Annotated in this window: 90 protein-coding genes, 1 tRNA gene and 1 pseudogene (1 of these 92 only partly in view); 30 read left to right on the forward strand and 62 right to left on the reverse strand. The window is 63.4% G+C overall.

Annotation, left to right across the window (positions count from 1 at the left end; all coding sequences use genetic code 11):
* The 3 genes in view from pdhA to ACGYLX_RS06285 are tightly spaced (at most 10 nt apart) and all read left to right on the forward strand, a layout consistent with a single transcriptional unit that may run on beyond the window.
* Window positions 1–156: the end of a pyruvate dehydrogenase (acetyl-transferring) E1 component subunit alpha gene (pdhA, locus tag ACGYLX_RS06275; protein WP_394447990.1), read on the forward strand. 852 nt of this gene lie to the left of the window's left edge; the window shows 156 of its 1,008 coding nt (coding positions 853–1,008); its start codon lies off the left edge, out of view; its stop codon occupies window positions 154–156.
* Between the two features lie 4 nt (window positions 157–160).
* On the forward strand, window positions 161–1,552 hold the full coding sequence (locus ACGYLX_RS06280) for a pyruvate dehydrogenase complex E1 component subunit beta (RefSeq protein WP_394447991.1): 1,392 nt from the start codon (window positions 161–163) through the stop codon (window positions 1,550–1,552).
* A gap of 10 nt (window positions 1,553–1,562) precedes the next feature.
* A complete protein-coding gene (locus ACGYLX_RS06285) occupies window positions 1,563–2,918 on the forward strand; it encodes a pyruvate dehydrogenase complex dihydrolipoamide acetyltransferase (protein WP_168612772.1) in 1,356 nt (451 codons plus the stop codon).
* A 71-nt stretch (window positions 2,919–2,989) separates the two neighbouring features.
* On the opposite strand, the gene cysE is transcribed toward ACGYLX_RS06285, so the two are convergent.
* From cysE to fabD, 24 genes and pseudogenes are all read right to left on the reverse strand, one after another.
* Window positions 2,990–3,802 carry a serine O-acetyltransferase gene (gene cysE / locus ACGYLX_RS06290; RefSeq protein ID WP_168612773.1) on the reverse strand — a complete coding sequence of 271 codons (813 nt, stop codon included), beginning with the start codon at window positions 3,800–3,802 and terminating at the stop codon, window positions 2,990–2,992.
* 98 nt (window positions 3,803–3,900) lie between these two features.
* On the reverse strand, window positions 3,901–7,830 hold the full coding sequence (locus tag ACGYLX_RS06295; protein WP_394447993.1) for a glycoside hydrolase/phage tail family protein: 3,930 nt from the start codon (window positions 7,828–7,830) through the stop codon (window positions 3,901–3,903).
* Window positions 7,830–8,276, reverse strand: a complete 447-nt coding sequence (locus tag ACGYLX_RS06300; protein WP_168612775.1) for an NlpC/P60 family protein — start codon at window positions 8,274–8,276, stop codon at window positions 7,830–7,832. The genes ACGYLX_RS06295 and ACGYLX_RS06300 overlap by 1 nt, the downstream gene beginning before the upstream one ends.
* Window positions 8,273–9,160 carry a DUF2163 domain-containing protein gene (locus ACGYLX_RS06305; protein WP_168612776.1) on the reverse strand — a complete coding sequence of 296 codons (888 nt, stop codon included), beginning with the start codon at window positions 9,158–9,160 and terminating at the stop codon, window positions 8,273–8,275. Before ACGYLX_RS06305 ends, ACGYLX_RS06300 begins: the two co-directional genes overlap by 4 nt.
* Window positions 9,160–9,792: a TIGR02217 family protein gene (locus ACGYLX_RS06310; RefSeq protein ID WP_394447995.1), complete on the reverse strand. Its 633-nt coding sequence runs from the start codon at window positions 9,790–9,792 to the stop codon at window positions 9,160–9,162. The genes ACGYLX_RS06305 and ACGYLX_RS06310 overlap by 1 nt, the downstream gene beginning before the upstream one ends.
* 27 nt (window positions 9,793–9,819) lie before the next feature.
* Window positions 9,820–10,479: a phage tail tape measure protein gene (locus ACGYLX_RS06315; protein ID WP_168612777.1), complete on the reverse strand. Its 660-nt coding sequence runs from the start codon at window positions 10,477–10,479 to the stop codon at window positions 9,820–9,822.
* Window positions 10,472–10,669: a phage tail assembly chaperone gene (locus ACGYLX_RS06320; RefSeq protein WP_394447997.1), complete on the reverse strand. Its 198-nt coding sequence runs from the start codon at window positions 10,667–10,669 to the stop codon at window positions 10,472–10,474. The genes ACGYLX_RS06315 and ACGYLX_RS06320 overlap by 8 nt, the downstream gene beginning before the upstream one ends.
* Window positions 10,666–10,980 (reverse strand): gene transfer agent family protein, encoded by a 315-nt coding sequence (locus ACGYLX_RS06325; RefSeq protein ID WP_168612779.1) that lies wholly within the window; start codon window positions 10,978–10,980, stop codon window positions 10,666–10,668. The genes ACGYLX_RS06320 and ACGYLX_RS06325 overlap by 4 nt, the downstream gene beginning before the upstream one ends.
* A gap of 2 nt (window positions 10,981–10,982) precedes the next feature.
* Window positions 10,983–11,405 carry a phage major tail protein, TP901-1 family gene (locus ACGYLX_RS06330; protein ID WP_168612780.1) on the reverse strand — a complete coding sequence of 141 codons (423 nt, stop codon included), beginning with the start codon at window positions 11,403–11,405 and terminating at the stop codon, window positions 10,983–10,985.
* 35 nt (window positions 11,406–11,440) lie between these two features.
* Window positions 11,441–11,851 (reverse strand): DUF3168 domain-containing protein, encoded by a 411-nt coding sequence (locus ACGYLX_RS06335; protein WP_168612781.1) that lies wholly within the window; start codon window positions 11,849–11,851, stop codon window positions 11,441–11,443.
* Window positions 11,848–12,186, reverse strand: a complete 339-nt coding sequence (locus ACGYLX_RS06340; RefSeq protein WP_168612782.1) for a head-tail adaptor protein — start codon at window positions 12,184–12,186, stop codon at window positions 11,848–11,850. The genes ACGYLX_RS06335 and ACGYLX_RS06340 overlap by 4 nt, the downstream gene beginning before the upstream one ends.
* Entirely contained in the window at window positions 12,183–12,782 is a 600-nt protein-coding gene (locus ACGYLX_RS06345; RefSeq protein WP_168612783.1) for a head-tail connector protein, read from the reverse strand. The genes ACGYLX_RS06340 and ACGYLX_RS06345 overlap by 4 nt, the downstream gene beginning before the upstream one ends.
* Window positions 12,783–12,948: 166 nt before the next feature.
* A pseudogene (locus tag ACGYLX_RS06350) lies at window positions 12,949–14,126 on the reverse strand (phage major capsid protein).
* Window positions 14,127–14,161: 35 nt separating this feature from the next.
* Entirely contained in the window at window positions 14,162–14,770 is a 609-nt protein-coding gene (locus tag ACGYLX_RS06355) for an HK97 family phage prohead protease (RefSeq protein ID WP_168612784.1), read from the reverse strand.
* A 23-nt stretch (window positions 14,771–14,793) separates the two neighbouring features.
* Window positions 14,794–15,021, reverse strand: coding sequence for a hypothetical protein (locus tag ACGYLX_RS06360; protein WP_394374191.1), 228 nt, complete (start codon window positions 15,019–15,021; stop codon window positions 14,794–14,796).
* Window positions 15,011–16,189 carry a phage portal protein gene (locus tag ACGYLX_RS06365; protein WP_168612785.1) on the reverse strand — a complete coding sequence of 393 codons (1,179 nt, stop codon included), beginning with the start codon at window positions 16,187–16,189 and terminating at the stop codon, window positions 15,011–15,013. Before ACGYLX_RS06365 ends, ACGYLX_RS06360 begins: the two co-directional genes overlap by 11 nt.
* A 131-nt stretch (window positions 16,190–16,320) precedes the next feature.
* Entirely contained in the window at window positions 16,321–17,691 is a 1,371-nt protein-coding gene (locus tag ACGYLX_RS06370) for a DNA-packaging protein (RefSeq protein WP_394448104.1), read from the reverse strand.
* Window positions 17,600–17,944, reverse strand: coding sequence for a hypothetical protein (locus ACGYLX_RS06375; protein ID WP_067261859.1), 345 nt, complete (start codon window positions 17,942–17,944; stop codon window positions 17,600–17,602). Before ACGYLX_RS06375 ends, ACGYLX_RS06370 begins: the two co-directional genes overlap by 92 nt.
* A gap of 222 nt (window positions 17,945–18,166) precedes the next feature.
* Window positions 18,167–19,351 (reverse strand): endolytic transglycosylase MltG, encoded by a 1,185-nt coding sequence (gene mltG, locus ACGYLX_RS06380; protein WP_168612585.1) that lies wholly within the window; start codon window positions 19,349–19,351, stop codon window positions 18,167–18,169.
* A complete protein-coding gene (gene fabF, locus ACGYLX_RS06385; protein WP_271689878.1) occupies window positions 19,352–20,611 on the reverse strand; it encodes a beta-ketoacyl-ACP synthase II in 1,260 nt (419 codons plus the stop codon). It lies immediately after the preceding gene.
* A 143-nt stretch (window positions 20,612–20,754) separates the two neighbouring features.
* On the reverse strand, window positions 20,755–21,288 hold the full coding sequence (locus ACGYLX_RS06390; RefSeq protein WP_168612586.1) for a GNAT family N-acetyltransferase: 534 nt from the start codon (window positions 21,286–21,288) through the stop codon (window positions 20,755–20,757).
* Window positions 21,289–21,447: 159 nt separating this feature from the next.
* The gene (locus tag ACGYLX_RS06395; protein ID WP_067261852.1) at window positions 21,448–21,681 is read right to left on the reverse strand and encodes an acyl carrier protein; all 234 of its coding nucleotides are present in this window, start codon (window positions 21,679–21,681) and stop codon (window positions 21,448–21,450) included.
* 202 nt (window positions 21,682–21,883) lie between these two features.
* Entirely contained in the window at window positions 21,884–22,621 is a 738-nt protein-coding gene (fabG, locus tag ACGYLX_RS06400; RefSeq protein ID WP_168612587.1) for a 3-oxoacyl-ACP reductase FabG, read from the reverse strand.
* A 66-nt stretch (window positions 22,622–22,687) separates the two neighbouring features.
* Entirely contained in the window at window positions 22,688–23,620 is a 933-nt protein-coding gene (gene fabD / locus ACGYLX_RS06405; protein ID WP_168612588.1) for an ACP S-malonyltransferase, read from the reverse strand.
* Between the two features lie 225 nt (window positions 23,621–23,845).
* Here fabD and rpsF point away from each other — a divergent pair, with 225 nt between their 5' ends.
* The 6 genes from rpsF to ACGYLX_RS06435 all read left to right on the forward strand — a co-directional run bounded on the left by rpsF (window position 23,846) and on the right by ACGYLX_RS06435 (window position 28,190).
* Window positions 23,846–24,199: a 30S ribosomal protein S6 gene (rpsF, locus tag ACGYLX_RS06410; protein WP_067261847.1), complete on the forward strand. Its 354-nt coding sequence runs from the start codon at window positions 23,846–23,848 to the stop codon at window positions 24,197–24,199.
* Window positions 24,200–24,228: 29 nt separating this feature from the next.
* Window positions 24,229–24,456: a 30S ribosomal protein S18 gene (rpsR, locus tag ACGYLX_RS06415; RefSeq protein ID WP_005852865.1), complete on the forward strand. Its 228-nt coding sequence runs from the start codon at window positions 24,229–24,231 to the stop codon at window positions 24,454–24,456.
* 11 nt (window positions 24,457–24,467) lie between these two features.
* Window positions 24,468–25,094 carry a 50S ribosomal protein L9 gene (gene rplI / locus ACGYLX_RS06420; protein ID WP_067261846.1) on the forward strand — a complete coding sequence of 209 codons (627 nt, stop codon included), beginning with the start codon at window positions 24,468–24,470 and terminating at the stop codon, window positions 25,092–25,094.
* Window positions 25,095–25,255: 161 nt separating this feature from the next.
* Window positions 25,256–25,546: a hypothetical protein gene (locus ACGYLX_RS06425; protein ID WP_168612589.1), complete on the forward strand. Its 291-nt coding sequence runs from the start codon at window positions 25,256–25,258 to the stop codon at window positions 25,544–25,546.
* A gap of 127 nt (window positions 25,547–25,673) precedes the next feature.
* On the forward strand, window positions 25,674–26,159 hold the full coding sequence (locus tag ACGYLX_RS06430) for a transglycosylase SLT domain-containing protein (protein WP_394448003.1): 486 nt from the start codon (window positions 25,674–25,676) through the stop codon (window positions 26,157–26,159).
* Between the two features lie 72 nt (window positions 26,160–26,231).
* Window positions 26,232–28,190: a bifunctional 2',3'-cyclic-nucleotide 2'-phosphodiesterase/3'-nucleotidase gene (locus ACGYLX_RS06435; protein WP_168612590.1), complete on the forward strand. Its 1,959-nt coding sequence runs from the start codon at window positions 26,232–26,234 to the stop codon at window positions 28,188–28,190.
* 291 nt (window positions 28,191–28,481) lie between these two features.
* On the opposite strand, the gene tig is transcribed toward ACGYLX_RS06435, so the two are convergent.
* The 3 genes from tig to ACGYLX_RS06450 all read right to left on the reverse strand — a co-directional run bounded on the left by tig (window position 28,482) and on the right by ACGYLX_RS06450 (window position 31,299).
* Window positions 28,482–29,813: a trigger factor gene (tig, locus tag ACGYLX_RS06440; RefSeq protein ID WP_394448005.1), complete on the reverse strand. Its 1,332-nt coding sequence runs from the start codon at window positions 29,811–29,813 to the stop codon at window positions 28,482–28,484.
* Between the two features lie 154 nt (window positions 29,814–29,967).
* Complete coding sequence (locus ACGYLX_RS06445; RefSeq protein WP_394448007.1) at window positions 29,968–30,885, reverse strand: calcium/sodium antiporter; 918 nt, start codon at window positions 30,883–30,885, stop codon at window positions 29,968–29,970.
* A 129-nt stretch (window positions 30,886–31,014) separates the two neighbouring features.
* On the reverse strand, window positions 31,015–31,299 hold the full coding sequence (locus tag ACGYLX_RS06450; protein ID WP_067261835.1) for a DUF2312 domain-containing protein: 285 nt from the start codon (window positions 31,297–31,299) through the stop codon (window positions 31,015–31,017).
* Between the two features lie 108 nt (window positions 31,300–31,407).
* Here ACGYLX_RS06450 and ACGYLX_RS06455 point away from each other — a divergent pair, with 108 nt between their 5' ends.
* Together ACGYLX_RS06455 and ACGYLX_RS06460 are read left to right on the forward strand one after the other, a co-directional pair.
* Window positions 31,408–31,647, forward strand: coding sequence for a hypothetical protein (locus ACGYLX_RS06455; RefSeq protein WP_168612596.1), 240 nt, complete (start codon window positions 31,408–31,410; stop codon window positions 31,645–31,647).
* Window positions 31,648–31,714: 67 nt separating this feature from the next.
* Window positions 31,715–32,137, forward strand: a complete 423-nt coding sequence (locus ACGYLX_RS06460; RefSeq protein WP_394448009.1) for a TIGR01244 family sulfur transferase — start codon at window positions 31,715–31,717, stop codon at window positions 32,135–32,137.
* Between the two features lie 32 nt (window positions 32,138–32,169).
* Here the strand turns inward: ACGYLX_RS06460 and ACGYLX_RS06465 are convergent, their stop codons facing one another.
* The 4 genes from ACGYLX_RS06465 to ACGYLX_RS06480 form a co-directional block, all read right to left on the reverse strand.
* Window positions 32,170–34,869, reverse strand: coding sequence for an ATP-binding protein (locus ACGYLX_RS06465; RefSeq protein ID WP_168612591.1), 2,700 nt, complete (start codon window positions 34,867–34,869; stop codon window positions 32,170–32,172).
* Window positions 34,869–35,159 (reverse strand): hypothetical protein, encoded by a 291-nt coding sequence (locus ACGYLX_RS06470; RefSeq protein WP_168612592.1) that lies wholly within the window; start codon window positions 35,157–35,159, stop codon window positions 34,869–34,871. Before ACGYLX_RS06470 ends, ACGYLX_RS06465 begins: the two co-directional genes overlap by 1 nt.
* Window positions 35,160–35,165: 6 nt before the next feature.
* Complete coding sequence (locus ACGYLX_RS06475) at window positions 35,166–35,534, reverse strand: response regulator transcription factor (protein ID WP_067261826.1); 369 nt, start codon at window positions 35,532–35,534, stop codon at window positions 35,166–35,168.
* 117 nt (window positions 35,535–35,651) lie between these two features.
* Complete coding sequence (locus ACGYLX_RS06480) at window positions 35,652–36,944, reverse strand: helix-turn-helix transcriptional regulator (protein WP_168612593.1); 1,293 nt, start codon at window positions 36,942–36,944, stop codon at window positions 35,652–35,654.
* A gap of 234 nt (window positions 36,945–37,178) precedes the next feature.
* Here ACGYLX_RS06480 and ACGYLX_RS06485 point away from each other — a divergent pair, with 234 nt between their 5' ends.
* From ACGYLX_RS06485 to aat, 8 genes are all read left to right on the forward strand, one after another.
* On the forward strand, window positions 37,179–38,525 hold the full coding sequence (locus tag ACGYLX_RS06485) for a substrate-binding protein (RefSeq protein WP_067261823.1): 1,347 nt from the start codon (window positions 37,179–37,181) through the stop codon (window positions 38,523–38,525).
* Between the two features lie 100 nt (window positions 38,526–38,625).
* On the forward strand, window positions 38,626–39,654 hold the full coding sequence (locus ACGYLX_RS06490) for a branched-chain amino acid ABC transporter permease (protein ID WP_271689857.1): 1,029 nt from the start codon (window positions 38,626–38,628) through the stop codon (window positions 39,652–39,654).
* 3 nt (window positions 39,655–39,657) lie between these two features.
* Window positions 39,658–40,863: a branched-chain amino acid ABC transporter permease gene (locus tag ACGYLX_RS06495; RefSeq protein ID WP_394448012.1), complete on the forward strand. Its 1,206-nt coding sequence runs from the start codon at window positions 39,658–39,660 to the stop codon at window positions 40,861–40,863.
* Between the two features lie 10 nt (window positions 40,864–40,873).
* A complete protein-coding gene (locus tag ACGYLX_RS06500; RefSeq protein ID WP_394448014.1) occupies window positions 40,874–41,638 on the forward strand; it encodes an ABC transporter ATP-binding protein in 765 nt (254 codons plus the stop codon).
* A gap of 33 nt (window positions 41,639–41,671) precedes the next feature.
* Window positions 41,672–42,424: an ABC transporter ATP-binding protein gene (locus ACGYLX_RS06505; protein ID WP_067261816.1), complete on the forward strand. Its 753-nt coding sequence runs from the start codon at window positions 41,672–41,674 to the stop codon at window positions 42,422–42,424.
* A gap of 196 nt (window positions 42,425–42,620) precedes the next feature.
* Window positions 42,621–43,130: an acetyl-CoA carboxylase biotin carboxyl carrier protein gene (gene accB, locus ACGYLX_RS06510; protein WP_394448015.1), complete on the forward strand. Its 510-nt coding sequence runs from the start codon at window positions 42,621–42,623 to the stop codon at window positions 43,128–43,130.
* A 9-nt stretch (window positions 43,131–43,139) separates the two neighbouring features.
* Window positions 43,140–44,492, forward strand: a complete 1,353-nt coding sequence (gene accC / locus ACGYLX_RS06515; protein ID WP_394448017.1) for an acetyl-CoA carboxylase biotin carboxylase subunit — start codon at window positions 43,140–43,142, stop codon at window positions 44,490–44,492.
* Between the two features lie 6 nt (window positions 44,493–44,498).
* Window positions 44,499–45,134 carry a leucyl/phenylalanyl-tRNA--protein transferase gene (aat, locus tag ACGYLX_RS06520; protein ID WP_394448018.1) on the forward strand — a complete coding sequence of 212 codons (636 nt, stop codon included), beginning with the start codon at window positions 44,499–44,501 and terminating at the stop codon, window positions 45,132–45,134.
* Here aat and ACGYLX_RS06525 read toward each other — a convergent pair.
* From ACGYLX_RS06525 to ACGYLX_RS06590, 14 genes are all read right to left on the reverse strand, one after another.
* Window positions 45,098–45,460 carry a DUF2155 domain-containing protein gene (locus tag ACGYLX_RS06525; RefSeq protein ID WP_394431683.1) on the reverse strand — a complete coding sequence of 121 codons (363 nt, stop codon included), beginning with the start codon at window positions 45,458–45,460 and terminating at the stop codon, window positions 45,098–45,100. The two genes, aat and ACGYLX_RS06525, sit on opposite strands and share 37 nt — an antisense overlap.
* 55 nt (window positions 45,461–45,515) lie before the next feature.
* Window positions 45,516–45,899, reverse strand: a complete 384-nt coding sequence (locus tag ACGYLX_RS06530; protein WP_394431681.1) for an NADH:ubiquinone oxidoreductase subunit NDUFA12 — start codon at window positions 45,897–45,899, stop codon at window positions 45,516–45,518.
* Between the two features lie 103 nt (window positions 45,900–46,002).
* Complete coding sequence (locus ACGYLX_RS06535; protein WP_394448020.1) at window positions 46,003–46,371, reverse strand: Rid family hydrolase; 369 nt, start codon at window positions 46,369–46,371, stop codon at window positions 46,003–46,005.
* 67 nt (window positions 46,372–46,438) lie between these two features.
* On the reverse strand, window positions 46,439–47,707 hold the full coding sequence (gene clpX / locus ACGYLX_RS06540; protein ID WP_067267540.1) for an ATP-dependent Clp protease ATP-binding subunit ClpX: 1,269 nt from the start codon (window positions 47,705–47,707) through the stop codon (window positions 46,439–46,441).
* A gap of 124 nt (window positions 47,708–47,831) precedes the next feature.
* Window positions 47,832–48,488 carry an ATP-dependent Clp protease proteolytic subunit gene (locus ACGYLX_RS06545; RefSeq protein ID WP_067267539.1) on the reverse strand — a complete coding sequence of 219 codons (657 nt, stop codon included), beginning with the start codon at window positions 48,486–48,488 and terminating at the stop codon, window positions 47,832–47,834.
* Window positions 48,489–48,609: 121 nt separating this feature from the next.
* On the reverse strand, window positions 48,610–49,668 hold the full coding sequence (locus ACGYLX_RS06550; protein WP_394448022.1) for a c-type cytochrome: 1,059 nt from the start codon (window positions 49,666–49,668) through the stop codon (window positions 48,610–48,612).
* A complete protein-coding gene (gene soxC / locus ACGYLX_RS06555; protein WP_394448023.1) occupies window positions 49,652–50,914 on the reverse strand; it encodes a sulfite dehydrogenase in 1,263 nt (420 codons plus the stop codon). The genes ACGYLX_RS06550 and soxC overlap by 17 nt, the downstream gene beginning before the upstream one ends.
* A gap of 73 nt (window positions 50,915–50,987) precedes the next feature.
* Window positions 50,988–52,688 carry a thiosulfohydrolase SoxB gene (gene soxB, locus ACGYLX_RS06560; RefSeq protein ID WP_394448024.1) on the reverse strand — a complete coding sequence of 567 codons (1,701 nt, stop codon included), beginning with the start codon at window positions 52,686–52,688 and terminating at the stop codon, window positions 50,988–50,990.
* A gap of 87 nt (window positions 52,689–52,775) precedes the next feature.
* A complete protein-coding gene (soxA, locus tag ACGYLX_RS06565) occupies window positions 52,776–53,627 on the reverse strand; it encodes a sulfur oxidation c-type cytochrome SoxA (protein ID WP_394448026.1) in 852 nt (283 codons plus the stop codon).
* A gap of 44 nt (window positions 53,628–53,671) precedes the next feature.
* Window positions 53,672–54,001 carry a thiosulfate oxidation carrier complex protein SoxZ gene (gene soxZ / locus ACGYLX_RS06570; RefSeq protein ID WP_168613464.1) on the reverse strand — a complete coding sequence of 110 codons (330 nt, stop codon included), beginning with the start codon at window positions 53,999–54,001 and terminating at the stop codon, window positions 53,672–53,674.
* 31 nt (window positions 54,002–54,032) lie between these two features.
* Window positions 54,033–54,452, reverse strand: coding sequence for a thiosulfate oxidation carrier protein SoxY (gene soxY / locus ACGYLX_RS06575; RefSeq protein WP_168613463.1), 420 nt, complete (start codon window positions 54,450–54,452; stop codon window positions 54,033–54,035).
* A 119-nt stretch (window positions 54,453–54,571) separates the two neighbouring features.
* Window positions 54,572–55,048, reverse strand: coding sequence for a sulfur oxidation c-type cytochrome SoxX (gene soxX, locus ACGYLX_RS06580; protein ID WP_197471006.1), 477 nt, complete (start codon window positions 55,046–55,048; stop codon window positions 54,572–54,574).
* Window positions 55,049–55,184: 136 nt separating this feature from the next.
* On the reverse strand, window positions 55,185–55,769 hold the full coding sequence (locus ACGYLX_RS06585; protein ID WP_394433935.1) for a thioredoxin family protein: 585 nt from the start codon (window positions 55,767–55,769) through the stop codon (window positions 55,185–55,187).
* A gap of 28 nt (window positions 55,770–55,797) precedes the next feature.
* Complete coding sequence (locus ACGYLX_RS06590) at window positions 55,798–56,535, reverse strand: cytochrome c biogenesis CcdA family protein (protein ID WP_394448027.1); 738 nt, start codon at window positions 56,533–56,535, stop codon at window positions 55,798–55,800.
* Window positions 56,536–56,632: 97 nt separating this feature from the next.
* Between ACGYLX_RS06590 and ACGYLX_RS06595 the strand changes: the two genes are divergently transcribed.
* From ACGYLX_RS06595 to ACGYLX_RS06610, 4 genes are all read left to right on the forward strand, one after another.
* Window positions 56,633–57,004, forward strand: a complete 372-nt coding sequence (locus ACGYLX_RS06595) for a hypothetical protein (protein ID WP_394448029.1) — start codon at window positions 56,633–56,635, stop codon at window positions 57,002–57,004.
* Window positions 57,001–57,339, forward strand: a complete 339-nt coding sequence (locus ACGYLX_RS06600; RefSeq protein WP_243260815.1) for a helix-turn-helix transcriptional regulator — start codon at window positions 57,001–57,003, stop codon at window positions 57,337–57,339. The genes ACGYLX_RS06595 and ACGYLX_RS06600 overlap by 4 nt, the downstream gene beginning before the upstream one ends.
* Window positions 57,332–58,390: a YeeE/YedE family protein gene (locus ACGYLX_RS06605; RefSeq protein WP_394448031.1), complete on the forward strand. Its 1,059-nt coding sequence runs from the start codon at window positions 57,332–57,334 to the stop codon at window positions 58,388–58,390. The genes ACGYLX_RS06600 and ACGYLX_RS06605 overlap by 8 nt, the downstream gene beginning before the upstream one ends.
* 65 nt (window positions 58,391–58,455) lie before the next feature.
* A complete protein-coding gene (locus ACGYLX_RS06610; RefSeq protein ID WP_394448033.1) occupies window positions 58,456–60,477 on the forward strand; it encodes a PhoX family protein in 2,022 nt (673 codons plus the stop codon).
* Between the two features lie 99 nt (window positions 60,478–60,576).
* On the opposite strand, the gene ACGYLX_RS06615 is transcribed toward ACGYLX_RS06610, so the two are convergent.
* Complete coding sequence (locus ACGYLX_RS06615; RefSeq protein WP_394448035.1) at window positions 60,577–61,743, reverse strand: zinc ABC transporter substrate-binding protein; 1,167 nt, start codon at window positions 61,741–61,743, stop codon at window positions 60,577–60,579.
* Window positions 61,744–61,826: 83 nt separating this feature from the next.
* Here ACGYLX_RS06615 and ACGYLX_RS06620 point away from each other — a divergent pair, with 83 nt between their 5' ends.
* From ACGYLX_RS06620 to ACGYLX_RS06630, 3 genes are read left to right on the forward strand one after another with little or no spacing between them, the layout of a single operon-like run.
* The gene (locus ACGYLX_RS06620) at window positions 61,827–62,306 is read left to right on the forward strand and encodes a Fur family transcriptional regulator (protein WP_067267520.1); all 480 of its coding nucleotides are present in this window, start codon (window positions 61,827–61,829) and stop codon (window positions 62,304–62,306) included.
* A complete protein-coding gene (locus tag ACGYLX_RS06625) occupies window positions 62,303–63,061 on the forward strand; it encodes a metal ABC transporter ATP-binding protein (protein ID WP_394448037.1) in 759 nt (252 codons plus the stop codon). Before ACGYLX_RS06620 ends, ACGYLX_RS06625 begins: the two co-directional genes overlap by 4 nt.
* Window positions 63,054–63,860, forward strand: coding sequence for a metal ABC transporter permease (locus tag ACGYLX_RS06630; RefSeq protein ID WP_394448039.1), 807 nt, complete (start codon window positions 63,054–63,056; stop codon window positions 63,858–63,860). Before ACGYLX_RS06625 ends, ACGYLX_RS06630 begins: the two co-directional genes overlap by 8 nt.
* Window positions 63,861–63,878: 18 nt before the next feature.
* Here the strand turns inward: ACGYLX_RS06630 and ACGYLX_RS06635 are convergent, their stop codons facing one another.
* The 14 genes from ACGYLX_RS06635 to ACGYLX_RS06700 form a co-directional block, all read right to left on the reverse strand.
* Window positions 63,879–64,277 (reverse strand): RidA family protein, encoded by a 399-nt coding sequence (locus ACGYLX_RS06635; protein ID WP_067267516.1) that lies wholly within the window; start codon window positions 64,275–64,277, stop codon window positions 63,879–63,881.
* A gap of 23 nt (window positions 64,278–64,300) precedes the next feature.
* On the reverse strand, window positions 64,301–64,990 hold the full coding sequence (locus tag ACGYLX_RS06640; protein ID WP_394448041.1) for an ABC transporter ATP-binding protein: 690 nt from the start codon (window positions 64,988–64,990) through the stop codon (window positions 64,301–64,303).
* A complete protein-coding gene (locus ACGYLX_RS06645) occupies window positions 64,987–65,742 on the reverse strand; it encodes an ABC transporter ATP-binding protein (protein WP_394448106.1) in 756 nt (251 codons plus the stop codon). The genes ACGYLX_RS06640 and ACGYLX_RS06645 overlap by 4 nt, the downstream gene beginning before the upstream one ends.
* A 4-nt stretch (window positions 65,743–65,746) precedes the next feature.
* Window positions 65,747–66,730 carry a branched-chain amino acid ABC transporter permease gene (locus tag ACGYLX_RS06650; RefSeq protein ID WP_394448043.1) on the reverse strand — a complete coding sequence of 328 codons (984 nt, stop codon included), beginning with the start codon at window positions 66,728–66,730 and terminating at the stop codon, window positions 65,747–65,749.
* A 3-nt stretch (window positions 66,731–66,733) separates the two neighbouring features.
* Window positions 66,734–67,651, reverse strand: coding sequence for a branched-chain amino acid ABC transporter permease (locus ACGYLX_RS06655; protein ID WP_136720382.1), 918 nt, complete (start codon window positions 67,649–67,651; stop codon window positions 66,734–66,736).
* A gap of 97 nt (window positions 67,652–67,748) precedes the next feature.
* Window positions 67,749–68,894, reverse strand: coding sequence for an ABC transporter substrate-binding protein (locus ACGYLX_RS06660; RefSeq protein WP_209218724.1), 1,146 nt, complete (start codon window positions 68,892–68,894; stop codon window positions 67,749–67,751).
* Between the two features lie 87 nt (window positions 68,895–68,981).
* A complete protein-coding gene (gene kynU / locus ACGYLX_RS06665; RefSeq protein ID WP_394448045.1) occupies window positions 68,982–70,169 on the reverse strand; it encodes a kynureninase in 1,188 nt (395 codons plus the stop codon).
* Window positions 70,170–70,997: a tryptophan 2,3-dioxygenase gene (locus ACGYLX_RS06670; protein WP_394448047.1), complete on the reverse strand. Its 828-nt coding sequence runs from the start codon at window positions 70,995–70,997 to the stop codon at window positions 70,170–70,172.
* A complete protein-coding gene (locus tag ACGYLX_RS06675; protein WP_394448049.1) occupies window positions 70,994–72,616 on the reverse strand; it encodes an AMP-binding protein in 1,623 nt (540 codons plus the stop codon). The genes ACGYLX_RS06670 and ACGYLX_RS06675 overlap by 4 nt, the downstream gene beginning before the upstream one ends.
* On the reverse strand, window positions 72,613–73,764 hold the full coding sequence (locus tag ACGYLX_RS06680) for an acyl-CoA dehydrogenase family protein (RefSeq protein ID WP_394448051.1): 1,152 nt from the start codon (window positions 73,762–73,764) through the stop codon (window positions 72,613–72,615). Before ACGYLX_RS06680 ends, ACGYLX_RS06675 begins: the two co-directional genes overlap by 4 nt.
* 44 nt (window positions 73,765–73,808) lie before the next feature.
* Entirely contained in the window at window positions 73,809–74,609 is an 801-nt protein-coding gene (locus tag ACGYLX_RS06685; protein ID WP_394448053.1) for an enoyl-CoA hydratase family protein, read from the reverse strand.
* Window positions 74,599–75,060, reverse strand: a complete 462-nt coding sequence (locus ACGYLX_RS06690) for a MarR family winged helix-turn-helix transcriptional regulator (RefSeq protein WP_271689827.1) — start codon at window positions 75,058–75,060, stop codon at window positions 74,599–74,601. The genes ACGYLX_RS06685 and ACGYLX_RS06690 overlap by 11 nt, the downstream gene beginning before the upstream one ends.
* The gene (locus ACGYLX_RS06695; RefSeq protein WP_271689825.1) at window positions 75,057–75,788 is read right to left on the reverse strand and encodes an SDR family NAD(P)-dependent oxidoreductase; all 732 of its coding nucleotides are present in this window, start codon (window positions 75,786–75,788) and stop codon (window positions 75,057–75,059) included. Before ACGYLX_RS06695 ends, ACGYLX_RS06690 begins: the two co-directional genes overlap by 4 nt.
* A complete protein-coding gene (locus tag ACGYLX_RS06700; RefSeq protein WP_394448054.1) occupies window positions 75,785–78,076 on the reverse strand; it encodes a bifunctional salicylyl-CoA 5-hydroxylase/oxidoreductase in 2,292 nt (763 codons plus the stop codon). Before ACGYLX_RS06700 ends, ACGYLX_RS06695 begins: the two co-directional genes overlap by 4 nt.
* A 90-nt stretch (window positions 78,077–78,166) precedes the next feature.
* Here ACGYLX_RS06700 and ACGYLX_RS06705 point away from each other — a divergent pair, with 90 nt between their 5' ends.
* Window positions 78,167–79,135, forward strand: a complete 969-nt coding sequence (locus ACGYLX_RS06705) for a 2-dehydro-3-deoxygalactonokinase (protein ID WP_394448055.1) — start codon at window positions 78,167–78,169, stop codon at window positions 79,133–79,135.
* Between the two features lie 26 nt (window positions 79,136–79,161).
* Here ACGYLX_RS06705 and hpaR read toward each other — a convergent pair whose 3' ends face one another.
* Window positions 79,162–79,632: a homoprotocatechuate degradation operon regulator HpaR gene (gene hpaR, locus ACGYLX_RS06710; protein ID WP_322329627.1), complete on the reverse strand. Its 471-nt coding sequence runs from the start codon at window positions 79,630–79,632 to the stop codon at window positions 79,162–79,164.
* Window positions 79,633–79,818: 186 nt separating this feature from the next.
* Here hpaR and ACGYLX_RS06715 point away from each other — a divergent pair, with 186 nt between their 5' ends.
* Window positions 79,819–81,219 carry a pyridoxal phosphate-dependent decarboxylase family protein gene (locus tag ACGYLX_RS06715; RefSeq protein ID WP_394448056.1) on the forward strand — a complete coding sequence of 467 codons (1,401 nt, stop codon included), beginning with the start codon at window positions 79,819–79,821 and terminating at the stop codon, window positions 81,217–81,219.
* Here the strand turns inward: ACGYLX_RS06715 and ACGYLX_RS06720 are convergent.
* On the reverse strand, window positions 81,216–82,091 hold the full coding sequence (locus ACGYLX_RS06720) for a hypothetical protein (RefSeq protein ID WP_394433890.1): 876 nt from the start codon (window positions 82,089–82,091) through the stop codon (window positions 81,216–81,218). The genes ACGYLX_RS06715 and ACGYLX_RS06720 overlap by 4 nt on opposite strands.
* A 127-nt stretch (window positions 82,092–82,218) precedes the next feature.
* Between ACGYLX_RS06720 and ACGYLX_RS06725 the strand changes: the two genes are divergently transcribed.
* Both ACGYLX_RS06725 and ACGYLX_RS06730 read left to right on the forward strand, forming a co-directional pair.
* Window positions 82,219–82,294, forward strand: a tRNA-Thr gene (locus ACGYLX_RS06725).
* 61 nt (window positions 82,295–82,355) lie between these two features.
* On the forward strand, window positions 82,356–83,534 hold the full coding sequence (locus tag ACGYLX_RS06730; RefSeq protein WP_394448057.1) for a DUF6538 domain-containing protein: 1,179 nt from the start codon (window positions 82,356–82,358) through the stop codon (window positions 83,532–83,534).
* Window positions 83,535–83,721: the final 187 nt, after the last annotated feature.

Consider the following 83,721-nt stretch of genomic DNA (forward strand, 5'->3'; position numbering starts at 1 on the left):
GGCAACCACGCGAGCGAGGAGGATCTCAAGGCGATCGACAAGGAGATCAAGAAGATCGTGAACGAAAGCGCCGATTTCGCCAAGGAAAGCCCGGAGCCGCATCTCGACGAGCTCTGGACCGATATCTACGCAACCGAAGTTCCGCAGGAGGCCTGAAGCAATGGCAACCGAAATTCTCATGCCCGCCCTCAGCCCCACCATGGAAGAAGGCACGCTCGCCAAATGGCTGGTCAAGGAAGGTGACGAAGTCTCCTCCGGTGACATTCTGGCCGAGATCGAGACCGACAAGGCCACGATGGAGTTCGAGGCCGTCGACGAAGGCACCATCGGCAAGATCCTGATCGAGGAAGGCACCGAAGGGGTCAAAGTGAACACCGCCATCGCCGTGCTGCTGGAAGAAGGCGAAGACGCCTCCGACATCGACAGCGCCAAATCCGCGCCCGCCGAAGGCAAGGGCGATGATGCCAAGCCCGCGCAGGCGAAATCCTCGGACGACGACCGCGAGACGCCCGCCGAAGGCAAGAAACAGCCTGAACCGGACACCAGCCCCGACTGGCCCGAAGGCACCGAGATGAAGCAGCAGACCGTCCGCGAGGCGCTGCGTGATGCCATGGCCGAGGAGATGCGGCGCGACGAGAACGTCTTCCTCATGGGCGAGGAAGTCGCCGAGTACCAAGGTGCCTATAAGATTTCCCAAGGTCTGCTGGATGAGTTCGGCGCCAAACGCGTCATCGACACGCCGATCACCGAACACGGCTTTGCCGGCATCGGCGTCGGCGCGGCCTTCGGCGGTTTGCGCCCCATCGTCGAGTTCATGACCTTCAACTTCGCCATGCAGGCGATGGACCAGATCATCAACTCCGCGGCCAAGACGCTCTACATGTCAGGTGGCCAGATGGGCGCGCCCATGGTCTTCCGCGGCCCCAACGGTGCTGCGGCCCGCGTCGGCGCCCAGCACTCCCAAGACTACGCCGCTTGGTTCATGCAGATCCCCGGGCTCAAGGTCGCGATGCCCTATTCGGCCAGCGATTACAAAGGCTTGATGAAGTCCGCGATCCGTGACCCGAACCCGGTGATCTTCCTTGAGAACGAGATCCTCTACGGTCGCAGCTTCGACGTGCCGGACATTGAGGACTATACCGTCCCCTTCGGCAAGGCCCGGATCTGGCGCGAGGGCGCCGATGTCACCATCGTCAGCTTCGGCATCGGCATGACCTATGCGCTGGAAGCGGCGGAGAAACTGGCCGAAGACGGTATCGAGGCCGAGGTCATCGACCTGCGCACCCTGCGCCCGATGGACACCGAGACGGTGCTTAAATCCGTGATGAAGACCAACCGCTGCGTGACGGTCGAAGAAGGCTGGCCGCAAGGCTCGGTCGGTGGCTACATCAGCGGCGTGATCATGCAGGAGGCGTTCGACTACCTCGACGCCCCGGTCATCACCTGCACCGGCAAGGACGTGCCCATGCCCTATGCCGCCAACCTCGAAAAACACGCGCTGGTCACCACCGACGAGGTGATTGAGGCCGTGCGCAAAGTCACCTACCGGTAAGGAGCGGATCATGCCCACAGAAATTCTCATGCCCGCCCTTTCGCCCACGATGGAGGAAGGCACGCTCGCCAAGTGGCTGGTCAAGGAAGGGGACGAGGTCGCCTCGGGCGACATCCTCGCCGAGATTGAGACCGACAAGGCCACGATGGAGTTCGAAGCCGTCGACGAAGGCACCATCGGCAAAATCCTGATCGAAGAAGGCAGCGACGGCGTGAAGGTAAACACGCCGATCGCGGTGCTGCTTGAAGAAGGCGAAAGCGCCGATGATATCGACAGCGCCGCCCCGGCCAAAGAAGAGAAACCTCAGGCTGAGGAAGCGCCCAAAGCAGCCGAGGCCGAGACGCCCGAAGCGGGCTATGGCCGCGGTGCGACGGATGCGAATGACGCGCCGACCAAAAGCGACGCCAAAGCCCCCGCCGCGCCCAAGGACGACAAGGGCGGGCGCATCTTCGCCTCCCCCCTCGCCCGCCGGATCGCTGCGGACAAGGGGCTGGACCTCACCCAGATCGAGGGCAGCGGCCCGCGTGGTCGGATTGTCAAAGCCGATGTGGAAAGCGCCCAGCCGACGGCTGCCAAGGCCGACAGCCCCGCCGCCGCCAAGGACGCCGCGCCGGTGACACAGCCTGCCCCCGCTGGCCCCTCCTCCGACGCCGTGCGCAAGATGTACGAGGATCGCGAAGTCGAAGAGGTCAAGCTCGACGGGATGCGCAAGACCATCGCCGCGCGCCTTACCGAGGCCAAGCAGACGGTCCCGCATTTCTACCTGCGCCGCGACATTCAAATCGACGCGCTGTTGTCCTTCCGCAGCGACCTGAACAAGCAGCTCGAAGCCCGCGGCGTGAAGCTTTCGGTTAACGATTTCATTATCAAAGCCTGCGCGCTGGCGCTGCAATCGGTGCCCGATGCCAACGCCGTTTGGGCCGGGGATCGTATTCTGAAGCTCAAGCCTTCGGATGTGGCCGTGGCCGTGGCCATCGAAGGCGGGCTGTTCACCCCCGTGCTACAGGACGCCGACACCAAGTCGCTCTCGACCCTCTCGGCGCAGATGAAAGACCTCGCCACCCGCGCCCGCGACCGCAAGCTCGCTCCGCATGAGTATCAGGGCGGCAGCTTTGCCATCTCCAACCTTGGGATGTTCGGGATCGACAATTTCGACGCGGTCATCAACCCGCCGCATGGCGCGATCCTCGCCGTGGGCGCGGGCGTGAAGAAACCGATCATCGGCAAAGACGGTGAAATCACGGCGGCGACAGTCATGTCCGTGACGCTCTCGGTCGATCACCGCGTGATCGACGGGGCGCTCGGGGCCCAGCTGTTGAATGCGATTGTCGAGAACCTTGAAAATCCGATGATCATGCTGGCCTAAGAGCTGCACCACCCAAACGAAGAAAGCCGGGGCATGCCCCGGCTTTTCTATTGCGATACTGGCATCTGCCGTTATTCGGGGTCTGGCCCGAAGAGATGGTTCATCGACATCGAGGGCTGATCGCAACCCGCCTCCCCAACGATCCGCGCAGGTATCCCGGCGACGGTTTTGCAGGCGGGCACAGGCTCGAGCACCACCGACCCCGCCGCGATGCGGCTGCAATGGCCGATAGAGATATTGCCCAGAACCTTCGCGCCCGCGCCGATCAACACGCCATTGCCGATCTTGGGGTGACGGTCCTCTTCCTCTTTGCCGGTGCCGCCAAGGGTCACCGAATGCAGCATTGAGACGTTGTCGCCCACCACCGCCGTCTCACCGATGACGATGGAATGCGCGTGGTCGATCATGATGCCCTTGCCCATCTTGGCCGCCGGATGGATATCCACGCCAAATATCTCGCTCACCCGCATCTGGATGAAATAGGCCAGATCACGCTTGCCCTTGGCATAGAGGTAATGGCCCACACGGTAGGCCTGCACCGCCTGATAGCCTTTGAAATACAGAATCGGCTGCAACAAACGATGGCAGGCCGGGTCGCGGTCATAGATGGCCACCAGATCCGCACGCGCCGCGGCGACGAGATCGGGGTCTTCGGCATAGGCTTCTTCGACCATCTCGCGCACGACCATCATCGACATCTCGTTCGACGAAAGCTTGGCCGCGATGCGATAGGAAAGCGCATTCTCGATCGATTTATGGTGCAGGATACAGGCATGTACAAAGCCGCCGATCAACGGCTCATCACGCACCGCATCCTCGGCTTCTTGCTGAATCTGGTCCCAGACCGGGTCCACTTTCGAGATATTTCTGCGTGTCTGCGCCATGGCACGGGCTCCTTCACTCTGCCGTAAGGGTAGCTCATGCAATAGCGTAGGACCATTTGTAAATCCGCACATGCTCAAAATCGTGATAACGCGCGGGCCTATCCGGGGACGGTCAAACCTGTGGCCGGCCCCGCGCCATATGTGGCCGAGATCTGCGCCACCGTCACGTCAAACGCTCCGCTGACGCCATCCGCTGCCCGTGCCGCGGTGCTGTAGGTCCAGCGCGGCGTATCGATCAGCACCTCCCGCCGCTGCTCGCCGCCTTCGTAAACGCGTAAGAGATAGCGTTCACTTTCCTCGCCAAGCGGCACCTCCGGCCCCTCCCAAGCGTCGCCGTCGATCCGCGTTCGGCGAATCCAGCTAAGAGTGATATCGCCACTGGCCCCAGCCTCGGCCCGCAGATGACAGGGGCTGTAGGGCCGCAGACCATTCCCGTCAAAGGCATGAACTTGATGCAGGTAAGAGGGATCATCCACCGGTCGCCGCGCAGGCCCGATGCGGTAATGCTGTGCCACACGGCGCAGATGCGGGCTCAACTCCACCTGCTGTGGCGTCCCGTTCATCAGCACAAAGCGGGACCCGGCGGGCCAAACCTCGGGCATCAACCCATCGCTGCCCGCCTGCCCGCGCAAACGACCCGTCAGCCAATAGGTCATCGGGGCGACAAGCTGCACTTCCTGAAACTGGAACAACTCCCAACGGTCCGCGCTCCCATCCCCGATGGCGGCGAGGTTCGCCCCATTCAAAAGCGCCTCTCTGCTAACGGACTGAAGGCTGCCGCTGGTCAATTTGACCTCCAGCACCGGCCCCGCGTCAATCAACCCCGGGCGTGCTGCGTGCAACGGCGTTTGGGTAACGCCCATGATCGACCGGTTCGCCACTATGGCGTTCAGCGCATAGTCCGAATCCACGGCAGAACGGTAGACCGCGACGGACCCCGGCCAAGGGGTCGCCGTCACCGCCAGATGCGGCGCATGGGGCACCTCATCCCCGCGCAAAAGCGGCAGGTCCATGAACTGCGGCAGAACCGGCAGCGGCGGAACGAAGGGGCGCAGCGCTGCAAGTTCTTCTTCCAGCGGTGCGGGATCATAGACTTCGGGCTCGATCCGAACCCCGTCGATCAGCAGGGAACCGGCCTGTTCCACCCGGTCGACGCGGTAGCGCCCCGGCCCCTCCGCCCCATCGCCCGGCAGTTCGATCACATCCCCCGCCCCGACAGCCATCCGCGACGGCGGCAATGCCAGCCGCAGCGTGTCACGCGCGACACGCGCTTCGGTCAGCCAGCGTTCGGCCACCTGCCGCCCCTCGCCTCGGGTCAGGGCCATGTTAAGTTCGGTCCCGGTGACCGCATGGGTCGCCTCATCCGCTAGAACCGCTTCTTCGGCAATCGCGCCAAAATCCCCATCGGCCTGAATGAATCGCAGCCGAACACGGCCCGACACCTCGGCCTCCGCCTCACGCAACTGCTCGGTCAGCCCGCTCAGGTCGGGGTGAACCGCGAGACGATCAGGGTCGAGGGGCAGCGCATCTGCCCCGTCACGCATCCGAAACTGTAAAACCCCGTCGCGTTCGATCGCGTCAAAACCATAACGCAGCATCAGCGGTTGCAGCGCGGCCCGCGCCTCGCCAACCTCGGCAACCGTATAGCCGCGCACATAGCCGAACAGCGCGGAGGTATCGAAATGCACCACACCCGCCCGGCGGCAAATCTCTCCCACGACCGAGGCCAGCGACCGCGCCGAGGCCCGCCCGTTCAGCCAATGGCCGCGGCTGTAATTCTCCCCATCGCTCCAGAGATCGACATTATTGGGGAAGAAGGGAAAAGGCCGCGTGTCCCATGCCCAGACAAAGGCGCGCGTCATATCCAGCATCGGCGCGCCATATTCCTCCGAAATCGGATTATGCGCCGAATCGCGCCAGTAGTCCGAGATCGCGCGCAGATATTGCATCTGCATCAGATCGTCCCGTGCGCCGGTGGAATAATGCGGCAAGGCGCTTTCCGAGCTCTTCAGATCGAGGAACTTGTTGGGCTGGTTCGCCCCTTTGTCGATGGCCGCGCAGCCGTATTCCGTGAACCAAATCGGTTTCGACATGGGCTGCCAATCCGTTGGAGCCGCCTGCCGCTGCCCGCCGATACGCGGGTGGTGCGGGCTCTCCCACCATTGGCGCAGGTCTTTGTAGCGGTACACCCACGGCTCATCATGCGCGCCATCGCTGATCGGCGTGCGGATCTGCGCGTCGCGGGCCTCGGGCGAATGGTAGTACCAGTCATAGCCCTCGCCGCCTTCGATGTTGGATTTCAAATAGCCGATATCGTAGATCGTGGGCCAGTTCTCGCCGTCCAGATGCCCCTCCTCATCGCGCCAATCGGACAGCGGCATGTAGTTGTCGATCCCGATGAAATCAATCTGCGGGTCGGCCCATAGCGGATCAAGGTGAAAGAAGACATCGCCGCTGCCATCCTGCGGGTGATAGCCGAAATACTCAGACCAATCAGCGGCATAGCTGATCTTAACTTCCGGCCCCAACAAGGCGCGCACCTCTCCGGCCAAGGCCCGCAGCGCGGCCACCGCGGGAAAGCTGTTGCCTGCCGCGCGTATCTGGGTCAGCCCCCGCATTTCGGAGGAGATGCAAAACGCCTCGACCCCGCCTGCCGCGGCGCAAAGCGCGGCATAGTGCAAGATGAAGCGCGACAGGGTCCATTCCTCGGGGCCGTTGTAGATGACCGAGCCTTCGCCCACCACGAAATCCGCAGCCGTGACGGTTCCGAAAAACGCCGCCACCTCAGCCTCTGCCGCCGCCGTACCGCCCGGGCTGCCCGGTCGCCCCGGGGCCACCGAAAGCGTGATCCGTCCGCGCCACGGCAAGCGGGGCTGGTCCTCGGCATCGCTATAGGGGTCCGGGAGCCCGTTTCCTTCGATCTGATCCATCAAGATAAACGGATAGAACATCACCGCCTTGCCCGCTGTCTTCAGCGCGTGAATGGCCTCGACCACCGCCGCATCGGCGGGCGTGCCGCCGTAGATCGGGCGCGCGTCTTGCTGGGTGATCACCTGTGCCGTGCCACGCGTCAGGCCAGAGACTCGCCAAGGCATGTTCTCCCCATCGATATCCGGGTCTTCGACCTTGGGCCGCAGGCGACAGTCGCCGCAGCGCAGATCGCTGCCAAACCACGACACAACGAGAGAGGCCGCTTCCAACCGCGGCAATTCCTCGGTCAGGCTTTCCAAGGACACCACGAAATCGGTCTTGGCGAAGGGCGAGTTCACATTGGCGCTCCACCGGCTGCCGGGGCCGTCGGTGTAATGCACCGGGGTCGTCGCCAGCGCGTATTCCCCCGTGCCGGGGATCAGGGCGACCCCCTGAACACCATAGGCTGGCGCATGCTCCCACCCCGGCGCTTGCGGCTGCTCTGGGCGCATCACCTCGAAAGAGAACTGCGGCACCCGGTTGCCAAATTGCGCAAGCGGGAGGTGTTCCATCACCACATAGGCCGTGCCGCGATAGGCGGGCACCCGGTCCGCGCCCTCGATCGCGGCGATGGTCGGGTCAGGCTGCTGGTCCGCGGCACCTCGGTAAACGCGCATGTTCAGATCGTCCGGGGCAATCTCCTCCCCATCCGCCCAGATGCGCCCGACGCTGGTGATCTCCCCTTCGCAGAGCGCGATGGCAAGGCTGACGGTATAGCTGTATTCGGTGTTCTTTGGCGTCGGCGGGCCGCCCTTTCCGCCGCCACTGACTTCGGTGGCCTCTTGAAACTGCGAGGCCCAGATGACATGCCCCGCCAGTCGCATCCGCCCGTAAAGCTGCGGGATCGCCGCCCCCTCGCCCGAGCCTGTCAGGCGAAAGCGATCCACCTTACCGGTCTCGACCGCCTCCCCGCCTTGGCCCAGCAAGCGTTGATCCACCAATCGCCCAAGGCTCGCCCCCACCGCGCGGCCCACCGCGACCGAAGACAGCCCCGCCAGCGTGCCTCCGATAGAGCCGCCAACTGCCGCCCCCGCTGCCGAAAGAACAATCGTCGCCATCAGGAGACCTCCTCAGGAAATACAAAACGCGCCACGATGCGCCGTTGCCATGGCGGGCTGAGCGGGCTTTCCACCACTCCATGCCGCGCATAGGCGTGAATGAAACTGGCGCTGGCCCCGACGCGCGCCTGCAGCCCAAGGTGCTTTGCCACCGCGCCCTGCCGCATCCGGAAAAGCAGCACGTCACCGGGGGCCGCATCATCGCTGCCTTTCACCGCCATATGCCGCAGCGCCGCCGCCCAGAGGCGCTCCTCCCCCTGCGGCTCGGACCAATCCATCGAATAGGCCGGCACCGCCTCAGGTTCCGCGCCCAGCAACTGCCGCCAAAGCCCCCGGATCAGGCCCAGACAATCGCAGCCCGCCCCCTTTGTCGCAGCCTGATGCACATAGGGCGTGCCAATCCATCCGCGGGCGGCCTGCACCAAACGCTCCCCCGCAGCACTCATCGGCGTGACCCGCCGCCGTTCGCACCGTCCGACCGGGGCACCGCCATCATCCAATCCTCCCCCGGCAAATCGGGAAAGCCGCGATAGTTCAGCAGGTTGTTGAACTTCAGCCGACAGGTCTCCATCCGCTTGTCGCAGCCTGCGGTAAGCCGGACACGGGTGCCCGCCGCCACCGCGCCGCGGATCGGCTGCCAAAGCTCGATCACGCGCTCCCCGTGCTCATGGTAGTCACGTTTGACCATGCCCCAGAGCCCCGCCGCGGGCCCCTCCAGCACATCAAGCCGCCCTCGCGCAAACCAACCTTCCTCGTAGCCCGGGAACGCGGTCCAACGGAAATACTGCGCCTCCGCCACCGTCTCGACCGCGCGCGTCTCGGCATAGCCGGGCGCTGTGAGATCGAACCGGCACTCGCTATCCCCCAAGACCGCCGAACAGGGCTTTTGATAGACCCGCCCCATGGGCCGATTGAGCGGTTCCGTCAGCCCGCGCAACTCGGCGCGAAAGCTGCCCCCCGCGCGGTGCAGCTCACCGATTGAGCCGCGAAATTGCAGCCGTCGCTGCGCGGGATCCGCCCAGTTCACCAGCCACGCCTGCACCTCGGCGCCGTCAAAGCGCCCCTGTTCGATCTCATCCTCGCGGATCGCATCATCGCTGAGCGCGCCAAGCGCCTCTGTGTTATCAACCGACAACCCGCTGGTCTGGGCCAACGCCCGCGCGCTCAGCCCGGTATCGGCACGAAAGGTGACCCCGTCGAACATCAGCGGCATGTCGTGGTCGGTAAAGGCAAATACCACCCCATCCGCGCGCGTCACCTGCCAGCAATGGCAGAGCGTCGTCACACCCTGCGCGATATGGGCTGCAAAGCCCCCGTTCAGCCCCGCCATCAGACCCGCACCTCGATCACCGGCACGTCGGGCACCTGTCCGGCCTGAAAACTCTCGACCGAGACCAGAATGCGGTCGGTGTCAAAGCGCACCGGCACGTCGAACTCAAAGCCCGCGAAAATCTCGATCTCAGGGTCGGGCGGATGGGCGAAGGTGATGATCCCGCTCTCTGCGTCGACCTCATATTCGACGCCCTCGCGCAGCTCATCCTGCTCAAGCCCCACGCGCACGGTCCCCGCGGCCGGTTTGGTGATCGGACGGCGATAGGACTGCGCCCCCGAGCGGTAGGTCTTGGTCAGTTGAAACGCCGCCTGAACCCCATCCCCATAGCCGATGCTCTGGTCGTCGAAAGCCACCGGAAGCGCCATTTTGCCCGACTTATAATCGGCCCAATCTTTCCAGCGAAACCCGTACATCTGTCCCATGCGTGCCTCGAAAAAGGCAATCAGCACCTGTAGATCATCGATCGAGCGCATCCCCAGCCCGGCATCATAGACCCGCCGCGAATGGGCCCAGGGCGTGTTACGCTCCTCATGACCGTTGGCCAAGCTGACCACATCTGTCTGCCGTTGCGGCCCCCCGACAGAGCCAAAGCTCAGCGACGGGGGAAATCTGACCTCGTGAAACTGCATGATCTGCTCCTTTATCCGCCGCGCGGCCTATCGGTTGCGATTGCCGGTGCTGAGGGCACGGCTCAACTGTGCGGCGATCTGGCTTTGGCTGCGCTGAAACCCCTGTACATCGGGGGTAGTGATGTTCATGACGATGGTCGTCGCTCCGCCGCCGTTGCCGCGCACGCCCAGCTTGCCATCCGCCCCCCGCGCCAAGGGCATGATCGCCTCCGGCCCGGCCTCTCCCATCAGCCCCGTGCCGCCGCGCATGGGAAAGGCCGTGGCCGAGGTCACCACACCGCCCTGCGCGAAAGGCATGACCTTACCTTGCGAGAAAGGCGCGCCATCGGCGAAGGGCAATATCCCCTCCACAATGCTGCCCACGCCCTCGCTGATCAGCCCGCCGAAATGGTCCGTCACCGGGCGCATCGCGGCATTGTAAGTCGTGCGGATCATCGACTGCGCCAAGTCGCTTAGCGCGTCCGAGAGTTTGGCCCCGTCAAAGACCACCCCATCAAAGGCCCGCCTCAATCCACGGCTGAGCCCTTTCTCAAGGGTCGCCACGTCTTTGCCCGTCGCGGCGAGCGCGCCGCGCATTCGCCGCAGCTCCCCGTCGAACCCGGCCACCAAACCGCTGGTCTGCGCCAGCGTCTCATTCAGCCCCTCGGCCCGGCTCTCAAGGTTCTCGAAATCGTCAAAGTCAGCCATCACCGGCCCCTTTCGTCTCATCTGGATAGGCCGCCATCAGCGCGGCGAGACCGTCGCTCAGCAGCGGCGTGGGGCCAGACTTCGGCCCCAGCATCAACTGCAACTCCGCCGGCGTCAGCGCCCAGAATTGATCCGGCGGCAGCCCCACCCGCAGCAACGCGGGCCAGTCAAGGCCGCTTGCCGCGCTCACGCCTGCACCGTAAAGGCCCGCGCCAACAATTCCGCCGCCGCCCGCGCCGCCGCCATCGGCCCGCCCTCGATCTGCGCGTGTTCAAGCGTGGCGGCATCCATCTCCGCCCCGCCTCCGCGCAGCCCGGCGAGCAACAGGGCCAAGACATCGCGGCTCGAAAAACGATTGCTTTCAAACCGCTCTACCAGGGCCACAAGGCTGTCGGCCTGCAACGCGGCCTCCAACTCGGCCAAGGCCCCAAGGGTCAGCCGCGCCTCATGACGTTCGCCATCAATCACGAGGCTCACCTCGCCGCGCCACGGGTTGGTCATGCTCACACCACCACATCGGGGGTAAAGATCAGCTCCCCCGCCGATTGCAGGCTAAGCTCAAAGGTGGCCTCCCCATTCAGCGACCCCGCGTATTCCAGAGCGGAGACCTGAAACGGCCCCTGCACCACGCCGAAATCCGGAATGATCACCTGAAAATCCGGCGTCAGCCCGTTGAAAAACAACTGCCGCGCCCGTTCATCCGTGCCCGCATCGCGAAACACCCCCGACCCGCTGATCGCAGCCGAGCGCATGCCCGCACCCGCCAATAGTTCCCGCCAACCGCCGCTTGAATCGAGCGAGGTCACATCCACCGTTTCGGCGTTGAAACTCACCCGTTTGGCCCTGAGCCCGGCAATCGTCTCGAACTGCCCATCGCTGGTCATATCCACTTTGACCAAAAGGTCCTTGCCCGCTTGAACTGCCATCACTGTCTCCTCGCACCAATCTGAAATCTAAAGTCTTATGCGTCCGCGACCCGGGCGCGGAATTGCAGGTCGATCCGCCGGGCAGAGGCCCCGTCGATCCGCCGCGCCGTCGCCTTGAGAAAGGCCATATCGACCACATGCCCGCGGCTAAGCGCCGGTTCCGCCCCATGCAGCAGGTCTGAGATCACCGCCGCGCAGCCCTTCGCGGTGCTGAACCCCGGCGCGCTGGTGACCACCGACAGGGTCAGACGATGCTCCGCCCCCGCACCTTCGGGATCCGACAGGTCCTTCGCCACCTCTTGGCCCAGCAGCACATAGGTCTCTGGCAGGCTCCCCCCCGGCACCGCGTCAAAGACCGCGTCACCGATCAGCGCAGTGAGCCCCGGATCGCTCTGCAACAGGTCATAAACCGCCGCCTGCAACGCCTCTGAAAGCGCATAGGTCATACCGCCACCTCCTCATCGGCAAAGCAGATCAGATACCGCCCGCCCGCATCGCTTTCGGCCACCGCCCGGATCACGAAGACCCGCGTGCCCTCGCGAAACCGCTGCTCGGGGGTTGGTCGCTGCGGAGCACCTTCCGGCGCCGCACGCACTGTGATCTTGACCCCCATCCGGCTGACGGCCACCCCGCCCTGCGCAGTCTCCCGCCCCGTCCGCGCGCGCACCTCGGCCCAAAGGGTGCCCACGGGCTGCCAGACCTCGCGATGCCCTCCCGCGCCATCGCTCACGCGCTGCGGCGCTTCCAATACAAGGGGCCGGTTCAACTGCGGGCGGCTCATGCCGTTCCCCCAAAGCCGAGGCGCACCCGGCGGTAGCGTTCGATCAGGCTGCTGACGCCAAAGGGCATGCACCCTTCGCCAAGCGCCGTGTCGTCGCGGTATTCATAGTAATGCGCGGCGAGCAGCATCACCGCTTGGGCCAAATCATCTGGCAACCCGCCCCAATCAGCGGCCATGCCCGCGTCGAAACTGATTAGCGCGGCCCCCGCGCTTGGGATGCGCGGCAGGGCGGCGGTGCTGGCCCGCAAACGCGGCGCTTGCGCATCGCGCTCCAGCCAATAGCGCTCGGGGTCCACCGCAGTCTCCACCCCGTCCCGCGCCACAAGCGCCAGCCGCGCGATCTCTTGCACCGGGGCCACGGGCAAGACCTGCGCCGCCGCATCGCGCCAAAAGGTCAGCGACAGGGCAAAACGCCGAATGATCAGCACCTTGCCCGTCCGCGCTTCCACCGCCGCCATCGCCGCGCGCAGGAAGCTGCGCAACACCGGGTCTTGAAGGCCGTCCTGCGCAAAGCCGGTGCCAAGGCGCAGATGCATTCTGAAGGCCTCAACCGGCAAAACCGCATCCGGCACATTTGTCTCTTCGATCAACATCATCGAACGTCTCCAAAAATCGCTCCCGCGCCCCTTGGGGCCATGCGGTTATTCCCGGACGCGCACCGGTTGCATTGCTCGGTCGGAGGGGAGCAGCTAGACAACGCAACCTCGCAGGCGCACGTCCGGACCGGGGCCAAGTTGCCCCGGCCCCGGCTCCGGCACCGGCTTACGCCAGGCCGAATTTCATCAGCTTGATCGCCGCGAAATCGCTCACGTCGCCGCCGACACGTTTGGTGGCATAGAACAGCACATGCGGCTTGGCGCTGAACGGGTCGCGCAGGATCCGCAGATCGGGGCGCTCGGCCACGGTGTAGCCTGCCGAAAAGTCGCCAAAGGCGATGGCCATCGCATCGGTCGCCGGATCGGGCATGTCCTCTGCCACCAGCACCGGATAGCCCATCAGCCGCGCAGGCTCCCCCGCCGCCAACCCGTCGGACCACAAGAACCGCCCATCGGTGTCTTTCAACTTGCGCACCTTGGCCGTGGTCTTGGAATTCATCACGAAGACCGCATTCTTGCGGTAAGCCGCGCCAAGGGCATAGACCAACTCGATGATCGCATCCGCCTCGGGGTTAGCGTTGGTGCCGCTGGGGACATAGCCCAGATTGCCCCAGGTCCAGATGTCGTTGTCCACCGCAGGGTGGCTCAGAAAACCGGTAGGCTTGTCGATGCCGTCACCGCTGACAAAGGCCGCCGCTTCGGCCCGTGCAAATTTGTCGGCGATACGCCCCGCCAGCCAACCTTCGATATCAAAGGCACTGTCATCCAGCAGACGTTGGCTCGCCTTGGGCAGCGCGCTCAGCTCATGCAGCGGCACAGTGATCCGGTCGATCTGGGGCGTGTCCGTCTGGGCTGCGCGCCGCTTTCGGTCGCCCAACCAGCGCCCACATCGGCGTGATCGACCAGCACGTCATAAGACGTGGCCTCCACCTGCACCACCGAGGCAATCGCGCGGATCGACGCCCCCGCATTTAGCACAGATTGCACCCGGTCGGCGGTTTGCGGATCCACCAGATAGCCGCCGTCCGAATTGACCGCCGTCGACATCGATTTGCCGTCCAGTTCCAGCCCCCGCAGCCCGTCGTCATCGCCGTTGCGCAGATAGGCGTCAAAAGCTTTCTTATGCGGCGCATCGTGATCGATCGCGCCCCCCAAAGGGCTGCGGGCAGGCAGGGTCATCTTGCGGTCCATCATGGCAATTCGCTCTTCTGATTGTTGAAGTTTCGTATTGATCTCGGCCCGAAAGCCGTTGAAGTCACTGACAAAACCGCTCACGGCCTGCCGCACTTCCTCCGCCGGAGACAGGTCTTTGCCCGCCTTTGTGCTCATCTCATTCTTGGTCATCGCTTTTCCTTCGATCTGCTCAGTCAAACTCCGGCTCAGCCCCGCGCCATCTCGGCCCGCGCGGCATCAAAGGCCGCCGCCATCTCGCGCAGGACATGGCCTACGGCCCTGAACTCTCCCTTGGCCGCGACCCGCGCTGACGGCAGCATCGGGAAGGTCACCAAAGACACCTCCCAAAGCTCCAGTTCCGACAGCAGCCGCTGCCCCTTGGTGGTCTTGCCCGCCTTCACGGTGCGGTAGCCGATGCTGAGCCCGTCGATGGCCCCCGCCTCGATCAGCGCCGCCGCCTCCCGGCCCTTGGCCACAGTGCTAAGGATGCGCCCCTTGACCCAAAGACCCCGGCCATCCTCGCGCACCTCGTCCCAGACGCCGATGGGCTGGGCCGGGTCATGCTGCCACAGCATCTTGACGTTGCGTCCCGCCTTCGCGACCGCCGCAAGGCTCACCGCATAGGCCCCCGCCTCGACCACATCGCCGCCCTGATCGACCGCGCCGAACAGGCTGGCATAGCCGCTGATCTCCAGCCCATCGTCTACCGGCGTCACGGCGCCGAAGCGGGCGAATTTATGCTCCAACCCGCCGCCCGCAGGCACAGCTTCCCCGTTCCCCGGCCAGCCGCCGGAGGCATCCAATTGATAAGTCATCGTATTTTCCCTCGTTCAGCCCGCTACGGCGCCACCGCTAGAAAGGATTGCACCGCCTGCGCCAAGATCACCGCCACCACGCCGTAGACCGTCAGCCACAGCCGCCGTTCCAACCGCTCCATCATCTGCTCGATCCGGTCTAGCCGCTTTTGCATGTTCTCGCGATGCACCGCGCTGAGCGTCTCATGCGCCTGAAGCCGCAACCCCGGCGCGCATTCGAAGCGCTCGATCTCACGCAGCTCAGGCATCATCGGCCACCGCCGGAAGCCCCAACAGGCTGCGTTTTTCCGCATCGCTCAGAAACGCCGCCGCAGACACCCGCGCCCATTGCGCATCACGCTCCGCCGCCAATGCAGGCACTTGGTCGAGGTCCGGCTTCAAACTCACCGCCGCCCCCAAATACCCGCTCAGCCACTCCGCCAGCGCCGCCGTCACCCGTGTCGCCAAAGGCAGCACTGTCAGACGATAGAACGCCCGATGCGCCTCTTGATAATTCGCGTAAGTGGCATCGCCCTGCACCCCGATCAGCATCGGCGGCACCCCAAAGGCGAGCGCGATCTCCCGCGCCGCACTCTCCTTGGTCTTTTGAAACTCCATATCCGAGGGCGAAAAGCCCATCGGCTTCCAGTCGAGCCCGCCCTCCAGCAGCATCGGCCGCCCGGCATTGCGCGCGCCTTGGTGGTGGCTCTCCATCTCGCTCACCAGCCGGTCATACTGATCCTCGCTCAGCTTGCCCTGCCCCTCGGCCCCGCGATAGACGATCGCACCAGAGGGCCGCGCGGCATTGTCCAACAGCGCCTTCGACCAACGGCTCGCCGCGTTATGCACATCCATCGCCATGGCCGCCGCCTGCATGGGGCTGAACCCATAGTGATCGTCCTGCGGGTGAAAGTTGCGGATATGACAAACCGGCGTCGCCGCACCGCTCGCATCAAAACGATGCTTGCGCCCGCCCACCGCATATTCATAGGCGACAGGCCAGCCATCCGCGCCTGGCACCACGCTCATCCGGTCCGAGCGCAGCACATGCAGTTCTACCGGCAAACCGCTCTCACCGCCCACGGCTTCGACATAGCCATCGCCACTCAAAAGCATCTGCCCATACAGCGCCTCAAGCATCTCCGCCCGGCCTTGGCCCGCATTCGGGCGGCGCATCAGCTCGATCAGCGGGTGTTCGTCGTAGCGCCGCGCGCTGTCTTGCACGACCAGCGGCAGCGCCGCTGCAGCCTCCGCGATCAGCTTGACCGAGCGAAACCCAACCGGATTGCCGCAGAACCCGGCACGCGTCAGGCTCACGCAATCGCGGGGACTCCAAGCGACACGGCCCGAGGTCTGATAGGCGACGACCGGCCCCGTGGCGGATGCTTTGCGCTCCGCTGTCTCACCTGCCGCGCCACGCCGTAGAAAATCGAATACCATGTCGTCGCTCCTCATTCTGCCCGGCCCCGGCGGCGAAGACCTGCCCCGCATTGCCCGGCGTTGTCAGACTTTCCCCGAAATCCCTTAACGCTGGAGAAACCCACCGTGCGCTGTCCCACGCAACAGCCCGCTCACAGGCTTCGCACCCCCGGGCTGCGCCACTGCGCGGCAGGTTCGATCATCAGCTCATGCAGCGCCCAGACCAGCGCATCGACGCGGTCCGGGCTGCCCTTGCCCTCGTACCCCCGCGCCGTCATCAGACACATCTGATCCTCCAGCGCATCAAGCCCCGGCAAATGGCTCACCCGCCCCTGCTCATAAAGCGCGGCCACAGGCTCCGCCCGCGCCACCTTGCCCCGCGCCGCATGCACGGTCTTGAGCGAGACCAGCGGATCGACCTGTCGCAAGACCTCGGCCACCAACTGCCCGCCCTGATTGACCTCAGCCACCAGCCGATCCGCCCCGTGGCGCGTCATCGCGGCAATCGCCGCCTGCGCCCAGCCCATCGGCGTGGCCCCCTGCACCGTGCAATCGGCCAGCACCACCGCCCGCCAATCCTGCGGCGGCCCCTTGGTCTGCGCCCCCACCACCACGATCCCGCACTCATCCGAGCCCGCTCCACTCGTCGTCGCCGGGTCCAAACCCACCACGATCCGGTCCAGATCCGGCACCTCTCGCACCCGCCCCGCCTCCAGCAAAGCCGAGGTCCACAGCGCCCCCTCTGCATCCGCCAGCAAAACCCCATCCAACTCCTGCCGCTCCAACCGCGTCCCGCGATAGCGCGCCCGCACCTCTTCAAGGAACGACCCCGCCAAATTCGCCGCATTCGCCTCCGTCGGCGCATGGGTCGTCACGGTCGAAGGCGCGGCCAAGAGCGCCTTCAACACATCCACGTTGCGCGGCGTCGTCGTCACGCAGACCTGCGGGCGCTCCCCCAAGCGCAGCGCAAACTGCAACTGGTCCCAAGCCTCCTGCCCGCGCTTCCACTTTGCCAATTCATCCACCCAAGCCGCGTCAAACTGCGGCCCGCGCAGCCCTTCGGGGTCATGCGCCGTATGCACCGTGGCAATCGCCCCATTCGGCCAGACCAAGCGCTTGCGTGTCGCCTCCCAATCGGGTCGCCGATCCGGCGGGCTACAGGCCAGAATGCCGCTGTCGCCAAAGATCATCACCTCGCGCACCTGCTCGATGGTCTCCCCCACCAGCGCCACGCGACTGCACGCACCGGGGTCAAGCGGTCGGCTCCCCTCAACCTTGCTGCGCACCCATTCCGACCCGGCCCGCGTCTTGCCCGCGCCGCGCCCGCCCATGATCACCCATGTCCGCCAATCGCCCTTGGGCGGCAATTGGTGGTCAAGCGCCCAGAACTCAAACAAAAAAGGGAGAGCCAGAAGCTCTCCCTCACCGAGTTCATTCAGAAACTGCGCCTGGGTCTGAGCATCGGCGCAGGCGATCCAGCTTGCACCCGATGTCAGCCCGCGCTTTGTCCATGTCGAGGGCATAGCCCCCGCGCGCGATTCCAGCTTGTCGGTTTCGACAGTCATTCAGCGTGTTCTCCGCTTTCAGGCAATGCGCCAGCAGTCCCGCCACTTTGGACGTTTTGCCAGACACCGCAGTTTCCTTGAGTTCCCCCCCGGACCGGGCCTGTTCCGTCAGACCTTCGATTTCCCGACGCAGCGCGCCGATTGCTTCTTGGAGACCGCGCAGGATTTCCGCGCTGTCTTCCGTCTCTTGCTCCGGGGTAATGATCGTCATCGCTTTACCTCTCGTTGGTTATCCCCAACCGAGCAGACACAAAAAAACGACCGCCGGGTCACCCCGGGGCCGTTCGCCCATGTCCTCTAGCGTGCCACAAGTCCTACGTCAGACCGTGCGCAAAGTCAAGAAAAACTGTGTTAACAAGACCTTACAGCGCCGCGCGGCAAGCTCTCCGCGCAAATAAAAACCCCGCTGTCTCCAGCGGGGTTTTCAGTGGTCTCAGTTTCCGCCGGTTGAGGCATTGCCCGCCGCTTCCGCGCCGCGCTCCGCCTCGATCTGACGCCAGCGCGCAACGTTGCGGTTATGCTCGTCCAAGGTTTCCGCAAAAGCGTGCCCCCCGGTGCCATCCGCCACGAAAAAGACGTAGTCCGTCTCCGCCGGTTGCGCTGCGGCCATCAGGCTCGCCCGGCCCGGGTTGGCGATGGGCGTGGGCGGCAGACCGTCGATCACATAGGTGTTCCACGGCGTCTCTGCCCGCAGTTCCGAGCGGCGCAGCCCGCGGCCCAGCACGCCCTTGCCCTCGGTCACCCCGTAGATCACCGTAGGGTCGGTCTGGAGCCGCATGCCTTGGTTCAAACGGTTCACGAAAACGCTCGCCACCTGCTCACGTTCGGCGGCGACACCGGTTTCCTTTTCGATGATCGACGCAAGGATCAGCAGGTCCTCGGGCGTCTCAATCGGCAGATCGGGGTCGCGCGCTTCAAAGGCTTCGGCCAAGAGCACCTCCTGCGCCGCGGCCATCCGTCCAATCACCTCGGCCCGGTCGTCGCCCGGACGCACCTCATAGCTATCGGGCGCGAGGCTGCCCTCTGCCGGAAGCTCCTCCACCTCGCCGGTCAATTGCTCGACCTGCTTGAGCGCTTCCACTACCTGCCAGCTGGTCACCCCTTCGGCCAATGCCACACGGAACCGCGTGTCATTGGCGCTTGAGATTTCGGTATAGGCTTCGGGAGCTTCTTCCTCACCCGGGGTGAATTCCGCGCGTTCAACAAAACGGCTGGTGACCGGGTCCAACTCACGGACCTGCACGCTCACCCGGTTCACCCCGATGCGATAGACTACCTCAGTACCGCAGGTGCTGCCCCCCCCTTGGGTCACGATATCCACGATCCCCTGCATCGATGTGCCGGGCTGAACAAGAAAGCTGCCCGCCTTCAGGCTGCTCGACTTCTCCTCGTAATCCGCGCCCATGCGAAAGATCGCAGGCGAGGAAACCGCGCCCTGCTCCTCAAGGTTCTGGCTGACCTGCCGCATGTTCGAGCCGCGCTCGACCTGCACACAGATCGCCTGTTCCAACGGCCCTTCAGAGACATAGGTCGACTTGCCCCAGAGAATGATCCCCCCAAGCAGAAACAGGCCGACCAACAGAAACGTCACGGCGTTAGAGGCGATATGACGCCACATTTAGCTGACTTTCCCGAAGAGAACCGATGCGTTGGTGCCACCGAAACCAAAGGAATTGCTGAGCGCCACATCGATCTTGCGCTCGACCTTCTTGTTCGGCGCCAGATCAATCGGGGTTTCGACCGCCGGGTTATCAAGGTTGATCGTCGGCGGCGCTACCTGATCGCGGATCGCAAGCATGCAAAAGATCGCCTCGATCGCGCCCGCGGCACCCAAAAGGTGCCCGGTGGCGGATTTTGTCGAGGACATGGTCACATTGCCCGCCGCATCACCCATCAGACGCTCGACCGCGCCCAACTCAATGGTGTCAGCCATGGTCGAGGTGCCATGCGCGTTGATGTAATCCACATCCGCAGGCTCCAGCCCCGCGTTCTTCAGCGCCGCACGCATGGAGCGTTCGCCGCCCTCGCCATCCTCGGAAGGGGCGGTGATGTGATGCGCGTCGCCCGACAGGCCATAACCCAGCACCTCGGCATAGATCTTGGCACCGCGCGCCTTGGCGTGTTCATACTCTTCCAGCACCACGATGCCCGCGCCCTCGCCCATGACGAAACCGTCGCGGTCCACGTCATAGGGGCGGCTGGCCTTTTGCGGATCGTCACCGCGTTTGGTCGAGAGCGCCTTGCAGGCGTTAAAGCCCGCCATGCCGATCTCACAGATCGCCGCCTCGGCACCGCCTGCGATCATCACATCCGCATCACCGTATTTGATCAGCCGCGCCGCATCGCCGATGGCATGGGCGCCGGTTGAACAGGCGGTCACGACCGAGTGGTTCGGCCCTTTGAAACCATAGCGGATCGAGACCTGACCCGAGATCAGGTTGATCAGCGCGCCCGGTACGAAGAAGGGGCTCACGCGGCGCGGGCCTTTTTCGTGCATCATGACGGCGGTATTGGCGATGGAGTTCAGCCCCCCGATGCCCGAGCCGATCAGAACGCCGGTGCGTTCCTGATCTTCCTGCTCGGTCGGCTTCCAACCCGAATCCTCAACCGCCTGCTGGGCGGCGGCCATGCCGAAGAGGATGAAGGTATCGACCTTGCGCTGCTCTTTCGGCTCCATGTATTTATTGGCGTCGAAGGTGCCATCGCTGCCATCGCCCAAAGGCACTTCGCAAGCGTATTGAGTCACCAGTTTGCTGGCATCAAAGCCGGTGATCGGCCCGGCCCCGGATTTCCCATCGAGGATCCGTTTCCAGCTTTCTTCCACGCCGTCCGCGAGCGGGGTAACCAAACCCAAACCCGTTACTACAACTCTGCGCATCTCAGTGCCCCTTGCCGATAATGTCTCGGCGAACCTCTTACCCTGCAAAAGCCTGTAGGCACAAGCATATCGGCGGGGGTCCGCAGGCAGAGCGCAAAAACGCCGATGGTCCGAAATCTCAGGGGCCTTCGCGGCTTGTGGGCTTAGCCCGGCGGGCCGCGCCGGGTCATCAGATGCACCGCACCGCCCGCCGTCTCGACGTCGCGCAGCCCCTGATACCCAAGCGCCCTCGCGATCCGCAAAGCGGCCTCATTCCCCGCACAGATCATGCAGACCGTGCGGCCCGTGATCACCCGATCAAACCACTCATGCGCCGCCCGGGCGGCCTCGGCCCCAAGCCGCTGGTCTTGGGCCTGAGGGGCCAAGACCAGCCGCGCCTCGGGGTAAGTGTCGAAATCCTCACCGAAATTGCGGGAGCCAAAGACGAAACCGGTCTGACCCAACATCTCGCGCTGGCGGTGGAGCTGCACCGCCCACTGCCCAAAGCCGGTGATCTGCCAATGGCCCGCGTTGCGCAGAAAAGCGTCCCATGACTGGCCCTTGGGCCGGGGCTGATCGAGGATCCGGTCCGCCACATCCGGCATCGCCCAAATCTCGGCATAGCGCTGAAAATCTTCGGCCCGCATGGCCCGCAGGGTCAGTCTAGCGGTGTTGATGGTCGGGATCGTGCGGGACATGGGGTGAATTGCCTTCACGCTTGAAACTTCTTGGCGCAGACATGCGACTTTAGCTCCAAAGGGACAAGCCCACCCCGCTACGGCAAATAAAAACGGCGTCATTCCGCTAGGAACAACGCCGTTTTCAAAACTCAAATTCGCCGGTTGCCCGGCAAAGCCTTAGGAGGCTTCTTTGATGAACTTGACCGCATCGCCAACGGTCTGGATGTTCTCAGCCGCGTCATCGGGGATCTCGATGCCGAACTCTTCTTCGAACGCCATCACCAGTTCCACGGTGTCGAGGCTGTCTGCGCCGAGATCGTCGATGAACGACGCATTCTCAGTCACTTTGTCCTCTTCCACGCTCAGGTGTTCTACAACGATCTTTTTCACGCGGTCTGCGACGTCGCTCATAATAAGTCCTCATGTCTTCGGGCAATTCAAGGCCCCTTTTGGTTTCCGCCCGCCGGTAATCGGCGTTTGGAGGATGCCCCAAAAGGGGCGGCTATTTCCTTGTTCGCACAAGGCGCAGGGGGTGATCAAGCACCCTCCGTTTCGATTCTGCGCCCCCTTTAGCACATGCGCCGGGCTTGGCAAACGCTATTGAGGCGCAGGGTCACAACATGGCCATACCGCCGTTCACATGCAAGGTGGTCCCTGTCACATAGGCGGCCTCGGGGCTGGAAAGATAGACTACGGCGGCGGCGATCTCATCCGGGTCGCCCATGCGGCCTGCGGGAATTTGCCCCATGATTCCAGACTTTTGCTCGTCCGTTAGCTTGTCTGTCATGGCGGTGGTGATAAAGCCCGGGGCCACGGCGTTCACGGTGATCCCGCGGCTTGCCACCTCATAGGCCAGCGACTTGGACATGCCCACGACACCCGCCTTGGAGGCCGCGTAATTCGCCTGACCGGGGTTGCCCGTGGCGCCCACCACGCTGGAGATATTGATGATCCGGCCCCAACGCGCCTTCATCATGCCGCGCATCACCCCTTTGCAGAGCTTGAAGGTCGCGGTGAGGTTCACGTTCAGGACCGAGTTCCACTCTTCGTCCGACATCCGCATGAAAAGGTTATCGCGGGTGATCCCGGCGTTGTTGACCAGAATGTCGACCGAGCCCATGGCCTCCGCCGCCTGTTTCGGCAGCGCGTCGACCGCCTCCATATCGCTCAGGTTGCACGGCAGCACATGTGCGCGCTCGCCCAACTCGGTTTTCAGCGCTTCCAATGGTTCGGTCCGCGTGCCGGACAGACCAACGGTGGCCCCTTGGGCGTGCAGCTTGCGCGCGATATCCGCGCCGATGCCGCCCGAAGCGCCGGTGATCAGGGCATTCTTTCCTGTAAGATCGAACATGTCTCTTCCTTTATTCTCTCACGAGGCGCTGTGCCCCGGCGCGGCGAGATGCCGCTTTTCTATGTCTTAGGATTCGGCCGCGGCCTTCACCTCGTCCGGCGTGCCGATGCTGCGGGTGGCGACACTTTTGTCGATGCGCCGGATCATGCCCGAAAGCGCCTTGCCCGCGCCGATCTCCCACGCCTCGGTCACGCCCTGCGCGGCCATCCACTCAACGGAGGAACGCCAGCGCACACGGCCCGTGACCTGTTCGACCAACAATTCACGAATGCGGGCGGCGTCAGAGACCGCCTCGGCTGTCACATTGGCGACCAGCGGCACGACTGGATCGTTGAAAGTAACCTCGCCCAATGCCTTCGCCATCTCTTCCGCAGCCGGACCCATCAAGGGACAATGGAAAGGGGCAGAGACGGGCAGCAACAGCGCCCGCTTGGCCCCGGCTTCTTTCGCCATGGCAACGGCCCGCTCTACGGCGGCTTTCTCACCCGAAAGCACGTTCTGGCTCGGGTCATTCTCATTGGCGACCTGACAGACGGCCCCATCGGCGGCGGCTTCGGCCAGTTTTTCGGTCTCTTCAATCCCGAGACCGAGAATCGCCGCCATGGCGCCCTCGCCCACCGGCACGGCGGCCTGCATCGCTTTGCCGCGAATCCGCAAAAGCCGTGCGGTGTCGGCCAGCGACAGCGCGCCAGCGGCACATAGTGCGGAATACTCTCCAAGGCTGTGACCGGCCACGAAAGCGGCCTTACCAACCTCGACACCCTCGGCCTTCAGCGCGGCCATAGCAGCCATCGAGGTTGCCATCAGCGCGGGCTGGGCGTTCTCGGTCAGGGTCAGCGTCTCGATGTCGCCCTCCCAGATCAGCTCCGACAGTTTCTCGCCCAAGGCCGCATCGACCTCGTCGAAAACGGCGCGGGCTTCGGGGTAGGCTTCGGCCAGATCGCGGCCCATGCCGATGGTCTGGGCGCCCTGCCCGGGGAAAACGAATGCGATGCTCATGGTTGCAGCCTCTTATTAGCGGTTTTACCCGATGTATCGCGTCCCATGCCGCAAGGGCAAGCCCGTCGCGGCCAGCGCACCCGTGCCGGGGGTTGCCGTGGCCGGGAAACCGTGTATACGGGCGCTTCCTTGCACAGCATATGAACCGCGCAGACTCTCGTGGTGGGGAGCAAGGATGAACGCCCCGCCTATGAAATGCGCCTTGATATAAATATAGGAGTGCACATGCCGCTATATGAGCATGTTATGATTGCGCGTCAGGACCTGTCCAACACGCAAGCAGAAGGCCTCATCGAACATTTCGGCACCGTTCTCGCGGACAACGACGGCAAGCTCGTCGACAGCGAGTACTGGGGCGTCAAGACGATGGCCTACAAGATCAACAAAAACCGCAAGGGCCACTATGCCTTCCTGCGTTCGGACGCACCCGCGACCGCCGTGCAGGAAATGGAACGCCTGATGCGCCTGCATGATGACGTGATGCGCGTCCTGACCATCAAGGTTGACGAGCACAAAGAACTGCCCTCCGTGCAGATGCAGAAACGTGATGAACGCGACAACCGTCGCGAGCGCCGTTGATCGCCAGCTTGAAGAAGAGGACATAAACCATGGCTGCAAAACCATTTTTCCGCCGTCGCAAAGTCTGCCCCTTCTCGGGCGACAACGCACCTGCGATCGACTACAAGGACACACGTCTGCTGCAACGCTACATCTCTGAGCGTGGCAAGATCGTTCCTTCCCGTATCACCGCCGTATCGGCCAAGAAACAACGCGAGCTGGCCCGTGCCATCAAACGCGCCCGTTTCCTCGCCCTGCTGCCCTACGCCGTCAAGTAAGGAGAGAGCACATGCAAGTTATCCTTCTGGAACGTGTGGCCAAACTGGGCCAGATGGGCGAAGTCGTGGACGTAAAGCCCGGCTATGCCCGCAACTACCTGCTGCCGCAGGGCAAGGCGCTGTCGGCCTCCAAGGCCAACGTCGAGGCCTTTGAGGGCCAGAAAGCCCAGCTCGAAGCACAGAACCTCGAGACCAAGAAAGAAGCCGAGAAACTCGCCGAGAAGCTGAACGGTCAGCAGTTCGTCGTGATTCGCTCCGCTTCCGACGCCGGCGCGCTCTACGGCTCCGTCACCACCCGTGACGCCGCCGAAGCCGCGACTGCCGAAGGTTTCTCGATCGACCGCAAGCAGGTCGTTCTGGGCAACCCGATCAAGGAACTGGGCGTGCATGATGTGCGCATCATCCTGCACCCCGAAGTCGACGCCACAATCGAGCTGAACGTTGCACGTTCGCCCGAAGAGGCTGAGCTTCAGGCATCGGGCAAATCGATTCAGGAACTGGCTGCCGAAGAGGAAGCCGCCGCTGAATTCGAGATCTCCGAACTCTTCGACGACATCGGCTCTGCCGCTGACGAAGACGGCGACTCGGACGTGGTGCGCACCCCCGAGGGCGACGCACAGGACGACAGCAACAGCTGATCCGGCCTGTCCGATCTGACATGAAACGCCGCGCGGTCCTCCGCGCGGCGTTTTCTTTTGCGCAAGCCCTCCAACCGCCCCGCGCGCGCCTCTGACGCAAACCCCTGCAAAAACAGCGCGATTTATGCTATGATACCTCCATTAAGCATGGAGGATGACACATGCGTTACATCACCATCACCACTTGGGAACTCGCCGACGGGGCGGATTACGACGTGGCCCTGCGCGCCATCGAAGAAAAGCGCCTACCCGCCCTCAAGGGCTTTGGCGCCAGCCGCATCACCGTGGTCCGCACCTCTGAGCGCACGAGTGCCGCAATCACCGAATGGCCCGACAGGGCCACGCGCGACGCCGCCGAACTCAAGATCGACGAGGTCCGCCGTTCGGTAAAACGCGAAGATCAGAGCCGCATGACCGGCGAAATGAAAGGCGAAATCGTCGCCGACGTTTAAGCATGGCGAAAAGCCGCGCCTGAGGTCCCGACCGCTGGGCAAGGGCCCGCGTACCCTACGCCTGTGCCCTTGCCCGTCGGCCCCCTTGGGGTGATCCTTGCGCCCATATAACAAACCTCGGTGCACCATGCCTCAGACAACACGCCGCATGTTCCTTTCGTTCATCGCCGCCAGCACGATCACCGCGTGCAGCGCTGCGCCCGAAGTCTCCCCGGCGCCGCCGAAGCGCCCCGCCCTGCCCCTGCATCCGAATGAGACGCCCGAACTGCGGCGCAAGATCAACCACTGGGCCGACTTCTACGACCTGCCGCGCCCACTGGTGCACCGCCTTGCCATCCGCGAAAGCACCCACAACCCTCGCGCCCGCAACGGCCCTTACTACGGGCTGCTGCAAATTCTCCCCGCCACCGCGCGGTCGATGGGGTTCCAAGGCAAACCTTCCGATCTTTTAGACGCCGACACCAATCTGAAATACGCGCTGAAATACCTGCGCGGCGCATGGCTTTTGTCGGACGGCGACCATGGCACCGCCATCAAATGGTACGCCCGCGGCTATTACTACGAGGCCAAGCGGCGCGGCATGCTTGTGGAAACCGGCCTACGGGACGGGTGATTAATTTTCGGGCTTGCGCGGCCTCTCGCTTCGCCTCAGGTAGGTGTTAATCACGTCAAGAAGGAACGCCGCATGACCCTCCGCCTTAACCGCCGTCACTTCCTCGCCGGCACTGCCGGATTGCTGGCCCTCCACCCCTTTTCTCTCCGTGCCGCGGCCAATCAGGCGCATCTGCGGTTGATGGAGACGACGGACCTGCATGTGCATGTCTTTCCTTACGACTATTACGCCGACAAAGAGGTCGACACCGTGGGCCTTGCCCGCACCGCCAGCATCGTCAAATCGATCCGCGCCGAAGCGACCAATACGCTGATGCTCGATAACGGCGACTTTTTGCAGGGCAATCCGATGGGCGATTACATCGCTTATGAGCGCGGCATGAAAGAAGGCGACATGCACCCGGTGATCCAAGCGATGAACGCGCTTGGCTATGACGCCTCGACCCTGGGCAATCACGAGTTCAACTACGGGCTCGACTTCCTGATGAAATCCCTGGCCGGGGCCGACTTCCCGGTGGTTAGCGCAAATGTCGTCAAAAAGGTCGGTGCAAAGCCGAGCGACGATGAGACACTGGTCAAACCCTATGTCCTGCTCGACCGGATGTTGACCGATGGCGCAGGTGAGACGCATCCGATCAAGATCGGCATCATCGGCTTCGTTCCGCCCCAGATCATGAGCTGGGACCGCCGCCACCTCGAAGGCAAGGTGCAGGCCCGCGATATCCTCGAGTCCGCCCGCGCATGGGTGCCCCAGATGAAAGAGGCAGGCGCCGACATCATCATCGCGCTGTCCCACTCGGGCATCGGTGCGGCCAAGGAAGAGGATATGATGGAAAACGCCTCAGTCCCCCTCGCCGCTGTGGAGGGGATCGACGCCATCATGACCGGGCACAGCCACCTCGTCTTCCCCTCGGGCAGCTATGCGGACTATCCGGGCGTGGACGTCAGCGAGGGCACAATCCACGGCAAACCCGCCACCATGGGCGGTTTCTGGGGCAGCCACCTCGGACTGATCGACCTGATGCTTGAGCGTGACGGCAGCGGCTGGCGCATCGCCAGCCACAGCGCCGAGGCGCGGGCGATTTCGCAGCGCAACGAAGACCGCTCTGTAATGCCGCTGGTGGAAAGCGATGCCGAGGTGCTTGCCTCCGTCCAGCAGGAACATGATGAGACGCTGGCCTATGTTCGCCGTGCCGTGGGCAAGACCGACGCCAAACTGCATAGCTATTTTGCGCTGGTGGCGGATGATCCTTCCGTGCAGGTCGTCTCCAACGCGCAGCGCTGGTATATCGAACAGATGCTGAAGGGGACCGAACATGAGGGGCTGCCGATCCTCTCTGCCGCCGCCCCCTTCAAGGCCGGTGGCCGTGGCGGGCCGGAGTATTACACTGACGTCCCGAAGGGCGATGTAGCGATCAAGAATGTCTCCGACCTCTACCTCTACCCCAACACAGCCCGCGCGGTGCGCGTGACCGGGGGGCAGGTGAAAGACTGGCTCGAACGTTCCGCTGGCATGTTCAACCAGATCACCCCCGGGAAGGCCAACCAACCGCTCTTGAACCCCGAGTTCCCCAGCTACAATTTCGATGTGATCGACGGGGTGACCTATCAGATCGACCTTAGCCAGCCTTCGAAATTCGGGCCCAAGGGCACCGTTGCAAACCCTGAGGCAAGCCGGATCGTAAATCTTGAGTTCGAAGGGCAACCCCTTGATCCTAAATCCGAATTCATCATCGCCACCAACAATTACCGCGCCAGCGGCGGCGGGGCTTTCCCCGGCGCGATGGGCGATACCATCGTGTTTGAAGGGCCCGACACCAACCGCGATGTGATTGTGCGCTATATCGTCGAAAAAGGCACCATTAGCCCCCGCGCCGATGGCAACTGGCGCTTCGCGCCGTTGGAGGAAACGAGCGTGATGTTCGAAACCGGGCCAAAGGCGGCGGACTACGTCGATGAGGTGACGGGCGTGGAGATGGAGCAGGTTGGCGACACGGAAGACGGCTTCGCGCAGTTCCGGATTACTTTGTGACGTCCCCGATGCGTATCAGCATCTGATATTGCCACAAAGGGCAGCGCCCTCCCTGGGGGCGCTGCAACGATGGTGCCCTGCGGTCGCCCCCATCGCACGCAACTGCTGCGAATTTCCGAGACCTTGCAAATCGCCCCCGGGATGCCCCCGGGCGGGATGTCGACAGTAGGTTCGGTAATCCTTTACGCCCATCCAGAGTGACAGGCAAAGGCCACGCTTCTCACCCAGCCCAAACGAAACAGGGGCGACGGTTTCCCGTCGCCCCTGCTCCAAAATCCGATCCGGTAAGACTTATTCGTCTTCCAGCTCTTCAACAGCTTTCTGAAGCTCTTCTTTCGAGATCTCTTTCTCGGTCACCTTGGCCTGTTCGACCACGTGATCGACGACCTTGTCCTCGAAGATCGGCGCGCGCATCTGCTGCTGCATCTGCTGGTTCTGCTGCACGAATTCAAAAAACTGACGCTCCTGACCCGGGTACTGACGCGCCTGGTTCATGATCGCTTGGGTCATCTCGGCGTCGGTCACCTGAACGTCGGCTTTCTGGCCCAGCTCGGCCAGCAGCAGGCCCAGACGGACGCGGCGCTCGGCCAATGTCTTGTGCTCGTCTGTCGGCTCGATCTCGGGGTGGTCGTGGCCTTCCACATCAGGGTTTTCCTCGTGCCACAGCTGATGCGCGATCTGCTTGGCTTCGGCGTCAACCAGCGACGGAGGCAGGTCAAAGCTGACCTCTTTGTCGAGCGCGTCCAACAGGTTACGCTTCATCACGGCGCGCGATGCACCGGCATATTCCGCTTCCAGACGCTCAGCGATCTGACCTTTCAGCGCGTCGAGATCCTCGGCGCCGAATTTCTTGGCCATCTCGTCGTTAACCTCGGCGGCGACGGGCTCTTTCACTTCTTTCACGGTGCAAGCAAAGGTCGCTTCCTTACCGGCCAGATGCGCGGCCTGATATTCTTCGGGGAAGTTGACGACGACGGATTTCTCTTCGCCCGCTTTCACACCAACCAGCTGCTCTTCGAAGCCGGGGATGAACGAGTTGGAGCCCAGCACCAGCGGGTAATCTTCCGCCGCGCCGCCTTCGAATTCTTCGCCGTCGACGGAGCCTTTGAAGTCGATCACAACCTGATCGCCATCTTCGGCCTTGGCACCCTCTTCGCGGGCTTTGAAGTCCTGCGCCGTTTCGGCAAGGCTTGCCAGTGCTTCTTCGACAGCTGCGTCGTCAGCTTTGACCACCATCTTTTCCAGTTCGATCTTGCTCAGATCAACTTCGGGAATCTCAGGCAGTTTTTCGTAGGACATGGAGACTTCGACATCGTCGCCTTCTTTCCAGTCCTCATTGGTCATCTTGACCTCGGGCTGCATCGCGGGGCGGTCGCCGGTCTTCTCGAAGTGCTCGTTCATGGCGCCGTCGATGCTTTCCTGCATCGCTTCGCCCATGATCCGCTGGCCGAACTGCTTTTTCAGCAGCGCCATCGGCACCTTGCCCTTGCGGAAGCCCTTCATCTCGACTTCGGGCTGCGCTTCGGCCAGCTTCTCGTTGACCTTGGCTTCAAGCTCATCGGCGGTGACGGTGATTTTGTAACCGCGTTTCAGACCTTCGTTCAGCGTCTCGTTGACCTGCATGTGTGCTCCATAGGGTAAGGCCGCGCGGCGGGGGCGCGGGCGAAAATTTGTGTCCTTCTATGGGTGTTGAACCGCCTGCGCAAGGGGGTCCGCGGCCCATCGCGCCACATCCGCAGAAATCGCCCCCACCCCCGCCGGGCAGCCCAGTGTCGGGCTAGACCAAAAGCACGGCGACATAGGCCACATAGGCCAGCGCAAAGAGCGCCCCCTGCCCGCGTGTCACGCGCCCGCCAAAGGCGCAGGCGATCAGCGCCACCGTGGCCCCCAGCATCACCCAGATGTCGAGCGCGGCGATCTGCGCAGCCACCCCCACCGGCTGGATCAGCGCGGTGATGCCCAGAACGCCGAGGATGTTGAAGTTGTTGGAGCCGACCACGTTGCCCAATGCCACATCGCTCTGCCCGCGCCTTGCGGCGATGACCGATGTGACCAATTCCGGCATGGAGGTGCCAACGGCCACGATGGTCAGGCCGATCACCGCCTCGGACAGCCCCACGGCCTGCGCAAGCGCCACGGCGCCGGTGACCAGAAACCGCGCCGAGACAATGGTTAGCAAAAGCCCCCCCAGCAGCCAGACAAGCGTCAGCCAAAACGGCGCTTGATCCGGCAGCGGCTCCAGCGCCTCTGCCCCGCTTCGATCGCTGCGAAAGGTGTAAATCAGATAGGCCGCCAGCCCCACGAGGGCGACGGCCCCCGCAAGCCGATCCACCTGCCCCAGCAGCACAGTGCCGAGGCAAAGCAGGCTCGCCGCCAGCATGACCGTCCCGTCCCGCGCGAAACTACGGCCGGAGATGGCCACCGGGGCGATCACCGCCGCGAGGCCGAGAATCAGCAGGATATTCGCGATGTTCGATCCCACGACATTCCCAAGCGCGATGTCCGGCGCGCCCAGCAAAGCCGCCTGAACCGAGGTCACCAATTCCGGGGCTGAGGTGCCAAAGCCCACCACCGTCAGCCCGATCACCAAGGGCGACATGCCAACCCTCTGCGCCAGCACCACGGCGCCGCGCACCAGATACTCACCACCGAGCACGAGCCCCAGCAGACCACCAAGGACAAACAGAATGTTCACGGGAAAAAAAACTCACCGGCCTCAGACCATCGGGCGCCGCGGAGACCGCGCAGACGCCCGATGCAAATGGGGATGGGCCGGAGGTATTCAAGGCCGCGCGGAAAATTCAGTCCCGCCGCGGCAGGGCGCTCACATGCCCAAGGCTTCTTTGTACATTTCCATTACCGCTTCTTCTTCGGCGATGTCGTCCTTGTCGCGCTTGCGCAGGGCGATCACCTTGCGCAGCACCTTGGTGTCGTAACCGCGCGATTTCGCTTCGGCCATCACCTCTTTTTGCTGTTCGGCAAGGTCTTTCTTCTCGGCGTCCAAACGCTCGATCCGCTCGACGAACTGGCGCAGCTCATTGGCGGTGACCCGGTAGGTCGCATCACCTTGGGATTCGACGACATCGGGATTGGTGCTGGTATCGCTCATGGGAAGTCCTCACGGAATGGCTGGCTCTGGCGGGTTTGACTACATGCTGCACGCCCAGCCCGCAAGCGGGACTTGCCCCCCTTGGCGGTTTGGCGTAGCTCTGCCGCCATGGAAAGCGCAAACACATCTATATTCGATCTCATGGTCTGGGGCGGCGCGGGTCTGTCCCTTTTGGGATTGCTCGGTCTGGGCTGGTGCATCATCAAGGTGAGCCGTGCAAAACGCGCGCAGCTCGACGATGAGGAGATGCGCGTGGTGCTGCGCAAAGTCGTGCCGCTGAATATGGGCGCGCTGTTTTTGTCGGTCATCGGCCTGATGCTGGTGATCCTCGGGATTTCGCTGGGCTGATCGGCGCGTTTGAACGGCCCGTCCCGGCGGTGCTGGACAGGGCCGCTGCATCTGCTTAAATCGGCCCATGGATATTCGCCAAATCACCCCCCGCTATTTCGTCGCCCCGCAGATCGAGCCCGGTGACATGGAAAGCCTGCGCGCCCAAGGCATCACCCGCATCCTGTGCAACCGCCCCGACGCGGAAGTGCCGCCCAGCCATCAGGCCGCCGCCATGCGCGAAGCGGCCGAGGCCGCGGGGATTGCCTTTGCCGAACAGCCGCTGACCCATCAGACCATGACCCCCGATGTCATCGCCAAGAACCGCGCCCTTGGCGTGGAGACGGAAGACACCGTGCTGGCCTATTGCGCCTCGGGCACCCGTTCGACCATCGCTTGGGCCTTGGGCCAAGCCGGTGAGATGGACAGCGACGCGATCATCGAAGCGGCGCGTCAAGGCGGATATGACCTTGAGAACATGCGCCCCATGCTGGGGCAAAGCTATACCTGAGATCTCTGCCGGTCCCATCAGGGGCCGGTATTCTACGCCGCTGCGGTCAGGGCGCGTGAAGGCAGTTGAACCCGGAAGGCCGTGCCGGGCACATCCCGCAGAAAGCTGATCTCTCCGCCCAAGCGGCACATGATTTCACGGCAGATGGCAAGGCCAAGCCCCGCGCCATCGCCTTCCCCCGTGATGCGCGAGAACTTCTCGAAAATCAGCGCCTCCGACCCTGCGTCGATCCCATGGCCGTTGTCGACGAAATCAATCACCAGCCCCTGCGCCGTCACCTGCGGCGTGATCACCAGTTGCGGGTCATTCGCAGCGCAATATTTGCGGGCGTTGGTGACGAGGTTGATAAAGACCTGCACCAGCCGGTCGAGATCGCTGGTCAGCACAATATCCTCGGCCTGCGGATCGCGCAGCACCTTGAGCGGCCGCGTGGCCCCCGCTTGCGCCGTGGTCACCGCCAGATCCAGCAGATCGCGTAGGTTGCCTTCGCGCTGGTTCAGCGTCACCTGCCCGTTCTCCAGCACCGACAGGTCCAACAGATCATCCAATAGCCGCGTCAGACGGATCGTCTCGCTATGGATGATCGTGGCATAGCGGTTCTTGTCGGCGTCCGTGAGACCGGGCGCATCGCGCAGGATCTCGGAGAACGAGCGGATCGAGGTCATCGGCGTGCGCAATTCATGGCTGATCTGGCTGAGGAAACTGTCCTTTTGCAGCGACAACTGCGTCAGCTTCTCATTGGCCGCGCGCAGCTGCGCTGCTGTCTCGGTCAACTCCCGCGACTTGGCCTCCAACTGGCTGGAATACTCCAGCATCTGCGCGGATTCGTCGGCCACAGCCAAGAGGTCTTGGACCGAGACCGAGGCCCCGCCGACGATCTGCGCCACCATCGCATGGGCCGTGGCCGCACCGACCGAAGCCGCCAACTCCCGCTCCAGCGCCTGCACGAATCGTGGCGTGGGCTCCGGCAGACGTTGCCCCTGCCCTTGCCGCTCGGCCTCGCGGGTGAAAAACGCCTGCGCCTCCGTTGCGCCCAAGATGCGCTGCGCCATGATCATCAAGTCTTCGCTGCCCGCGACCGAGGCCGTCCACCCCCGCGCCGGGCCGGAATGGTCAAAGACATTGACGAATTGCGCGCCCTGTAGCCGCTCCAGCGGTGTAGGGAAGCTAAAGAGAGAGACGACGACGAAAACCAGCGTGTTGAGCGCGAGGCTCCAGACCACCGCATGCACCGTCGGGTCGATCCCCGCGATGCCAAAAAGCGCCTCGGGGCGCAGCCAAGCGAGCCCCCAAAGCCCCTGTTCCAAGGTCGCGCTCGACAGGGCCACATCCGCGCCAAAACTGGGCAGCAGCATGGTAAACACCCAAAGCACAAAGCCCGTGCCCAGCCCGCAAAGCGCGCCGGTCCGCGTGGCCCCGCGCCAGAGTACCCCGCCCAGCATCGCGGGCAAAAACTGCGCCACCCCACCAAAGGAAATCGTGCCAATCGCCGCCAGCGCCCCGCTGCCGCCCGAGGCCCGATAGTAGAGATAACCCAAGCCCACCACGCAGAAAATCGACAGCCGCCGCGCGAGGATGACGATATTGCGCACATCCCCCGACTGCGTCGCCCCATCGCGGCGCAGCGCCAACCAGATCGGCATGACTATATGGTTGCTCACCATGGTCGAGAGCGCCAGCGTGGCGACGATCACCATCGAAGTCGCCGACGAGAAACCGCCCAAGAAAGACAACATCGCCAGCCCGTTCTGCCCTTGGCTGAGCGGCAGGCTCAGCACGAAAAGATCGGGGTTCGCGCCTTCGGGCATCAGGTCTAGCCCCACCACCGCGATGGGCACGACGAAAAGGCTCATCAGCATCAGGTACAGCGGGAAGGCCCAGCTTGCGATCTGCAACTGCCGCTCGTCGTCGTTCTCGACCACCATGACCTGAAACATGCGCGGCAGGCACAAAAGCGCGGCCCCCGAAAGCACGGTCAACGCGGCCCAACGGCTGCCCTGCACCTCCCATTGGCCGATGTCTGAGGCGTCGATCCGCGCCAAGGTCTCGCCCAAGCCCCCGGCCAGCCCCCAGATGACGTAGACCCCCACCGCCACCAGCGCCAAGAGCTTGACCACCGCCTCCACCGCGATGGCGATGACCACGCCGTGATGCCGTTCGTTTACGTTCAGGTTCCGGGTGCCGAAAAGCACGGTAAAGAGCGTCAGCCCCGCCGCGACCCAAAGCGCCGCCTGCCCCCGGTTGATCACATCGCCCCCCGCCTCGGCCAGCGGCACGTCGGCGGCGGCGAAGATCGACAGCGACAGGATAACCGATTGCAATTGCAGCGCGATATAGGGCGTCACACCGATCACGGCCATCACCGTCACGACAATCGCCAGCGTGTTGGACTTGCCGTAGCGCGATGAAATCAGGTCCGCGATCGAGGTGACGCGATGGCTTCGCCCGATCCGCACCAAACGGCGCAGCCCCCACCACCAGCCGATCATCACCAGCGAAGGGCCGAGGTAGATCGTCACATATTCCAGCCCCGAGCGCGCCGCATATCCCACCGCGCCGTAAAAGGTCCAAGCGGTGCAGTAGATCGACAGCGACAGCGTGTAGACCAGCGGCGAGCGCAGCAGCCAGCCGCCCTGCCCGCGCAGGGCCGCGCGTTCGGCGGCGAAGGCCACGATGAACAGCCCCGCCACATACATCAGGCAGACCGCCACCAACTGGTTGAGCGATACCATCAGCGCGGCCCGTCCGGCTGTGCTGCATCCTCACCCGAGGCCACATCCCGCGTCCGCCGCCAGAGCGCCCATGTCCCCAAGATCAGCAGCGCCCAAACCCCGAAAAGATAGCGCAGCGCCACGCTCATCGGGATGGTCGGCGCGGTGGGGTCCGTACTGCCCGCTGGCACAGGCCAAAGCAGCGGCACCATCCACAGCATCATTCCCAGAAACGGCAACAGGCGCACCGCATCCATCATCCGTCGCTGACGGTAGCCGCGTTTTTCCAAAAAGATCGGCCTACGGGGCATGGCGGGTCAACTGGCGATCAGGTCGCGCACCGCGTCCAGCATCTCGGCATTCGAGAACGGCTTGGTCATGAAGCGGCTGACACCCGCCTTTTCGGCCATGGCGCGGTCCCGGCTTTGGCCCCGCGCGGTCAGCATCAGCACCGGCAACGCGCCGGTTTCGGGGTCACCCCGCAGCTCATCCAATATCTCGAAACCGCTCTTGCCCGGCAGCATCACGTCGAGCATCACCAGATCCGGCGATGCCTTGCGGATCACCTCCACCGCGCCTGACCCATTGGCCAAGGTCTCCACACGCCAACCCTCTTGGCTCAGCAAAAAGCGGATGGCCTCGGCGATATTCACCTCGTCCTCCACCAGAACTACGAGTTTGCTCATCGGCAAAAAGTCTCCCCCCTCGGTGTGCGGCCGCCCCGTCTTGCTGCGGGGTCTCGCGCACCGAGGCGAGCATGCATCGGTTTGCCAGCCCTGTCAAAAACTGCCTTCCGCGCGACCTCAGATCCCCTCGCGCAGGATCGAAGGCTCGCGCCGCGCGCGGCATCCTTCGACCGGGCAAATGCGACAGGTCGCGCCCACGGGCTGCGCAGGTGCCGCCCCCGAGAGCACCGGCAAGAGCAGCATGACCGATTGGCTGAGCGGCGGCGTGTTATAGGCAGCCGCAGCTTGCACTTCGCAGGTGGCAATCGCCTCGAACTCCGCCTGCCCGCGCCCCATCTGCATGACGCGGGATTTCATCACCAACCCCGGCTGCCCCTGCACCGCAAAGAGCGGCCAAAGCGGGCAGCAGGCGCCAAAGCCCGGCACGGTGAACCCTTCGATCGACTTGGCGAATGTCACGCTGCCAGAGCGATCACAGACCACCAGCCCCGCGCCGAGGTCAGGCAGTGACGCCAAGCGCCGCAGCACCCGGCCCATCGGCTGGTCGAGTGCCTGCGCCAATTCGGCAGGATCGTGACCCATCTCCCCCGCCGCCCGCTCCAGCCGCGCCAAGGGCAGCGCCGCCGCATCGCGGGCGATCTGTTGCAACACCCCCGTCGCGATATGCTGCGCGGCCTTGGTCTTGAGCGTATCGGCCTGTTCGACCAGCGCCGCAATTGCCGCCTGCGGGGCGCGCGCCTCTTCCAAAGGGTCGAAACGGTAGTCATGCGCGGCGAGGAAACTCTCAACCTCGGCCTGGGGCGAATGGGCCACCTCGCGGGTCTCGGCGGCATTGTCGAAATAGGTCACCAGCGCCTGCGCGCTGTCGGACAGGCGGCGGCTGTCTTGGTGGATATTGGCGTGAAACCTATCGCGCCATTCCGCCTGCAAACTGTCCGTTTCGGCCAGAATCGCAGCGGTCGACCGGATCGCCGCTGCGGTGCTGAGCAATTCATGCATCGATGTGGCAAGCTGCGGGTCATGGGCCAACCGGTCCGACAACGCCTCAACCGTCTGCTCCAATGCCGCGATGCGGCGCTGGCTGGTGGCCAGCACCTTGGCCCAGCCCGGAAACCGCCCCGCGAATTCATCCGCCCGGTCGCTCTCTGGCCCGGTTAGCCCCGCATCCTCTGCCGCCTCGCGCAGGGTGGCGATCAGCGCGGCTTCGGCCCCTTCGGTCAACGCCTGCGGCTCGACCCCAAGCGCATGGGCGATGTTGAGCAAAAGCTTGCCGCCGATTCTGCGCCGATTGTGCTCGATGAGATTGAGATAGCTGGCCGAGATGCCGCTTTGCTGCGCAAGCTCCGCCTGTTTCAGCCCCGCCATCACGCGCCGCTCACGGATGCGGCTGCCGGTCAGCCCCTCACGCATGGGACGGCCCCGCGGGATTTTTCGCCCGTTGTTTCAAGGTCTTTCTGCGCCGCAATATCATATTCTTTACAGGACCACCGATGCGATTGCGAATATATTTACAAGAAAATCTTTTCGATCAAGTGCCTTATTGATCGGTTTTCATTTTCCACGCCATAGTTTCTTTGCACTATTGCGTGTTGTGGCATCGGGGGGAGGTTCCGCTGCCGCGACTTACAAAAATGGGAGGACTTCATGTCGTTTACGAAACTGACACGCCGCGGGCTGATCCAGACCGGCGCGGTTGCCGGTGCGGGGTTGGCGCTGCCGACCTATCTGCGCGCGGAAAATCACGCGGGCTTCACCAATGCCCCCACGGGCAGCACCGTGACGCTTGGCTTCAACGTGCCCCAGACCGGCCCCTATGCCGAAGAAGGTCTGGATGAGCTGCGCGCGCAAGAGCTTGCTGTCGAACACCTCAATGGCGGGGGCGACGGCGGCATGATGAACACCTTCAGCTCCAAGGCGCTGAAAGGGAACGGCATTCTGGGTAAGAAGGTCGAATATGTCACCGGCGACACCCAGACGAAATCCGACGCCGCCCGCGCCAGCGCAAAGTCGATGATCGAAAAAGACGGCGCGGTGATGATCAACGGCGGCTCGTCCTCGGGCGTGGCCGTGGCGGTGCAGGACCTTTGCCAATCGGCGGGCGTGATCTTTATGGCGGGTCTCACCCATGCCAATGACACCACCGGTAAAGACCGCAAGGCCAATGGCTTCCGGCATTTTTTCAACGCCTATATGTCCGCCGCCGCTCTCGCCCCGGTGCTCAAGAACGCCTATGGCTCTGAGCGTCGCGCCTATCACCTGACGGCGGATTACAACTGGGGCTGGACCCAGCAAGAATCCATCGCCGCCGCGACCGAGGCGATGGGCTGGGAGACCGTGGAGAACGTGCTGACGCCGCTCGCTTCGACCGATTTCTCCTCCTATATCGCGCCGGTGCTGAACTCGGGCGCCGATGTGCTGGTGCTGAACCACTACGGCGGCAACATGGTGAACTCGCTCACCAACGCGGTGCAGTTCGGCCTGCTCGACAAACAGGTCAACGGCAAGAAATTCGAGATCGTCGTGCCGCTCTACTCCGAGCTGATGGCCGCCGGTGCCGGGGCCAACGTGCAGGGCGTGATCGGCTCGATGAACTGGAACTGGCAGCTGCAGGATGAAGGGTCCAAAGCCTTCACCAAATCCTTTGGTGAGAAATATGGCCGCCCGCCCTCGAACTCCGCGCATACCTGCTACGTGCAGACCCTGCTCTATGCCGATGCGGTGGAACGCGCGGGCTCGTTCAACCCCTGCGCCGTGGTCGAGGCGCTTGAGGGCTATGAGTTCGACGGGCTGGGCAACGGGCCGACACTCTACCGCGCCGACGATCACCAGTGCTTCAAAGATGTGCTCGTGATGAAGGGGGCAGAGAACCCGACCAGCGAATACGACACGCTGGAGATCGTCGAACAGACGCCCCGTGCACAGGTCGAATATGCCCCCGATCACCCGATGTTCGCGGGCGGTGATCTGGGCAAATGCAACCCCGGCGCGTGATCCGCTAAATCAGATGGCGCGCGGGCCTGATCCTGCGCGCCCTTTTTATCGCTGCAAGCGGCCAAGCCGCTTGTAAACGCTTCCCTTACAGGTGGGGACCATGGACGCAATCCTTCTGCAAATACTCAACGGCCTCGACAAAGGCTCGGCCTATGCGCTGATCGCGCTTGGGCTGACGCTGATCTTCGGCACCCTTGGCGTGGTCAATTTCGCCCATGGGGCGCTCTTCATGATCGGGGCCTTTTGTTCGGTCACGCTGCAACGCATTCTGACGCTGAGCGTCGAGACCATCGACGAGACCAAGAAGGATTTCCTCGGCAATCCACTGAAGGTCAAAACCCCCTATGTCGAACAGTGGTTCGGGCCGGAAACGGGACAGGCGATCATTGATTGGTCGGTGCCGCTGGCGATCCTCTTTGCGATTCCGGTGATGCTGCTCATTGGCTTCATCATGGAACGCGGGCTGATCAAACATTTCTACAAGCGCCCCCATGCGGATCAGATCCTCGTGACCTTCGGCCTCGCCATCGTTTTGCAGGAAGTCGTCAAATATTTCTACGGCGCCAACCCAATCCCCACACCCGCGCCCGAGGCCTTTGTCGGCAGCTTCGATTTCGCGCCGCTCTTGGGTTTGGACACGTCTTTGGCCTACCCCTATTGGCGCTTGGTCTACTTTGGCTTTTCGACCCTCATCATCGCCGCGGTCTTTGCTTTCTTGCAATTCACCACTTTCGGCATGGTGGTCCGCGCAGGCATGGCGGATCGTGAGACCGTGGGCCTTCTGGGGATCGACATCGACCGCCGCTTTACCATCATGTTCGGCATCGCCGCCGCCGTGGCGGGGCTTGCAGGCGTAATGTATGCGCCGATCAACTCACCGAATTATCACATGGGCATGGACTTTCTGGTGCTGAGCTTCGTCGTCGTCGTAGTCGGCGGCATGGGCTCCCTGCCCGGCGCGGTGCTGGCGGGATTCCTGCTGGGCATCCTCGAAAGCCTCGCGTCGATGAATGAAATCAAAAGCATCATCTACGGTATCGACCAGATCATCATCTACGTCGTTGCCATCGTGATCCTGCTGGTCCGCCCGCGCGGTCTGATGGGGCGCCGCGGCGTGATGGAGGAATAAGACATGTTCGGACTGGAAAAACGCGATACACTTCTCTTGGGGATCGTGATCGTTCTCACGCTCTTCGCCCCCTTCATCCTCAACCCCTTTCCGGCGGATTCGGGCCTTGCACAGTTCAACGCGGGCTACCCCGACCTGATGCAACGCTTTGTGATCTTTGGCATATTTGCCATCGGGTTCAACATCCTCTTCGGGCTGACCGGCTATCTCTCCTTCGGCCATGCGGCCTTTCTGGGGGTCGGTTCCTACTCTGCCGTCTGGATGTTCAAACTGCTCAGCTACAACGTCGTGCCCGCGCTGGTGCTGGCCGTCATCATGGCGGGGCTGTTCTCGGCATTGATCGGCTACATCAGCCTGCGGCGCTCGGGCATCTACTTCTCGATCCTGACGCTGGCCTTCGCGCAGATGTCCTTCAACCTCGCCTATTCAGTGCTGACGCCGATCACTAATGGTGAAACGGGGTTGCAGATTTACACCTCCGATCCGCAGTACCTCCAATCCGTGGACGCCCCTTCGTTCCCGAATCTCTTCGGTGCCGCGATGAACTCCTCGACGACGCTGTTCTTCGGCGGTTGGACCTTCACCTTCTCGGTCGGCTACTATTTCTGCGCGGTCTTCCTGATCCTCGCCTTCTATCTGGCGATCCGCATCTTCCGCTCGCCCTTTGGCATGATGCTGCGGGCGGTGAAATCGAACCAGCAGCGGATGAACTACACTGGGCTGAACACGCGGCCTTATACGCTGGCGGCCTTTGTCATCTCTGGCATGTATGCCGGGCTTGCGGGCGGCCTGCTGGCGGCGATGGACCCGCTGGCGGGGGCCGAGCGGATGCAATGGACCGCATCGGGCGAAGTCGTGCTGATGACGATCCTTGGTGGCGCGGGCACCTTGATCGGGCCGGTGCTGGGTGCGGGCTTCATCAAGTATTTCGAGAACATCTTCGCCAAGATCAACGACAACGTGCTACACGGCTGGTTCGCCTTCATGCCCGACGGGATCGAAGACGCGATGGTCGCCATCATTCACCCCTTCGTCGGCAAGGGCTGGCACTTGACCCTTGGCCTTCTGTTCATGCTGGTCGTGATCTTCCTGCCCGGTGGGCTAGTCGAGGGCGGGCAACGTCTGGGCCGGGTCTTCCGCCGCCGGGACAAGAACGCGGGCTCGGTCGAGGCCGACGCCGCCCAACAGCGCAGCGAAGCCGCGGAATAGGAGAGACATCATGTCCATTCTCGAAGTCAAAAATGTCGGCAAGCGCTTTGGCGGGTTGCAGGCGCTGAGCGACGTGAACCTCAGCGTGGCGGAGAACTCCGTCCACGCGATCATCGGCCCCAATGGGGCGGGCAAATCCACCCTGCTGAACTGTCTGGTGGGCAAGCTCATCCCCGATACCGGCTCTGTCATGTTCGACGGGCAGTCGGTGCTGGGGCGCAAACCCTATGAGATCAACCAGATGGGCATTTCCCGCGTGTTCCAAACGCCCGAAATCTTTGGTGATCTGACGGTGATGGAAAACATGCTGATCCCCTGCCTTGCCAAACGCGACGGGGCATTTCAACTGAACGGCTGGTCGCGGGTCGTGGGCCAGCGCGACATGATCGACAAGGCCGAGGAAATGCTGCGCGACATGCATATGATCGACAAACGGCACATGCCCGCAGCCTCCATGTCGCGCGGGGACAAACGGCGGTTGGAGATCGCTATGTGTCTCGCCCAAGACCCCCGTCTGCTGCTTTTGGACGAACCGACCGCCGGGATGGCGCGGGCCGACACCAACAACACCATCGACCTGCTCAAACAGATCAAGGACGAGCGCGACATCACCATCGCCATCATCGAACACGACATGCATGTCGTCTTTTCACTGGCCGAGCGGATCACCGTGCTGGCCCAAGGCACGCCGCTGGTCGAAGACACGCCCGACCGGATCAAGGGCCACCCCAAGGTGCGCGAAGCCTACCTCGGCGAAAGCCAAGACGCCGCCTGACCCTCTCCCTTTGCCGCAGATCTAGGACAGCACATGACCACCAGCACGCTCGACAAAAACGCCAACCACGCCCAAACCGCCCCCGCCTTCCTCTCGGTCTGGGACATTCACGCCTATTACGGCGAAAGCTACATCGTGCAGGGGGTGAGCTTTAACGTCCATGAGGGGGAGATTCTCGCCCTGCTGGGCCGCAACGGGGCGGGCAAAACCTCGACCCTGCGGGCCATCGCGCGGGTGAGCGACCCGGAGCTGAAACGCGGCGAGGTCTGGCTCGACCATCAGCCGCTGCATAATATGGCCAGCCACCAAGCCTCTGCCGCGGGGCTGGCACTGGTGCCCGAAGACCGGCGCATCATTTCCGGCCTCACGGTCGAAGAGAACCTCAAACTCGCCCAGATCGCCCCGCCCATCGGCTGGTCGCTCGACCGGCTCTATGACCTCTTCCCCCGCCTGCGCGAGCGGCGCCATCAAGAGGGGGTGACCCTCTCCGGCGGGGAGCAGCAAATGCTCGCCATCGCCCGCGCTTTGGCCCGTGACATCAAGGTGTTGCTACTCGATGAACCCTACGAAGGGCTGGCGCCGGTGATCGTGGATGAGATCGAGAAAACGCTGGGGCTGATCAAAGCGCAGGGCATCACCACGATTCTGGTCGAACAAAACGCGGTGCGGGCGCTGAAACTGGCCGACCGGGCGGTGATCCTCGACACCGGCGGCGTGGTCTTTGACGGCACCGCCGCCGAGGTGCTGGACAACGCGGAACTGCGCGCAGAATACCTCGCGATCTGACCTAAGGTCACTCAGGTCCGGCGCGCGCGGCTGAGGCACAGCCTCTTTCTCGCGCCCGGACTGCTTTGCGCGACAAAAAACCGATCCTACCCCCTAGACAACAGTTGGCTTTTCATGGCTTTGCCCATGCCCTATAAGCGTGCCAATCAATCGCGCAGCGACGGGCCGCAGGCCTGCCGAAATCTTCGAGGATCCAATGACAAACAAAACCCATGACGCTGACGTGGCCTTCATCAAGGCCCTCGCCGAGCTGCTGAACGAAAACGACCTGACCGAGCTTCAGGTGAAACGCGACTATGCCGAGGATGACAGCCTGAACGTGCGCGTCAGCCGCAAGCCCCCGCAGCAGGTCATGGCCGCCCCCCAGCAGCAGTACCAAGCCGCCCCGGCGCCGGCCGCCGCACCGGCGCCCGCCGCTGCCGCCCCCGCCGCTGCTCCGGCCCCTGCTGCCGACGCCGATCCGGCTGATCACCCCGGCGCCGTGACCTCGCCGATGGTGGGCACCGTGTATCTTCAGGCCGAGCCGGGCGCGCCGGCGTTCATCTCCGTCGGGGCCTCCGTCTCCGAAGGTGACACGCTTCTGATCGTCGAGGCGATGAAGACCATGAACCACATCCCCGCCCCCCGCGCTGGCACCGTCAAGCGCATCCTCGTCGGCGACGGCGACGCCGTGGAATTCGGCGCGCCGCTGGTCATCCTGGAATAAGGGCCGGACATGTTCAGCAAAATCCTAGTTGCCAACCGGGGAGAGATCGCGCTGCGCGTCATCCGCGCGGCCCGCGAAATGGGCATCCAGACCGTCGCGGTGCATTCCACCGCCGACAGTGACGCGATGCACGTGCGCATGGCCGACGAATCCGTCTGCATCGGTCCGCCCTCCTCGACCCAATCCTACCTGTCGATCCCCGCGATCATCGCCGCCTGCGAGATCACCGGCGCCGAGGCGATCCACCCCGGCTACGGCTTCCTGTCCGAGAACGCGAATTTCGTGCAGGTGATCGAGGATCACGGGCTCACCTTCATCGGCCCCACCGCCGAGCATATCCGCGTCATGGGCGACAAGATCACCGCCAAGGACACGATGAAGAAGCTCGGCGTTCCTTGCGTGCCCGGCTCCGAAGGCGGGGTGACCTCGCTGGAAGAGGCCAAGCGCATCGGTGAGGAGACCGGCTATCCGGTCATCATCAAGGCCACCGCCGGTGGCGGCGGCAAGGGCATGAAAGTGGCCCAGACCGCAGCCGACATGGAAAAAGCCTTCCAGACCGCCCGCGCCGAGGGCAAGTCGAACTTCGGCAACGACGAAGTCTACATCGAGAAATACCTCACCACGCCGCGCCACATCGAGATTCAGGTCTTTGGCGACGGCAAGGGCAATGCCGTGCATCTGGGCGAGCGCGACTGTTCGCTGCAGCGTCGCCACCAGAAGGTCTTTGAGGAGGCCCCCGGCCCTTCGATTACGCCCGAGGAACGCGCGCGCATCGGCAAGACCTGCGCCGACGCCGTGGCCAATATCAACTACATCGGCGCCGGCACGATCGAGTTCCTCTACGAGAACGGCGAGTTCTACTTCATCGAGATGAACACCCGTCTGCAGGTGGAACACCCGGTGACCGAGGCGATCTTTGGTGTCGATCTGGTGCGCGAACAGATTCGCGTGGCCGAAGGGCTGCCGATGTCCTTTACCCAAGACGATCTGACCATCAATGGCCATGCCATCGAAGTCCGCATTAACGCCGAGAAACTGCCGAATTTCGCGCCCTGCCCGGGCAAGATCACGCAGTATCACGCCCCCGGCGGGCTTGGCGTGCGGATGGATTCGGCGCTGTATGACGGCTATTCGATCCCGCCCTTCTACGACAGCCTGATCGGCAAGCTCATCGTGCATGGCCGCGACCGGCCCGAGGCATTGGCCCGTCTGGGGCGCGCTCTGGGTGAGTTGATCGTGGACGGTGTCGACACCACTGTGCCGCTGTTCCACGCCCTGCTGGCCGAAGAAGACATCCAATCGGGTGGCTACAACATCCACTGGCTTGAGCATTGGCTGGAAACCAACCTCGGCGACGGCTGACATGACATGTCGGATCTGACGCCCGAGATCCTGCTCCACGGCTATTCCATCGGGATTTTCCCCATGGCGGAACACCGCGACGACCCGGAAATTTTCTGGGTCGATCCGCGGCGCCGTGGGGTGATGCCGCTCAATGGTTTCCACATCTCGCGCTCTCTGGCCCGCGCCATCCGGCGCAGCCCCTTTCACCACACGATCAACCGTGATTTCCAAGCTGTCGTCGCCGGTTGCGCCGACCGCGAAGACACATGGATCAATGCCGAGATCACCGCGCTTTACACCGCACTGCACCGCGCGGGCTATGCCCATTCGCTTGAGGTTTGGGACGGTGACGCGCTGGTGGGCGGTGTCTATGGCGTGACGCTGGGGCGCGCGTTCTTTGGCGAGAGCATGTTTTCGCGCCGGACCAACGCGTCAAAAATGGCGCTGGCGGCGCTGGTGGATCGGCTGCGCCGCGCGGGGTTCACCCTGTTCGACACGCAGTTTCTGACCGATCACCTCGCCTCTCTCGGAGCAGTGGAGATTTCGCGGGCAGAATATCACGCGCAGCTTGATGTGGCGAAACGCGGCAATGCGCGGTTCAGCGCGCCTAAGTTGGACAGTCTTCAGGACGTGCTGCAGCGCATGACCCAGATGTCATAGCGGAAATGCTCCAGCGCGTGCAGCGCGGGGGCCGAGGCGATCATCCAACCGGAAAACAAGGCGCTGTCGCTGCCCTCTTCGGTGATCTCAAGCGCGGCATAGGCATTGGCCGCCGGATCCCCCGCCGGATAGCGGCAATCGACCATGGTGATCTGCAAATTGCCCAAGGTCAGGCGGTCACCCTTGGTGATCTCCAGATCGGTCGTATCGCCCGAAATCTTGTCCAAGGCACGCAACACGCCACCCGAGGCGCTGGCGACCTGCCCCCCCTCTTGAGCGTGAAGCGGCGCGGCCAGCAAAAGCGCGGCCAAGAGAAGCTTTTTCATGGGTACACCCGGATTGCGTGAGCTTTGGGGCCGCGCGAAAGGCGCGGCCAACCGATCATTCAGGCTGCCAGGCCTCGTAATCCTTACGTTCGATAGGTTCGGCGCGGCGCAGCGACCCGGCGGGCGCATAGGCCATGGCGGTGCCGGTGCGATTCTCCACATGGGCCTTTTCCCATGGCTTATGCGCCAGCGGCTTGTCGGTCGGCGGCTCATCCCATGTGCGGTGCAGCCAGCCATGCCAATCGGGGCTCACGCGGCTCGCCTCGGCCTCACCGTTGAAGATGACCCAGCGTTTACTGTCATCCGCGTTGCGGTAATAGACGTTGCCCTGCGCGTCTTCGCCCACCTTGCTGCCCTTGCGCCAAGTGAAAAGCTGGGTGTTCAGCGTCTGGCCGTTCCACCAAGTAACGCTGCGCAGAAGTGAATTGAGAATGCCCATTGAGGTCTCCGTTCCTGTTGTCCGTTATATGCACCATGGAGGCTTTGGCGTCCAGCCTCACCGCGCAGGAGGTTCCACGCGCGGCAGGATTCCTCGCTGAAAATCAACCCTCTGCCGCCGCGCGCAAAAGGGCCGTGCATTCGATCTCAATCCGGTATTTCGGGTCGATCAGCCCGCATTCGATCATCGTCGCGGCGGGTGGATGCGCGCCGAAGGCCGCGCGTAGAAGCGGCCAGCAGGCTTCGAACTCCGCCGCGTCGGGCAGCATATAGGTGACGCGCACCACATGGGCGAAATCACTGCCTGCCTCGGCCAAGGCCGCCTTGATCGTTGCCAGTGCCGCCGCGCATTGCGCTGTCACCTCTGCCCCCTCACCCACGGTGCCCGAGACATGGACCATGCCCCCCGCCACCACAGCGCGGCTGTAGCCGATCTTGTCCTCATAGATGCCGCCAGAAGAAATGCGCCGCATGAAACCCTCTCCTGAAACGCAAAAGGGCGGACCAGATGGCCCGCCCCTATAACTTTGCCCAACGCGCTTAACCCGCGCTGGCTGGTTCTTTGCTTTCGCTGTCGGCGTGGATCATCAGCGGCTTGGCCTCGGATGAGACGGCCTCTTCGTTGACGACCACTTCGCTCACCGTCTCCAGCCCCGGCAGTTCGAACATCGTGTCGAGCAGGATGTCTTCGAGGATGGAGCGCAGGCCCCGCGCGCCGGTCTTCCGCTCAATGGCGCGTTTGGCAATCGCTTGCAGCGCGTCGTCGGTGAAGGTCAGCTGCGTGTCTTCCAGCTCGAACAAACGTTGGTACTGTTTGACCAAGGCGTTCTTCGGCTCGGTCAGGATCGTCACCAGCGCGTCCTCGTCCAGATCTTCGAGTGTTGCCAGAACCGGCAGACGGCCCACGAATTCCGGGATCAGGCCGAACTTCAGCAGGTCTTCGGGTTCGAGGTCGGTGAAAATCTCACCAATGCCGCGGGCGTCATTGTCACGCACATCGGCGCCAAAGCCCATAGCAGAACCTTTGCCACGCTGCGCGATGATCTTGTCGAGACCGGCAAACGCACCGCCGCAGATGAAGAGGATGTTCGTGGTGTCCACCTGCAGGAACTCCTGCTGCGGATGCTTGCGCCCGCCCTGCGGCGGCACGGAGGCCACGGTGCCTTCCATCAGCTTCAGCAGCGCCTGCTGCACGCCCTCACCCGACACGTCGCGGGTGATCGAGGGGTTTTCCGACTTGCGGGTGATCTTGTCGACCTCGTCGATATAGACGATGCCGCGCTGTGCCCGCTCGACATTGTACTCAGACGCCTGCAACAGTTTGAGAATGATGTTCTCGACATCCTCACCCACATAGCCGGCTTCGGTCAGCGTGGTCGCATCGGCCATGGTGAAGGGCACATCAAGGATGCGCGCCAGCGTCTGCGCCAGCAACGTCTTGCCGCAGCCGGTAGGGCCGATCAGCAGGATGTTGGACTTCGCCAGTTCGATATCGCCGCCCTTCTGGGCGTGGTTCAACCGTTTGTAGTGGTTGTGGACCGCCACCGAGAGCACGCGCTTGGCCATCGCCTGACCGATGACATAGTCGTCCAGCACGCCGCAGATGTCGCGGGGCGTGGGCACGCCATCGGTCGCCTTGAGGCCCGAGGCTTTGGTCTCTTCTCGGATGATATCCATGCACAGCTCGACGCATTCGTCGCAGATGAACACGGTCGGCCCCGCAATCAGCTTGCGCACCTCGTGCTGGCTCTTGCCGCAGAAGCTACAGTAGAGCGTATTTTTGCTGTCGTTGCCGGAATTATTCGCCATCTCAAACCTTTCAGGTCTGTCGTGTATGTCCGCCCCGGTCTTGGGGCCGCGAGATTTGGCCTCAAGCTTAGGCCAGTGACCCCGGCGCTACAATCGCAAAATATGCAGCGCCGGGCCCCTTCGATTACTTGTCTTTCTTGTCCTTGCCACCGGCGGCAGCCTCATCGGCCTTGCCACGGCTTTCGACGATCTCATCGAGATGGCCCCATTCCTTGGCTTCCTCCGGCGTCATCCACAGATCACGGTCGAGGGCTTTTTGAACGGTTTCCAGCGGCTGGCCGGAGTGTTTGACATAAAGCTGATACATCCGCTCACGGGTGCGTTCGATGTGCCGCGCCGAGATCAGGATATCTTCGGCCATGCCCTGCGAGCCGCCGGAGGGCTGGTGGATCATCACTTCGGCATTGGGCAGCGCGAAACGCATGCCCTTCTCGCCGCCGATCGCGATGACCGACCCCATAGAGGCCGCCATGCCGCAGATCAAGGTCGAGACCTTGGGCTTGATATATTGCATCGTGTCGTAGATCGACAGGCCCGCCGTCACCTCGCCACCGGGCGAGTTGATGTACATGCTGATTTCCTTGGAGGGGTTCTCGGCCTCAAGGTGCAACAGCTGGGCGACGACCAGATGGCTCATCCCGCTGTGGATCGGGCCGTTGACGAAGATGATCCGCTCTTTCAGCAGACGCGAGAAGATGTCGTAGGACCGCTCGCCCCGGCTGGTTTGCTCAACCACCATCGGGACAAGCGTGTTCATATAGGTGTTGATCGGATCGTTCATGCGTGCCTGCCTCAGTTCCTGTTCGCGGGACCATACCCGCAAAACTGTTACCCAGAGATTAGTCCCCCCGGTATGGGGGTTCAAGGGGGGCAGGCACGACAGTCTGCGCTAATCGCGCCGATCACTCCGACGCGTCGCGCAGGTAGGCGATCAACGCGTCGATATCCTCGGGCTTGCGCACACCCCGGAACGACATTTTAGTGCCTTTCATGAAGCCCTTAGGGTCCGCCAGAAAGGCGCTCAACTCATCGTGAGACCAGACCAAGCCTTCCGCTGCGGCGGCCTGCATGGCTTTGGAGTAGCGGAAGCCGTCAACCGCACCCGCCGGGCCATCCACGACGCCGTTCAGCATCGGGCCGACACGGTTCTTAGCCTTGGCGCCGATCTGATGGCAGGATTTGCATTTGCGAAACGCCTTCTCCCCGGCCTTGATCAGCGCGGGATCGGCGGCGGGGGCTTCGGCCACCTCGACCGGCGCGGGGGGCTCTTCGGGGTCAGGCTCCGCCGCGGCTTTGACCTCTTCGGCCTTAGCCTCTTCGGCTGCGGCCTTGGCGGCGGTCTCCTCGGGCGTCACGTCCAGCACGGCTGCGCGCATGGTGATCTCGACCGAGGGTTTGCAATCGCTCATACAGGGCTCTTGCTTGAAGGACGCAAACTCGACCTCCGCCCGGTCATCGGGTTTAAAGGCCGCCTCATTCGGCAGGCGCAGCTCGGCGAAGTTCTCTGACGAGAGCACGAAATCCTCATCTACCTCGTCATTCAGATAGAGCAGATAGGCTGTGATCGCATAGACCTCATCATCGCTCAGCGACTGCGCATCGCCGAAGGGCATCGCCCGGTTCACATAGTCGTAAACCGTTGAAAGATAAGGCCAATAGCTGCCGATCGTTTTGACGGGGCGCGTGTCGGTCAGGCTGCCCTGCCCGCCCGCCAGCACCGGCCAACGGCCCGTGCCCTCGCCAAAGACGCCGTGGCAGGAGGCGCATTTCTCGGTGTAAATCTCATCCCCGGTCATCACGTCGCCGCGACCCTCAGGCAGACCTTTGCCGTCGGGGCGCACGTCGATGTCCCACAGGGCGACCTCTTCAGGCGTGGCGGCGCGACCAAGGCCCAAAGGCTCGGCGGCCAGCGGGCTCGCCAGCGCGGTACTCAGGAGGGCAGCTTTAAGAAATCTCGACATTTTCGGCCTTTCCGTCTGCATCGACCGCCCAGGTCTGGATGCCGTTGTTGTGGTAGATCGAATTCTCGCCCCGGACCGCGCGCAGCGCGTCCTTGGTGGGCTGGACGTAGCCGGTGCTGTCATGCGCGCGGCTTTGCAGCAGCAGGGGCTTGCCGTCCCATTCGAAGTCAAAGTAGAAGCGGTGCAGCGCCTTGGGCGTGCTCGGCCCGTCCATCCGCGCCTGATGCCATGTGATGCCACCATCCAGTGTCACATCCACGCGCGGGATCGTGCCGCGGCCCGACCAAGCGAGGCCGGTCAGAACGGTCGGCCCCGGGCCGTGGGTGATCGGCGCCTGTGGGCTGGGGTTGGTGATGACCGATTTCGCGTCCATCTCCCAGGTGAACCGCCGCGCCACACCATCGGCCATGAGGTCGGTATATTTGCTGGTTTCCTCGCGGTGGTGCCAAGGCTGGTCGCCGACCTCAAGCCGGCGCAGCCATTTGACCCACATGTTGCCCTCCCAGCCGGGCACGACGAGGCGCACCGGGTAGCCTTGTTCGGGGCGCAGCGCCTCGCCGTTCATCTTGAAGGCCACGAGGCAATCGTCGAGCGCCTTTTCCATCGGGATCGAGCGGCTCATCGCCGCCGCATCCGCGCCCTCGGCCAGAAGCCATTTGCCCTCAGGCTTCACGCCCGCCTCCGCCAGCACCAGTCGCAGCGGCACGCCGGTGTATTGCACGTTGTGGATCATGCCGTGGGTGAACTGGCAGCCATTAAGCTGCGCGCCGCGCCACTCCATCCCGGAGTTGGCCGCGCATTCGAGGAAATAAACGTGGTTCTCGCGCGGGAAACGGTGCAGGTCGTCCATCGTCAGCACCAGCGGCTTGTCAACTAGCCCGTTGATCATCAGCCGGTGCTTGGCCGGGTCGACCTTGGCGACGCCCGAGTGGTGCCGCTCGAAGCAGACGCCGTTGGGGGTGATCGTGCCATCCAGCGCATGGAGCGGGGTGAAGTTGATCGAGCTCACCGGGTCGGCGGTCAGCCATTCCACGGTGCGGCGTTTCACATCCGCCTCATGCGGCGAGGGCATGCCGTAGGGGGCGACATCGACGCCGTCCCCTAACTCTTGCATCCATGGATGGATCGCGATGCCCGGATCGGTCTGTGCGGCACTGGCGCGGCCCGCCAGCGTCCCCGCGGCCGCCGCCCCTGCCCCCGTCAGAAAGGCACGGCGCGATGGCCCCTTGTGGTTCTCTTCTGTCATGTCGTGGCCCTCACATATTCAAATTCATTTTATTGAATTTGTATCTATGTGAGAACCCCTATTCTCATTTTTCTTACTTTGGCAGAACGATTTTCACCGGGGTCCGGGCGCCTTCGCCCACGGTGTTCAGTTTCGAGATATGGCTTTCCACCACGTCCCAGATCGGCGGACCTTCGGTGCCCTCGTTGACCGAGGCCCAACCGGCCACGACATAGCTGCGCTGCGGGTCGATCGGCTCGCCAGTGCTGAGCAAGGTCATCTCGCTGATGCGCTCACCCTGCGGCTTGGCGATGTCCATCTTGAAGCCCATGCCGCCGACGCGCACCATGTCACCGCCCTGCTGATAATAGGGATCGGGGTTGAACAGGTTGTCGCCCACGTCCTCCAGCACGACTTTCAGGAATTCACCCGTCATTTCCGTGCGGTAGGCATTGGGATAGGTCATGGCGGTGACGTTGAAGATATCCTCGCGCGTAATGTCCTGACCGGGCAGGAGCGACGCGCCCCAGCGGACACCGGGGCTGAGCGCGATCTCGGCGTCGCGCTCGGACAGCATCGCGTCACAGATCAGATCGTCCCATGTGCCGTTGAAATTGCCGCGACGGTAGAGCAGCGTGTCGGTCTTGCCGACCACATGGGTCAACTCGTCAAGGAAGGGCGCGCGCTGCGCGTCGATCAGCTTGGCGATTTCCGGGTCCGGCGTGATCAGGTCCGAGAAGATCGGGATCAGCTTGTGGCGCAGCCCCATCATCTTGCCGTCGCGCACATCGAGATCGACGCGGGACACGAATTTCCCATGCGATCCGGAGGCGATGATATGGGTCTCGCCCACCAACACAGGCTCGGGCAGCGCGTCATGGGTGTGGCCCGAGAGGATCACGTCGATCCCCTTGACGATCCCGGCCATCTTCTTGTCGACGTCAAAGCCGTTGTGGCTGAGGCAGACGACCACTTCGGCACCCTGCGCGCGCACCTCGTCGACCATCGACTGCATGTGCTCGTCACGGATGCCAAAGGAGTATTCGGGGAACATCCAGCCGGGGTTGGCGATCGGCAGATAGGGGAAGGCCTGCCCGATCACGGCAACCTTCACGCCGCCCCGCTCGAAGAATTTATACGGTTTGAAAAGTTCGGCGGGCTCGTCCCATTCGCGGTCAAAGATATTCTGACCGAGGGCCGCGAAGGGCAGCCCCTCGACGATCTCCTGCACCCGCTCGGAGCCCAAGGTGAACTCCCAATGGAAAGTCATCGCGTCGGGCTTCAGCGCGTTCATCACGTTGACCATGTCCTGACCTTCTGTCTTGAGGCAGGTCAACGAGCCATGCCATGTATCGCCGCCATCCAGCAGCAACGCATCCGGACGGTCGGCGCGGATGGCGTTGAGCACGGTGGCCACGCGATCCAGACCGCCAACCTTGCCATAGGCCTGTGCCTGAGCCACGAAATCGTCATAGGTCAGCGCGTAGTCCAACGGCGTGCCACCCCCGATGCCGTAGCGGATGCGGAATTCTTCGCCGGTGATATGGGGCACCTTGCCGTGGTTCTCGCCCACGCCGATGTTGACCGAGGGCTCGCGGAAATAGATTGGTTTGAGTTGGGCGTGGATGTCGGTCACATGCATCAGGGTGACATTGCCGAACTTCTCGAACTCCAGCAGCGCATCCTGATCAAAGCGGTCCTGCGCCGCCAGCCGCGCCCAGTTGCCGAAGCCCGAGCCGCCGTAGATGGAGGCCGCGGCCATGGACATTTGCAGAAAATCACGGCGAGACAGCATGTTACGCTCCAGCACTTGAAAACAGGGAAAGGCCCCGCCCCCATGCGGGGGGCGGGATCAGGTCAGGCGAAACGCCCAAATGTTAAATCAGTTACGCACCGAGGGGGCTTCGACCGACAGGCCGTTGCCGCGGCTGGCGACGTAGAGTTCCAGCGCCACGAACTCGGGGCTGCCGGGGCTGAAGGTCTCGGCCCGCGTGTCGCGCACGCAGCCCTTGAAACGCGCATGGGCGCTGTTGAGCTTGGTGTTCTTCAGACGGTAGACCGGGAAGCCGTTGATCTGGCCCTGGCTCAGGTGGTCGGCCCGGATCATGTTGCCGTAATTGTCCTCGTGGCAATTGGCGCAGCTGAGTTCAAGCTGGCCGTAGCGGGTGTAGTACATCTCCTTGCCCTGCTCCCATGTGCTCTGGGCCGGGCCGTCGATCGCCACGTTGACCGGCATGCCGCGCGACTGGACCGAGATCAGCGCCTCCATCGCGGTCATCTGGTTGCCGGTGTATTTGTAGGGCTCCGCGCCCATCTGGTTCTCACGGCAGTCGTTGATCTGCTGCGCCAGCGTGCGCACCTCGCCCGCGTCCTCGTTCCACTTCGGGTAGACCGCGCGGACCCCCTTCATCGAGGTCTCCACGTCGTTGTGGCAGGAGGCGCAGGATTTGCCCTCGCTGCCCTCTGCCGTGTCCCACGCCGCCTGCGCCTGATCGACAAAGATCATGCCGGAGTTGTCGAAGTCGTCCATTTGAAGCTGCTGCGTCTCGTCCGAGCGGAAACGCCAGCCAGACATGATCTCGGGCAAAGCGCCGTCGAGATGCGCAGGCGCATCGGTCTTGGTCACCATCTCGATCTCGCCGTTGACGACAAGCTCGGCCTCCTCATCGGCGGACCCCAGCGTGGGGGCGGCCACCAAAAGCGCCGCGATTGCGGTCATTGCCTTGAATTTCATGTCTTTCCTCCCTGTTCCATGCGCCGCTTGGCTGACCCGATGGGTCAGCCGATGGCGATGGATTTGACTTCTTCGTAGACCGAACCGTCGTCGTCGTACCACGTGAATTTGAACTCACCCGCTTCCGGAACGGTGGCGTCGAATTCAAAATAGGGGTTGGTCGACATCGCCGGTTCCATCTTCACATCGATCACGTTCTCGCCGTTGAACTCGGCGGTGAAGCGGTTGATGATCGAACGCGGGATGACGTTGCCGTCGCTGTCCTTGCGCTGGCCCGATTCCATCGGGTGGCTGATCAGCGTCTTGATCGTGATGACCTCGCCAGCCTCAGCTTTCTTCGGCACTTTGACGCGGGGTGTTACACCTTCTGCCATTCTCTAAACTCCTGATTTGGGGCGCGCGGGCTTAGCCGCCGCAGCCACCGATTGTAACTTTGATCTCTGCGCTGGTGCGGGCGAATGTGCCGTCTTCCAGCTTGGCGATGGCGATGACGTCTTGGGTCTGCGCCAGCCGGATGCGGGTGGAGGCGCTGCGGCTGCCTGCCAGCGGGCCGAAGTTGAAGGTGCCCACGGGCGGCGTCGGGTTGCCCGCAGCCAGCACCATGATCGCCGAAGCGCCCGGCGCCTCGACCGAGATTGGCACGGTGTTGCCATTCTCGGCAATTTCAGGCGCGGTCAGGGTCACGCCGGTGTCGGCCATATCGGCTCCGCCGGTGAATTCCGCGATCAATTCGTCCACCGTGGCGGCCGAAGCCCCCACCGGCAGGATGGTCAGCGCCATGGCGCCAAGGCCGAGGCCCAGAGTTTCACGTCTTGAGAAGTTCATCTCTCATCTCCTTGTTCGTCTGCGGCGCGGGGCGCCGTCATTCCGTTCCACGAGGCCCAGGCTCGCGATCTCTTGCACCGGCCCACCCCCGCCTGCTTTCACAGGGCGGCGGGGCCGCGTTACTCTTCTTTAAGCGTCGCCAGGAAGGCCACGACATCTTCGATTTGCTGCGCGTCCAGCAGCGGCGGCAACGGTTCTGTCCCCGCCTTGCCGGTGAAGCCATCGCCGGGGCGGATATAGCCGCTGGTCTTGTAGTAGGAAGGCATCATCGAGCCTTCGAAGGTCATCTTGCTATTGGCCACGATGCCGCGCAACTCGGCCTCGTTCCAGCGGTCGCCAGCCCCGTCGAGCATCGGACCGATTTCGCCCTGAAAGGGAACCTCACTGAGTGCGCTGATCTGGTGGCAGGCCACGCAGTTGCCCGCCTTCTTGCTGCCGACGATGGCCGCACCCTTGGCCGCATCGCCGGGTGTCCCGGTCAGGGATTGTTCAACCGAACCATAGTCATCATAGGTCACGTCGGCAGGTGCCACGGTTTCAGCGGCGGCCAGAACGGGCGCGCCCGACACAATTGCGGCGGCGATCCATCTCATCATCGAAAACTTCCTCCCAGTGCCGATCACGGTGATGTGTGATCCGGTTTACCTGACCCTAAGACAGGGATGCGGCGCGGCGCAACAACAAATTCAAACTTTTGAATAGCTTTCCCCGTGCGGCGCCGCTTTCCCCCGGTCAATCGGTGCTGCCATTGTTGCGCTCTTGGATCATCCGCGCGTGGTAGCGTTGGAAATCCTCATCGCCGTCGAGCGCGTAGCGTTCCTCGTTCACCCAAGTGAGCATATCAAGCGTCGTGCCCTTGCCGAACGCCCCCGGCATCACCGCCACCGCCGCCTGCGGCGCGGTCGCGTCTTCGGCCACCTCATGGGGCAGGAACATCAGAGTCGGGGTGAAGAGAATCCCCCATTTCCGCGCCATCTGCTTTTCCGAGAGCGTCTCCCCGTCGAAATCGGTCACTTCGATATCGCCATGCAGGTTCAGCTGCACAACGAAATAATTCTCTTCAATGTAATTGGCGATTTCGGGGGCTGGGAAAACCTCTTCGTGCATCTTGGTGCAATAGATGCAGCCGCGCTGTTCGAACATCAGCATCAGACGTTTGTCCTCGCCCCTAGCCTCCTCCAGATCCTCACGCAGGTCTTTGAAGGTGTCGCGCATCCAGGGCGTCTTGTGCAGCCCGTCGTCGCCCAGTTCCGCCGCGGCCAAAGGCCATGCCAGCATCGCCGCCGCCACTGCGGCTCCTATCCTCGATCCGATCATCTTGGCGTCCTCCTCCTGATTGTTGCGTCTATCCTAACGTCGTGAAGCTGGGGAACCAACGGATCATCGCATCCGCGATCAGTTGCACCCCGCCGGTCACGATCAGCACGGCAAAGAGGATCAGCATCACCCCCATCGCCTTTTCCACCTTTTGCACCAGCGCCATATGCCGCGCGGCCCAGTTAAGAAACGGTTTGGCGAAAAGCGCGGCCACCACGAAGGGCGCGGTCATCCCCGCGCCATAGGCGGCCAGCAACAGCCCGCCCCGCGCGACATCGCCCATGCCTGAGGCGATCATCAAAATCGCCGCCAGCGCGGGGCCGACGCAGGGTGTCCAGCCAAAGCCGAAGGCCAACCCCATGACATAGGCGCCCCAGACCGAGGTGGGCTTGCCGCCCCCCTCCAACCGCGCCTCGCGGTAGAGCAGCGGCACTTTGATCGCGCCGAGGAAGTGCAGACCGAAGACTGTCAGGATCGCTGCCGCCACCCAGCTCAGCGGCTCAAGGTACTGGGTGAACACCTGCCCGATGGCCGTGGCACCCATGCCGAGCAGAACGAAGATCGTCGTGACCCCAAGCGCGAAGAGCAGCGAGGACAGCACCAAGCGACGCTGCGCCCCCGGCGCGATTGCGCCATCGCCGCGCAATTCGGTCACGCTGAGCCCCGCCATATAGCTGAGGTAGAATGGCACCATCGGCAGAATACAGGGCGTAAAGAAGCTGAGCAGCCCTGCGAAAAGCGCGCCTGCATAGGTGATGTCGAACATGTTACCCCCCGCCCGCGCCGCGCCGGTCCGCCGCGCTTGAACAATTCACATATTCAAATTACGTTGAGTGTCGTCCAAACGTCAATCAGGCAAGCCGATGATCCGCACACTGACCGCTCTGAGCTTCGCGGCGCTGACCGCCCTGCCCGCCCGGCCCGTCGAGGCGGTGGAACTGGTCATGGTCGAACAGCCCGGCTGCATCTATTGCCAACGTTGGGACGAAGAGATCGCCCCCGCCTATCCCAAGACCGCCGAAGGGGCATTCGCCCCGCTGCGCCGCGTCGATATCTCGGCCGTGGAGGAAAGCGTCACCCCGCAGCGTGCGGTGCTCTTCACCCCGACCTTTTTGCTGGTCGAAGACGATGTCGAATTGGGCCGCCTAGAAGGCTACCCCGGTGCGGAGTTCTTCTGGCCCATGCTTGATACGCTCTTGCACGACAAGACCGATTTCGAGGACCCGACCGAATGACAGCCCTGCCCGTGATTACCCCCGACATGTCCGAAGAGGACATGGACCGGATGCTGACCAACGCCGTGACCGCGTCGAACTTCCTTAAGGCGATCAGCCATGAGGGGCGGTTGATGATCCTGTGTCACCTCGTTTCGGGAGAGAAGTCGGTGAGCGAGTTGGAAGCCCTGCTCTCGACCCGGCAAGCCGCCGTATCGCAGCAACTGTCGCGCCTCAGGCTCGAAGGGCTGGTGACTCCGCGTCGGGACGGTAAAACGATCTACTACCGGCTTGCCGATGACCGGCCCCGCAAAATGCTGGAACTGGTCTACGAATTGTTCTGCAAGGATGATTGAGCTTTGGGGCCAGCCGCTGACCGCCGCCCTTCTGGGCGGGCTGGGCGGCGTGTTGCTGGGCCTCGCCGCACGATTGGGGCGGTTTTGCACCCTCGGCGCGATCGAAGACCTGCTCTATGGCGGATCGGGCGGCCGGATGCGGATGTGGGGTCTGGCCATCGGCGTGGCGATGCTGGGCAGTTTCACGCTTGCTAGCTTGGGGCTGATCAACCTCGACCGCGCCTTTCACCTGACGATTGCCTTCTCATGGGCGCCTGCGGTCTTTGGCGGGCTGATCTTCGGCTACGGCATGGCGCTGGCGGGCACCTGCGGCTTTGGCGCTTTGGCGCGGCTTGGCGGCGGGGATCTGCGCGCCTTCGTGATTGTCTTGGTCATGGGACTTGCGGCCTTTACCGTACTCTCCGGCCCCCTCGCCCCGGCACGCGCCCTGCTCTTCCCGCGCCAGATGAACGCCGGGCCGCCCGATGGGATCGCCCATGCGATCGCCGCGCTTACCGGCGGATCGGTGGCGCTGATCGGCATTCTGCTGGGCCTTGCGGTCTGCCTGCTGATGCTCAGCGCCCGCAGCTTTCGTGGCGATCTGCGCAAAGTGTTCTGGGGCGCTGTTGCCGGGCTTGCCATCACCTCGGGTTGGGCGGGCACGGCGTGGCTGGCGCAAACCGGTTTTGGCGCGCAGACGCTCATGTCGCATAGCTATGCGGCACCGGTCGGTGAAACTCTGCTCTATGCGATGCAAGGCTCGGTCCGCCCGCTGAGCTTTGGCATCGGCTCGGTCGCCGGGGTCTGGGTCGGAGCCTTTCTGGGGTCGCTCTGGCAGGGGCATTTCCGCTGGGAAGCCTGCGAAGACCCGCGCGAACTCCGCCGCCAGATTTTTGGCGCAGGGCTGATGGGCGCAGGTGCGGTGATCGCCATGGGCTGCACCATCGGGCAAGGCATCTCGGCCATCTCGGTGCTGGCCTTTAGCGGGCCGGTGACCCTCGCCGCGATCTTTGCGGGCGCGGCTTTGGGCCTGCGCCAACTCATCGTAGGATTTCGCCGCAGCCCAGTCTGACGCGTCATAAAACCGTGACAGTCATGGTGCAAATGGAGGCCAGCCAAGTCACCTGAGGAAGCATGATGACCCGCCGCGAGATTCTCAACGACCCCGCCATCGGCAACAAGGCCGAAGCCTTTGAGGCCTTCGACGACATCCCCACCAACGCGAACCTGTCGCGCACCATCGGCGATGTGATCAACGCCCGCTATGGCCGCCGCGACATCCTGCGCGGAATGCTTGGGGTTTCGGCCACCACCGCCCTTTTCGGCAGCGCCGCCGCCATCGCCCCGTCCAAGGCCCGCGCCGCCGAAAGCCGCTACGTCTTTGACGAGCTGGCATGGGGCAATGACGAAACCCACCACGTTGCCCCCGGTTATGACGCGCAGATCCTGCTGCGGTGGGGCGATCCGATCACCGCCGATGCGCCGGAATTCGACGTGATGAACCAGACTGCCGCCGCGCAGTCGAAGCAGTTCGGCTATAACAACGACTACGTGGGCTTCGTGCCCCTGAACGACGACGGCAGCCGCGGGCTGCTCTGCGTGAACCACGAATACACCAACGAAGAGGTCATGTTCCCCGGTCTTGGCCGTCAGGACAAGGTGAACTTCAAAGGCATGACGCCTGAGTTGATCGACATCGAAATGGCCGCCCACGGCGGCTCGGTCGTCGAGATCGCCCGCGATGCGGCGGGCAAATGGCAAGTGGTGCGCGACGGCAAGATGAATCGCCGCATCACCCCGCTCGACACTGCGATGACGCTGAGCGGCCCCGCCGCCGGTCACGCGCGGCTGCAAACCAACGACGACCCCAGCGGCACCAAGGTCATCGGCACGCTCAACAACTGCGCGGGCGGGCTGACCCCTTGGGGCACATGGCTGATGGCCGAAGAGAACTTCCACGGCTATTTCTGGACCGACAAGCTGGATGCCGACGGCAAGCCCGACATCACCGGTGCCGCGGAAGAGAAATCTTGGGACCGTTACGGCGTGCCGGGCATGTGGTACGCTTGGGGCCAGAAACACGACCGTTTCAACGTGGACGCCGAGCCGAACATGCCCAATAAGTTCGGCTGGGTCGTTGAAGTTGACCCGATGGACCCGACCTCCACCCCCGTCAAACGCACCGCTTTGGGCCGTTTCCGCCATGAGGGCGCCGAGACCACGGTCAGCAAAGATGGCAAGCTCGTGGTCTATATGGGCGACGACAACCGCTTTGACTATCAATACAAATACGTCTCTGCGGGGACCGTCTCCGATGATCCGGCGGCCAATGGCGATCTGCTGGACGATGGCACGCTTTATGTCGCGCGGTTCGAAGAGGACGGCACGATCAACTGGCTGCCGCTGGTGCATGGTACGGGCCCGCTGACGGCAGAGAACGGTTTCAATGACCAAGGCGATGTGATGATCGACACCCGTCTGGCCGCCGACCTGCTGGGTGCCACCCCGATGGACCGCCCCGAAGACGCGCAGCCGCGCGGCGATGGCACGGCCTATATCCTGCTGACCAACAACACCAAGCGCAAGCAGGGCGACACCAACGCCGCCAACCCGCGCCCGGAAAGCAGCTTTGGCCATATCATCGAGATCAAGGAAGCGAATGCCGACCACGCTGCCACCAGCGGCACATGGTCGATCCTCGTGCAATGCGGTGACCCAAAGGTGGCCGAAGTCGGCGCCCAGTGGAACCCCGAGACATCGGAGAACGGCTGGTTCGGCAGCCCCGACAACGCCGCGATGGATGCCGACGGGCGGCTCTGGATCAGCACCGATCAGGGCAGCAGCTGGGGCAAGACCGGCAAATCCGACGGGCTCTACGCGCTTGAGACCGAAGGCGAGGCGCGCGGCACCTCGAAGCTCTTCTTCCGCTGCCCCGTGGGCGGTGAGATGTGCGGCCCCTACTTCACCGAGAATGGCGAAACGCTCTTCGTCGCGGTGCAGCACCCGGGGACGGATGGCACCAAGGACATCCCCGGTTTCGAGCGGGAAAGCACCTTTGAGGACCCGGCCACCCGCTGGCCCGACTTCGACCCCAAGATGCCCCCGCGCCCTGCGGTGGTCGTCATTACCAAACAAGGTGGCGGCAAGATCGCCGTCTGATCAGAATTCTATAAAAGTCATTTCAGCATGTAAGATGTGGTGCAGCTTCCCCGGCTGCACCACTTTTTATTGGGCTGCTTCTATTAGCCAGCGCCTAAATCAATCCGACAGGCAGTCAGACATGCTCTGCGCCATGCCGCGCAGCAGATCGGGGTAGAAAGAAACACCCAGTTCCAGATCCGCGCCGATCGGGTCGAGCGTGCCGGTCCCGGTCTCCTGGCCTTCGGTCACGGCGGCAATCAGGCCGGGGTTGAACTGTGGCTCGGCAAAGACGCATTTCGCGCCGCTCTCGGCCACCAAGTCGCGCAGTTCTGCTACACGCGCAGCTCCCGGGGCGCGGGCGTCATTTTCGCTGATGGCACCACGGGCTTCGATGTCGAAACGCGCTTCGAAATAGTGGTAGGCGTCATGGAAGACGATGAAGGGGCGTTCTTTGACCGGGGCGAGAGTCTCGGCGATGTCTTCCTCCAAGACTGCAAGCTCGGCCTGAGCGGCCTCGGCGTTCTCACGGTATTGCGCGGCGTTCTCAGGGTCTAGCTCCGCCAGCGCCTCGGCGATCTGGCCCAGCCAAAGCTGCCCGTTGCGCGGGTCGAGCCAGACGTGGGGATCGTCGCCGTCATGGGCGTGATCGTGACCTTCATGGCCGTGGTCCTCATGATCGTGGTCGTCATGGCCGTGGTCGTCGTGATCCTTCTCGCCATGTCCGTGATCGTCATGATCCCCGTGGTCGTGCCCCTCGTGGTCATGCGCCTCGTGATCGTGGTCGTGGTCGCCGTGGTCATGCTCTTCGTCATGTTCCTCGTGACCATGCTCTTCGTGGTCATGTTCCTCGTGGTCATGACCGTGGTCATCCCCTTCCTCGGCGTGATCATGACCCTCATGCCCCTCGTCACCGTGGCTATGCGGCTCAAAGGTCGCCCCTTCGCGGAAGGCCAGAACCCGCGTACGGGGCTGCTCCATCAAGGCCAGATGGCTGGCGCTGCTGGCCAGCGATTGCAGCGGATCGGCCAGCCATGGGGTCAGCGACGGGCCGACCCAGACGACCAGATCGGCCCCGCTCAGCGCGCGTGCCTCGGAGGGGCGCATGGCATAGCCATGGGGCGAGCTGCGCGGCGGCACGATGAGGTCGGGCGTGCCGACCCCTTCCATCACCTGCGACACCAGCCCATGCACCGGGGCGATATCTGTCGCAACGGCGGGGACATCCGCCCAAAGCGGCGACGCGGCAGCGGCGAGAACGGCGGCGGGGAGCGTGAAACGATACATGGCAGACCTTCAAAATGTTATAGTATCACCTTGCTAACACCGCTGTTATAACATATCAATACCGAAACGAATTGAGGTTCCCCATGCGCCCCATAGGATTTAGTGATCATGACCACGCCGCCTGCGTACGGAGCACCATGCAGGTGGCCGAAGCGCAATGCGCCGAACGCGGGCTGCGGCTGACCCCGGTGCGCCGCCGCGCGCTGGAGATCCTGCTGTCGGAACACCGCGCCTTGGGCGCCTATGACCTGCTCGCCCGCCTGTCAGCCGAGGGGCTGGGCGCGCAGCCCCCCGTGGCCTATCGCGCCTTGGATTTTCTGGTGAAAGCCGGGCTTGCCCATAAGATCGAAGCGCTCAACGCTTATGTTGGCTGTGTGCACCCGGGCGAGGATCACGCGCCCGCCTTTCTGATCTGTCGCAGCTGCCGCTCGGTGGCGGAGGCCGATACAACCCCGAACAAAAGCCGCCTTGGGGATGCCGCCCGCGCCGCAGGGTTCCGCATTGAGCGCAGCGTGGTCGAGGCCGAGGGCCTCTGCCCCGCTTGTCAGGAGCCCGGTGCATGAGCCTGATCAATACCCGCGGCCTGACCCTGCGCCACGACGGTCAGATCGCCCTGCGCGACGTGAACTTCAATATCGACACTGGTGAGATCGTCACCATCGTCGGCCCCAACGGGTCGGGCAAATCCAGCCTGCTGCGCGCGCTGATCGGCGCGTTGAAACCGGCGGCGGGCAAGATCACCCGCAAACCGGGGCTGCGCATCGGCTATGTGCCGCAAAAATTGCAGATCGACGCGACCCTGCCGCTCACCGTGCGCCGTTTCATCAACCTGCCCCGCCGCCAAAAGCCCGAAGCGATCCGCGACGCGCTGGCCACCGCTGGCGTGCCGGAACTGGCAGAGCGGCAGATGGTCGACCTGTCGGGCGGGCAATTCCAACGCGTGCTGCTGGCCCGCGCCCTGCTGGAAAGGCCCGATCTGCTGATCCTCGACGAGGCGACGCAGGGGCTGGACCAGCCCGGCTCCGCCGCCTTTTACCGCCAGATCGAAGCCGTGCGCCAAGACCTCGGTTGCGCCGTACTGATGGTCAGCCACGATCTGCATGTCGTCATGGCGGCCAGCGACCGAGTGCTCTGCCTCAACGGCCATGTCTGCTGCGAAGGCACGCCCGAGACCGTCTCCGAAGCGCCCGAATACCGCGCCCTCTTTGGCAGCGGCACCCAAGGGGCGCTGGCGCTCTACCGGCACGATCACGACCATCACCACCACCATCACGGCGCCGCCTGTGACGGCCACCACCAAGAGACTGAGAATGCTTGACGATTTCATTCTGCGCGCCGCTCTCGCTGGATTGGGCGTGGCGCTGGCCGCCGCCCCTTTGGGCTGTTTCGTGATCTGGCGGCGCATGGCCTATTTCGGCGATGCCACCAGCCATGCTGCCCTCTTGGGCGTGGCACTGGCGCTGGCGACCGATCTGCCGATCACCGCGGGCGTGCTTTTAGTGGCGCTCGTCATGGCGCTGGTGATCAGCACGCTGTCGGGCCGCAATGTCAGCGCCGACGCGCTTTTGGGCGTGATGGCCCATTCAGCACTGGCGCTTGGTTTGGTGGCTGTCTCACTGCTGCCGGGACAGCGGGTCGATCTGTCGTCCTACCTCTTTGGTGAAATCCTCGCCGTAACGCGCTTTGACCTTGGCGTGATCTGGGGCGGTGCCGTGGCGGTGGCGCTTTTGCTGGCCTGGCGGTGGTCGGCGCTGCTGGCGGCGACGCTGAACCCCGATCTGGCGCAGGCCGCGGGCGGCAATCCGCGCCGGGAGCAGTTGATTCTGACGCTGGCGCTGGCAATCATGGTAGCCGTGGCGATCAAAGTGGTCGGCGCGCTGCTGATCGCGGCGATGCTGATCATCCCCGCCGCCACTGCCCGCCCCTTTGCCCGCACCCCGGAAACCATGGCTTTTTGGGCCATGGGTCTGGGCGCGGTGGCGGCCCTTGGGGGGCTGCTGGCCTCGCTGGAGTTCGACACGCCCACGGGACCCAGCATCGTCAGCATCGCGGCGGGTCTCTTTGCGCTTTCCTCGGCCTGTTCGGCGGCCCTTCCGGCGCTGCGCCGCCGGGGGTGACCCCGACGGCGGCTTGGCTTAGCGCGCGATCACCGCGTCGGCTTCGATCTCAAGCTTGGCCTCATCTTCGACCAGACCGGCGACGACCACCATCGCCATGGCTGGGAAATGCTTGCCCATGACCTCGCGATAGGCGCGGCCCACGTCCTTTTGCGCAGCGAGATATTCTTTCTTATCCGTGACATACCACGTCAGCCGGGTGATATCCTCGGGCGTGCCGCCGGCGGCTTCGACCACGTCGCGGATGTTTTGCAGCGCCTGTTTCATCTGGCCGATGAAATCGTGGCATTCAAACTTCTGCTCGGCGGTCCAGCCGATCTGACCGCCGACGAACAGATGACCATCCGCGCTCAGCACGCCGTTTGCATAGCCTTTTGCGGGGGCCCAACCTTCGGGCTGAATGATTTGATGCGACATGTCGTGTTCCTTTTTGTTAACAGTCACACGCCGAGGAATTGGTCGGCGATTTGAGTATCGAGCGCAGGCATCGGACCGGCCCAGACCGAGCGGCCCCGTTCGAGGATGACGGCGTGATCGGCCACGCGCCGCAGCTCGGCGAGGGATTTGTCCACCACCAGAAGCGCCAGACCGCTGTCGCGCTTCAGCTCGGCCACGGCGGCCCAGATTTCTTGACGCACCACCGGGGCCAGCCCCTCGGTCGCCTCATCCAACAACAGGAGTTGCGGGTTGGTCATCAGCGCGCGGCCAATCGCCAGCATCTGCTGCTCCCCGCCCGAGAGCGAGCCTGCCGCCTGATCCCGCCGCTCCCCCAAGCGGGGGAAGAGCTTGACCACACGCGCCTCATCCCATGGGCCGGGGCGCGCGGCGGCGATGAGGTTTTCATGCACCGTCAGCGTCGCGAAACAGCGCCGCCCCTCGGGCACCAGCCCCACCCCGGCCTGTGCGGCGCGAAACGACGGCAGCCCCGCGATGTCGCGCCCATTCAGGCGCAGGCTGCCACCGCTGTGCTTCAGCATCCGGCAGATCACCTTGATGGTCGATGATTTGCCCATCCCGTTGCGCCCCATCAGCGCGCAGACCTCGCCCGCCTTCAGCGCCAGATCGACGCCGAAAAGCGCCTGTGTCGGCCCGTAGGAGGCGGTGATGTCCTTCAGTTCCAGCAGGCTCATGCCGCGTCCTCCTCGCCCAGATAGGCCACGCGGACCTGTGGATCGGCCTTGATCTCGGCCGCCGTGCCGCTGGCGATGATGCGGCCGTAGACCAGCACCGAGATGCGGTCGGCGAGTGCAAAGACCGCGTCCATGTCATGCTCTACCAGCAGGATCGGCGCCTCGGCCCGAAGGCCGTCAAGAAAGCCGGTCATCTCGCGAGAGCCGCTTGCGCCAAGCCCGGCCATCGGTTCGTCCATCAGGAACACCTTGGGCCGCAAAGTGAGCGCCACGGCGACCTCAAGCTGGCGGCGTTGGCCGTGCGACAGGTCCGATGTGCGCTTGGCCGCGTGATCGGCAAGCCCCACCAGTTCCAGCGCGCGCATCGCCTCGGCCCGCAACGCCGCCTGCCGCATCACCGGGGCGAAGAAACGCATCACCCGGCCCGATTGGCCAAGCGCGCCCAGCACCGCGTTTTGCAGCACCGTGTATTCCATCGCCAGCGAGGAGATCTGGAAGGTCCGCCCCAGCCCGGCCCGCGCACGCTGCACCGTGCTGAGCGGCGTCACGTCCTGCCCCGCGAAATGCACCGAACCACTGTCCGAGCGCAGCCCGCCCGCGATCTGCTTGATCAGCGTCGACTTGCCCGCCCCGTTGGGGCCGATGAGCGCATGGATCTCGCCCGGGCGCAGGGTGATGGAGACATCATCCGTGGCCTTCAAGGCGCCGAAGCTCTTGTGCAGGTTGCGCACGTCCAAAAGTACTTCAGTCATCCGCTCAGTCATGGGCCACCTCCCGTCCGGCGATGAGGCCGATCATGCCGCCCCGGGCAAAGAGCACCACCATCAGCAGCAGGAAGCCAAGGTAGATGTGCCAGAACTCCGACAACCCGCCCAAGACATGCTCCAACAGGATAAACAGCGCCGCCCCGGCCACCGGGCCAAACAGCCGCCCCACCCCGCCGAGGATCACGAAAATCATGATCTCGCCCGAGGTCTGCCACGAGAACATCGTCGGGCTCACGAAACGATTGAGATCGGCGAAAAGCGCGCCCGCCAGTCCGGTGACAGCCCCCGAGATGACAAAGGCCACCAGCCGCAGGCGGAAGGGTGCGAGACCCACGGCCTCGACCCGCTCGGCATTCTGGCGGGCTGCCGAGAGTGCCAAGCCAAAGGGCGCGCGCGCCAGACGGCCCGCCATGAGCAGCACTAGCGCCAGCACGGCAAAGGCGATGGCAAAGAAGGTCAGCGGATCAAGCGTGTTCAGCCCCGGAAAGCCGTTGCGCACATAGATAGACAGCCCGTCCTCGCCGCCATAGGCCGGCCAGGAGATCGAGAAGTAGAAAAGCATCTGCCCGAAGGCGAGCGTGACCATGATGAAATAGACCCCCGAGGTACGCAAAGACAGCGCCCCGATCAGCAGTGCCGCCAGCGCGGAGACCACGATCGCCACCAGCCAGATGATGGGCATCGACTTCGTGCCCTCGATCAGGAAAGGGCTCTCCATGATCGGCGTGTAGCTTTGCGCATGGGCGGCGAGGATGCCCATGGCGTAGCCGCCAAGACCGAAGAAGGCGGCGTGGCCGAAGCTCACCAGCCCGCCGAGACCAAGCGCGATGTTCAGCCCCACGCCGGCAAGGGCGAGGATCGCGGCCTTGGTGGCCAGCGTGATGATGAAAGGCTCGTCCAGCGCGAAGGCCGCCAGCGCCGTGACCGGCAGGAGCAGGAAGAGAAAGACGTTTACAAGTGTTTCGCGCATCATGGCTCAGGCCTCCCCAAACAGGCCGGTGGGCTTGAACAGAAGAACCCCCGCCATGAGAATGTAAATTGACATGGAGGCGAGCGAGGAGCCGACGGAGGTGGCCGCCGAAGCCTCCATGAAATTGGCAAAGAACAGCGGCAGCAGGACCGAGCCCAGCGTGTCCGTCAGCCCCACCAGCAGCGCGCCGATAAGTGCGCCCTTGATCGAGCCGATGCCGCCGATGACGATCACCACGAAGGCAAGGATCAGCACCGGCTCGCCCATGCCCACTTGCACCGACTGGATCGCGCCCACCAACGCCCCGGCGAGCCCCGCAAGGGCGGCCCCGAGCGCGAAGACCAGCGTGTAGAGCTTGGCGATGTCGACGCCGAGCGCCGCGATCATCTCGCGGTCGGCCTCGCCCGCGCGGATCTGGATGCCGATGCGGGTGCGGGCGATCAGCAGGAAGAGACCGGCGGCGATGGCAAGCCCCACGCCGATGATGACAAGGCGGTAAAGCGGATACTGGATGCCGCCCGGCAGCGTCACCGGCCCCGCCAGCGCGGCGGGAATGTCGAGAAACAGCGGGAAGGAGCCGAAGAAGAAGCGCGTGCCCTCGGAAAAGATCAGGATCATCGCGAAGGTCGCCAGAACCTGATCGAGGTGGTCGCGGTCATAAAGGCGACGGATCACCGTCATCTCGATCAGGCAGCCCGCTAAGGCGGCAGCGGCAAGTGCGGCCACCAGCGCAAGAAGGAAAGACCCGGTGGCCGCCGCCACCGCCGCGGCGGCAAAGGCGCCGACCATGTAGAGCGAACCATGGGCGAGGTTAATGAGCCCCATGACCCCGAAGATGAGCGTGAGCCCGGCGGCCATGAGAAACAACATGACCCCGGATTGGACCCCGTTCAGCACCTGTTCGACGAGCAGGATGAATGACATTTGGCAAAGCCTCCCGGCGCGCCGGACGAAGCCCAGCGTGAAAGCGTTAGTTTGTCGGCCCCGGCGTGACCGAAATCAGCGCCGGGGCCGCGCGGGATTACATCTTGCAGTCGGCCGCGTAGGCGTCAGCGTGATCGGTCAGCGAGGGGCCAATGAGCTTGTTGGTATAGACATCGCCCTCCTTGACCACTTCGCGCACGTAGTAGTCTTGGATCGGGTGGTTGTTGTTACCAAAAGAGAATTTGCCCCGCACGCTGTCGAAATCAGCCTCTTTCAGCGCCGCGCCAAAGGCCTCGGCATCCGACACATCGGCCTTTTCCATCGCGCTCAACAGCAGGTTCGCGGTGTCATAGCCCTGGCTTGCGTAGAGCGAGGGCAGACGGTCGTATTCCTCCTGAAAGGCTTCGACAAAGGTCTTGTTGGCCGCGTTGTCGAGGTCTTTGTTCCACTGGCTGGTGTTCTTGATCCCAACAGCGGCTTCGCCCACGGCCTGAAGGATGCCCTGATCAAAGCTGAAGGCCGGACCCACCACCGGCAGTTCCACGCCCGAATTGGCGTATTGCTTGAGGAAGGAAATCCCCATGCCGCCGGGCAGGAAGAAGAAGACGCTGTCGGCGCCCGAGGCGCGGATTTGTGCGATCTCGGCGGCGTAGTCGGTCTGGCCCAGATCGGTATAGACCTCGCCCGCCGCTTCGCCCTCATAGGTGCGTTTGTAGCCGGTCAGCGCGTCCTTGCCCGCCGGGTAATTCGGCGCCAGCATGAAGGTGTTCGCGTAGCCCGCGTCATTTGCATAGGCGCCCGCAGCCTCATGCAGGTTGTCGTTCTGCCAAGCCACGTTGAAGTAAAGCGGGTTGCAGCCCTTGCCCGCCAGCGCCGAGGGACCGGCGTTGGGCGAGAGGTAAAATTTGCCCTGCGCCGTCGCCGCCGGCACCACGGCCATGGCGAGGTTGGACCAGATGATGCCGGTCATGACGTCGACCTTCTCGGACTGGATCATCTTGTCGGCTAGCTGAACCGCGATCTCGGGCTTGCGCTGGTCGTCTTCGACCACGACTTCGAGGTTCTCATTGCCCGCCATCTTGGTCGCCAGCAGGAAGCCGTCGCGCACGTCGATGCCAAGGCCCGCGCCGCCGCCCGAGAGCGTGGTGATCATGCCGACCTTCACCTTGCCCTCTTCGGCCCATGCGCCGCCTGCCGCCAATGCCGCGACCGAGGCCGCCATCACCAGTGATTTCATCTTCATTTCAGTCTCCCTTGGTTGATTTGGGCCTCTTTGCCGGGCCCGTTTTGTTGGATCGTTTTGCCAGCTTAACGCCTGCGCCTGATACTGTCAGGTCACACGCGCGCGGGTCTTGTATTTTTCGTTGTCCCAGAAGCGGTTCTCCATCACGTCGCGGATGATCGCGACGGCCTTGGAGACATCCTCGGCGTCGATATATAGCGGCGTGAAGCCAAAACGCATGATGTCGGGCGCGCGGAAATCGCCGATCACGCCACGGTCGATCACCGCCTGCATTGCGGCATAGCCTTCGTCGAAGCGGAAGGAGACCTGGCTGCCACGTTCGGCACTGTTGCGCGGGCTGGCGAGCGTCAGCTGCGGCACATCGCGCTCGATCTCTTCGATGAACTGCTCTTGCAGCGCGATCGAAGCCGCGCGCAGCTCTTGCATGTCGACATCAGCCCAGAGCTCCATCGCCACTTCCAGTGCGGTCAGTTGGATCACAGGCGGCGTGCCGACACGCATCCGTTCGATCCCCTGTCCGGGCTGGTAATTCTGCTCAAAGGCAAAGGGCTGGCGATGCCCCAGCCAGCCCGCCAACGCCGGTTGCACGCTGTCGGCCAGATCGGGGCGAACGTAGATAAAGCCCGGCGCGCCGGGGCCACCGTTGAGATATTTGTAGGTACAGCCCACAGCGAATTCGCAATTGGAGCCTGCGAGATCGACCGGCAACGCACCCGCTGAATGCGCCAGATCCCAAATCATCACCGCGCCATTGGCATGGGCGAGTTCGGTAATCGCCTTCATGTCGTGCTTGCGGCCGGTGCGGTAGTCGACTTCTGTGAGCATGACGGCGGCGATGTCCTCGCCGATGGCCTCGGTCACTTCCTCGGGGGCCACGGCGCGCAACTCATAGCCCTGCTCCAAGAGGCCGACCAAGCCTTCCGCCATGTAGAGGTCCGACGGGAAATTGCCCTTGTCTGACAGGATCACCCTGCGGCCAGGACGCAGTTTCAGCGCCGAGGCCAGCGCCTGAAATACTTTGATCGAGAGCGTGTCGCCCATGACGACCGAACCTTCCGGCGCGCCGACGATCCCGGCCACCATATTGCCGACGCGAGCGGGCTGCTCCATCCAACCGGCTTGGTTCCAGCCCCGGATCAGCATCTCGCCCCATTCGTCCGCGATCATCTCTTGTACCCGCGCAGCAGCGGCTTTGGGCAACGGCCCTAACGAATTGCCATCAAGATAGATAACACCCTCAGGCAGAACAAACTGATCTTTTTTCAAAGCAGACACTTACAGTGCTCCTCTCACATGCCAAAGCTCGGGGAAGAGCTCCACCTCGAGCATTTTGCGCAGGTAGGTCACACCCGAGGTGCCGCCCGTGCCACGCTTGAATCCGATGATGCGTTCCACGGTGGTGACGTGGTTGAACCGCCAGCGGCGGAAGTAATCCTCGAGATCGACGAGCTTCTCGGCCAATTCGTAGAGTTCCCAATGGGTTGACGGGTCTTCATAAACCTTATGCCAGAGGTCTTGCACCTCCTGCTTAGCCTCCCATGCACGCGGTTCGGGCTGGCCGGCGAGCGAGGGCACCCCCATCCGGTCACAAAGCAGATCGACCGCCACCTGATAAAGGCTCGGCTGCTGCATCTCCGCCACAAGCGCCGCGTGCGGCTCGGGCGTGTGTTCGTGCAGCTTGGTCAGCGCGGCGATGCGGTTGCCCAGAAGATATTCGATCAAGCGATACTGATAGGACTGGAAGCCCGAGGACGCGCCAAGGTAGGGGCGGAACTGCGTGTATTCGCTGGGCGTCATGGTGCGCAGCACGTCCCAGGCGGAATTGAGCTGTTCAAAGATCCTTGCCACGCGGGTCAACATCTTGAAACTAGGCCGCAAATCGCCGGCCTGCAGGGCCTCTCGACAGGCCGTCAGCTCGTGGATGGCAAGCTTCATCCAAAGCTCGGACGTCTGGTGCTGGATGATGAACAGCAGCCCGTCATGCGCCATGTCGAGCGGGTTCTCGGTGGTCAGGATCTGGTCCAGCCCAAGGTAATCGCCATAGGACTTGTCCTTGGCGAAATCCATCTTGGCGCCCTTGGAGGCTTCGTCGAACGTGCTCATTTGCCCTCTCTCAGCGCGAAACGCTGTATCTTGCCGGTCGCGGTCTTGGGCAATTCCTTGATGAAACGGATGTCGCGTGGGTATTTGTAAGGCGCAATCGTCGCTTTAACATGATCCTGCAAGGTCTTGATGGTGTTCGCATCTTCTGGCGTGCCCTCAACCAAAACCACATGGGCCTGCACGATGGAGCCGCGGGCCTCGTCGGGGGCGGCGACCACGCCGCATTCGCTCACCCAAGGGTGGCTTAGAAGTGCGGCTTCGACCTCCGGACCCGCGATATTGTAGCCCGAGCTGATGATCATATCGTCGTTGCGGGCGGCGAAATGCAGGTAGCCGTCTTCGTCCATGATGAAACTGTCGCCGGTGATGTTCCAGCCGTCCTTGACGTAATCGGCCTGCCGCTTGTCGCCCAGATAGCGGCAACCGATCGGCCCGCGCACCGCAAGACGCCCCACCTCGCCGCGCGGCACCTCCTTGCCCTCCGCGTCGATCACCTTCGCCTCGTAGCCCGTCACGGGCTTGCCGGTACAGGCCGCGCGGTGGTCGTCGAAGCGGTTGGAGATGAAGATATGCAGCATCTCCGTCGCCCCGATCCCGTCGAGCATGGGCTTGCCGGTCTTCTCCTGCCACTCGTGGTAAACAGGCGCGGGCAGCGTCTCGCCCGCCGAGACGGCGGCGCGCAGGCTGCTGAGGTCCGCGCCCTCCTCCATCGCCCGCAGCATGGCGCGGTAGGCGGTCGGCGCGGTGAAACAGACGGTGGCTTTGTACTTCTCGATGATCTCGATCATGTTGGGCGGGCTGGCGGTCTCCAAAAGCGTCGCCGCGGCCCCGAAGCGCAGGGGGAAGACGGCAAGACCGCCGAGGCCGAAGGTGAAGGCCAAGGGTGGGGAGCCCACGAAGACATCCTCGGGGGTGACGCTGAGCACCTCGCGCGCATAGCCATCCGCGATGATCAGAAGATCACGGTGAAAATGCATTGTTGCCTTGGGGTTACCGGTGGTTCCTGATGTAAATCCGAGGAGTGCCACATCATCCTGCGCGGTGTCCACCGCCTCAAAATGAACCGGTTTTTCCAGCGCGAGCCGATCGAGCTCGGCGTCGTGGTTGCTGGTACCGTCGAAGCCCGCGACGGTCTTGAGGAACTTCGAGGTCTTGGCGCAGGCCGTCATCTCATCCATCAGCCGCGTGTCGCAGAGCGCATGGGTGATCTCGGCCTTGTCGACGATGGCCGAAAGCTCACCCGCGCGCAGCATCGGCATGGTGTTGACCACCACCGCGCCTGCCTTGGTCGCCGCCAGCCAACAGGCCACCATCGCGGGGTTGTTGGCCGAACGGATCAAAACCCGATTGCCCGGCTTCACGCCCAGATCCTCAACCAGCGCCGCGGCCAGACGGTTGGTCCAGTCCGACAACTCCTTGTAGGTCCGCCGCCGCCCGTTGCCGATCAGCGCGGTATGGTCGCCGAACCCTTTTTCCACCATTTTATCAGTGAGTTCGACGCCGACATTCAGGCGTTCGGGATAATCGAAGCCCTCCAACAACAGATCCGGCCACTGGTCGAAGGGCGGCAGGTTGTCGCGGGCGAATGTGTCTTCATGTCCGGTCGGGTGCAGCTTCATGACATGGCTCCCAAAGTCTGTCGAGCGATGACAACACGTTGCACGTCCGAGGCGCCCTCGTAAATGCGCAAGGCCCTGATTTCACGGTAAAGTCGCTCGACTGCCTCCCCATTGCGCACACCATCGCCGCCGTGCAATTGAACCGCCTTGTCGATGACCTTTTGCGCCTGATCGGTGGCAAAGAGCTTGGCCATCGCCGCCTCGCGGGTGACGCGGGGCGCGCCGCTGTCCTTGGTCCAGGCGGCGCGGTAGACAAGCAGCGCCGCGGCATCGACGTCGAGCGCCATGTCCGCGATATGGCCCTGCACCATCTGCAACTCGCTCAAGGGCGCGCCCTGCACCTGACGGCTGGTCACGCGGGTGAGCGCCTCGTCCAGCGCGCGGCGGGCAAAGCCGAGGGCCGCAGCGGCCACGGTGGAGCGAAAGACGTCGAGAACCGACATGGCGATGGCAAAGCCGCGCCCCGCCTCACCCAGAAGCGCCGAGCCGGGCAGTTTCACGCCGTCGAAATGCAGCGTCGCCAGCGGATGCGGGGCCATGACCTCGAGCCGTTCCTCGACCTTCAGTCCCGGCGTGTCGGCGGGCACGATAAAGGCGGAAAGCCCCTTGGCGCCCGGCGCCTCCCCGGTGCGCGCAAAGACGGTGTAGACATCCGCGATGCCGCCATTGGAGATCCATGTCTTGCGCCCGTTGAGCACATAGCCATTGCCGTCGGGCTTCGCGGTCATGGTGGAATTGGCCACGTCCGAGCCGGACTGCGGCTCGGTCAGGGCAAAGGCCGAGATCGCCTGCCCCGAGCGGGTCTTGGGCAGCCATTCGGCCTTCTGCTCATCGGTCCCGAAGAGCGAGATCGCCCCGGTACCAAGTCCCTGCATCGCAAAGGAGAAATCCGCCAGCCCGTCGTGGCGGGCCAATGTCTCGCGGATCAGGCAGAGGGTGCGCACGTCGAGCATCTCGTCCCCCTCGGCCCCGCTGTGGCGCAGCCAGCCGTCCTGCCCCATCATCGTCACCAGATCGCGGCAAGCCCCGTCGGTGTCGCCGTGATCCACGTTCTTCAGTTCGCGCCTGGCCCAGTCGTCGAGCTTCAGCGCCAGTTCCTTGTGGCTCGGCTCAAAGAAGGGCCAGTCGAGAAAACTTGTGTCAGCCATGGTTACGCCTCCCCGCGTGTTATCTTTTGGCTTTCGTATTTGGCTCAGTCCCCTTCGAAGACCGGGCGTTCCTTGGCGACGAAGGCGTTGTAGGCGCGCTCGAAATCACCCGTTTGCATGCAGATCGCCTGCGCCTGCGCCTCGGCCTCGATCGCCTGTTCGATCGACATGGCCCATTCTTGGGCCAGCATCGTCTTGGTCATCATATGCGCGAAATTGGGGCCGGCCTGGATTTTCTTGGCGAGTGTCATGGCTTCGTCTTCCAGCGTCTCGCCCGTCACCAGACGGTTGTAGAAGCCCCAGCGTTCGCCCTCTTCGGCCGACATCGAGCGGCCTGTGTAAAGCAGTTCCGCCGCCCGTGTCTGGCCGATGATGCGCGGGAGGATCGCGCAGGCGCCCATGTCGCAGCCGGCAAGGCCCACGCGGGTGAAGAGGAAGGCCGTCTTGGCCTCCGCCGTCGCCAGCCGCAGATCCGAGGCCATGGCGATGATCGCGCCTGCGCCGACACAGACACCGTCGACGGCTGCGATCACCGGCTTACCGCAGTTCACGATGGCCTTGACCAGATCGCCGGTCATGCGGGTGAATTGCAGCAGCTCCTTCATATTCATCTTGGTCAAAGGGCCAATGATATCATGTACATCCCCGCCGGAGCTAAAGTTACCCCCGTTGGAGCCGAAGATCACCACGTCGACTTCATCGGCATAGACCAGATCGCGGAACCAGTCGCGCAGCTCGGCGTAGCTGTCGAAGGTCAGCGGGTTCTTGCGGTCGGGCCGGTCGAGCCGCACGGTGGCGATCCGGTCTTTGATCTCGCATTGAAAATGCGTCACATCACTGCGCATTGGCTTTTTCCTCTTCTTCCGTTTGGGCGGCGAAAGCTTGCAAGCGGGCCGCCATGGCGCGGGCTTCCTCGGAGGAGATTCCGCGCAGTTTTTCGTTGATCCAGTCTTCATGCGCCTGCGCTTGGCGGGCGAATTGCGCCGCCCCCTCAGGCGTCAGCCGCAGCATCATCGCCCGCCGGTCGCCCGGCACGGGGATGCGCTCCACCAGCCCCTCTTCGCTGAGGCGGTCGGCGATGCCGGTGACATTGCCGTTGGACACCCGCAGCACGCCGGAAAGCTGGCTCATCTTCAGCCCCTCGGGATGGCGCGAGAGGGCCGACATCACATCGAAACGCGGCAGCGTGGTGTTATGCTCGCGCCGCAGCCTGTCGCGCAACTCCTGCTCCAGCCCGCGCACCACTTTCAGCAGCCGTAGCCAGAGCCGGACGCGATCCTTGGCCGCGTTGCTCACACCTCGCCCCCCGATAGCGCCAGCGCGTGGCCGTTGACCGAGGCCGCGGCATCTGAGAGCAGATAGAGCACGGCGCCGGCGACCTCGGAAGTCTCCACGAAGCGGTTCTGCGGGCTGGCGCGTTTCAGCAGGGCGCGGGCCTCCTCGGCGTTCTTGCCCGTGGTCTTGGTGATATTCTCGACCGAGCGTTCCAGAAGCGGCGTGTCGATGAAACCGGGGCAAATCGCGTTCACGGTGATGCCCGTGCGCGCCAGTTCCAGCGCCAGCGCGCGGGTGAGGCCGACGACACCGTGTTTGGCCGCGACATAGCCCGCGACATATGGATAGCCCTTGAGCCCCGCGGTGGAGGCCACGGCGATCAGCCGCCCCTGCCCGGCCTCCTTCATCTCCGCCAGTGCCGCCTGCCAAACGTTGAAGACGCCGGTGACATTGACCGCCATCATGTCGGTCATGTCCTGCGCGGTGATCTTGTGAAAAGGCGCGGAATGGGCCGCGCCCGCATTGGCGACGACGCCGGTGATGGGGCCATTCTCAGCGCGCGCGGCGGCGAAGGCGGCCTGCACCGCCTCCGGATCGGTCACGTCGCAGGTCTGGAACGGCAACCCCTGCTCGCGCAGGGGGGCTTCGCGGCGGCCCATGATCGTCACCTTGGCGCCGGTGGCGGCCACCGCATGGGCGATCTCGGCCCCCACGCCGGTGCCGCCGCCGGTGATGACGATATGACTCATACTTTCTCCATCTCGGCGGCACGGTCCGCCAGACGCCAAGCTTGATCGCGGCCCGGCCCGTAGGGCAGCGGCCAATCGGCGTGACGGTCGCCGATGGCGGCGGCGGCGTGCAGGGTCCAATAGGGGTCGGCCAGATGCGGGCGGGCGAGGCACACGAGATCAGCGCGGCCCGCCATCAGGATCGAGTTCACGTGGTCGGCCTCGTAGATATTGCCCACGGCCATGGTCTTGATCCCGCCGTCGTTGCGGATGCGGTCGCTGAACGGCGTCTGGAACATGCGGCCGTAGACCGGCTTGGCCTGTTTCGAGGTCTGGCCCGCCGACACGTCGATGATGTCGGCCCCGGCCTCACTGAACATGCGCGCGATCTCGACCGCTTCTTCGGGCGTGACGCCGTCTTCCTCAACCCAGTCATTGGCCGAGATGCGCACCGCCATCGGCTTTTCCTCGGGCCATGCGTCGCGCATCGCGCGGAAGACTTCCAGCGGATAGCGCATGCGGTTCTCAAGGCTGCCGCCGTATTCATCTTCGCGCTGGTTCGACAGAGGCGAGATGAACGACGAGATCAGGTAACCATGGGCCGCGTGCAGTTCGATCATGTCGAAATTGGCGCGCTCCGCCATGCGGGCAGCCTCAACAAATTCGTCGCGGATCTGGTCCATATCCGCGCGTGTCGCTTCCTTCGGCACGGCGTTGTTTTCCGACCACGGGATCGGCGAGGCCGAGATGATCTCCCAATTGCCCGCTTTCAGCGGCGCGTCCATCTCCTCCCAGCCCAGCTGGGTCGAGCCCTTGCGGCCCGAGTGGCCGATCTGGCAGCAGATCTTGGCGTCGGTCTCGGCATGGACAAAATCCGTAAGCCGCTTCCACGCCGCCTCGTGCTCGGGCGCGTAGAGGCCGGGGCAGCCCGGCGTGATCCGACCCTCGGGGGAGACGCAGGTCATCTCGGTATAGACCAGCCCCGCGCCGCCCTTGGCGCGTTCGGCGTAATGGATGAGATGCCAGTCGGTGGGGCAGCCGTCGACGGCCTTGTACTGCGCCATGGGCGAGACGACGATGCGATTTTCAAGCTTCATGTCGCGCAGGCGGAAGGGCGCGAACATCGGCGCACGGATCGGGCCATTGGTGTCGGCCCCGGCCTGTTCGAGGAACCATTTCTCGGCCCCCTCAAGCCATTTGGGGTCCCGCTCGCGCAGGTTTTCATGGCTGATCCGCTGGCTGCGCGTCAGCATGGAGTAGTTCAACTGCACCGGGTCCAGATCGAGATAGCGCTCCACATCCTCGAACCATTCGACCGAGTTGCGCGCCGCCGATTGCAGGCGCAGCACTTCGAGGCGGCGGGCCTCTTCGTATTTCTCGAATGCGGTAGGCAGGTCGACGTCATCACTGACGTGTTTCGCCAACGAAATCGCCGATTCCAGCGCCAGCTTGGTGCCCGAGCCGATCGAAAAATGTGCGGTGGCCGAGGCATCGCCCAGAAGCACGACATTCTCGTGGCTCCACTTCTCGCAAAGCACGCGCGGGAACTTGATCCAAGCCGAACCGCGGATGTGGCTGGCGTTGGTCATCAGCTTGTGCCCGTCGAGGTGGTCTTTGAAGATCTCTTCGCAGATCGCGATGGTCTCTTCCTGCGTCTTCTCGCCGAAGCCGTAGGCGTCGAAGGTCTCTTGGCTGCATTCGACGATGAAAGTCGCCGTGTCCTTGTCGAACTGGTAGGCATGAACCCAGATCCAGCCCTTGTCGGTCTTCTCGAAGATGAAGGTGAAGGCGTTGTCGAACTTCTGATGCGTGCCGAGCCAAACGAAGGGGCAGCGGCGCACGTCGATGTCGGGCTTGAAAGTGTCCTCGAATTCCATCCGGGTCTTGGAGTTCAGACCGTCCGAGGCGACAACCAGATCGTAGTCGTCCATGTATTCCGATGCGGCCTTCACCTCGGTCTCGAACTGCAGGTTCACACCCAATTCGCGGGCCCGCTCCTGCAAAATGAGCAGCAGCCGCTTGCGCCCGATGCCGCAGAAACCGTGGCCGGAGCTGAGGATCGTGTTGCCCTTGTGGTGCAGCGCGATGTCGTCCCAATAGGCGAAGTGGCTGCGGATTTCCTTGGCCGAGACGGGATCATTGGCCTCGAGATTGTCCAGCGTCTCGTCCGAGAGCACGACGCCCCAGCCGAAGGTGTCATCGGGGCGGTTGCGCTCCAAAACGGTGACATCGGCCTCGGGCTGGCGCAGCTTCAGAGAGATCGCGAAGTACAGCCCCGCAGGACCGCCGCCAAGACAGATTGCACGCATCGAAATTCCTCTCTGGTTCGCTTTGGAAGGGAGCCTAGGGCGAGTCGCTTTTTCATTCAAGAATAAATATTTTAGGCTTGAAGCAAATTGGTGGTTCGTCTTTTCGCGTCCAGCGGACGCGTTGAACCCGCAGGCCATTGGGCCTATGCCGTTGAGACATTCCACGACGAGGGCAGCGCGATGACGGGTTTGAGCAATGCAGATTGGCTGGCGGTAGAGGTTCACGAGGGGCGAGTGCAGGTCTGGGCCATGCAGGGCGCATCGGTGCTTGAGAGCGCCACGAGCGATGGCGAGACTGCCGAACCCGGCGACCTCGCGGCCTTCGACACCGCGCTCGCTAAGCTCACCGCGCCGTGGCAACTGCCCCGCCTGCTGGTTTTCGTCGCTGGCGTGCCCGCAGGCAGGACCGATGCCGCGCCGCGCATGGTGCCCTGCGCCGCCACGGCTGAACGCACAACGGCTGTCGCCACCGAAAACTTCAACCTTCAGGTCATCCCACCCCTGCGCCAGCAGACCCCCAGCGGCCTGCTGCAAGGGGCCGAAACGCGCATCGCGGGGTTTCTGAGCCTCAACAAAGACTGGGACGGGGTGATCTGCCTGCCCGGAGCCACGTCAGTCTGGGCGCAGATCAGCGCGGGCGAGGTGGTGAGTTTTCAAACCTTCCTGACCGGGGAGTTGCTGGGCCTTTTGGGCGATGGCACCCCTGCCGAGGGCACGGCGCTGGACGACACGGCCTTTGACGATGCGCTCAGCGATGGGCTGTCGCGACCCGAGCGTATGGCGGGGCGGCTGGCTTCCATCCGGGCCGATCTGGCCTTGCAAGACATCCCGCCACCCACCGCAGAGGCGCGGCTGGCGGGTACTTTGATCGGGGCGGAACTGGCGGCGGCGCGGGCCTATTGGCTGGGGCAAACGCTGGCGGTGATCGGCACGGGCGGGGCTGTGCCGCTTTATCTGCGGGCGCTCTCCCAACAGGGCGCACCGGCGACCGAGGCCGATGGCAGCCGCATGGCGCTGGCGGGGATCTGCGCGGTGCGGCGGATGGCGCAAAGGGGTTAACCCCCTGCCCGCCAACACCTTTCCCGTCAGTCTTTCTTTTCCCCGTCGGTCTTTTTCTGCATGTCCAAATTGACGAGATCTTCGAGCATATCGAGCAGGTCTTCCATTCGCTGCTTGCCGAAACGCGCCTCGAAGTCAGAGAACAGCGCCGCCGCATCGCCCGCGTGGTCTTGGATCACCTGACGGCCCTGATCGGTGATCGTAACGATGGATTTGCGCCCGTCATCGGGATCGCTGGCACGGCTGAGCAGCCCCTCCTCCTCCATCGCGCGCAGCATGCGGGTCAGGCTCGGCAGCAGCAGACAGGCCTGCTGCGCCAGTGCGGTCTGCTCCATTGGGCCGGATTCCTCGACCACGCGCAGCACGCGGAATTTCTGTTCCGAGATGCCGCTTTCGTTCAAGATCTCGCGGATCGGCCCCATCACCCTTTCCCGCGCGCGCAAAAGCGCAATCGGAAGGGAGCGGGCAGTGCGGCGCAGGGGGGGCATTGGGGCCATTCTTGACGGTTTCCTGATCGCTACTTACCAAGTCAAAGACCGCCCAAAAGGGCGTGACGACCACCATAGCCGCTGCGACAACATTCTTGAAGAGGTCAAGCCCAGCGGAACAACAGTGAGACAATACAACAACATGGGGCAGGAAATGCGGATGACAACCAGAATTCCACAGCAAGGGAGCGGCGCATGAATTGGGAGGAATTCCGAGCTTGGGGCCGCCGCGCCGCCGATTGGGCCGCCGATTACCACGCAGGTCTGCGCGACCGCCCGGTGCGCGCGCAAGTGGCCCCCGGCGCGGTGCTTTCCGCCCTGCCCGATTCCCCGCCCGAAGGGGCCGAGGCGATGCAGGCGATCTTCGACGATTTCGAACAGACCCTCATGCCCGGCATGACCCATTGGCAGCACCCCCGCTTCTTTGCCTATTTCCCGGCCAATGCTGCGCCGGTCTCGGTGCTGGCGGAATATTTCGTCTCTGCCATCGCGGCGCAATGCATGCTGTGGCAGACCTCTCCGGCAGCGACGGAGTTGGAGACCCGGGTTTGCGATTGGATGCGTCAGGCGATCGGCCTGCCGGATGGCTTTATCGGGGTGATCCAAGACAGCGCCAGCTCCGCCACGCTTTGTGCCGTGCTGACAATGCGCGAACGCGCGCTTGATTGGCAGGGCAACCGCGCGGGGCTGTCGGGCCAGCCGCGCCTACGGGTCTATTGCTCGGACGAGGTGCATACCTCGGTCGACCGGGCCATCTGGATCGCGGGGTTGGGCGAAGAGAACCTTGTCCGCATTCCGACCCAAGGGGCGAGCCGTGCAATGGACGCGGACGCCCTGCGCGCCGCCATCGCCGCCGACCGTGCGGCGGGGCATCTGCCTGCGGGCATCATCGCCTGCACCGGGGGCACCAGTGCGGGGGCCAGCGATGACATTGCCGCCGTAATGGATGTGGCCGAGGCCGAGGCGCTCTACACCCATGTCGACGCCGCTTGGGCCGGGTCGGCGATGATCTGTCCTGAATTCCGCGCCCTTTGGGCCGGGGTCGAACGGGCGGACTCGGTGGTGATGAACCCGCATAAATGGCTGGGGGCGCAGTTTGACTGCACGACCCACTTTTTGCGCAATCCCGATGATCTGGTGCGCACCTTGGCGATTCAGCCGGAGTATCTGAAGACCCATGGCGCGGATGGCGTGGTGAACTATTCCGAATGGTCCGTGCCGCTGGGCCGCCGTTTCCGCGCGCTCAAACTATGGTTCCTGATCCGCGCCCATGGGCTGGAGGGGCTGCGCGAGATGATCCGCAACCATGTGACATGGGCGCAGGACTTGGCCGCGCGGCTGGACGCGACGGAGGGGTTCGAGATCGTGACCCAGCCGATGCTCTCGCTCTTCACCTTCCGCCATCTCGGTGCCGAAGATCTAGATGCCCATAACCAAGACCTGCTGAACCGGATCAACGACGATGGGCGCATTTACCTGACCCAGACCCGGATCGACGGAGCATTCGTGATCCGCTTTCAGGCAGGTGCTTTCACCGCCACGGCCGAAGATGTGGCCATGGCCTATGACGTGATCACCGAATTGGCCGGGACTTAGGGCGCGATCAGGGTGACGCCCGGCATGGCGCGGATGACCTCGACATCCGCGTCATAGATCGCCGTCATTCGCTCGACCAATTCCTCGGTCCAGCCGGGCATGTCGAGCTCTTCTTCGATCTCTTCCTCAAGCGCGTATTTGTCGAGGAACGCGGTGATCACGCGGCGCTTCTGCGCCTCGGACATATCGGGGTGGGTGTCGAGATAGCCGCGAAAGCGTTTCATCCCCTCCTCCGACATGATCGTCTGCAAAAGATCGAAACCGCCCTTGATCTTGGTCTCGGGCGCCAGCCCCGCCATCTCCCGAATGATCTGCGCCCAGATCAGCGGCGCGTCTTCATTGCACCACAGGGTGATGGGAATCCCCGGCGCCGCCTCGCGCAGCTGGCCAATCGTCTCGGACCAGCGCAGGTCCTCCGGCCCCCGCTCCCCCCAGAACGCGGCCGAGGTTTTATCCGCCGCTTTCTCATAAAGCACCGGCACGAGGGAGGCGGGATTGCGGATCGCCATAAAGATGCGAATCTCATCTTCGGGGAAAAGCTGCGCCATGCGCAGCATGCGCACGGCGGCGGCGGGATAAAGCACGCCTTCTTGCAGGGCCGTGGCGGGCGAGCGGAAGAAATTCGCATCCGATAGGATCACCCGGCTGGCTGTCCCATCATCGAGGATCGCATCCAGCAAAACGTCCCGCGCCATCTCCGACGGCTCCGCCTTATGCATCGCGTTGAGCGTGTCGCGGAACAGGTTGCGATAGGTGCTAGGCCCGGGCACTTTGACGCCCGTCTTGGCGAAATCGTTCTGATTGCGCAGCAGGCATTTCAGCAGCCGCTCGTCTTCCGTGAAATGGACACCTGTGTGCAAAACGAGCTGCATGATACTCTGCTTACCCTTGAAAATCTCGGCGTTGAATAGCCCGTCCCGGCGCGCGTGTAAAATCCGAAAGAATCTCGCATTTCCCCTCTTGCACCCCCCGGCTCCTTTCTCTAAATGAGCCCTCAGTGCCCCTATAGCTCAGCTGGTAGAGCAACTGATTTGTAATCAGTAGGTCCGCGGTTCGAGTCCGTGTGGGGGCACCACTTCTTCAGCTATCTCATTGGTATCACTCCAGCTTTTAGCCACTGCTAGGAGCCGTAGACCATGTCGGAGACCATTTCACTCCCGTTCACCTTCACGAAAGATGGGGTTTTCTACTTCAGCCGCCGAATCCCGAAAGAGCTGAAGCACCACTACTACTCTTCTCGTATCGCGTACTCTCTGCGCACCAGGTCACCAAGGGTCGCGGAGGCGCGGGCAAGGAAAGCCGCTGAGCAGCTCGACGAGTACTGGTATCTTTTGCGTTCGCGTGAAGCTGACCTGCCGGGACACCACATGCTCAGGACGGGACAAACTTCCGGTGGAGGCAGCAACGCACCCCAACCCACGGTCAACTCGTCATCTGTGCTTTTGTCCGAAGCTGTAGGCCTCTACTTGAAACAGAAAGGCAAGAACCGCCCTGCTACCTTCCAGAGGGCTGCAGAGAGGTCCTGTGGCTATGTCATCGACGCCTGTGGCGACAAACACCTTGAAGCCTACACGAAGGCAGACGCCAACGCCTTCCGTGATGCGCTGATCAAACGAGGTCTCGCAGGCAGCAGCATGACACGGGTATTTGGCACTGTCAGAGCCGTGACAAACTTTGCGGCTAGTGAACAGGGTCTCACCCTGAGCAACCCATTCACCGGCGTCTACTATGATCGCGAAGCTGGCGTCTCAGATCGGGCACCCTTCTCAATCGCCGACCTGAAGAAAGTACAGACCAAGTGTCGCGAACATGATGACGACCTACGCTGGCTTGTGGCGCTGGTGTCGGACACCGGGATGCGCCTAGCCGAAGCCGCTGGGATGACCCGTGGCGATTTTATGAGGGCCGCAGACGGCTCTCTGTTTGCGCGTGTCCGTCCCCATTCGTGGCGTCGTCTCAAGACCAAAGGCAGCGAACGCGATGTGCCGCTTGAAGGAGAAGCTCTGTGGGCCGCGCAACGCATACTTGCCCAAGAGACAACATCTGAGTTCGCCTTCCCGCGCTACAACAAGAAGGACACCACCAATGCTAACGCTGCCAGTGCTGCGCTGAACAAATGGTTAAAGGAATACGTGCCTAAAGGATGCTCGATGCACAGTTTCCGCCACTCTATGCGGGATCGTCTAAGAGCTGTTGAATGTCCGGCAGACATCGTGGATCAGATCGGGGGCTGGCAGACCGATGGCGTTGGCCACGGATACGGCAAGGGTTACCCTTTGGATATCCTCAGAAAGTGGATCGGGGAAGTCACGTGAGCCGACATGGTCTACGGCTCCTAGCAGTGGCTAAAAGCTGGAGTGATACCAATGAGATAGCTGAAGAAGTGGTGCCCCCACACGGAGGTTCTGTTCCTCCTACAGGCACCTGTTCAGCCGGTATCCCCAGCAAAACAACGGCTATCGTGGTGGACCACCCGGCGTCAAGAGGCACCAGATGGTCTAC

The sequence above is a fragment of the Sulfitobacter sp. 1A13496 genome (assembly GCF_043557225.1).
GTDB lineage: Bacteria > Pseudomonadota > Alphaproteobacteria > Rhodobacterales > Rhodobacteraceae > Sulfitobacter > Sulfitobacter faviae.

Bases quoted from the DNA above. Each gene is read 5' to 3' on its own strand.
- ACGYLX_RS06375 (WP_067261859.1), bottom strand. From the start codon at position 17,944: ATGACGATCATTACCCCGGAGCAAGAGACGGAAGACAGCGCGGAAATC.
- ACGYLX_RS06430 (WP_394448003.1), top strand. From the start codon at position 25,674: ATGCCTCAGACAACACGCCGCATGTTCCTTTCGTTCATCGCCGCCAGC.
- aat (WP_394448018.1), top strand. From the start codon at position 44,499: ATGTCGGATCTGACGCCCGAGATCCTGCTCCACGGCTATTCCATCGGG.
- ACGYLX_RS06435 (WP_168612590.1), top strand. From the start codon at position 26,232: ATGACCCTCCGCCTTAACCGCCGTCACTTCCTCGCCGGCACTGCCGGA.
- ACGYLX_RS06675 (WP_394448049.1), bottom strand. From the start codon at position 72,616: ATGAAGCTGCACCCGACCGGACATGAAGACACATTCGCCCGCGACAAC.
- ACGYLX_RS06595 (WP_394448029.1), top strand. From the start codon at position 56,633: ATGATCCGCACACTGACCGCTCTGAGCTTCGCGGCGCTGACCGCCCTG.
- ACGYLX_RS06615 (WP_394448035.1), bottom strand. From the start codon at position 61,743: ATGTATCGTTTCACGCTCCCCGCCGCCGTTCTCGCCGCTGCCGCGTCG.
- ACGYLX_RS06685 (WP_394448053.1), bottom strand. From the start codon at position 74,609: ATGCGCAGTGATGTGACGCATTTTCAATGCGAGATCAAAGACCGGATC.
- ACGYLX_RS06425 (WP_168612589.1), top strand. From the start codon at position 25,256: ATGCGTTACATCACCATCACCACTTGGGAACTCGCCGACGGGGCGGAT.
- ACGYLX_RS06535 (WP_394448020.1), bottom strand. From the start codon at position 46,371: ATGCGGCGCATTTCTTCTGGCGGCATCTATGAGGACAAGATCGGCTAC.
- ACGYLX_RS06625 (WP_394448037.1), top strand. From the start codon at position 62,303: ATGAGCCTGATCAATACCCGCGGCCTGACCCTGCGCCACGACGGTCAG.
- soxC (WP_394448023.1), bottom strand. From the start codon at position 50,914: ATGACAGAAGAGAACCACAAGGGGCCATCGCGCCGTGCCTTTCTGACG.
- ACGYLX_RS06590 (WP_394448027.1), bottom strand. From the start codon at position 56,535: ATGTTCGACATCACCTATGCAGGCGCGCTTTTCGCAGGGCTGCTCAGC.
- ACGYLX_RS06285 (WP_168612772.1), top strand. From the start codon at position 1,563: ATGCCCACAGAAATTCTCATGCCCGCCCTTTCGCCCACGATGGAGGAA.
- ACGYLX_RS06610 (WP_394448033.1), top strand. From the start codon at position 58,456: ATGACCCGCCGCGAGATTCTCAACGACCCCGCCATCGGCAACAAGGCC.
- ACGYLX_RS06730 (WP_394448057.1), top strand. From the start codon at position 82,356: ATGTCGGAGACCATTTCACTCCCGTTCACCTTCACGAAAGATGGGGTT.
- ACGYLX_RS06395 (WP_067261852.1), bottom strand. From the start codon at position 21,681: ATGAGCGACGTCGCAGACCGCGTGAAAAAGATCGTTGTAGAACACCTG.
- ACGYLX_RS06645 (WP_394448106.1), bottom strand. From the start codon at position 65,742: ATGACTGAAGTACTTTTGGACGTGCGCAACCTGCACAAGAGCTTCGGC.
- ACGYLX_RS06295 (WP_394447993.1), bottom strand. From the start codon at position 7,830: ATGGCGACGATTGTTCTTTCGGCAGCGGGGGCGGCAGTTGGCGGCTCT.
- ACGYLX_RS06495 (WP_394448012.1), top strand. From the start codon at position 39,658: ATGTTCGGACTGGAAAAACGCGATACACTTCTCTTGGGGATCGTGATC.
- mltG (WP_168612585.1), bottom strand. From the start codon at position 19,351: ATGTGGCGTCATATCGCCTCTAACGCCGTGACGTTTCTGTTGGTCGGC.
- ACGYLX_RS06480 (WP_168612593.1), bottom strand. From the start codon at position 36,944: ATGCGTGAGGGGCTGACCGGCAGCCGCATCCGTGAGCGGCGCGTGATG.
- accB (WP_394448015.1), top strand. From the start codon at position 42,621: ATGACAAACAAAACCCATGACGCTGACGTGGCCTTCATCAAGGCCCTC.
- ACGYLX_RS06655 (WP_136720382.1), bottom strand. From the start codon at position 67,651: ATGTCATTCATCCTGCTCGTCGAACAGGTGCTGAACGGGGTCCAATCC.
- soxZ (WP_168613464.1), bottom strand. From the start codon at position 54,001: ATGGCAGAAGGTGTAACACCCCGCGTCAAAGTGCCGAAGAAAGCTGAG.
- ACGYLX_RS06465 (WP_168612591.1), bottom strand. From the start codon at position 34,869: ATGGTATCGCTCAACCAGTTGGTGGCGGTCTGCCTGATGTATGTGGCG.
- ACGYLX_RS06310 (WP_394447995.1), bottom strand. From the start codon at position 9,792: ATGCAGTTTCACGAGGTCAGATTTCCCCCGTCGCTGAGCTTTGGCTCT.
- ACGYLX_RS06455 (WP_168612596.1), top strand. From the start codon at position 31,408: ATGGAAAGCGCAAACACATCTATATTCGATCTCATGGTCTGGGGCGGC.
- ACGYLX_RS06280 (WP_394447991.1), top strand. From the start codon at position 161: ATGGCAACCGAAATTCTCATGCCCGCCCTCAGCCCCACCATGGAAGAA.
- ACGYLX_RS06330 (WP_168612780.1), bottom strand. From the start codon at position 11,405: ATGGCAGTTCAAGCGGGCAAGGACCTTTTGGTCAAAGTGGATATGACC.
- ACGYLX_RS06300 (WP_168612775.1), bottom strand. From the start codon at position 8,276: ATGAGTGCTGCGGGGGAGCGTTTGGTGCAGGCCGCCCGCGGATGGATT.
- ACGYLX_RS06340 (WP_168612782.1), bottom strand. From the start codon at position 12,186: ATGAGCCGCCCGCAGTTGAACCGGCCCCTTGTATTGGAAGCGCCGCAG.
- ACGYLX_RS06490 (WP_271689857.1), top strand. From the start codon at position 38,626: ATGGACGCAATCCTTCTGCAAATACTCAACGGCCTCGACAAAGGCTCG.
- ACGYLX_RS06530 (WP_394431681.1), bottom strand. From the start codon at position 45,899: ATGGGCATTCTCAATTCACTTCTGCGCAGCGTTACTTGGTGGAACGGC.
- ACGYLX_RS06650 (WP_394448043.1), bottom strand. From the start codon at position 66,730: ATGATGCGCGAAACACTTGTAAACGTCTTTCTCTTCCTGCTCCTGCCG.
- ACGYLX_RS06600 (WP_243260815.1), top strand. From the start codon at position 57,001: ATGACAGCCCTGCCCGTGATTACCCCCGACATGTCCGAAGAGGACATG.
- ACGYLX_RS06460 (WP_394448009.1), top strand. From the start codon at position 31,715: ATGGATATTCGCCAAATCACCCCCCGCTATTTCGTCGCCCCGCAGATC.
- ACGYLX_RS06635 (WP_067267516.1), bottom strand. From the start codon at position 64,277: ATGTCGCATCAAATCATTCAGCCCGAAGGTTGGGCCCCCGCAAAAGGC.
- ACGYLX_RS06470 (WP_168612592.1), bottom strand. From the start codon at position 35,159: ATGCCCCGTAGGCCGATCTTTTTGGAAAAACGCGGCTACCGTCAGCGA.
- ACGYLX_RS06390 (WP_168612586.1), bottom strand. From the start codon at position 21,288: ATGTCCCGCACGATCCCGACCATCAACACCGCTAGACTGACCCTGCGG.
- ACGYLX_RS06605 (WP_394448031.1), top strand. From the start codon at position 57,332: ATGATTGAGCTTTGGGGCCAGCCGCTGACCGCCGCCCTTCTGGGCGGG.
- ACGYLX_RS06640 (WP_394448041.1), bottom strand. From the start codon at position 64,990: ATGAGCCTGCTGGAACTGAAGGACATCACCGCCTCCTACGGGCCGACA.
- rplI (WP_067261846.1), top strand. From the start codon at position 24,468: ATGCAAGTTATCCTTCTGGAACGTGTGGCCAAACTGGGCCAGATGGGC.
- ACGYLX_RS06630 (WP_394448039.1), top strand. From the start codon at position 63,054: ATGCTTGACGATTTCATTCTGCGCGCCGCTCTCGCTGGATTGGGCGTG.
- ACGYLX_RS06360 (WP_394374191.1), bottom strand. From the start codon at position 15,021: ATGATGCCTGAGCTGCGTGAGATCGAGCGCTTCGAATGCGCGCCGGGG.
- ACGYLX_RS06505 (WP_067261816.1), top strand. From the start codon at position 41,672: ATGACCACCAGCACGCTCGACAAAAACGCCAACCACGCCCAAACCGCC.
- ACGYLX_RS06475 (WP_067261826.1), bottom strand. From the start codon at position 35,534: ATGAGCAAACTCGTAGTTCTGGTGGAGGACGAGGTGAATATCGCCGAG.
- ACGYLX_RS06720 (WP_394433890.1), bottom strand. From the start codon at position 82,091: ATGCAGCTCGTTTTGCACACAGGTGTCCATTTCACGGAAGACGAGCGG.
- ACGYLX_RS06315 (WP_168612777.1), bottom strand. From the start codon at position 10,479: ATGGCTGACTTTGACGATTTCGAGAACCTTGAGAGCCGGGCCGAGGGG.
- fabG (WP_168612587.1), bottom strand. From the start codon at position 22,621: ATGTTCGATCTTACAGGAAAGAATGCCCTGATCACCGGCGCTTCGGGC.
- ACGYLX_RS06680 (WP_394448051.1), bottom strand. From the start codon at position 73,764: ATGGCTGACACAAGTTTTCTCGACTGGCCCTTCTTTGAGCCGAGCCAC.
- rpsF (WP_067261847.1), top strand. From the start codon at position 23,846: ATGCCGCTATATGAGCATGTTATGATTGCGCGTCAGGACCTGTCCAAC.
- cysE (WP_168612773.1), bottom strand. From the start codon at position 3,802: ATGGCGCAGACACGCAGAAATATCTCGAAAGTGGACCCGGTCTGGGAC.
- ACGYLX_RS06450 (WP_067261835.1), bottom strand. From the start codon at position 31,299: ATGAGCGATACCAGCACCAATCCCGATGTCGTCGAATCCCAAGGTGAT.
- ACGYLX_RS06715 (WP_394448056.1), top strand. From the start codon at position 79,819: ATGAATTGGGAGGAATTCCGAGCTTGGGGCCGCCGCGCCGCCGATTGG.
- ACGYLX_RS06345 (WP_168612783.1), bottom strand. From the start codon at position 12,782: ATGATGTTGATCGAAGAGACAAATGTGCCGGATGCGGTTTTGCCGGTT.
- tig (WP_394448005.1), bottom strand. From the start codon at position 29,813: ATGCAGGTCAACGAGACGCTGAACGAAGGTCTGAAACGCGGTTACAAA.
- rpsR (WP_005852865.1), top strand. From the start codon at position 24,229: ATGGCTGCAAAACCATTTTTCCGCCGTCGCAAAGTCTGCCCCTTCTCG.
- hpaR (WP_322329627.1), bottom strand. From the start codon at position 79,632: ATGGCCCCAATGCCCCCCCTGCGCCGCACTGCCCGCTCCCTTCCGATT.
- soxX (WP_197471006.1), bottom strand. From the start codon at position 55,048: ATGATGAGATGGATCGCCGCCGCAATTGTGTCGGGCGCGCCCGTTCTG.
- soxB (WP_394448024.1), bottom strand. From the start codon at position 52,688: ATGCTGTCTCGCCGTGATTTTCTGCAAATGTCCATGGCCGCGGCCTCC.
- clpX (WP_067267540.1), bottom strand. From the start codon at position 47,707: ATGGCGAATAATTCCGGCAACGACAGCAAAAATACGCTCTACTGTAGC.
- fabF (WP_271689878.1), bottom strand. From the start codon at position 20,611: ATGCGCAGAGTTGTAGTAACGGGTTTGGGTTTGGTTACCCCGCTCGCG.
- ACGYLX_RS06365 (WP_168612785.1), bottom strand. From the start codon at position 16,189: ATGGTATTCGATTTTCTACGGCGTGGCGCGGCAGGTGAGACAGCGGAG.
- fabD (WP_168612588.1), bottom strand. From the start codon at position 23,620: ATGAGCATCGCATTCGTTTTCCCCGGGCAGGGCGCCCAGACCATCGGC.
- ACGYLX_RS06695 (WP_271689825.1), bottom strand. From the start codon at position 75,788: ATGAGTCATATCGTCATCACCGGCGGCGGCACCGGCGTGGGGGCCGAG.
- ACGYLX_RS06305 (WP_168612776.1), bottom strand. From the start codon at position 9,160: ATGGCGGGGCTGAACGGGGGCTTTGCAGCCCATATCGCGCAGGGTGTG.
- ACGYLX_RS06485 (WP_067261823.1), top strand. From the start codon at position 37,179: ATGTCGTTTACGAAACTGACACGCCGCGGGCTGATCCAGACCGGCGCG.
- ACGYLX_RS06550 (WP_394448022.1), bottom strand. From the start codon at position 49,668: ATGTCGAGATTTCTTAAAGCTGCCCTCCTGAGTACCGCGCTGGCGAGC.
- ACGYLX_RS06585 (WP_394433935.1), bottom strand. From the start codon at position 55,769: ATGATCGGATCGAGGATAGGAGCCGCAGTGGCGGCGGCGATGCTGGCA.
- accC (WP_394448017.1), top strand. From the start codon at position 43,140: ATGTTCAGCAAAATCCTAGTTGCCAACCGGGGAGAGATCGCGCTGCGC.
- ACGYLX_RS06500 (WP_394448014.1), top strand. From the start codon at position 40,874: ATGTCCATTCTCGAAGTCAAAAATGTCGGCAAGCGCTTTGGCGGGTTG.
- ACGYLX_RS06545 (WP_067267539.1), bottom strand. From the start codon at position 48,488: ATGAACGATCCGATCAACACCTATATGAACACGCTTGTCCCGATGGTG.
- ACGYLX_RS06525 (WP_394431683.1), bottom strand. From the start codon at position 45,460: ATGAAAAAGCTTCTCTTGGCCGCGCTTTTGCTGGCCGCGCCGCTTCAC.
- soxA (WP_394448026.1), bottom strand. From the start codon at position 53,627: ATGAAATTCAAGGCAATGACCGCAATCGCGGCGCTTTTGGTGGCCGCC.
- ACGYLX_RS06620 (WP_067267520.1), top strand. From the start codon at position 61,827: ATGCGCCCCATAGGATTTAGTGATCATGACCACGCCGCCTGCGTACGG.
- ACGYLX_RS06325 (WP_168612779.1), bottom strand. From the start codon at position 10,980: ATGACCAACCCGTGGCGCGGCGAGGTGAGCCTCGTGATTGATGGCGAA.
- ACGYLX_RS06335 (WP_168612781.1), bottom strand. From the start codon at position 11,851: ATGACCTATGCGCTTTCAGAGGCGTTGCAGGCGGCGGTTTATGACCTG.
- ACGYLX_RS06355 (WP_168612784.1), bottom strand. From the start codon at position 14,770: ATGACTTATCAATTGGATGCCTCCGGCGGCTGGCCGGGGAACGGGGAA.
- ACGYLX_RS06370 (WP_394448104.1), bottom strand. From the start codon at position 17,691: ATGCCCTCGACATGGACAAAGCGCGGGCTGACATCGGGTGCAAGCTGG.
- ACGYLX_RS06660 (WP_209218724.1), bottom strand. From the start codon at position 68,894: ATGAAGATGAAATCACTGGTGATGGCGGCCTCGGTCGCGGCATTGGCG.
- ACGYLX_RS06670 (WP_394448047.1), bottom strand. From the start codon at position 70,997: ATGAGCACGTTCGACGAAGCCTCCAAGGGCGCCAAGATGGATTTCGCC.
- ACGYLX_RS06700 (WP_394448054.1), bottom strand. From the start codon at position 78,076: ATGCGTGCAATCTGTCTTGGCGGCGGTCCTGCGGGGCTGTACTTCGCG.
- soxY (WP_168613463.1), bottom strand. From the start codon at position 54,452: ATGAACTTCTCAAGACGTGAAACTCTGGGCCTCGGCCTTGGCGCCATG.